The 91,738-nt window shown below is 44.8% G+C and carries 75 protein-coding genes, 1 other RNA gene and 1 pseudogene (1 of these 77 running past the window's edge); 35 read left to right on the top strand and 42 right to left on the bottom strand.

Annotated features, from left to right (window positions below; translation table 11 throughout):
- The first annotated feature begins 65 nt into the window (after positions 1 to 65).
- A protein-coding gene (locus W234_RS0113515) for an IS3 family transposase (RefSeq protein ID WP_156923945.1) occupies positions 66 to 1,231 on the top strand; the annotation gives its coding sequence in 2 pieces (ribosomal slippage) (positions 66 to 321 and positions 321 to 1,231; 1,167 coding nt in all).
- Between the two features lie 184 nt (positions 1,232 to 1,415).
- The gene (locus W234_RS0113510; protein WP_025647445.1) at positions 1,416 to 1,862 is read left to right on the top strand and encodes a PACE efflux transporter; all 447 of its coding nucleotides are present in this window, start codon (positions 1,416 to 1,418) and stop codon (positions 1,860 to 1,862) included.
- A 543-nt stretch (positions 1,863 to 2,405) separates the two neighbouring features.
- On the opposite strand, the gene W234_RS0113505 is transcribed toward W234_RS0113510, so the two are convergent.
- Positions 2,406 to 3,203, bottom strand: a complete 798-nt coding sequence (locus W234_RS0113505; protein WP_025647438.1) for an enoyl-CoA hydratase/isomerase family protein — start codon at positions 3,201 to 3,203, stop codon at positions 2,406 to 2,408.
- Between the two features lie 329 nt (positions 3,204 to 3,532).
- Between W234_RS0113505 and W234_RS0113500 the strand changes: the two genes are divergently transcribed.
- Entirely contained in the window at positions 3,533 to 4,354 is an 822-nt protein-coding gene (locus W234_RS0113500) for an alpha/beta fold hydrolase (protein WP_025647436.1), read from the top strand.
- Positions 4,355 to 4,461: 107 nt separating this feature from the next.
- Here W234_RS0113500 and W234_RS0113495 read toward each other — a convergent pair whose 3' ends face one another.
- From W234_RS0113495 to W234_RS0113480, 4 genes are all read right to left on the bottom strand, one after another.
- On the bottom strand, positions 4,462 to 5,526 hold the full coding sequence (locus tag W234_RS0113495) for an HpcH/HpaI aldolase/citrate lyase family protein (protein ID WP_025647435.1): 1,065 nt from the start codon (positions 5,524 to 5,526) through the stop codon (positions 4,462 to 4,464).
- An 86-nt stretch (positions 5,527 to 5,612) separates the two neighbouring features.
- Positions 5,613 to 6,776, bottom strand: coding sequence for a cysteine protease StiP domain-containing protein (locus tag W234_RS0113490; protein ID WP_025647428.1), 1,164 nt, complete (start codon positions 6,774 to 6,776; stop codon positions 5,613 to 5,615).
- 14 nt (positions 6,777 to 6,790) lie between these two features.
- Positions 6,791 to 7,621: an HAD hydrolase family protein gene (locus tag W234_RS0113485; protein ID WP_025647426.1), complete on the bottom strand. Its 831-nt coding sequence runs from the start codon at positions 7,619 to 7,621 to the stop codon at positions 6,791 to 6,793.
- Entirely contained in the window at positions 7,618 to 8,868 is a 1,251-nt protein-coding gene (locus tag W234_RS0113480) for a phosphoribosyltransferase domain-containing protein (RefSeq protein ID WP_025647424.1), read from the bottom strand. The genes W234_RS0113485 and W234_RS0113480 overlap by 4 nt, the downstream gene beginning before the upstream one ends.
- 439 nt (positions 8,869 to 9,307) lie before the next feature.
- On the opposite strand from W234_RS0113480, the gene W234_RS0113475 reads away from it, so the two are divergent.
- Positions 9,308 to 10,504: a sugar transporter gene (locus tag W234_RS0113475; RefSeq protein ID WP_025647422.1), complete on the top strand. Its 1,197-nt coding sequence runs from the start codon at positions 9,308 to 9,310 to the stop codon at positions 10,502 to 10,504.
- A 34-nt stretch (positions 10,505 to 10,538) separates the two neighbouring features.
- On the opposite strand, the gene W234_RS0113470 is transcribed toward W234_RS0113475, so the two are convergent.
- Entirely contained in the window at positions 10,539 to 11,666 is a 1,128-nt protein-coding gene (locus W234_RS0113470; RefSeq protein WP_025647420.1) for an ATP-grasp domain-containing protein, read from the bottom strand.
- Between the two features lie 239 nt (positions 11,667 to 11,905).
- Between W234_RS0113470 and W234_RS0113465 the strand changes: the two genes are divergently transcribed.
- On the top strand, positions 11,906 to 13,174 hold the full coding sequence (locus W234_RS0113465; protein WP_025647418.1) for a TerD family protein: 1,269 nt from the start codon (positions 11,906 to 11,908) through the stop codon (positions 13,172 to 13,174).
- Between the two features lie 95 nt (positions 13,175 to 13,269).
- Here W234_RS0113465 and W234_RS0113460 read toward each other — a convergent pair whose 3' ends face one another.
- The 3 genes from W234_RS0113460 to W234_RS0113450 form a co-directional block, all read right to left on the bottom strand.
- A complete protein-coding gene (locus W234_RS0113460) occupies positions 13,270 to 13,881 on the bottom strand; it encodes a TerD family protein (RefSeq protein ID WP_025647416.1) in 612 nt (203 codons plus the stop codon).
- A 115-nt stretch (positions 13,882 to 13,996) separates the two neighbouring features.
- The gene (locus W234_RS0113455; RefSeq protein WP_025647414.1) at positions 13,997 to 14,749 is read right to left on the bottom strand and encodes a TIGR00266 family protein; all 753 of its coding nucleotides are present in this window, start codon (positions 14,747 to 14,749) and stop codon (positions 13,997 to 13,999) included.
- Positions 14,750 to 14,925: 176 nt separating this feature from the next.
- Positions 14,926 to 15,501 carry a TerD family protein gene (locus tag W234_RS0113450; RefSeq protein ID WP_025647412.1) on the bottom strand — a complete coding sequence of 192 codons (576 nt, stop codon included), beginning with the start codon at positions 15,499 to 15,501 and terminating at the stop codon, positions 14,926 to 14,928.
- A gap of 328 nt (positions 15,502 to 15,829) precedes the next feature.
- Between W234_RS0113450 and W234_RS0113440 the strand changes: the two genes are divergently transcribed.
- Positions 15,830 to 16,495: a 7-cyano-7-deazaguanine/7-aminomethyl-7-deazaguanine transporter gene (locus tag W234_RS0113440; protein WP_025647410.1), complete on the top strand. Its 666-nt coding sequence runs from the start codon at positions 15,830 to 15,832 to the stop codon at positions 16,493 to 16,495.
- A 140-nt stretch (positions 16,496 to 16,635) separates the two neighbouring features.
- Here the strand turns inward: W234_RS0113440 and W234_RS0113435 are convergent, their stop codons facing one another.
- From W234_RS0113435 to queC, 8 genes are all read right to left on the bottom strand, one after another.
- Entirely contained in the window at positions 16,636 to 17,706 is a 1,071-nt protein-coding gene (locus W234_RS0113435) for a DUF475 domain-containing protein (protein ID WP_025647408.1), read from the bottom strand.
- 329 nt (positions 17,707 to 18,035) lie between these two features.
- Positions 18,036 to 18,611: a TerD family protein gene (locus tag W234_RS0113430; protein ID WP_025647405.1), complete on the bottom strand. Its 576-nt coding sequence runs from the start codon at positions 18,609 to 18,611 to the stop codon at positions 18,036 to 18,038.
- 182 nt (positions 18,612 to 18,793) lie between these two features.
- Positions 18,794 to 21,082 (bottom strand): bifunctional 23S rRNA (guanine(2069)-N(7))-methyltransferase RlmK/23S rRNA (guanine(2445)-N(2))-methyltransferase RlmL, encoded by a 2,289-nt coding sequence (gene rlmKL, locus W234_RS0113425; protein ID WP_025647403.1) that lies wholly within the window; start codon positions 21,080 to 21,082, stop codon positions 18,794 to 18,796.
- Between the two features lie 150 nt (positions 21,083 to 21,232).
- Positions 21,233 to 22,420 (bottom strand): mechanosensitive ion channel family protein, encoded by a 1,188-nt coding sequence (locus tag W234_RS0113420; RefSeq protein WP_025647401.1) that lies wholly within the window; start codon positions 22,418 to 22,420, stop codon positions 21,233 to 21,235.
- Between the two features lie 110 nt (positions 22,421 to 22,530).
- A complete protein-coding gene (locus W234_RS0113415) occupies positions 22,531 to 24,036 on the bottom strand; it encodes a dihydrolipoyl dehydrogenase (RefSeq protein ID WP_025647398.1) in 1,506 nt (501 codons plus the stop codon).
- A 284-nt stretch (positions 24,037 to 24,320) separates the two neighbouring features.
- Positions 24,321 to 24,821 (bottom strand): peroxiredoxin, encoded by a 501-nt coding sequence (locus tag W234_RS0113410; RefSeq protein WP_025647397.1) that lies wholly within the window; start codon positions 24,819 to 24,821, stop codon positions 24,321 to 24,323.
- Between the two features lie 229 nt (positions 24,822 to 25,050).
- Positions 25,051 to 25,380 (bottom strand): hypothetical protein, encoded by a 330-nt coding sequence (locus tag W234_RS0113405; RefSeq protein ID WP_025647395.1) that lies wholly within the window; start codon positions 25,378 to 25,380, stop codon positions 25,051 to 25,053.
- A 285-nt stretch (positions 25,381 to 25,665) separates the two neighbouring features.
- On the bottom strand, positions 25,666 to 26,445 hold the full coding sequence (gene queC, locus W234_RS0113400; protein WP_025647393.1) for a 7-cyano-7-deazaguanine synthase QueC: 780 nt from the start codon (positions 26,443 to 26,445) through the stop codon (positions 25,666 to 25,668).
- A 277-nt stretch (positions 26,446 to 26,722) separates the two neighbouring features.
- Here queC and ttcA point away from each other — a divergent pair, with 277 nt between their 5' ends.
- Entirely contained in the window at positions 26,723 to 27,850 is a 1,128-nt protein-coding gene (gene ttcA / locus W234_RS0113395) for a tRNA 2-thiocytidine(32) synthetase TtcA (protein WP_025647390.1), read from the top strand.
- Positions 27,851 to 27,983: 133 nt separating this feature from the next.
- On the opposite strand, the gene W234_RS0113390 is transcribed toward ttcA, so the two are convergent.
- The 6 genes from W234_RS0113390 to ccoN form a co-directional block, all read right to left on the bottom strand.
- A complete protein-coding gene (locus W234_RS0113390; RefSeq protein WP_025647388.1) occupies positions 27,984 to 28,571 on the bottom strand; it encodes a FixH family protein in 588 nt (195 codons plus the stop codon).
- 150 nt (positions 28,572 to 28,721) lie between these two features.
- Positions 28,722 to 30,134 (bottom strand): cytochrome c oxidase accessory protein CcoG, encoded by a 1,413-nt coding sequence (gene ccoG, locus W234_RS0113385; RefSeq protein WP_037059950.1) that lies wholly within the window; start codon positions 30,132 to 30,134, stop codon positions 28,722 to 28,724.
- A gap of 306 nt (positions 30,135 to 30,440) precedes the next feature.
- Positions 30,441 to 31,541 carry a cytochrome-c oxidase, cbb3-type subunit III gene (gene ccoP, locus W234_RS0113380; protein ID WP_025647385.1) on the bottom strand — a complete coding sequence of 367 codons (1,101 nt, stop codon included), beginning with the start codon at positions 31,539 to 31,541 and terminating at the stop codon, positions 30,441 to 30,443.
- The gene (locus W234_RS0113375; protein WP_025647383.1) at positions 31,541 to 31,720 is read right to left on the bottom strand and encodes a CcoQ/FixQ family Cbb3-type cytochrome c oxidase assembly chaperone; all 180 of its coding nucleotides are present in this window, start codon (positions 31,718 to 31,720) and stop codon (positions 31,541 to 31,543) included. Before W234_RS0113375 ends, ccoP begins: the two co-directional genes overlap by 1 nt.
- Complete coding sequence (gene ccoO, locus W234_RS0113370; RefSeq protein WP_025647381.1) at positions 31,720 to 32,358, bottom strand: cytochrome-c oxidase, cbb3-type subunit II; 639 nt, start codon at positions 32,356 to 32,358, stop codon at positions 31,720 to 31,722. The genes W234_RS0113375 and ccoO overlap by 1 nt, the downstream gene beginning before the upstream one ends.
- A 9-nt stretch (positions 32,359 to 32,367) precedes the next feature.
- Positions 32,368 to 33,849, bottom strand: a complete 1,482-nt coding sequence (gene ccoN / locus W234_RS0113365) for a cytochrome-c oxidase, cbb3-type subunit I (RefSeq protein ID WP_025647380.1) — start codon at positions 33,847 to 33,849, stop codon at positions 32,368 to 32,370.
- 1,128 nt (positions 33,850 to 34,977) lie between these two features.
- On the opposite strand from ccoN, the gene W234_RS0113360 reads away from it, so the two are divergent.
- On the top strand, positions 34,978 to 35,367 hold the full coding sequence (locus tag W234_RS0113360) for an alkyl sulfatase C-terminal domain-containing protein (RefSeq protein ID WP_025647379.1): 390 nt from the start codon (positions 34,978 to 34,980) through the stop codon (positions 35,365 to 35,367).
- Positions 35,368 to 35,550: 183 nt separating this feature from the next.
- Here the strand turns inward: W234_RS0113360 and W234_RS0113355 are convergent, their stop codons facing one another.
- A complete protein-coding gene (locus W234_RS0113355) occupies positions 35,551 to 36,519 on the bottom strand; it encodes a hypothetical protein (protein WP_025647378.1) in 969 nt (322 codons plus the stop codon).
- Between the two features lie 574 nt (positions 36,520 to 37,093).
- Between W234_RS0113355 and W234_RS0113345 the strand changes: the two genes are divergently transcribed.
- From W234_RS0113345 to W234_RS0113335, 3 genes are all read left to right on the top strand, one after another.
- Positions 37,094 to 38,332, top strand: coding sequence for a lipoprotein-releasing ABC transporter permease subunit (locus W234_RS0113345; RefSeq protein WP_025647377.1), 1,239 nt, complete (start codon positions 37,094 to 37,096; stop codon positions 38,330 to 38,332).
- Positions 38,333 to 38,483: 151 nt separating this feature from the next.
- Positions 38,484 to 39,164: a lipoprotein-releasing ABC transporter ATP-binding protein LolD gene (gene lolD, locus W234_RS0113340; RefSeq protein ID WP_025647375.1), complete on the top strand. Its 681-nt coding sequence runs from the start codon at positions 38,484 to 38,486 to the stop codon at positions 39,162 to 39,164.
- A 190-nt stretch (positions 39,165 to 39,354) separates the two neighbouring features.
- Positions 39,355 to 39,660, top strand: a complete 306-nt coding sequence (locus W234_RS0113335) for a hypothetical protein (RefSeq protein ID WP_025647373.1) — start codon at positions 39,355 to 39,357, stop codon at positions 39,658 to 39,660.
- A gap of 22 nt (positions 39,661 to 39,682) precedes the next feature.
- On the opposite strand, the gene W234_RS0113330 is transcribed toward W234_RS0113335, so the two are convergent.
- On the bottom strand, positions 39,683 to 40,258 hold the full coding sequence (locus W234_RS0113330; protein ID WP_025647371.1) for a DUF2062 domain-containing protein: 576 nt from the start codon (positions 40,256 to 40,258) through the stop codon (positions 39,683 to 39,685).
- Positions 40,259 to 40,585: 327 nt separating this feature from the next.
- Between W234_RS0113330 and W234_RS0113325 the strand changes: the two genes are divergently transcribed.
- From W234_RS0113325 to W234_RS0113310, 4 genes are all read left to right on the top strand, one after another.
- Entirely contained in the window at positions 40,586 to 43,696 is a 3,111-nt protein-coding gene (locus W234_RS0113325) for a ComEC/Rec2 family competence protein (RefSeq protein WP_227501915.1), read from the top strand.
- Positions 43,697 to 44,374: 678 nt separating this feature from the next.
- Positions 44,375 to 45,436 (top strand): signal peptide peptidase SppA, encoded by a 1,062-nt coding sequence (sppA, locus tag W234_RS0113320; RefSeq protein WP_025647368.1) that lies wholly within the window; start codon positions 44,375 to 44,377, stop codon positions 45,434 to 45,436.
- A gap of 152 nt (positions 45,437 to 45,588) precedes the next feature.
- Positions 45,589 to 46,482: an alpha/beta fold hydrolase gene (locus W234_RS0113315; RefSeq protein WP_025647366.1), complete on the top strand. Its 894-nt coding sequence runs from the start codon at positions 45,589 to 45,591 to the stop codon at positions 46,480 to 46,482.
- Between the two features lie 67 nt (positions 46,483 to 46,549).
- On the top strand, positions 46,550 to 47,371 hold the full coding sequence (locus tag W234_RS0113310; RefSeq protein ID WP_025647364.1) for a CPBP family intramembrane glutamic endopeptidase: 822 nt from the start codon (positions 46,550 to 46,552) through the stop codon (positions 47,369 to 47,371).
- A gap of 96 nt (positions 47,372 to 47,467) precedes the next feature.
- Here W234_RS0113310 and dusA read toward each other — a convergent pair whose 3' ends face one another.
- The 3 genes from dusA to W234_RS0113295 all read right to left on the bottom strand — a co-directional run bounded on the left by dusA (position 47,468) and on the right by W234_RS0113295 (position 51,817).
- Positions 47,468 to 48,439, bottom strand: coding sequence for a tRNA dihydrouridine(20/20a) synthase DusA (gene dusA / locus W234_RS0113305; RefSeq protein WP_025647362.1), 972 nt, complete (start codon positions 48,437 to 48,439; stop codon positions 47,468 to 47,470).
- 230 nt (positions 48,440 to 48,669) lie between these two features.
- On the bottom strand, positions 48,670 to 49,971 hold the full coding sequence (locus W234_RS0113300) for an MFS transporter (protein WP_025647360.1): 1,302 nt from the start codon (positions 49,969 to 49,971) through the stop codon (positions 48,670 to 48,672).
- Positions 49,972 to 50,116: 145 nt separating this feature from the next.
- Entirely contained in the window at positions 50,117 to 51,817 is a 1,701-nt protein-coding gene (locus tag W234_RS0113295) for a phospholipase D-like domain-containing protein (RefSeq protein WP_025647358.1), read from the bottom strand.
- 557 nt (positions 51,818 to 52,374) lie between these two features.
- Here W234_RS0113295 and W234_RS0113290 point away from each other — a divergent pair.
- The 4 genes from W234_RS0113290 (at position 52,375) to W234_RS0113275 (ending at position 56,181) form a co-directional block, all read left to right on the top strand.
- Entirely contained in the window at positions 52,375 to 53,568 is a 1,194-nt protein-coding gene (locus tag W234_RS0113290; RefSeq protein ID WP_227501919.1) for an O-succinylhomoserine sulfhydrylase, read from the top strand.
- Between the two features lie 74 nt (positions 53,569 to 53,642).
- The gene (locus W234_RS0113285; protein WP_025647354.1) at positions 53,643 to 53,972 is read left to right on the top strand and encodes a YbaB/EbfC family nucleoid-associated protein; all 330 of its coding nucleotides are present in this window, start codon (positions 53,643 to 53,645) and stop codon (positions 53,970 to 53,972) included.
- A 152-nt stretch (positions 53,973 to 54,124) separates the two neighbouring features.
- Positions 54,125 to 54,718, top strand: a complete 594-nt coding sequence (gene recR / locus W234_RS0113280) for a recombination mediator RecR (RefSeq protein ID WP_025647352.1) — start codon at positions 54,125 to 54,127, stop codon at positions 54,716 to 54,718.
- Positions 54,719 to 54,867: 149 nt separating this feature from the next.
- Positions 54,868 to 56,181 (top strand): ribonuclease D, encoded by a 1,314-nt coding sequence (locus tag W234_RS0113275; RefSeq protein WP_025647350.1) that lies wholly within the window; start codon positions 54,868 to 54,870, stop codon positions 56,179 to 56,181.
- On the opposite strand, the gene W234_RS0113270 is transcribed toward W234_RS0113275, so the two are convergent.
- The 3 genes from W234_RS0113270 to W234_RS0113260 all read right to left on the bottom strand — a co-directional run bounded on the left by W234_RS0113270 (position 56,171) and on the right by W234_RS0113260 (position 58,829).
- On the bottom strand, positions 56,171 to 56,860 hold the full coding sequence (locus tag W234_RS0113270) for an alpha/beta fold hydrolase (protein WP_025647348.1): 690 nt from the start codon (positions 56,858 to 56,860) through the stop codon (positions 56,171 to 56,173). The two genes, W234_RS0113275 and W234_RS0113270, sit on opposite strands and share 11 nt — an antisense overlap.
- 125 nt (positions 56,861 to 56,985) lie before the next feature.
- Positions 56,986 to 57,822, bottom strand: a complete 837-nt coding sequence (locus W234_RS0113265) for a UDP-2,3-diacylglucosamine diphosphatase (RefSeq protein ID WP_025647346.1) — start codon at positions 57,820 to 57,822, stop codon at positions 56,986 to 56,988.
- Between the two features lie 494 nt (positions 57,823 to 58,316).
- Entirely contained in the window at positions 58,317 to 58,829 is a 513-nt protein-coding gene (locus tag W234_RS0113260; protein ID WP_025647344.1) for a peptidylprolyl isomerase, read from the bottom strand.
- 336 nt (positions 58,830 to 59,165) lie between these two features.
- Here W234_RS0113260 and W234_RS0113255 point away from each other — a divergent pair, with 336 nt between their 5' ends.
- The 4 genes from W234_RS0113255 (at position 59,166) to W234_RS0113240 (ending at position 63,942) form a co-directional block, all read left to right on the top strand.
- Positions 59,166 to 60,917: a glutamine--tRNA ligase/YqeY domain fusion protein gene (locus W234_RS0113255; RefSeq protein WP_025647342.1), complete on the top strand. Its 1,752-nt coding sequence runs from the start codon at positions 59,166 to 59,168 to the stop codon at positions 60,915 to 60,917.
- Positions 60,918 to 61,205: 288 nt separating this feature from the next.
- Positions 61,206 to 61,844 carry a peroxiredoxin gene (locus tag W234_RS0113250; protein ID WP_025647340.1) on the top strand — a complete coding sequence of 213 codons (639 nt, stop codon included), beginning with the start codon at positions 61,206 to 61,208 and terminating at the stop codon, positions 61,842 to 61,844.
- A 327-nt stretch (positions 61,845 to 62,171) separates the two neighbouring features.
- Positions 62,172 to 62,825, top strand: coding sequence for a glutathione S-transferase family protein (locus W234_RS0113245; protein WP_025647338.1), 654 nt, complete (start codon positions 62,172 to 62,174; stop codon positions 62,823 to 62,825).
- Between the two features lie 175 nt (positions 62,826 to 63,000).
- Positions 63,001 to 63,942: an META domain-containing protein gene (locus W234_RS0113240; RefSeq protein ID WP_025647335.1), complete on the top strand. Its 942-nt coding sequence runs from the start codon at positions 63,001 to 63,003 to the stop codon at positions 63,940 to 63,942.
- 134 nt (positions 63,943 to 64,076) lie between these two features.
- On the opposite strand, the gene ruvC is transcribed toward W234_RS0113240, so the two are convergent.
- Positions 64,077 to 64,661, bottom strand: a complete 585-nt coding sequence (gene ruvC, locus W234_RS0113235) for a crossover junction endodeoxyribonuclease RuvC (protein ID WP_025647333.1) — start codon at positions 64,659 to 64,661, stop codon at positions 64,077 to 64,079.
- 188 nt (positions 64,662 to 64,849) lie between these two features.
- On the opposite strand from ruvC, the gene W234_RS0113230 reads away from it, so the two are divergent.
- Positions 64,850 to 65,479, top strand: a complete 630-nt coding sequence (locus W234_RS0113230; protein WP_025647331.1) for an FxsA family protein — start codon at positions 64,850 to 64,852, stop codon at positions 65,477 to 65,479.
- 208 nt (positions 65,480 to 65,687) lie between these two features.
- Here W234_RS0113230 and ssrS read toward each other — a convergent pair.
- A non-coding RNA gene (gene ssrS / locus W234_RS14390) (6S RNA) lies at positions 65,688 to 65,883 on the bottom strand.
- Positions 65,884 to 66,141: 258 nt separating this feature from the next.
- Between ssrS and gpmI the strand changes: the two genes are divergently transcribed.
- Positions 66,142 to 67,782, top strand: a complete 1,641-nt coding sequence (gene gpmI, locus W234_RS0113225; protein WP_025647329.1) for a 2,3-bisphosphoglycerate-independent phosphoglycerate mutase — start codon at positions 66,142 to 66,144, stop codon at positions 67,780 to 67,782.
- 280 nt (positions 67,783 to 68,062) lie between these two features.
- Entirely contained in the window at positions 68,063 to 69,601 is a 1,539-nt protein-coding gene (locus W234_RS0113220; protein ID WP_025647327.1) for a S41 family peptidase, read from the top strand.
- A 66-nt stretch (positions 69,602 to 69,667) separates the two neighbouring features.
- Here the strand turns inward: W234_RS0113220 and W234_RS0113215 are convergent, their stop codons facing one another.
- The 3 genes from W234_RS0113215 to W234_RS0113205 all read right to left on the bottom strand — a co-directional run bounded on the left by W234_RS0113215 (position 69,668) and on the right by W234_RS0113205 (position 73,761).
- Positions 69,668 to 71,200, bottom strand: a complete 1,533-nt coding sequence (locus W234_RS0113215; protein ID WP_025647325.1) for a sigma-54-dependent transcriptional regulator — start codon at positions 71,198 to 71,200, stop codon at positions 69,668 to 69,670.
- Positions 71,201 to 71,305: 105 nt separating this feature from the next.
- Entirely contained in the window at positions 71,306 to 73,021 is a 1,716-nt protein-coding gene (locus W234_RS0113210) for a sensor histidine kinase (protein WP_025647323.1), read from the bottom strand.
- 104 nt (positions 73,022 to 73,125) lie between these two features.
- On the bottom strand, positions 73,126 to 73,761 hold the full coding sequence (locus W234_RS0113205) for a response regulator (protein ID WP_025647321.1): 636 nt from the start codon (positions 73,759 to 73,761) through the stop codon (positions 73,126 to 73,128).
- Positions 73,762 to 74,485: 724 nt separating this feature from the next.
- Here W234_RS0113205 and W234_RS0113200 point away from each other — a divergent pair.
- The gene (locus tag W234_RS0113200; RefSeq protein WP_025647319.1) at positions 74,486 to 75,592 is read left to right on the top strand and encodes a serine hydrolase; all 1,107 of its coding nucleotides are present in this window, start codon (positions 74,486 to 74,488) and stop codon (positions 75,590 to 75,592) included.
- Positions 75,593 to 75,752: 160 nt separating this feature from the next.
- Positions 75,753 to 76,433 (top strand): thiamine phosphate synthase, encoded by a 681-nt coding sequence (locus tag W234_RS0113195; RefSeq protein ID WP_037059944.1) that lies wholly within the window; start codon positions 75,753 to 75,755, stop codon positions 76,431 to 76,433.
- Positions 76,434 to 76,840: 407 nt separating this feature from the next.
- Here the strand turns inward: W234_RS0113195 and W234_RS0113190 are convergent, their stop codons facing one another.
- Entirely contained in the window at positions 76,841 to 77,170 is a 330-nt protein-coding gene (locus W234_RS0113190; protein WP_025647315.1) for a TraR/DksA family transcriptional regulator, read from the bottom strand.
- A 656-nt stretch (positions 77,171 to 77,826) separates the two neighbouring features.
- On the opposite strand from W234_RS0113190, the gene W234_RS0113185 reads away from it, so the two are divergent.
- From W234_RS0113185 to ruvB, 5 genes are all read left to right on the top strand, one after another.
- The gene (locus tag W234_RS0113185) at positions 77,827 to 79,041 is read left to right on the top strand and encodes a phosphoglycerate kinase (RefSeq protein WP_025647313.1); all 1,215 of its coding nucleotides are present in this window, start codon (positions 77,827 to 77,829) and stop codon (positions 79,039 to 79,041) included.
- Between the two features lie 223 nt (positions 79,042 to 79,264).
- Complete coding sequence (locus W234_RS0113180) at positions 79,265 to 79,651, top strand: hypothetical protein (RefSeq protein WP_025647312.1); 387 nt, start codon at positions 79,265 to 79,267, stop codon at positions 79,649 to 79,651.
- Between the two features lie 281 nt (positions 79,652 to 79,932).
- Positions 79,933 to 80,970 carry a class II fructose-bisphosphate aldolase gene (fba, locus tag W234_RS0113175; protein ID WP_025647311.1) on the top strand — a complete coding sequence of 346 codons (1,038 nt, stop codon included), beginning with the start codon at positions 79,933 to 79,935 and terminating at the stop codon, positions 80,968 to 80,970.
- Between the two features lie 65 nt (positions 80,971 to 81,035).
- Complete coding sequence (ruvA, locus tag W234_RS0113170) at positions 81,036 to 81,656, top strand: Holliday junction branch migration protein RuvA (RefSeq protein ID WP_025647310.1); 621 nt, start codon at positions 81,036 to 81,038, stop codon at positions 81,654 to 81,656.
- Positions 81,657 to 81,817: 161 nt separating this feature from the next.
- Positions 81,818 to 82,801 carry a Holliday junction branch migration DNA helicase RuvB gene (gene ruvB / locus W234_RS0113165; RefSeq protein WP_025647309.1) on the top strand — a complete coding sequence of 328 codons (984 nt, stop codon included), beginning with the start codon at positions 81,818 to 81,820 and terminating at the stop codon, positions 82,799 to 82,801.
- 114 nt (positions 82,802 to 82,915) lie between these two features.
- On the opposite strand, the pseudogene W234_RS0113160 reads toward ruvB, so the two are convergent.
- The 5 genes and pseudogenes from W234_RS0113160 to W234_RS0113140 form a co-directional block, all read right to left on the bottom strand.
- Positions 82,916 to 83,197, bottom strand: a pseudogene (locus W234_RS0113160) (FAD-binding oxidoreductase); the annotation flags it as partial.
- Positions 83,198 to 83,306: 109 nt separating this feature from the next.
- Complete coding sequence (locus W234_RS0113155; RefSeq protein WP_025647307.1) at positions 83,307 to 84,968, bottom strand: ABC1 kinase family protein; 1,662 nt, start codon at positions 84,966 to 84,968, stop codon at positions 83,307 to 83,309.
- Between the two features lie 73 nt (positions 84,969 to 85,041).
- Complete coding sequence (locus W234_RS0113150) at positions 85,042 to 85,743, bottom strand: SCP2 domain-containing protein (protein ID WP_025647298.1); 702 nt, start codon at positions 85,741 to 85,743, stop codon at positions 85,042 to 85,044.
- A 48-nt stretch (positions 85,744 to 85,791) separates the two neighbouring features.
- The gene (gene ubiE / locus W234_RS0113145) at positions 85,792 to 86,907 is read right to left on the bottom strand and encodes a bifunctional demethylmenaquinone methyltransferase/2-methoxy-6-polyprenyl-1,4-benzoquinol methylase UbiE (protein WP_025647296.1); all 1,116 of its coding nucleotides are present in this window, start codon (positions 86,905 to 86,907) and stop codon (positions 85,792 to 85,794) included.
- 101 nt (positions 86,908 to 87,008) lie between these two features.
- Positions 87,009 to 87,722, bottom strand: a complete 714-nt coding sequence (locus W234_RS0113140) for an FFLEELY motif protein (protein WP_025647294.1) — start codon at positions 87,720 to 87,722, stop codon at positions 87,009 to 87,011.
- Between the two features lie 798 nt (positions 87,723 to 88,520).
- On the opposite strand from W234_RS0113140, the gene W234_RS0113135 reads away from it, so the two are divergent.
- Positions 88,521 to 90,164: an ATPase gene (locus tag W234_RS0113135; protein WP_025647292.1), complete on the top strand. Its 1,644-nt coding sequence runs from the start codon at positions 88,521 to 88,523 to the stop codon at positions 90,162 to 90,164.
- A gap of 562 nt (positions 90,165 to 90,726) precedes the next feature.
- On the top strand, positions 90,727 to 91,738 hold the 5' portion of the coding sequence (locus tag W234_RS0113130; protein WP_025647290.1) for an inorganic phosphate transporter. The gene runs 599 nt beyond the window's last position; the window shows 1,012 of its 1,611 coding nt (coding positions 1-1,012); it begins with the start codon at positions 90,727 to 90,729; the stop codon falls past the right edge of the window.

Here is a 91,738-nt window from a genome sequence, read left to right as displayed (position 1 = left end):
TGAGCTATGCTGAAGAAACCGTAGAGGTAAACTTGGTAAACTAAGCGTATTAATCGGAGTTTACCATGACCAAGAAAGTAAGAACCTACAGTGACGAATTTAAAGCTGAAGCCGTCAAGAAGATAGCGGATAACAACGGCAATATTTCAGCGACCGCAAAGCAACTTGGCATCGCCATGCAAACGCTATCCAACTGGCAGAACAAAGCTAATCAAGGCAAGCTTGTAGGAACAAAGCAGTATGACCCTGAACTTATGAGTGCGCTTGAAGAGGTAAAACGCCTAAAGCGACAGCTTAAAGTTGCCGAAGAGGAGCGCGAGATCTTAAAAAAGGCGACGGCGTACTTCGCGAGAAACAGTTAGTCAGGTACGCCTTTATCAAAGACAACCAGTTCCTCTTTCGCATCACCACTATGTGCCGTGTGTTAAGGGTTAAGCCATCAAGCTATTACGACTGGCTAAGTCGTGATCTCAGCGACCAACAGATACATCGCAACCAGTCTGAATTACTGGTTAAAGCGGCTCACAATGAAACGAAAGAACGTTATGGCGCAGATCGACTGCATGCTCATCTAAGCGAGCAAGGCCATAACATTAGCCTGTATATGGTAAGAAGCATCAAAGAGCAACACGGCATTAAATGTCGTAGTCATAAGCGCTTTAAAGTCACCACCGACTCCAATCACAACAAGCTGGTCTATCCAAACGTGCTCGATCAGAAGTTTGACACCAGTCGCCCTAACCAAGCATGGGTAAGCGATATTACCTATATCTGGACACATGAGGGCTGGTTGTATTTAGCGGGAGTCAAAGACTTATATACCAAAGAGCTGGTCGGCTATGCGATCAACAAACGCATGACCGCAGATTTGGTCTGTCGCGCATTGAACATGGCCATCAGGAATAAACGTCCAAACAAAGGGCTAATCGTTCATTCAGACAGAGGCAGTCAGTATTGCAGTCACGCCTACCACAAGACCATTAAGCAGCATCAATTTATAGGCTCAATGAGCGGCAAAGGCAACTGTTTCGATAACGCTCCGATAGAAAGCTTCTGGGGCACATTAAAGAATGAGCTGGTATATCATCAAGACTATAAAACAAGGTTCACAGCCATCAATGATATTATCAGTTATATCGAGCTGTACTACAATCAGACGAGGATTCAAAAGGGTTTGGGCTATCAATCGCCAAGACAGGTGTGGTTTGATTATTATCGTCAGGCTGCGTAATTAAAATCTCCCAAGTTTATGTGTACGGATTTGACGGCAGGGGTCAAACTGATTTCTCTCACTATCTTCTGTATAATATAAAGGCAGGCGGAAACCGTGGCTCTGCACTTTTTTACTTTTGCTATCTCGGGACGGACCGAGACTTTAATTATGCACTTATCATTTAGGTGCTTTGGAGTCTTGGTTGATTACTTTATCCCCTCTCAAACGTCGCCTTGTATATGTGACTGTCTTTGAAATCATCGCGATTATCTCATCCACTTATATATTGATGATGCTCAGTGGTAGTGATACCGCAGAGTCTTTGCCAGTGGCGGTGATGGTGTCATTGGCTGCCGTCATTTGGAATTTTATATTTAATACTGCCTTTGAGGAATGGGAGCAGCGCCGGCAAGTGACTAAGCGCACGTTACTGATACGCAGCATTCATGCACTAGGTTTTGAGGGCGGCTTGGTATTGGTTTGCTTGCCAATTTATATGACTTGGTACGATGTCGGTTTGCTCAAAGCCTTTACGATGGAGGCGGCGTTACTGCTGTTTTTCTTGGTATACACTTTCATTTTTACTGTAATCTTTGACAAGGTTTTTACTCTACCGCATCAATATAAAAGCGCTTCTACTTTTCAATAAATCATAATGTATAAAATCATTGTGAAGCATCTTCTATTTATGGGAATTTAGAAGAGTAAAAGGCTACCTAATGGTAGCCTTTTTGGTTATATAGTCGAACCACTATTAAAGTGTTACGGCGTTAGACTCGTTTAGCCTACTACTGTAGTACTTGCACTCGTCTGCCTTGTACCACTTTTAATATTGATTGACTAGGGCGTGTTGAACATTCACAAATGCGCACTGCTGATCGCTACTAGTTAATCAAAGCTGTGTTCTAGTCGTCGTTAAAATTGCAGGTAATGCTTATTGCATTGGCTAGCTGATTTTATTTAAACAGTCACAACGACTAGGGCGATTTTAGCATCAGCCCTAACTACAACAACAGGGACAGGACTATTTTTTGCCGCTTTATTGATAAAAATAGACGCTTAGAACGACTAAACTTACCATTTTTATCTGCAAATCGCCTAAAAAATAGTCTCTGTCAGTGCCATGGTCGAATGTTCAACACGCCCTATATTAAAACTACTAAGGTGTAAGAAACAAACTAAACTAGACGTTTTACTTACCCTGATAAACCGGCTTGCGTTTCTCCATAAATGCCGTAATCCCTTCTTTAAAGTCGTCGGTCTGAGCCATGATGTTTTGTTGCTCGACCTCCATACCCAGCGCTTCGTTAAGTCCTGAAAACGCATGAATGTTGATCATGTGCTTCATAGAGGCCAGCGCCTTACCGGGTAGTTGGCTTAAACGTGTGGCTAGGACGTTCACTTCATTGTCAAGTTCCTCGGCGCTGACCACTTTATTGACTAAGTCTAATCTTGCGACGTCATCGGCTTTAAGCTTATCACCAAGCATCACAAGCTCGGTCGTTTTCGCCGCACCAACCAATTGATTGAGTAAATAAATACCGCCTGCGTCAGGGATTAGGCCGATATTGACAAAGGCTTGCACAAATTTGGCATTATCAGCTGCGATACGAAAGTCACAGGTCAGCGCTAAGTTCATACCTGCGCCCGCCACCGCGCCTTCTAATTTGGCGATGATAGGTTTATGGATATTACGCAACTTTAGGCTGACCTCAGCAACTTCGCGCAGCATAAAATCAAGCTTAGCCACGAGCGCTTCTGACTCCATACCGTTCTCTAGCATCTCGCCGATATGACCACCACTAGAGAAGTTATTGCCGCCGCCTTGTAAGACGATCACGCGTACTTCATTATCTTGATCTGCCTTATCAAGCGCTTCCATAATCGCACCTTTCAACGGCGTACTAAAAGCGTTCAGGGTTTTGGGATCGTTCATAGTGATAGTGGCGATGTGGTCGCTTACTTGATAATCGACAAGCGCTTGTGACATAAGGGTCATCCTTGTAATCGTTAGGGGTTAAGTAAATCTAACTGACTGGCAATGAGCTAACCAATAGCTCAATGCCAGTTACTAATGCTACGGCTAATACTCAAGCTAATTACTATAGCAGGTTAGTGGGCGCTCTAAAATATGATTTAGTGCACCTCTGCGCCATCTTTAGTAGTCGATACAAGCTACTATTTACAAATATCACTACTAAACTTAGGCGTTGTAAATTATGCTAATTATACGAAGTTAGACATAATGATATGCTCATTTGAACATTCGTATAGAGTTACGCATAGATTCAACAGTCACCACATAAACAAGGAAGAGTTATGCCAACGATTACAGTAAATAATGCCGACATTTATTATGAAGACAGCGCGCCCAATGATCATCAAAAGCCCGTAATTGTCTTCGCTCATGGGCTGCTTTGGAGCGGTAGAATGTACGACAAACAAGTCGAGCATTTTAAAAAGGACTATCGCTGTATTACCTTTGATTTTCGCGGACAAGGGCAGTCGCAGATTACCAAAGACGGCTATGATATGGATAATTTAACCAAAGACACCATTGGCTTACTTGACGCGCTAGATATCGATAAGTGTCATTTTGTTGGCTTATCTATGGGCGGGTTTGTGGCGCAGCGTATCGCGATACACCATCCTGAGCGCTTATTGTCGCTATCTTTGCTTGAGACTTCAGCGGATGCTGAGGATCCCAAAAACGTCCCTCAATACCGTAAATTAATGAAAGCGATTCGCTGGCTTGGTATGAAGCGGGTCAGTCAAAAGGTGATGCCGATTATGTTTGGCAGCACCTTTTTACAAGCCAAAGAGCGTAAGGCCGATCGCAAAGCATGGTTATCTATGCTGCAGAGTAATCGTAAAGGCGGCACGGTTAAGGCAACAACAGGCGTAATCGATCGCAAAGGAGTCTATGAGCAGTTAGGCAGTATCCAAACGCCGACTTTGATCATCGTCGGTGACGAAGATGCGGCAACCCCTTATGATAAGTCGGAGCGCATGCACTTTGCTATCGATGGCTCTAAGCTTGCAGTGATTAAAGGTGCGGGTCATACCTCAACTGTTGAAGAGCCTGAGCAAGTCAATAGAGTATTAGGTGAGTTTTTGGATAAGATTGAAGGCTGGTATTAATCAGTAGGCAGCCGCTTCAAAGACAAAAGCCGTTATCGAAAAAGATAGCGGCTTTTAGGTTTTTTTATAGTCAATTGGAATTGTTTTAAGCTATCAGTTAGAGCCAATTACAGCCGTGAGCTATACTCTGTATTGTTATTATTGATGGTGCCAAATACTTTTGCACGATTAATAATCTCTGTCGCCCAAGCGCGGTGTGTGGCTGGCTCCAGCATAGTATTGTTATATTTAAATACGGCTTTGGCCTCGCTATGGAGTATCGCTTGCGCCTCATCTAAGGTGCTCGCCGGTACGCAATACGCTTGCTGTACTAAGGCAATTTGATTGGGATGAATGACGGTTTTACCCACCAAGCCTAAGCTGACATCGCGAGTCAACTCTTGCATAAATAGCGTAGGCTGGTCTAAGTACTCAAATACCGGCGCGGTCAAATAAAAGCCATGCGGTACAAAGCAGCCAAGCAGCTGATAAGCCAAAGTACCGATAGGAGTGTCATAGACGATACTGTTCTTAGGACGGCGCAGACGTAACGCGGCAAATAGGTCATTACCGCCGATACGCAAAGCAAAAACAGGCTGACTGAACGCTTCTTTAAAGCCAATGGCCAGCTCTTGATTATGATGCGGATTAAACAGCGCCGCTGTCTCCAAAGTCGGCATTAGCAGCTGGTCGGTGCTGAGGTTCTGACAAGCCATGCGCCAATTAGATAAGCTGCACATATCTACCTTTGGCATCACAAAACCATCGAGCAGTTCAATATGCTTATAATGTGCCAGCTTTTGTAGCATCATCGGATTACGCGGACGCACAAACACTAAAGGACGCGTCGGCTGCTCTTGCTTATTGTTCTGAGGCGTCGAAGGGTCATTGATACTATCAATATGCGCCGCCCAAGTGTTGAGCAGCTCTTGCAGTCTTTGTAGTGCTAGCTCCACATCATCATGGCTGACGGCGTCCTCAACACAAATAATAATACTATTAATCGTCGGTAATTTATCCCGCTTGATGACTTGCCAGATATCTTGCCGAGTCGCTGGCATATATAAGCTTGCGCCTAACTGATAAGGGTGATGAGTATGCGGCTTTAGCAAAGCGTGGCGCTCAGTGATGAGGTGCTCATAAGACTGCGTGTAATTATATAGGTTTGACTCATTATTAGAATTATCTGGCATAGTCGGTATCATAATTAGTTAAAGAGAGTATAAGGGGTAAGAGAAATCGCGGAAATACAAAGCGCTGAGGTGCTGACACGTTAAGCCTAGCTAATGCGCTTTTTGATAAGGGTAATCGCTTGATAAGGTAATATTTTAGCACCTAATATGCTGATTTCAATGTCTCTATCATGGCATAAGTGTCGTAATAATGTGGTGTCAGGATGATCGGCGCTCGCCAGTAAGATACGGTCAGGATCGCGGCGTAATATAGCGCGAGTCGCCTCGGCTATCGTCGGTTTGATGCGGTTGCGGTTACCGATATTGTATTCTTTGGCTATTTTATCGACAATGCTTTGGGTGCTATATCTAGGCTGCGCAAAGGTCGCTAAATGCTCAGGTGTTGTCGTTAAGAGGTGCCGCGCTGACTCAATATGCTCGATAAAGGCTAAGCTGTGATCGATAGCGACTAAGTTATCATAAAAAATAGCGCGATGTAGACCTGACTTTGGATCAGTATAAAGCGAGCGCGAGATCAATCCAGATACCGTACTGTTTAATAGTCCAGATGGTATCAGCCAGTCCTCCTCGCTCGCAGCTAACCAAGCGACGCCAGCGGGATCGGCAAGGGTAAGTAGCGGTATAACACTCTCACCTTGATGAAAAATGTTAGCAAAGTTGACGTGGTTATCATCATTAAATGGATTCAGGCTACGCGCTAGCTCTTGATAGATAGCGCCCTTGCCGGTCCAACCATCAACGAAAACGATAGGGCTATCAGGATGGCTGTCCAATATGAGCTGCAAGGCGACTGGATCAAGACCACGATCGCGAATGATACTCATGCCATAGTGTTTAGATGGCAAGGCATAAGCGCTATTTGTATTCGCTAAAGCGCGCTGTAATAGCACACCAATAGGCAGTCCGGCTCTGACTAAACTGACTAATATTAATGGGTTTTCGCTACTAACGGTTTGTTTAAAAGTCTGCTGTAAGGAGTAAGCTAAATTAGCAATATCGCTAGCCATGCGCGCTTTACCTTGCTCAAGCGCTTGCAGATATAGCTGCTCATGCTTAGCAGTTGGTGCTTGCTCTAAGGTGAGCATATCGGAGTAGTGCCGCTGCCCACTTTGGATCAGCGCTTCTTTTTTGCTGACCGGTACATCAGCGACCGCGTCTTTGTCAACGACATCTAGGAGCACCGTGACATCATCAGCTAAATAGCTGCCTGAGCCAAATCTCTGTAAGTCTTTTGTTCTAGCTTTCGTCATTGCAGGCTCTATAGTTATTTTAAATGTTGACGATTATATTGATCATGTAGCTGACCATGATTGGGCATCCCGTACCAGTCTAGTAGCTGCAAAAACGGCAAATCGGCTAAGCTATCGCCAAAGCCAAAGCTTGGCCTGCTGCTCTCTAAGTGCTGCTCTAGCAAGAACTCTACCGCATGACGCTTGTGCACAGCATGCGGCAAAATGGCTAAGTTATTTGCATTGACATGCACATAGAAGTCTTGATCAAAGTTTCGTATCAATTTAGGCAACTGCTCAGCGAGCTGTATCAGAGCTTGATGATTTTTTTGCGCGTGTTTGATAGCAAGATAGATGGTCAGTTCTTTGTTTTCAGTGCCGTTATTAAAATGATCCGTATGCGCGGTAAACTTTAAATGGCTGTTGTCGCTGCTGCTGTGCTGAGTAAATAACTGGCTTAGCTGCCCCAGCTTCTCCTGCAAGGGCGCAAGCTTGCTATACATGCGCTGCTGCCACTGCGTCTCAAGCTTGCCATCTTGAGTTAAAACAATCGCCCCGTGAGTCAATACCTGCCAACTATCAAAGGGCAGTCTCACCCGTTTGATCTCTTCGCGATCGCGGGCAGTGACCACTATCAACTCAGTACTCGTTAATAACCAATTAACAAAGCTTGCTTGTCGCTGACTCATAAAGCTCAGCGGCTCGCCCTGTTTATTGACACTCGCGCACACTAAGTTTTCAGATTTGGACGTTGGCAAATTCCAAGCATCTATTTTGCGCTGCGTCTGAAATAGCGTATCGTCTAAATCCATGAGCGCGTAGGGCTTTATTATATCAGGACTCGCTTGAAAGAAAGAGATAGTCATAGATCTGCCCCTACAACCAATACATTATCTAAACCTTGCCACATACTATCCACGCTATCGCTAGCGGTCTCTACACATAGCACAATCAAGTCCCAGTCTTTTGGCTCAACATTATAGACAAAGTTCGTCATACCAAGGCCATAGTTATCATGGAAGCTGAGCATCGTGTGAATAGCGCCGCCTAATGCAATGGGCGAGCGCGTTAATGCGCTGAATTTAACCGTTGAGTTTTGGCTGACCTCTTTGGTTTTAGCCTCCAGCCACTCGGCTAATAAAAACGGTAACCAGACAAACTCATTGCTGCCTAATACTAAAATCCGCTTGGGTAGCTTACCTTTATCAAAATTCGGCTTATCATCAAAGTATGCAAAAGCTTGCTGGAAACGCTCTAAGTAACCGTCAAAGCCATCCGTACTATCCAATGTTGGAAATCGTCCCCAATTGCCTGTATTACCCAACGGCTGCGAGCCTGCCTCGGTGGTATCGACCACGGGCATAGTGATAGGCTCAGGGTTCGGCGCGTCTGTCCACTGCCAAGCGCCTGATAATAAATGATGACGTTGAAAGTCGATATTAGGCATGCGAGTAGAGATGTGGTCACCGTCGTCAGTTGCCTCTTGATTGAGTGACCAATCCACCAAAGTCGTCAGATGCACTTGTTTTAACTGGCTTAGACCAGCGTGACGTAGTGCGGTCACTACATTGACACAGGTATTACCAGTTGAGGCTTCATCATCGACCATGATTAAGGTTCTGCTGGCGAGGAGCTGCGATTGTATGTTTTTATCGCGACTTTGATAAATCAAATGCTGGCTGGCATGACTATGATCTTCGCTAAAGGTAGTGAATAACGCTTCGTCATTGTCTTCGTTATGCTGAGCGTGACGGGTAGAGTTTAGTAGTAAAGCATCTGGGTAGCGCGTTTGTAGCGCTTGATGCACGCCTGCCGATAGTCCTACCGCCGTTTCTGCCATACCAACGACCAAAATAGGCTCAGGTAGATTATCCGGTACTAAGTTTGCCAAATCGGTAAAAGCGCCGCGCATGATGCTAGGCGCGACAGGAATATGGCGACCTAAGACCTTGGAGACAAATAAGAATGCCCGTTTGGGATTGATCCGCTGCGCAAAGCCAAGCAAGTCTTCGAGCTGATATGTATTATCATTTTTGTTATGAGTCTGATAAGTGAGATCTAGTGCGCCGCGAGGCAGAGTAATAATGGTCGTACTTTGTGGTTTAGCTGACATTCATATTCCTTAACCTAACTATTTAAAGCGGTTTTTATAGTCGAGATTTTGTCCCATTTATCTAAGGGTTTGATTTCTTATTTAACGGCTTGTTGAAGTGCTTTTTGACTTATCACTACTGCTTACAAATCGTCGTAACTTTGTTTACTAAATTAAGCTTGCTTAGTGACGAGATTACGATTAAATTCCCCTAAAAAAGTAGCTGTTTTTAGCGTTCACTTTTACTCTAAACTCTAAACCAAAAATATATTGGCTCAGCATTTTTTATCAACATATATCAATTACCAATAGAATGTCACAGTGTTGGTGTTTTTTACAATAGTAACGAAAGAGATGATAGTTCGGTGATGCTATAAGCCTAACGGTCTATCTTCCTTGCGCTATTCCTTTACTTATTGGGCCAATATTACCATTTTGGCTCCCCTATAGAGTAGATTCTATGGAACCCCCTCCAGAGCCCAATTCCGCTTCTCGCCAAAGCAAATATTTTCAAGTGATATTAATGGGGGTGAGCGCCTTTGTCGTCAATACGACTGAGTTCGTGCCTGTGGCACTATTGAGTGATATTGCTCAAGATTTTTCGATTACGACTGCAGAGACAGGCTGGATGCTGACGCTCTATGCTTGGGTGGTTGCCGCTATGTCACTGCCACTCATGCTGCTGACCAGTCGCCTCGAGCGTAAACGTTTGCTGCTTGCTCTATTTGCTGTATTTATCGCCAGTCACGCGCTATCAGTGTTTGCTTGGAGCTTTAACGTACTGCTCATCAGCCGCGTGGGTATCGCACTCTCGCATGCGATATTTTGGGCGATTACGGCTGCGATAGCCCTGCGAGTCGCACCGCAAGGCAAAAAAGCTTTAGCACTAAGTATATTAGCGACTGGCACATCTTTAGCGCTTGTATTAGGAGTGCCTATAGGACGCATACTAGGTCAATGGTTTGGCTGGCGTACCACTTTTGCCGGTATTGGTATCATCGCTTTTATCGTCTTTATTTTGCAAGCTAAGCTACTGCCAGATCTGCCTAGTATGTTCGATGGCTCCTTTAGTAAGCTGCCTGAGCTGCTTAGAAACCCGCTGCTCATTTGTCTTTATTTATTCTGTTTTGTGGTGTTCACTGCTGACTACGCCGCTTACTCATACATCGAACCTTTTATGAGTAAGATCGGCACTATTAGTGAGAACCAAGTCACCTTTATATTACTCTTGTTCGGCGGTGCTGGCCTTATCGGTAGTTATATCTTTAGCCACTGGAATGAGCGCTCAACCACAAGGCTTATGCTGATATCTACCGTATTGATACTGGCGGCGATGATGCTGATGTTGTGGGCGGTCAGCTCGATCTGGCTACTGAGTATCGTGACGGTGGTTTGGGGCACAGCGATGATTTTGTTGATGCTAACCATTCAGTCTAAAGTCATCGAGATTGATGTTAATGCGCAAGATATGGTCATGGCGATGTTCTCAGCGATTATCAATTTAGGCATCGGAATGGGCGCGCTACTTGGCGGTTACGCGGTGACTTATATCTCCTTATCGAGCGTGGGCTTTGTCGGTGCGGCGATAGCAGCCCTTGCTCTAATAGTGATGGTATATATGGTTAGGCGCTTTCCTGAGCTGAGTCATAATAGCTGAGATAGTTTATCTTTTTGCAAGCACGCTACTGTCCTTATACATCTGTTTCAACCTTGACGCTCGTCACGATAGAACGTATCTGACAAGGAGTGATTTGCTCAATACTATCACTAAGTTTTGGCTTGTCGGTTAAGCCGAGCCAATAGCCAAAGCCGATTTGGGTTAGATCGATACCACTATGGGCGGTGTAGCCAATACCGCCAGAGGGGCGAGAGTTAATCTCTAACACGCAGTGCTGCCCCTCGTCATTCTGTTTGGTTTGTACGCTGACGATACCATCACAGTTAAAGGCTTTTATGAGCGCAGTGACGACTTCCATCACAGCCTTGTCGTAGCCTATGTGCTGAATTTTGCCCTCTTTGTAGCGGGTGACTGCCGCCAGTACCTCGCCATATTCACAGACCACATCGATAGAATACTCGCGCCCTGATAGATAGGGCATAAGCAACATAGGAATAGGGCGCTTGTGTACCATTTGGCTATTGGCGTAAGCGTTGACAAATTGCTCAGTGCTAATCTTTTTGCTGTCGGTGAAGTATAAATGCTCAAAGCTATCGTACTGACAATCGCTATCGAAACCTGCGTCTAGTCGCCAAAATCCTTGCGCGAATATGCCCGTCACAGGCTTTACGCATAGTCTTTGTTGGCTATGTTTAGCGAGCAGGGCTTCGAGCTCAGCGGTCGTATCAAAGCGCCAAGCGGTTGCCACAGGAATGTTATGTGCAAGGCAGTGCTGCATAAAAGCAAACTTATCATCGATAGTCTCAAGCGCCGTAACGCTAGTGGCTCCGGTTAGTAGCCGGATACCAGCTTGGGTAAATAAGTCTCTATGCGCCTCATAATCGCGACTATTGCGGCCAGTCAGCAGTACTTTGACATGGTTTTTCTTAGCCTGTTCTAGTACGAACTGCCAACGCTCAGCAGGGGCTGGGTTGATGCTTATCTCTTTACTGGTTGCTGCTTTATAAGGCTCACGAAAGACAGTATCAGCAAACTCAAATATCTCAGGACGGTCCTGGCGATGTGAAGCGATTATGGTGAAAGGTGTTATAGATTGCGCCTTAAGCGCTTGCAGACTCTCAAGCATATCGCGCTGGCTCGATTGTCCTTCAGCAAGCCAAGCCGCTGTTATTGGTTCACTGCCATTCATTTTATTAGCCATAACACTGTCCATGATTGCCAAAACTTTAAGAATACTTGTGGTTATTATATACAAATACGCTGACTGATAACTGCTTGTAGTGTGCTCATTTTTAAAATAATTTTGCCCAAAGCTAAGCGATAAGTCGCTATAAAACTAGCCTCATATCCGTGCTAGTATATAATCATCTTCAAGTGAATCATCCACAAATGGCTTTCGCAGCTAGCTAAAAAGACGACAAATAGTAAAAGGACAATATAATGAGTCAAACCCAGCCGCAAGAATTAGTAGCGGGTGCTAATGCGCCGCTGCCTAATGACAATATTAGCATTCGTATTTTGAGTCATAACGCAATCGATTGCGCCGCTTATCGCCTAACTAGTAGCGGGAAAGTACGCGGTGACGGTGACATGATTTTTTATGGTCAGACGCGTAGCGATGATGGAAGCGTCAGCTTTCGCGGGCACGATAGCGATGGATTTTTTGATATTAACCTACCTGCACAAGCCAATGAGATTGAAAAAATTGCGCTGGCTTTTTCTAGCAATCAGACGCTCTCGCAATTAGGGGACGTCGATATTCAAGTGTTACAAGGCAGCCAAGTGCTAATAACTTGTCAGCTGAGTAGCGCAGGCCGTGATGAAAAAGCCATTATCTTAGCAGAGTGCTATCGTCGTCAAGGCAATTGGAAGTTTCGATTTATCGCGCAAGGGTTCAACGGCGGTCTGAAACCTTTATCTGAGCATTTCGGAGTAGAGATTGCTGATGAAGCACCTGAACAAAATCAGAGTCAATCACAAGCCATTAACACCCAAAAACCTAATCGCAGTACCCAAAGTAATGGTAATCAAAACACTGCTCAAAGCAATCCGCCGCCGATTCCAGCAAGCCCGTCAGTGAATCTAAGCAAGATTACTTTGACCAAAAATCAATCCAGTATTAACCTTACTAAGCGTGATGACTTCGGTAAGATAGCGGTCAATCTGAACTGGAATCAACGTCCGAATGCTGATAAAGCCGCGCCAAAAAAAGGCCTATTAGGAGATTTATTTAAGCAGCGCGGTTCAGGTGGTATCGATCTCGATATTGGCGCGATGGTGCATTTAAAAAACGGCGAGAAGACCCTAATACAAGCGCTAGGCAATCGCTTTGGTAACTTAAATGGCTCACCTTTTGTATTGCTGCGCGCTGACGATAGAACGGGGCAAGTCAGCGATGGCGAATGGCTTGATATCAACGGTCAGCAGTGGTCGCAAATCCAAGAGGTGTTTATCTTTGCTTTCATTTATGAGGGCGTGCCTAATTGGGCACAAACCGATGGTGTAGTGACGATACATGTGCCCGGGCAGCCGCCAATTGAAACGCGATTGACCGAAGGCGCGGGGAGTGCGCCGATGTGCGCAATTGCACGGCTCGTCAATCAGCAGGGCAGTATCAATGTCGAGCGCATTAACCAATACTTCAATGGACACAAAGAGATGGATAAAGCCTTTAATTGGGGTTTTAGCTGGAAGCGGGGTAGTAAATAGTAGTGGGGCAGAGTGAATGTTTGGAGCTTATAAAACAAACAGCCTAGCTATCTAGTATAGCTAGGCTGTTTTTTTGCAAAAATTCAAATTGACTTTTAGGCATGCGGAGCGATAGCAGGCATTAAGTCATGGAAGGTGCGGCCAGAAGCGGTCTCACCGATAGCATGCATTTTCCACTCATTATTATGGCGATAGACTTTTGCCATAATCATCGCGGTGTGTCCGCCTTGCGCTGAGAGGTTATAACGCGCTACCTCTGAGTTGTTACTAGCATTGACGATACGGCAAAAAGCATTTTCAACAGTCTCAAAAGTCTGACCGGTAAAGCTATTGACCGTAAATACTAAAGAGGTCACAGTAGCTGGAATTTTGGATAAATCAACATTGATGACTTCATCATCGCCGTCGCCCGCGCCAGTACGATTATCACCGGTGTGCAAGATACTACCATCTTTGGATTGGAGTTGACCGAACCAAATAGCATCGACAGCTTGCTTGTTGCTATCGAACATAATGCACGAAGCATCTAAATCGATAGTGTCTTCGCTGCCGCTACCGCCGCCAAATAATTTACCTAACAAGCCAGTTTTTTGCGCTTGCGGTGCTTGCGCGACATCCCAGCCGAGGCCCAGCTTGACTTGGGTCAGCGTGCCGCCTGCTTCTTTACTTAAGGATATTTTCTGTCCCTTTTGTAGACTTACTGCCATATTGTATTCCTTTTAGTCGTTATAAGTGTGTTTATAAAAGATAATAGCGACTCATAATATTATAAATAAAGCACTATAGTGAAATTGAGGGCTGCGTCTTGTCTTCAGCTTCGACTTATAGGATATTATCCAAAAAGCCGCCACCGCCGCCGCGACCACCTGCATTGCTACCTAACACGCTTTGAATCCAGCCTTGATAGCTGTCACGGTTACGTGAGCAAATAATGACTTTACCTGAGCCTGAGAAGTTCAGCACCATACCTTCGCCACTGGTGACAGAGTTGATGATATTACCCATAAAGCCTTTCTTCTTACTGGTCGAGACCGAGAGCTTATACTCTAAATTAGAATCCCAGCAGACCACGTGACCATTATCAATGATGACATCTTTACCCGGCTCCACTTCAATCTCAAATAGCGAACCAAAGCCTGAGACCACGACTTGGCCTTGACCTTGAGTTTGCATTACCATAAAACCGCCAGTGTCGCCAAATACCGCACCGCCAAGGTTACGCTGAATATTGGCTCTGATATCGACGTCTTTTTGCGCAGCCACAAAAGCGCCATCGCTTAAGGTATATTGCTGCGCGCCAACATCGAGTATCTGCATGTCGCCGTCGAGCGTAGGGGCGAGCAGACAATCGCCTTCACCGCCTGTGGCCTCAATCTGCTGCTGAAACAGCGATTCATCATTGGCAAAGCGGCGCATGAGCGACTGCATAATACCGCCTTGAAGCTTGCCTTTTAATTCAAGATTGGACTCCATCATGACCATAGCATTGGCTTCACAATAGATCGAATCGCCTTTTTGCAGGTTGCAGTGCAAAAAAGGCTCAATGGTACCTATTAAACTAAAAGTCGCGGCCATAACGAATAAATCCTTAAGCTAGTCGTTTAACTGATCATTTATTTTTGCTATCAATGATATGAAGAAGATGGACGGTTGATGAGTGAATAAAATTAAAGCCAACAAACACGGATAATCATCGCACTTGCTAGCTTTAATAGAGAATACTTGCTGCGTAAAGGCTTGAGAATCTAACCTTAGACGTTCACACCATAAGAAGACGCTAATGGACCTAAACCGCCGCTAAAGCCTTGACCGACAGCGCGGAATTTCCAGTCGCCACTGTGACGGTATAGCTCGCCAAAGATCATAGCCGTCTCAGTACTACCATCTTCTGATAGGTCGTAACGAGCGATTTCGCTATTACCATTGTCATTGACGATACGGATATAAGCTTCGCCTACTTGACCGAAGTTTTGATTACGGGCTTGGCCTTCATAGATAATGGCACAAACGGCGACTTTACTGACATCCGCTGGAATGTTGGCTAAGTTGATTTTGATTTGCTCATCATCACCGTCACCTTCGCCAGTGCGGTTATCGCCAGTGTGCTCAACGGCGCCATTGTCTGACTTTAGGTTATTAAAGAAAATAAAGTCTTTATCATTACGCACTTTACCGCCTTCATTGACCAAAAACGCGATAGCGTCTAAGTCAAACTCTTGACCGTCGGTGGCGCGAGGATCCCAGCCAAGACCAACAGTAATGTTAGTAAGGCCTGGTGCTTCTTTTGATAAGTTGACGTTACCGCCTTTTGTTAAGCTAATAGCCATAAAGTTGTCCTTTTCGTTATAAATAAATGATTTATTAATGAATTATAAGATGATGCATTATTTGCTAAGCCTAGATGCGATGCTGCTTAGCGTTACGTTTTACTATACTAAGCAGGTACTGACTACGCAAGTCGTATTTTGTGGTTATCTGTTTACAGAGCTGTCTTAAGATTATCTATGTTAAGCATGTTTAGCTTTTCATGAAGGGAGTTTATCTAAAGCCGCGACTTAACATTTTTTACCCTAACGGCTTTAGCTATTATCGCTTTTGCTTTATAATATGCGCGCTCAGGTTCCCTCAACCCTGAATTAAAAAAAGGACTCTTCTATGAGCATCAATTCTATTTCAGCCATTCCTACGCAGTCCATTGATTATAGCCGTGCTTTATTTTGGCTTGTGGGTCTCCACATCTTTATCATCGCTATCAGTAATTATCTGGTACAAATCCCGGTTGGCTTCTTTGGTTTTATCACCACTTGGGGCTCGGTGACTTTTCCGTTTATCTTCTTAGTTACTGATTTGACTGTACGTATCTTTGGTCAGCAGTTGGCCAGGCGCATTATCTTTTTTGCGATGCTGCCAGCCCTAGCAATCTCGTACTATTTCTCTGTGGTATTTGCCAACGGTCAGTTTGTCGGGCATGAGCACTTGCTTGATTTTAATCTGTTTGTATTTCGCATTGTGTTAGCCAGCTTCACCGCGTATGTGGTCGGGCAGCTACTAGATATTCAGGTCTTTAATAGACTACGCCAGCTTAAAACTTGGTGGATTGCGCCTTTGGCTTCCACACTAATTGGAAATCTAATCGATAGCTTTTGCTTTTTTGCTATTGCCTTTTACAAAAGCCCAGACCCCTTTATGGCGGCAAATTGGGTCGAGATCGGCACGGTAGATTATGTCTTTAAGATGGTGATGGGCGTGCTTATATTTTTACCACTATACGGTGTGATTTTAGCAAAGCTACAAAAGATGTTGTCCGGAAAAGAAAAGTAAGACTGAGCAAAGAAGAAAAGCCGGGCAAAAGGTATCAAAGAGCGGAACCATTAGATAATCCTCACGCATAAAAAGAGCTATAACGAATGATCGCTATAGCTCTTTTTTATTGTCTCAAGCGGCTAAGTTACAAGCTCTGCTTACCCCTTAGGGTTCGCTAGTGCCTCGGTTTTGCGGTACTTAAGCGAAGCTAACAGCGCCCAACCAATAAAGGCAATACCAATCAGACCCGTAATCAGCTCTGGCACATGGAATTTGACCGATAACAACATGATGACAGCAAGTGCACCAATCGCATAATGCGCGCCATGCTCAAGATAAATAAACTCATCGAGCGTGCCTTTATCGACTAAGAATATCGTCATCGAACGTACGAACATCGCACCGATAGCCAGACCCAGCATAATCACAATCACATCGTTAGTAATCGCAAATGCGCCAATTACACCGTCAAAGCTGAAGGAAGCATCAAGCACTTCTAAGTATAAGAAGCCGATGATCCCGCCTTTCATAATAGCGCTAGTCGCTTGCCCGGTGCTATTACCCTCGCTATCGAGCTCTTCTTCAAGATCGCCCTCTAGCATGCCTGAGATAACTTGCACGCCTAAGTATACTAAGATACCCCAAACGCCTGCGATTAGCACCGCTGCCGCTTGCGCCTCTGCTGCAAAGGACACCGCAATCATCAGCACAATCAGCGCGATAAAGACGCTCATCGCATCGACTTTGGCAAGTTTGGCTAAGCGGCTCTCAAGCCAATTAAACCAATGTACGTCTTTATCATCAAAGACAAAGTTTAAGAAGACTAATAATAAGAAGATACCACCAAACGCTGAAATCTCAGCATGGTGCGCCATCAATCTTGCAGAGTACTCTTCAGGGTTGTTCAAGGCTAAATCGACGACCTGCATCATACCTAAGTCGGCAGTGACAGCGACGATGACGATAGGGAAGACCAAGCGCATACCGAAGACGGCGATCAAAATACCGATGGTTAAGAAAATCATTTTCCAAAAGTCGTCCCAGCCTTTTAGGACGGAGGCGTTAACGACGGCGTTGTCAAAGGATAAGGAGATCTCCATAACCGCCAAAATAGCCGTAATCGATAGCGTGGCTATCATTCCGCCTAAACCACCGTTTGAATATCCCCACCAAGCCGCTACCGCCAAGGCAATAGCGGTGAAGATAAAATCTAAATAAAAATGTCTCATGACATATCCTGTCTTATTGCATTAAGCGAATGCTGGGTTAGTCTTGTTTAGTTGGAGTAATAGTCAGTATAAAAGCAGCTAATGATAGCTGCTTTTTTGAGAAAAACTGAGAGAAACATAAAGCATTTTGGACGGTTTGACTAGCAAAAGCTATGCTTTTTTGCCATCCACGCGCTTTCATTCTTAGATTTATTATGGTGGTGGTTCAGCAAAAATAAAGTCACCTCACACAAAATATCGGCAAAAATAGCGCACTGAACGGTACATATTTGGCATCTTAAAAGACACTTTTATGCTTGCGCAACAGCGATTTAAAATAAGCCTTAGAATTAAATATCAACGCCGTACTGATGGCACATTGCTTGCAGACCACCAGAGTAGCCTTGGCCTACCGCACGGAATTTCCACTCGTTATTGTGGCGATAGACTTCACCGAACACCATAGCCGTCTCAACTGAATAGTCCTCTGCTAAATCGAAACGAACCACTTCGGTGCCAGACTCTTCATTGACGACGCGGATAAACGCGTTAGCAACTTGACCGAAGTTTTGACCACGGGCAGCAGCATCGTGAATAGTGACAGTGACGACGATTTTATCAACGTCCGCTGGCACTTGCGTGAGATTGACTTTGATGACTTCATCATCGCCATCTCCTTCGCCAGTACGGTTATCGCCGGTGTGCTCAACCGCGCCGTTGTCAGACTTGAGCTGATTATAAAAGATAAAGTCATGATCGCCGCGTACCTTGCCGGCGTTATTTAGCAAAAACACGCTAGCGTCTAGATCAAACTCAGCACCTGAGGTGGCGCGCTCATCCCAGCCCAAACCGATTAACAGTTTATTGAGGTTCGGGTCAGTTTTGGTTAGCGATAAGTTACCGCCTTTATTAAGTGATAAAGCCATGGAGATATCCTTTTAGTCATTGTTATAGTAAATATAAATGGCAATAAATAGCCTAACCGCACGTAGTACGCTGAGGTATCGACTACTTATTAATGCTCTATCATAACAACAAAAAATGACCCAATCAAAGCTGATCAGGTCATCGTTATCACCGTTATTGTTGCTTTATTATTAACTTAAATTTAACGATGACGAATCTCAAAGCTCTGATGAATAGGTTTTTTGATATTATAATCAAAGCCTATCGTCTGATGGGTAATATCAGTCACCTCATAGCGCTCAGTGAGCTGCTCATCAAGCTCAAAACGAGTAAAGTTATTGGAGAAGTATAGAACCCCTCCAGTAGTTAGGCGGTTCATGGCGCGGTTGATAAGCGCCGCATGATCGCGCTGCACATCAAAGGTACCCTGGAACTTTTTGGAGTTCGAAAAAGTTGGCGGATCGATAAAGATAATATCGAACTGCTCGGTATTGTCTTTTATCCACTCAAAAATGTCAGCAGCGACAAACTGATACTTATGACGACTGATATCGAGACCGTTTAGCACAAAGTTCTGCTTACCCCAATCAAGATAGTTCTGTGATAAATCAACGCTAGTGACTTTTTTGGCACCAGCTAAGGCTGCATGCACACTCGCTGTACAAGTATAAGCAAATAGGTTCAGCACCGATTTATCTTTGCTGTTCGCCTTGATACGCGCGCGCATATTGCGGTGATCGATAAATAATCCGGTATCTAGATAGTCGGTAAAGTTGACATAAAAGTAAGCACCATCCTCTTTTGCGATATAAAACTTACCTTTTTTCTCACTATTGCCTTGCTTGCTATATTGCTCATTACCTGACTGACGGGCGCGAGTTTTGATAAATACTTGCTCGCGGTTAATGTCTAAAACTTCTCGAATACCCATTAGCGCCAGATTGAAGCGTTTTTTGGCGGTTTCAGGCGGAATGGTCTTTGGCGGTGCATACTCTTGTACGTGCACATAATCGCCATACAGATCTATAGCGACTTTGAAATCTGGCAAATCAGCGTCATAAGCTCGAATATTACTCACGTTTTGCTTAGCGGCTTGTTTTCTAAGCTTACCTAAGTTTTTTTGCAGACGATTAATAAAGTCTTGACCTTCCTCAACCTTAATTTCACGCTTTTCAAAATTGCTCACCAGATTGCCCGTTTGCCCAGCGATGAGCTGACCGTAGCGGAAATATACCGTTATCGCTCCGTTATGGCAGCGCAGGGTCTTCGGCTCTTTGATCGGCAAGATATCGACTTGCTCGATATGAGCAGCAAGGATACCGAGCATCGGATCGATACCACTACCGGCGAAGCTATCTTGCAAAATAAGCCCTAATGCCTGATAAAGCGGACGAATAAAGTCCTCGTCACCTAAGCGTTCACCATAAGGCGGGTTAGTGATAATTAGCGGATTGCTTAATCGGCCATCTTTGACTATCGGCCGCAAGGTGTGAGTTAATTTATCGAGTGCACGCGTCTCCAGATCGATCAGCGGTAGCAGGTCTTGTAATCCAGCCGCTATTAGGTTTTTCTCAGTTGCTAAGATAGCGCCGCTATCGGCATCAAAACCAAGTATCAACGGCAAGGTATCTGGCTGCTCAAGTGCGATAGCGAGCGCATTACGGTGACGATCTTGCGCCTCGTCAATCATCGTCTGCCATAGACTCTCATCGTGATGCTGCCACTGATAAAAACCAAACTGATTAGCGGCTTTATCGATACCAACGGCATAATCTAAATGCATCAAAAGCGCTTCAATAATAAAAGTACCAGAGCCACACATTGGATCAATCAAGGCATTGTATAGAGGGACGTTATTCTCTTTATTCTTTAGATGCCAGTCCGAGCTGTAGAGTAGGGCAGCTGCTAAGTTTTCTTTTAATGGCGCATCAGTCATTGCCACTCGGTAGCCGCGGCGATGCAAGCTGGTACCGGATAGATCTAAATACAGCTCAGCTTGCTTGTCATTGACGGTAGCAAAAATAGCGAAGTCTGGGTTTTTACTATCGACGTCAGGGCGGCTCTCATAAGCTTCGTTAAAGGTGTCGGCAATGGCGTCTTTGATACGTAGCATCGCAAATTGTTGACTGACCGCCACGCGCTTATCAACTGACAGACGTATAGCAAAGGTCTGCTCTAGGTCGAACTGCTGCGTCCAGTCTATGGACTTAGCTAGCCCATAGAGCTGTTCGGCGACATCATAGTCGCTGTTGATATTTTTACGCTTAATCAGCATCAGTACTCGAGATGCTACGCGCGACCAAAGACAAATCGTATACAGATCACGCAAGCTTGCGCTAACACTCAAGCGCCCAGTACTCTTGATATCGCTTACAATACCGAAGCTTGACAGCTCAGTTTGTAGCGGCAGCTCAAGCCCATCGGCACAGGTGATAATAAGATCGAGCATCAGCGAGGATGAAGGCTGTGCAGAAAAGGTTGGTTCGGTCATACGGATACCTGTAGCTAAAGGGCGAATCAAAGGAAAAAAAAGAGCGTAAAGCAAAAACGGTGATGTCATTTGACCGATAATTTTAACATATTTAGCACTGATATGGTCCAATGACCAAAGCGCTCAGTGCTCTATAATTATCAGTACGCCTTAATCGTTATTCTTAGTCAGAGTTATCTCATCGGAGACCAGTTGCGTGGTGGTTTCAAATGGCTTAGTCGCGATAGGATAATCGACATCCTTTGGCATCAAGAGGCGCATGTGCGGGTAGGGAGTTGAGATATTGGCAGCATCAAAAGCCACTTTGATTTTTTCTTGCAGGTCCTCTTTTATTTTGGGCATCCGGGCGACAGAGGCCGGCTTAACCCAAAAGCGAATAATAAAGAACACCCCATATTCGCCGATTTCTGCCACAGTAGCTGAAGCCTCAGGACGATTTAGTACCGCATCGGTATCCTTTAGCACTTGTAATATCTCTTCTCGCGCTTTTTCGATATCATCTTCAAAAGCGATACGCATCCGAATATCAAAGCGGATAAAGTTTTTTGAGGTGATATTGGTGACCTCAGAGGAGGCGACGTTTGAGTTGGGAATGATGACGGTGATGTTGTCGCGAGTCAGTACATGAGTGGTACGTAGGGCGATAACCACCACGCGGCCCTCGTTACCATTGATATTGACCCAATCGCCTACCTGAAAGGACTGCTCCAGCAAAATAGTAATACCGGCGATAAAATTAGCAAGCGTGGACTGCGCCGCAAAACCAACAGCAAGACCTGCAATACCTAAACCGGCAACCAAAGAGACAATGTCAAAACCGAACTGCGCCATGACGCTGGCAAGCCCGAGCACCAAAAGTAGTACTGATAGTACGTTTTTGAGTAACTGCTCGATGGAGGCGTTGAGACCATAATGCTGTAGCACTTTATGGATAATCTGTCCGGACGATGTCCATAAGATATAATAAATACCTGCCCAAATACAGGCTTTGGCAGTAGCTTTTACTGTCTCAGGCTCAAAGTTGACTTGACTCATAACGGCGATAAGGCTCGCCACTATCCAGATATAACGCAGCACTGAACGAGCGATTTTGACCCGGCGCTCATTCATGTGCAAGCGCTCACTGTTCCTTTTTATCAGATAAATCGCTAACCAATAAAAGAACCCTATTATAGCCAACAGTATCAGTATCTTAATAGCAGTACTAGCCAGCTCTATAGCATAAGCAGACCAATCTAGATTATCTTCTTCTAATGAGCCACCCAATGCCAAATAAAGACTGGCATGCAAATCACGAATGATTTCCTCAAAAAAATCAGTAATGCTAGCGATGGCCATCTTATTGTCCGTATGAGTGTGTTAATAAAGGCTAGTCTAGGGTCAAACACGCTGCTCTAAAAAACGGCTTAAACCAAGCCACTACCCTAAAAGTGTATCTTAACAGCGCCCTAAAAACCATCTTCTTGCGTGTCGAGTGATTGATAAGGGATAGCCATCTTGTGTTGAACATCTCGCAGCGCCGTACGTAATCCCTCAAGGATAGTAGGATGATAAAAAGGCGTATCAAGCAGCTGTTTTACACAGATCTCATTAGTTATGGCATTGGCTAAAATATGACCGATATATTCAGCGTCTGGGCCAACCATGCTTGCGCCTAATACTTTATCAGTCTCCTTACAACCATAAATGTGCAGCAGGCCGCAGTTGACGCCCATAATACGACTACGGCCTTGATTATCGAAGCTGACTTTACCAATCACGTATTCTAAATCTGGATCGTCTTCAATCTCTTGTTGGGTCATACCGACATTGACGATTTGCGGAGAAGTAAAGACGATGGAAAAAGGAATCGCTACCGGACGAATATAAGCATCGGTATTTTGATTACAAACGATACTACCAGCGCTATAGCCTTCATCACTAGCGACATGTAAGAGTGGAATGTTGGCATTGGCATCGCCAACGATATAGACGTCTAAATCCCCTATCTGACCGGTGTGCTTATCTAGATTTTTGGGTCGGTTTTTATCGTCAAGCTCAACGCCTAAGTTCTCCACACCTAGCTGCTTGATATTATTGCGTCGTCCAGTAGCCACTAACACCCGCTCACCTTGCCAGCGACCTTCATTGCCATCTTTATCCGTATATTCAATAAAAGCCGCTGTCTTACCATCGGTGTCGATCTTGTGACCTATCTCATTAATAGTGCTTTTGAGGTGCATGGTCAAATCTTCACTCAAGCAGTCAATAGCTTTGGCATTAATGTCAGCGTCATTTAGACCGGCGACGCGGTTTTCACGGTTGAACGCCGTCACAGCGACTCCTAAACGCGAAAAAGCTTGCGCCAGCTCCAAGCCTACAGCGCCCGTACCAATCACCGCAACAGACTCAGGTAAATCAGGCAGGTCAAATACGGTATCAGAGGTGAGTAACGTTTCGCCTAGTTTTTCTTCCCAGTCATCAGGAATAAAAGGCGAGCTACCGGTAGCAATGATGATCTTGTCCGCCTTAATACGCTCATCATTGACTTCAATCAGACCTTCTTTATTAATATAAGCGCGCCCGTTTATTTTTTTATTATCCGACCAGCTTTCGACTTGCTTTTCAATATAGCTCTTAAAATGGCTGCGTTCTGCTTGTACTCGAGCCATGACTTGTCTGCCATTGATAGTGACTTCGCTGTGAATACCAAACTCTTCTGAGTATTTAGCATCATGCGCGCGCTCAGCGGCGGCAATGAGCAGCTTGCTTGGCATACACCCTACCGTGACACAAGTCGTGGTCCAAAACCCCTCATTAATAATCACGATATCTTTCTTAATTTTACTCGCTTGGCGAAAGGCGTTTTGCCCTGCAGTACCTGCGCCAATAACAGCGACTGAAACGCTGCGCGTGACGCTATCGGAGCTTTGTTTAGACGGTTTATCAGTGAGGTTCTCAGACGATTGGTTCATAATTCTTCCTATTATCAATAACTATAATTTAACAAATTTTCTCACGGCTAGTATCAATACTGACTCTGTTCTTTCAGCTGCCTTTAGAAATGCCTATAGCTGTCACTTGATGACTGATACTCTATGTTCATCCGCTAGGGTAAGATAATCTGTACCAAAGCGCAGCAGGATAAGCGTAGCGAGCTGTTGCAAAAATGTTGAGTTACCAATATTTAGTTATTAACGATTAGTTACCGAAGGCAGGCTAGTGTACGCCTTCGACTAAAAGTTATTTTAAAGATTTATTATTGAGGGGCTAACAGAGACAAGACACGCTCGGCATAGCCTTTGGCACGCAGGTTGCGCTGAGCATGAGTGAGCGTGCCTTCGCTATTAAATATAAAAGCGGAGCGCACCAGACCGATGGTTTTTTTGCCATACATGTTTTTTTCTTTGATGACCTCAAAATATTGGCAGAGCTTCTCATCGCTATCACTAATTAGCGGGATTTGTAAGTCGTATTTTTCAATAAATTTTTTGTGCGATTCGGCGCTGTCACGAGAGACGCCAATGATATCGTAGCCCAAATCATCGAAATCGTGCAGATGGGCGGTGAAGTCAGTGGCTTGAGTGGTACAGCCAGGCGTATTGTCTTTAGGGTAGAAATAGAGGATTAGGCCTTTTTGTCTGTTCGCTACTAGCTGTTGTAAGCTGATATCCTCTTCAATGAAGTTTCCGTCTAGTAGGCGCACGAGCGTCACTGGAAAATCAGGTAAGGCGATGTTTTCGGTCGTTGGCTTAGCCATAATAAGTTCCTTTTCAGTTGAGATTGGCAAACATTAATGGTAATCATCAAGGCTCAGTTTTGCACTTTGTGCGTTCGTTGGCAACTCATCCACAAAAAAAGACTGACAACCGCCAGTCTTATCTTATGTTTTATATGAATTTAATAGGATAGAGTCAATATAATAAAAGCTTTGACAAAGCTGTCGTTGCTATCATTACTGTATACCGATACGGGTCAAAATGGCTGTATTAAGAGGGTTTTTGTGGCTGCTTTAAGTCTAAACCTTCAGTACATTGCTGTAAGTCTCGCTGCATTTTTTTCACGTAAGGTAAGCTAGAAGGGTCTTTTTTGTCTTGCGCGTAGCTCTCAATTTCCCACATTTGACCGATGGTCATGTTACTACGCACATTAATAGTGCAGTTACACAGCTTAGAGGCGGTATTTCTATCGGCAACTTTGTATTTAACCGCGCCACTAATACATTGATTGATATTATCTTTTTTAATGTCAGTAGCGTTTGCTTGCGGCATTGCGAACGCGGCAGCTAAGGCTAGGGGGAGTAATGGCAATAACTTCATAAATATCCTCTTGCAGGTAGTGTCAATTTTTGACTCTGGTATTCAATGTGATTTTATAATCAATAGACAGCTGGATCACTGATATGTGAGTGACTGAATCATTGGTGATATCTCATGTAACCTATATTATATGTAATCTATTCAATTGGCAAAAATGATTGTCCATACCATAGCAAGTATGGTGATAAAAATACAATGGCGACGTGCTGTGTTAATGCAAACGAATGTTTCGCTAATGTTGATTGACGCCACCGGTTCAGGCCACATTCATCAAGCCTATCTTGCTTAGCCTGCTTGATAGTGAGTAGGGTCAGTGACGCCAGCTTGAGCAAAGCCTTGGCGACGTAGCGCACAGCTGTCACAAACGCCGCAAGCAAGTCCGTTCACATCTGCACGGTAGCAAGAAATCGTTTGTCCATAATCAACGCCCAATGATAGACCAAGCTCAATAGTTTGAGCTTTGGACAGCTTTTGTAGTGGGGTTTGGATAGACAAGCGATGACCGGTAACGCCCGCTTTTGTCGCCAGATTGGCCATGTGCTCAAATGCTTCGATATACTCTGGACGGCAATCGGGATAGCCAGAGTAATCGACTGAGCTGACCCCAATGACGATATGATTGGCATCAGTCACTTCAGCGACGGCTAGAGCATAAGACAAAAAGATTGTATTACGTGCAGGCACATAAGTATTAGGGATAGCATCGTTATCGATTTCATCGTGCTTTTTATTAGGGAATTTGTCGGTATCGCCGTCTGGTACGATCATGCTGTGATCGGTGAGTGATGAGCCACCAAGCTGGGCGATATCAATGTCGATAATTCTGTGGTTGACGCCTGCTGTCTCAGCAATGCGCTTTGCTGCGACAAGCTCACTATTATGACGTTGCCCATAGTCAAAGCTGACCGCTGTCACCGAGGCATAGCGTGCCTTTGCCCAATACAAACACGTCACCGAATCGAGACCACCTGATAAAAGCACCACGGCATTTTGGTTTTTGTGAAGAGTATCGTTGCTGTTGGACGCTTGATTCATTGAGGGATTCTGCAAAGTAACGTTAGTCATAGTAGTATCTATTATTGGTTTACAAAAACGCCATTTTAGCAAAAATACGGTTATTACAGAACCATGAAGCGATCAATCACGTGTCACAAAGGCGACAAAGCCATATCCAATAATATCCTGATAAAATACAGTCTGTATTACTGTCATCTTTTCAATCTGTTAGCATTATTTGTTATAATCGCAGCTTTTAAAGCAGCGACCATCTCGCATCATTGACGGTGCTTTATAGCAAATCGCTTTATAGTAAAATCATCCTTATAAAGATATTGAGTAACTTATGACCACAGCAACCTTGTTTACGCCAGACAACCCTTCTCAGACCAACGATGTGTCTGATGATATGTCTAATGAAGCAGGCTTTAATCGTTATAGTATAGAGGCCGATGCTGAAGAGGATAGTAATGAGGATAGGGCTGCTGACTCACAAGCACCGACTGAATCAGCGCACTTTCGTAAGCTACAAAAAAAGCTACGCCGGCAAGTGTCTGCAGCGATTCAAGATTTTAATATGATTGAGGACGGCGATGTAGTCATGGTCTGTGTCTCAGGCGGCAAGGACAGCTATACTTTGCTCGATATTTTACTGCTGCTAAAACGTGTGGCGCCGATTCATTTTGATGTTGTGGCAGTCAATTTGGATCAAAAGCAGCCAGGCTACCCAGAGGAGGTGTTGCCTAATTATCTAAATGAGCAAGGAATAGCGCATTATATCTTAGAAAAAGACACGTATAGTATTGTCAAAAGCGTAGTACCAGAAGGCAAGACTTACTGTTCAGCGTGCTCACGCTTACGTCGCGGCTCGCTTTATGGCTTTGCCAAACAAATCGGCGCGACCAAAATCGCTCTAGGTCATCACCGCGATGATATGCTAGCGACTTTCTTTTTGAATCTCTTTCATGGCGGCGCACTAAAGTCTATGCCGCCCAAGCTTCTTAGTGATGACAAGCAAAATGTTTTGATCCGGCCACTGGCTTACGTGCAAGAAAAAGACATCATCGACTATGCGGCGCTAAAGGAGTTCCCGATTATTCCTTGCAATCTATGCGGCAGCCAAACCAACCTGCAACGCGCTATTATCAACGATATGCTACGCGAATGGGATGATGCTCATCCGCAGCGCTTGGCTTCTATTTTTAAAGCCATGCAAAACGTTGCGCCGTCACAATTAGCCGATCGCGAGCTATTCGATTTTGAAACGTTGGCCAGTGAGCGCGATGATAGCGAGCGCTTATTTGAAGGCGATAACATTCAAGTCGGGCAGCAAAGCAGTCTTGATGAGATAGGCTTGCCGACTGAGCCCAAAAAACAAGCTTTTAGCGCTAGCAGCCCAGATAAAGAGTATTCGATAGCGACAAATAAAAGCCAGCAAAGCACAAAGATTCCTACCATTAATCCAGTATTATAATTTGAATAAACGGTGGTTAACTTAATAGTATTTATAAACAAGTTAGCCCTTATAAACAAGCTAGCATTCATAAAAAAGCCAGCTAACCGTTCAAGTTAGCTGGCTTTTGCTTTAAGGATTTTAATAAGTTCTATTAGGAAGTTTTTTCAAACACCGGTAGCGGATCGAAGCTGACCTCCTCCGCACGCGGCAGTTTTGCCACATCTTGCATACGCCAATCATTATTGCCTTCGTTACTGACTTGTAGATAGTATTTGGCTTTTAAAGGGTCAATGTCCGCTTGCGCGGTATATTTATTAGCGCCTTGATGCTCTAATACCACATCACGATCTTTTTTGATGTCCGTGGCATGAGAGATGGACAAGTTCAGAGTATCAGGATAAGTGACTGGCTCACCGTTCAATAAGGTGCCTGATTGTAGACTCTGCTCGGGATAATTCAAATAAAAAACGATCTCGCCTGTGTCAGAGAACTGCATTTGACCATGCAAATCTAAATCGTAAGTGAGCTTATCACGTGAGACATCGTGATACAGCGTCTTGCCATCCATGTACCAGTCATCACGTACTACGCTATCACGGATTTGATAGGAGTAATACACAAAGAAAATACAAGCCACTACCACAAACGCCGGTAGACCAATAACAAAAATAACCACCATGTAATTCTTGTACCATGGCTGGCTATCTTGATGTTTAAAGTTCGATGAGGAAGTAGACATAAAATACCTATTAATAAAATAGCGTTTAATACATAGATAAATGTCCTATATAAGATAATAGCCACTTATCGAATATAAGACATGCAGTAAATTTAAGCAAAAGATCAGCGCTATGTGAATCATCTTACTGGAAGCGCTGACCCTTATTGGCTACAACTGACCTTGTGTGGTAAAGACATTGTCTTTACTGACTTTATATTGACCATCTTCGCTCTCAACATGCAGCGTCACAGGCGTTTGTCCTGGTTCGACAATTTCTGGGTCCCCATAAATGCTAACGGGCATATCAAAGCTTTCACCAGGCGCTAAAGGAACATCATTGAAGCGTAGCTGCAAACTCAAACCGTCTTCAGGCTCTAAAGTAATCTTGTAAGTATGCTCATCCTGCGTTTTATTGATGAGTTTGACCACGTAGCTGTTTTCAATCATACCTTGCTGATTTAAGGACGACAGCTGGTTGCGGTCGCGGCGTATATCGATCTCTAGTGGCACCCGATCGGTTAGCGCAAAGATTAGACCGCCGCACAGTATCGTCAGCAATGCCAGATAAGCAAATAGGCGCGGACGCAGTACACGGCTCGGCTCTTTCTCGGCCAATTGACGCTCGGTTGTATAACGAATCAGCCCGCGTGGATAGCCAACTTTGTCCATAATCTCATTACAAGCATCAATACAGGCGGCGCACTGAATACAAGCAACTTGCAGACCATCACGGATGTCGATACCGGTAGGGCAGACCTGCACACACATCTGACACTCGATACAATCGCCTAAATCATCAGGATTGGTGCCTTTTTTACGCGCGCCGCGTGGCTCACCACGCTCATAATCGTAAGAGACAATAAGCGTGTCTTTATCAAACATGACGCTTTGGAAGCGGCCATAAGGACAAATATGTACACACATCTGCTCACGCATATAACCGGCATTGGCATAAGTGGCAAAGGTAAAAATAAATACCGATACCCATATCCATGTTGGCCAATCAGGGAAGGGGATAAACCCTATTGTCTGCCAGCTTTGATAAATAAACTCAGTACCTGAGACATAACTGACAAAAGTAGTCGCGGTAATCAAAGAAAAGACAAACCAGATAAAGTAAATCAGCGAGCGCTTAATGATCTTTTTTGGGCCCATTGGCGACTTATCGAACTTGATACGCTTGTTACGATCACCGATCACCCATTTTTCGACATGCTGATATAGATGTGTCCAAATCGTTTGTGGGCAAGCATAACCGCACCACACTCGGCCGGCATAGACCGTCACCATAAATAGCGTAAAGGCAGCAATGATGGCAAATATAGCAATAAAATAAAAATCTTGCGTCAAAAATGTCATCCCAAAGATGTAGTAGTGCTGCGAGGGTACATCAAACCAAATAGCTTGCCTGCCGTCATAACGTAGCCATGGTAATAACAAAAACAACGCCAAAAAGAAATACATACTAATGACGCGGATATTTTGATAAAAACCAGTAACAAAGCGAGGATGCACTCGATGTTTAGTCGCATCGAGGTCTATTTGTTGTACAGGGATCTTATTGGGTTGTGGAGCTGACATAAACTTGCCTCTTTTTAAAAAAAGAATCAATTCGCAGTCTGATTAGACGCTATAGAAAATGTTGTCATAATCATGTTGTTATAACCTAAAATAAACACTAAGCTTTAGAAACGACTATTTTAACATTTCCCCTAATATAAATGGGGGTATAAGCGCAAATAGCAATATCGGTAGCACTATAACCTAAAGATATTCAAAGCGCTTGAGTCATAAAAACGAGTGGACTGCTAACTAAAAAAGGAGAACTGCATTAACAGTCCTCCTTTAGTAAAATGCTATTATTTCTAAACTTGCGTTATGATTGGCTTAATTATTGCTCGTGTTAGGAGTAGATCTATCCGAAAGCGAGTAAACATACGCGGCTAGAAGCATAATACGCTCGTTTCCTAACTTAGTTTCCCACTCAGGCATCACACCGGCACGGCCATAACGAAGCGTCTCACGTACGGTCTCACGATCACCGCCATATAACCAAATATCATCGGTTAAGTTTGGCGCGCCAGTAGAGATCATACCTTTACCCTCTGGACCGTGACAAAGCACACAGTTGGTCGGCTCTTTAAATATACTTTCGCCCTGAGCGACTAAAGTTTGATCCAGCTCACCGTTGCTGGCACCGCCTTTGCGAGGGGAGAGTGATAGTACATACTCAGCTACCGAACGAATACCCTCTTCACCAAGTTGATCACGCCATGCTGTCATACCACCCACGCGGCCTTTATGTAGGGTCGTCAAGATGTTTTCAGGCGCGCCGCCATACAACCAATCATTATCAGTTAGGTTAGGGTAACCTGTCGCGCCTTTGGCATTAGAACCATGACAGACCGCGCAGTTTTGTAAGAATAAGCGACTACCGACTTTTAACGCATTCGGATCTTGCGATAGCTTCTCAACCGCAGGCGCAAGCGCAGCGATTCTATCATCAATCTGAGTTTGCAGATCTGCAGGTGGCTCTTCACTACGACGCAGTGTCGTCTGTAAGCTGTTAAGCTCGTCCAAGACGGCTGTCGCATCACTCGCACCAGCTTTTGCTAAGATGCTTTGCTCAAAGTTATCAGTGAAGATCTTATCGTTAGCTTCAAGCTCACTATACAGCTCGTTTTCTGAGGTCCATGGCACCGTTTCGCCATCAACTTCAACGGTAGCTATACCGTTCCAGTTTGTTGGTTGGATAGCTGGAAAGAATATCCAGTAAGCCACGCCCCAAATAATTGAACCAAAAAATATCACTAACCACCATTTTGGTAGCGGTTTATCATATTCTCGAATACCATCGTAACTGTGTCCAGTAGTACCGTCTTCTTCGACATCAGGCTTATATTTGAGCACAAATAATAAGACGCCAAGAATACCGGCCCAACAAGCGATACTGAGTATGGTAATCCAAGAACTCCAAAAGAATGTCATCATTTATCCTTATTGCGCTGCTCGTCAGACGAATCATCACGGATATCGTCATCGAGCGCAAGTTGTGCATCTTCTTCGAAGCGTTTTTTGTTTTTTGGCGAATAAGCCCACCAAGCAACACCTATAAAGGCGATGAAGGCAGCAACAGTTGCAAATGTTTGTAATTCACCAATACCCATTAGCGCTGTCCTTCCATCGCTGTACCTAGTTGCTGTAAATAAGCGACTAGAGCATCAAGTTCTGTAGCACCAAGTACGAGATCAGGAGCGCCTTCGATATCTTCTTCAGTGTAAGGAACCCCAAAGCGATCACGGAATAAGCGCATTTTGGCTTGTACCTTGACTCCGTCCACTTCGTTAGTGGCAAGCCACGGGAAACCTGGCATAACAGACTCAGGTACTAGCGACCGAGGATCAATCAAATGCTGCTTTTGCCAGTCTTCTGAATAGCGACCACCAACCCGTGCTAGATCAGGACCAGTACGTTTCGAACCCCAAAGAAAAGGGTGATCCCACGTCGATTCTGCCGCACGAGAGTAGGGGCCATAACGCTCAACTTCAGCCCGTAGAGGGCGAACCATTTGCGTGTGGCAAACGTGACAGCCTTCACGGATGTAAATGTCGCGGCCTTCAAACTCAAGCGCTGTCCAAGGCTCCATTGCAGGAAGCGGCGTATTGACCCCGCCATCCTCTGGATTCTTGTTATCGTATATTAGCGGCACAATTTCGACTAGCGTTGCAAAGCTAATAGCGATAACGATAAAGATGACCAACAAGCCTGTATTTTTTTCAATAATTTCATGCGGTGTACCAGCCATGATCGCTCCTTATACTTTAGCTGTCGAAGTTTGGTCAACACTAGGTTCATGATCCGTTGGGTCAGCGATATCGACAGGCTTTCCTTCAGGCATCTTAATAGTACGATAGACGTTATAGGCCATCACAAACATACCCGATACATATAATAGACCACCAAATGCACGGCCGATATAAGGGAAGTGTGAGAACTCAACCGTATCGACAAAGCTGTATACCAAAGTACCATCAGGGTTAGTCGCAAGCCACATCATGCCTTGGCCAATACCTGAGATCCACATAGATACGATGTAGAAAATTGTTCCAGCAGTTGCCAGCCAAAAGTGCGTGGTGATCAGACTGACAGAATACATTTTGGGTTTATTATAGATACGCGGTAGCATGACATATATCGAACCAATAGTAATCAAACCAACCCAGCCCAGTGCCCCTGAGTGAACGTGACCTACCGTCCAGTCCGTGTTATGTGAGAGCGCGTTGACTGTCTTAATAGACATCATTGGCCCCTCAAACGTCGACATCGCGTAGAACGATAAAGCGACAATCATAAAGCGAATAATCGGGTCAGTACGTAGCTTATCCCAACTGCCAGACAAGGTAAGAACACCGTTAATCATACCGCCCCAAGAAGGTGCGAATAGGATGATAGAGAACACCATAGCTAGCGACTGTGTCCAATCGGGTAGCGCTGAGTAATGCAAATGGTGACCACCGGCCCACATATATGAAGCAATCAACGCCCAAAAATGCACGATAGACAGACGATAAGAGTAGATCGGACGACCAATCTGTACCGGAACGAAGTAATACATCATCCCAAGGAATGCTGCCGTCAGATAAAAACCAACCGCGTTATGTCCATACCACCACTGCACCATCGCATCGGTCGCACCGCCAAACAGCGAGTATGATTTAAACGCACTAACAGGAATGGCCATGCTATTGACGATATGCAACAAGGCAATCGTAATGATAAAGGCAGCAAAGAACCAGTTAGCGACATAGATATGTGAGGTTTTGCGTTTGATAAGCGTGCCAAAGAATACGATAGCATAGGATACCCATACTAAAGCAATCAAGATATCGATCGGCCACTCAAGCTCAGCGTACTCTTTACTTGACGTCAAACCTAGAGGAAGGGTAATAACGGCAGCAACGATAACCGCTTGCCAACCCCAAAAGGTAAACCAAGCTAAATACGGGGCGAACAATCGAGTCTTACAGGTACGCTGTACGATGTAATAAGAGGTTGCGAACAGGGCACAGCCACCGAACGCAAAGATAACCGCGTTAGTATGCAGTGGTCTTAGACGACTAAATGTCAGCCATGGAATGTCAAAGTTAAGTGCTGGCCACGCCAATTGTGAGGCAATGAAAACACCGAGACTCATGCCGACGATGCCCCAGATGACAGCCATAATCGTAAAGAATCTTACGATAGTGATCTCATACTCGCGGTCTATAGGGGCGACTGCTGTGTTTTGTAAACTCATTGGATGATTCCTTTACAGCCTAAATTATCAACAGAATTAACTAAAGCTTTGCGGTATCCAAAAGATAGCAAGGTTAAGAGGCGATGCTATCTTTTGGATAGGGATTGCGGCGCATGCTACTGTCAGGCGTATCTATCACTGTAACGAGGTATTAACTAGTGAGCCAAACTCTTGCTATCTCAGCGTTGACTGAGCGGAAAAATAGCCATAAAGGCCAATAATACTATTGAGCAAAGTAAGGATGATTAATATATCGTTAAAGTTAATAAATCTTGTCATACTCAGACCGTAATTATTCAATTAAATGACTAATTTGGGTTACTAAGTCTGATTATTCAGTTTAGTCGCTAATATTAACTACTAAAATCAGTGGTTAGTTCAATGATTAACTTAGTAGTTATCGTAGTGAGTATCTAAGTATTAAGCTACAGTAACTGGGCTCGTAAATATCGACTAGATAACGATTGACCGAGTATAGACTGAAATATAAGTGGATCTTCATCCCTCTTATAAGCTAATGAAAAGTAGATATATGCTAGCGACTGCTGACAAAAAACACGCTCAGGTAACGTTTAGTTAAAACTCCCGACTCTGTTTAAGGGTATTGTAACGCAATCTTAATCAAATATCATCAAGCTGTTGCCCCAAAATACAAACTCTTTGGTAAATAATTTATCGGACAACTTATCTTAATGGGCTCTTGAAGCACAAAATAGCGGCGCGACCTCAGTACTGTTTAAGTCTATTAAGCGCATACTGGCGCTGTTATATTTGCATGGGTAAAATAGCGTTAAGTGTTGAAGGTATCTGGTTTTTGACTGATGCCACAAGTAAGACCTGCTAAATAAAAGCTAAGCTATCAATTTTGTAACTATTTGGTCATTAACCATGAGATTGGGTTTTACTTCTAGTCAAACTCACCCTTATAATAAAGGCGTATAAATAGTTTTATGACAATAACTACCACTCAATATACTTGTGTAGACGCTGTTTATATCAATGTCTATGTTTATAGATTCGATGCGTAGCTTGGGGTCAAATCAGTAAGATGACCTCTATGTCTATTAGCACCGATGATAAGATAAATATAATAAGTATCAATAATAAGTATTCACTAAGGATAAGAATATGGCGGTTTTTTTAACGGATAACTGGTTTGAAGAAGTAGAAAAAATGGGCAATGAAGCCGGTGAGCTCAACCTTCCTCCTGCCCTAGAGAACATGGTAATTAACCTAAAAGTCACAGACGGCGATGAGGTGATAGAAAGTCATTTCGCTAATGGCTTATTGCATAAAGGTTTGAATGCTGAGGCAACGACAACTTTGCTGCTAGACCGTAATACTTTGCAGTCAATCATCACGGACTTCGATATGAATGAGATTATGGGTGCCTTTATGAGTGGTAAAATTCGCGTCGAAGGCGATATGTCGCAATTGATGGCGCTACAAACCGCTCGTCCAAGCGATGAGCAAAAAGCACTGTTTAAAGATATCAAGTCAATGACGACGTTGGCTTAGTTTTTAGCGTGGTTTTTAGCGTGTGCTACGCGCTAAAGGGTGTTAAGCGTTATGAGTAATACGTTGCAACTATAGCTCTTTAAAGTCGAAGCCCCTGACAATATTAATCTTTGAAAGTATAAGTTAAAAAAACCCCAAACGTCATGTTTGGGGTTTTTTTATGAAGCATTATTAACGGCGTTTTTAGCTGGCTGATTTTGCTTGTTCGTGCTGATTTTCTTTATAGATCGCTGCTTGTAGCCAGATATTTGCTTGCACATAGTCGTGTACTGCAATTGCTTTTGTCTCATCGGTCTCACAAGCACCAATACGAACCACAAAAGGATCGGCGTCTTGTTCACGCAGGATCACAACATCAAACAAGATAATAGGCTTACCATGAAAGACAGTTTGCTGCTTGCCTAGCACTTGCCCTTGACACCAAGCTTCATCTTCTTGACCTAAAGTGTCGCCGAATAAATAGGCGCACATATGACCTAGATTAATCTCTACGGGTGCCATCTGCTCTTTTGTCTCAGGCTGCCACTCTGCGATTTGCTGCTGCAGATCGTCAGGTACTTTGCCGTCGTTAGCGGCGACGATATCGTTAAAAGCGCGATGGTAGCGAATGGCTTCCTCGTCTTCGACTTTAATCACCTCGTTTTGTTCGCTAATTGAGATCTCATGCGCCCAAGCACTAAAGTTTATAAAGTATGAGGTGCCTTGCTGGTATTGGTGACGGTTGGCAGTATAGAGTTGATCAAACGCATAAATGATACTGCCATCACCGCTACGTAAACGCAGTACGGCATCGTGCGAGTTGTCATTGGCAATAATACGCTCGATTTTGCAGTTCAATCCATAGGGGCTATCGACGCACGGGTAGGCGTTAATGAAGCGTTCTGGTCGACCCTCTTTCATAGCTAAAACTTGATTGATATGGCAGGGCTGATCTTCAGACAATAAGAGACAGCTGTCTGAGGCGCTCACATTGCTATTAAGGCCTTTTGGGATAGCTGCATGCTCAATCATTTGCTGTAACCATTCGGGCACATCCTGACTCATATCATCAGTCAATATACGCCAATGATCAGCATGACCAGCAGTCTGTTCGTCGAATAAGGTGATTTTGGTAGGGGCTTGTACGTTTTGATACTGATAATTAATGGTCATGAAAATACTCAAACTTAAAACAGTGATAAGGTTGGATGGTGAGCGCTAAGTATTATGTCATGCATCCAAGCGCATAGAGCACGATATGTTGATATCAATAATATTTATATTATAGTTAAGCGATGCTGGCTGCAATGTCGTCACGCTATCCGTTATATCACAATGATGGGTTAATGACATTTGTCTTTAGCATACAATATATAGGTATGATGGCAAACAATAGCAAGCCCCTGCCAAAAAATAATCATAAACCAAGCGGTTTTGCCAAAAAACCCCATTAGTTTATGCTAATCATTGGCACATATTCATAAAATTGTGTCAAACTATCCCCTTTTTTTGGCAGTCTTATTACTCTATCAGGGTGTTGATGGAGTAAATACCCAGCAGATCTGTCTAGAACCCTATTTATATGCCTGTTTATTTGGTTACAAAGCTTTATTCGTCCTATTCGCCTTATTTGTGTAAGACTGCGGTCACGATAGAGATTTGTGTAAGACTGCGGTCACGATAGAGATTTGTGTAAGGCTGCGGTCACGATAGAGAAGCGCATATAAATAAGATAAAGAGTTTGACTATGTTTCGTCCTTTAGCATTATTTATTGGCTTGCGTTATACCCGAGCTGAGCGCAGTAACCGCTTTATCTCCTTTATATCTTTGATCTCCATGATAGGTTTGACCTTGGGAGTAGCTGTCCTGATCACGGTACTATCAGTGATGAATGGCTTCGATCGAGAGCTAAAAACCCGCATACTCGGTATGGTGCCGCAAGCTACCGTTACCTCATCTGAGGTGATTAGTGATTGGCAGCCATTAGCTGATCGTATCAAGGCTGAAGATCCAGAAGTGGCAGCAGTGGCCCCCTTTATCCAGCTACAAGGTATGCTAACAGCGAACGGTCAAGTCGCGGGTATTATGGTCACGGGTATCGAGCCTGAGTATGAGAAAAACGTCTCCATTATTAATAATCATATGATGGAGGGGGATATTGATACCCTACAAAGCGGTGATTTCAATATCGTTTTGGGTGAGGAGATGGTGCAATCGCTCGGTCTGAGTATCGGTGATAAAGTCACTTTGGTGCTACCAGAGGCTTCGCCATCACCAGCCGGCGTTATACCTAGGTTTAAACGCTTTACTTTGACGGGTATCTTTAATATTAGCCCAGACGTCAATACTTTAGCTGCCTTTATACCGATGAATGATGCAGCAAAGCTATTACGACTACCGGATGGCGCGCAAGGTATTCGCTTGAAGCTTGATGATATCTTCCAAGCGCCCACAGCCGCGCAAAAGGCGGCTAGCATAGCGCCGCCTCAGCTGTATCCTAGTGACTGGACCCAAACCCATGGCAACTTGTTTGGCGCGATCCAAATGGAAAAAGCGATGGTCGGCTTATTGCTGTTTTTGATTATTTTAGTAGCGGCTTTTAACATCGTTTCAAGCTTAGTGATGCTAGTAACAGACAAAAAAGCCGATATCGCTATCTTAAAAACCTTTGGCGCGTCGCCGCGGCTGATTACGCAAGTATTTATGGTGCAAGGCGTAGTAATTGGCGTTATTGGTACAGTCGCTGGGACCATACTAGGGGTGATATTTGCACTGACGGTTAGCGATATCTTGGGCTTTATCAATCAAGCTTTTGGTCTGCATTTATTCGATGCTTATTTTGTCAATTATCTGCCTTCACAGCTACGTATAGTCGATGTGGTATTGATTACTGGTGCTTCGTTTATCCTGAGCTTCTTAGCGACTATTTATCCGGCGCGCCGAGCAGCTAAGATTCAGCCAGCCCAAACATTGCGCTATGAGTAATCGCGGCAGTATGCAACTGTAACAGGATTGTCGATTGTCTAGATTATAGTTTGATTTAAATACAAATAATGATACAAACCGGACGCTATATTAGCCTAGACATCAGTGTCGATATAGAAGCGGTAAGCTATTAAAGAATAAAGGAAGCGCTATGTCAGTTATTTTGAAGGCAAGCAATATTAACAAAATCTATGATGATGGAGCGGTACACACCCAAGTACTCACGGGTCTGGATCTCAATATCAGCGCCGGCGAGCGTGTGGCTATCGTCGGTACTAGTGGTTCGGGTAAAAGCACTTTGTTGCACTTATTAGGCGGCTTGGATACGCCCACTAGCGGTGAGGTGTGGCTACATGGTCAGCGTCTTAACGATATGAATGAGACAGAGCGCGGTGCGATGCGTAATCAGTATCTGGGCTTTATTTATCAGTTCCATCATCTGTTAGCTGAGTTTACCGCTATCGAAAATGTCGCTATGCCGCTACTGATGCGCCCAAAAATATCGACTACTGAGGCGCGTCAGCAAGCGATTGAAATCTTAGAAAACGTAGGCTTAGGTCATCGTTTAGAGCATCGGCCTGGCGAGCTATCTGGCGGCGAGCGTCAGCGGGTAGCGATTGCTCGTGCACTGGTAACTAAGCCATCGCTGATTTTGGCCGATGAGCCGACGGGTAACTTAGATTATGATAATGCGCAAAGCGTGTTTGGGTTGTTATCAGAGCTGCAAAGCACAATGAAAACCGCGCTGCTTATGGTGACTCATGATCGCAGCTTAGCCGCGCTTGCCGATCGTCAGCTGTTATTGCGTAATGGTCATTGGGAAGACTATTAAGGTGCTCGTTTATTAAGTTATTAATTTACTAAGTCATTAAGTTGCTAAGTTGCTCGTTTACTAAGTTATTAGGTCATATCGAAGCAACTTAGCCGCCAGAAAAGCTACGATAGCAATAAATAGTCGCTGTTGTTTTTAACATCAATCGATAGTATCGTTTTGCTATTATTTACTTTTGAGGAGTGACATTATGGATAAGGGAGATGACCCAATTGCTGCTTTTGGTAGTGCAGAAGAGGGAGATGAGCCTTTACTGCCTTATATCGATGTTCAAGCATTTGAGCAAGTCGATAGAGAGGCACAAAAAGAGCAATTGGCTGCCATTTTTGATGCGATTACTTTAGCGGGGGTGGATTATTATTTAGAAGTACAGCAAACGCCGACAGCTAAGCAATATACCTTAACCAAAAATGACAAGGCCGTCACCACGCAGGTAATGGATAATAATTTTAAAGATAATATCCTCGAGGCATTGGACGAGCATCAAAACAATTAGCATGATTTAAAGCATTAGTACATCAAGGTTTAGGCGTCTTGTCGGTTCGCAGGCGTTGACGCTTCTGCCAACTGCTGACAGTCTTATAACGCCAAATGCCTTTGAAGGCTAAGCCGCAGATAATACTACTAACAATAGCTAAGATAGTCAGACCAAGACAAAACGCAGTAATCGATACTGCACCTTTATAAGTGATAAAAGGATTGGCACCGTCCGACAATACCCATAGACTAAAATCAGCAATCATCCTACCAATCAGCCGTAAGCTAATCATCGGCACATCAATAATCTTTGCGCCAATATAATAGCCTGTGTAAAAGATGGGCAGCGTCGTCAGCGGGTTAGTAATCCAAGTCAGACCCAGCGCCATAGGCACATTTGCGCGAAAAATAAGCGCACCGATTAAGGCCAGTAGCATCTGGCCCGGTAGCGGAAAAAAAGCGCTAAGCACGCCGATATACACCGCTTTATTTAAGCTGTGGCGATTGAACTGCCATAATCTAGGGTCGCCTAAATGCGGCGCAAAGAACTTTAAGCTGCGGCTTTGTAAGATTTGTTCAGGAGTAGGAAGTAGGTTCTTCAGACGTTTTTTTGACACATGCCTGCCTTTAGTCGTTAATTACAGCCCGCTGCTAAAAAATAAGCCAATCGGTAGGCAATTACGTTTTAAGTCAAAAGTATATCATTATTAATAGTGCTATGATGAGGGGATAGCGACTGAAAGCTTATGAATAAGCTGTTGATAAGTGTTTTTACAGCGATACTTTATTACAAATTTTTTATTATAGCGATTTGGTTATAAAATAGTATAAGGTAATCGTAATAAAGGCACAAATGCTATGGTCAGCGCCAAGCTTAGATAGCGAACCGCTATTGCATTGGCTCTATGCTTAATCCTAGCATAAATTCACATTAGCGAGCGAGGATGTCAATGTATTGGGGAGTTGGCGCGCTAATAATAAGTGTGATGGCAGCTGTATTGACCAAAGCTGCGACTATACCCTTGCCGCAGAGCTTCGCTTTCTTAGATACTAGTCACTATCTGCTTTTACCTAGTCTACTTATCATCATTACGATTCTACTCATCTTATTAAATCAGCGTCTAAGCTTACCTTCATCAGATACTTCTGTTAACAGTTCCCCAAAACTATCTTCAAAATCAGCCTCATCAACTGCTCGTATATTTAGCTTGCTTCAACCGCTGCGCTATCTAATTGTAGCAATCTTGGCACTAGCCTTAATCGTTGGTAGCTTGCTACAAGCGCTTACTGCTCACCAGCAGTTAGAGCGTACCAAGATAACAGCGTCCGAGCGCGTGCAAGCCTGGGTGACCATTGAAGGCATCAGTGATAGCGTGTACGACGCGACGATGAATAGCGGCTATCGGCAGGTCGCGACTTTAAGCGAGATAGTGCCGTTAACCGACGATCTTAGTGCTGAACAGTTGGCTAAAAAAAGCGTTGAGAGTAAGGCGGATGATATCCTGCAGTCAGGTGGCGCATCATCGAATCAGCGGGTACTGCTAAGTTTATATCCCAATAAAGCCAATGATACTGCTAGTGTCGCTAGGTTAAATCGCTTACAGCCGGGCGAGCGCATATTGATGAGCTTAACGCTCGCGCCATTAGTCAGCTCCGAGCAAGCGCTCAATAACCCAACTGGCTTTGATAGCTATCGCTGGCTACGTGCCCGTCACATCGATGGGACTGCGACGATTATCGCGCTCAGCTCAGCTGCTACTAGCTATTCGAATCAGTCGACGAGTGCCGCTAGTACTGTTAGTGATTCGGCCTCTAGTTGGTCGCGGCTGCGTAACACTATTGATAACTGGCGTTTGCAGCTACGTCAGCACTTTTATCAAGACTGGTCTACTAAAAGTGCTGTGAAACAACAAGCAGATGCAGTGACGTTGAGTTTGCTGACCGGCGATCGCAGCTTAATCAATCGCGAAACCAAAGATCTGTATCAGCTTGCTGGCATCTCGCATCTATTAGCGATCTCAGGGACCCATGTGCTGTTTTTGGCGATTATATTAGCTGCTATGGTAGTGATGCTGGTCGAGCGCTTTTATCCGGCACTTTATCGCCTGCTGCCGCGCTGGCAAGTACGCTGGTGGGTGATGATAGCTTCCGCTTTTATTTATGCCTTATTTACCGGCTTTGATGTGCCAGCGGCGCGCACCGCTTGGATGTTATTAGCGATAGGCTTAGTACGTCTGACATTAGTGCCGGTCAGTACTCTGCAGGTATTGTTAGCTCTAGCTATCCTAATGGCTTGGCTAGATCCGTATGTGTTATGGCAAGCCGGCTATTGGCTGTCGTTTATTGCTGTTGCGCTACTGCTGAGCTATGAGGATAAGCTGACAAATCAGACTTCGGCCGCGACTAGCTCCTCGTCCTCCGTTATGGCAGCTCAGTCAGTTAAGATCGGCTATAGCTCCAATAGATTAACTGATATGCACAGTAAAGGTTGGCTATTATTTAAGCGTCTCTTTAGATTACAGTTTTGGTTATTTATAGCGCTACTCCCCATTACTTTATTACTGTTTGGCAAGGCATCGTTATGGGGTCTTGTCATTAACCTATTTGCCATTGGCTTATTCGGATGGATTATTGTACCGCTGAATCTTTTAGCAGGTTTGTGCTATTTAATCTTACCAAGCAGTGCTGATGGCATTTGGGCAGTAGTCAGTGCCATTGTCTATCACTTACATCAATTAATCGAGTGGCTGACGACGCTGCCTGTGCTAGGTAGCGCTTGGTTATACACCCCCGTTAACTTCGCTATGTTACTAATGGCAGCACTCATGCTTTTGCCTTGGCTATTACCGCGAGGGCTTATAAGTCGCTGGGTGTCCTTAGTACCGCTGACGCTTTTATCGATGACAATCTATAGTAATCAGCAGTCTTTCTTGCAGACGCCAACGCTTTATATACTACCGACAGGCGATCGTTACATAACAGCGGCGGTATTGCTTTATCCCGCTGATAAAAACCAAGCCGAGCAAAACGATGCTAATAAAAAATCATTAGATCAAGATAAGATAAGTTGGCTGTTTTTGGCCGATCATAGAGCGCAAGGCAAGCGCACTAGGCCAAGTACGCTGAGCGCTGAAAGATTAGCGGAGCAGCTAGAGCAGCAACTACGTACGCTAGCGATTAAAAGTCTAGACGGTATTGTTGTCCAAAGCAGCATGGTCCAAAGCAGCGCGGCCCCTATGACGACTCAAATGTCTTCTACATCGGCAGCAAGTAGTCGTCAGTTAGCTTCGCAAGAATCATCTTTGTTACCTTTGAGCGTAACACTATTAAGCCAGCAGCTACCGACAGCGCAGTATTGGCAGGCAGGTCGCCATGAGCGACTGCAAGCGCGACAAAGCGTAGCAACAACAACTGACGATAACCGGGTTATCAGCGCGCAAGACTGTCAGCAAGGTAAGCAGTGGCAAGCGCCAAACGGTCAATTAAGACTACTAGCGCTCACTGGTTGGAATGAGATTGATGACGCTAGCATTTGGGATTGTAGTCTAGCTATCGTCAGTCAATCGCCGATTACCGTTGTGCATTATAATGCTAGCAACCCTCAGCAGCCTATTAAAGCGAGCGTGCAGATGCTTGCCAATGATAAAGCCTTATCTGATTTGTCTGGTTTGTCTGATTTGTCTGGGACTGCTGGGAATAATAGGATTTCCAATAATGCTATTTCAAGAAATACTGTTTCGAACAATACTGAATTTAATGATGCTGTTTTAAATAGTACGGTTTTAAATAGTACTGAAACTGAAGACACCGCTTTATCACGACTCATTCTCGATGTCGCCACCCATAAGCGCAGTTGGCAACTGTGGTCACTATTATGCGCCGCTGAGCCTTTAGCCTTTAATATGAGCCAAGCAGATTTTAGTGCAACAACTTGGCTTAGTCATAGTCGCTCTGCGGTAACGGCACCGATATTAATAGCGCAGCAGACTAAGCAAGTACTGACTTATGATGAGCAGCCCTTGGAGGTGGCGCTAGTAATTGAGGCTAGTAACTGAGGCTAGTAACTGAGGCTCATGAATGACTATAGTCAAGAGCTAGTGAATAGTTAGGACGTGTTGAACATTCACAAATGCGCACTGCTGATAGCTAAAATAGTTCTAGTCGTCGTTAAAATTGCAGGTAATGCTGATTGCATTGGCTAGCTGATTTTATTTAAACAGTCGCAACGACTAGGGCGATTTTAGCATCAGCCTGCAGGGACAGGACTCTTTTTTGCCGCTTTATTGATAAAAATAGACGCTTAGAACGACTAAACTTACCATTTTTATCTGCAAATCGCCTAAAAAATAGTCTCTGTCAGTGCCATGGTCGAATGTTCAACACGCCCTAGTCAATAGGCAGTGAATAGCGAAACCATTAGGCAGACTATAACAGTATCGCTGCAAAATGCTGCAATAAGGTCACATTCTACTATTGAACCTCAGTGACAATGTCACCATACTTAGCAAACCCTTAATTAGTTATAATTCGACGCGCTTTTATAGACGATATAGTTAAATCACTTTAAAATTGATGCAGTGCATCTAGGATAATTTTGCGCAGCCTCTGGCTGCAACGACACAGCACGCAAGGAAAATTAATACCAGTTGCACGTTGATATTGAGCGTATCGACTTTATTTTGAACTGACTATAGTTGTATTTTGCTCTTGATCAATCTCACCTAGGAAGTTATATGCCCAACTGGCCACCAGACCCTAATAAACGTCCTGAAAATTCGGCAAATCAGCCGGCACCGCTGCAGCAAGTACCGGCCAATCAGCCCAGCGGACAAGAATGGCGTCTTATCGAAAAAACCTTATTAGCTAGTGTTGAAGAGCAGCGCCGCTCAAGGCGTTGGAGTATCTTCTTTAAGCTGCTTACCTTTGGTTATATTTTATTATTATTCTTCACTTTTAGCCGCGGTTGTAGCACCAAAGCGCCTACTGGGCTAGAAGGCATGGATACCAGCTCACCGCATTTGGCGGTAGTAGAGCTGCAAGGCGTTATTAGTAATGCCGATATTGCCAATGCTTATGATGTGAACGAAGCTTTGACCCGCGCATTTGAAAACCCCAACTCGAAGGCCGTGGCTTTAGATATTAACTCTCCTGGCGGCTCGCCGGTACAATCAGATGAGATCTGGCAGACGATGATAGATTTGCGCGCTGAGTATCCTGATAAGAAGCTCTATGCCGTCATCGGTGATATTGGTGCTTCTGGCGCTTATTATATTGCTTCTGCAGCTGATGAGATCTATGTGAATCCTTCAAGTCTAGTCGGCTCTATCGGCGTCATTATGCCAAGCTACAATATCGAAGGACTAATGGACAAAGTAGGGGTGGAAGATCGCACTATTACTGCTGGCGAATACAAAGATATCTTAAGCTTATCGCGGCCGCTGACAGATTATGAAGAGCAGCACGTCGAATCGGTGTTAGCCAATACTCATAAGCACTTTATCAATGCAGTAAAAGAAGGTCGCGGCGATCGCCTCAAAGACCCTGAAGCCAATAAACTATTTTCAGGGCTGTTTTGGACCGGCGAGCAGTCTATTGCTTTGGGGCTAGCAGACAAAAAGGGTAGTATCACAAGCTTAGAGAAGCAGCTTGAGCTTGATAACGTAGTCAATTACAGTCCTGTAGACCCGTTTCAGTTATTTATGGATCGCTTTGCAGTGAAATTAGGCGCAGGGCTCGGCTCAAGTATTAACCTTGATGTATTAGGGCAGCAAGAAGGCAATGCTGAGATGCGCTAAGGGTTTGTATATTAACTTAGTTTTGACTCTATCAGTATCCGGGCTGAGCTAGTAAATAGCTCAGCCTTTTGCTATAACTAAGTTTGGTTTTAGTCTTTGTAATCCACCATCCTATAAATATATTTTAATAATCAAAATAATAGAGAGCTTACATGAATGAGAATGACCACAAGGCGCAGAGATTTGCCTCCTTGCCCGTATCAAAGCTAACCCAAAAGCCAGTGCTGCATTTCGCGCATGCTAATGGCATGCCAAGCGCCGTTTATGCGCCTTTTTTTGACGGACTTGCTGAGTTTTTCACGATTGAATATATCCCTATGCTAGGAGAGACAAGCGGCTATCCGGTAGACAATAATTGGCGCAGTCTGACCCAACAGGTCATCGATAGTGTGGCAGAGTCGTGCAAGCGTCATGGCGTCACACAAGTCGTGGCAGTTGGCCACTCTTTGGGCGCGCTGTGTACGTTGCAAGCGCTGTACCGGGCGCCTAAACACTTTAATCAAGCCGTGCTGATGGATCCGCCACTGATATATGGGCGGAGTAGTTTTTTGATGCATGTGGCAAAGACGCTAGATAAAGTGCCGATGATGAACCACCGCTTGATGGACAAAATGTCACCTTCCGGTATCTCAAAACATCGCCGCGATGTTTGGGACAGCCGTGATGACGCTTATGAGCAAATGCGTCATAAAACCTTCTTTAAGAATTTTGATGAGCGTAGCTTTCAGGGGTATATCGAGCACGGCTTACACGAGCGCGCTGATGGCAAAGTAACGTTAGCGATCTCCAAAAAGAATGAGGTGGCAGTGTTTCGAACCAATCCATCCATGTATTGGCTGACTCCTAATGAAGGACCTAAGCCGCCTGCTCAGCTCATCATTGGTGAGGAGAGTATATTTTTGAAACGTAAATTCCCCCAACAAGTCAAAGCGCGTTTAGGGATAGACTTTCAGACGCATGCTGGCGGTCATATGTTCCCGCTTGAGCACCCAGAGTCCGTATCAGCATTGGTGCTTGATATCATTGAGCAGCAGCTGTCTCAATAGCAGTATATCTTAATACTTAAGCTGTTTTATAAAATGGCGTCGCTTATTATTTTTTGAGTTCTTATCTATGTCGAAATCTGCAAACTCACTAGACGCTATACCGCAAACAGCAAAAACGCCGCTATTTTCTTTATGGGAAGCGTTAGCACTGCTGGTGGCAATGGTGTTTGCTTTTTTTGGTAGTCAGCTATTAGGTATCTATATCGCCGGCAAGCTATTACTACCTTCTACTAAATCCCAAACAGCAGCTGACCTGTTTTATTTTGCTAGCGGCAATGGCACCATCGTTAGTAGCTCGATTGTCTTTAGCGGTGTATTTTTGAGCATTTTAATAGCGCTTATTATTCGCTTAAAAGGCGCGCAAGTTAGTGATTATCTAGCGCTCAAGTCGTTCTCACTAAAAGTCGCTATCGGCAGTTTTGGTCTACTATTACTGTTTATGATTGGTAGTCAAGCGCTGACATACTGGTTGGATAAATCCCCTTCGTTGTTCGTTGATCCTTTGTATGATTCGGTCAGCTCGGTATGGCTGTTAATCATTGCGATGGTGGTGATCGCGCCTATCTATGAAGAGCTCGTGTTTCGAGGTGTTATTTGGTCTGCGCTCAAGGAGCAGTTTGCCATAAAGTTCGATAAAACAGAGCTATCAAAAGCTGAAGGTCTAGCACAGTCAGAAGCGCACGGCGCACTGATGGCAAGTTTGATTACCAGCTTAGTGTTCGCGGTGATGCACTTGCAGTATGGGCTATATGAGATCAGCACTATCGTCGTGCTCGCCTTAATATTTTGTTATGCGCGCTACAAATCAGGTTCTCTTTTTTTGCCGATAGCGCTGCATATCTTTAATAACGGCTTGGCGATGTGGCAGTATCTAGCGCTAGCTGCTTAACTTGATGCGCTTTTATGACTGATTTAGGTTCTAGCTTAACGAATGCTAAGGTTAGTTTTTATCAGCTGATAAGGTCTTATGCGCACTTAGCGTTACTTAAATTCCAGGATTTAGCGCGAGCACTTCCGTGGCAGCTCGTTCAATATCCTCAATCGTCAAGCTAGGTTTACCACTCAAAGCCTGTCGCCATCTGCGCGCGCCACTTAAGCCTTGAAAAAGACCCAAATAATGCCGCGCCATCGTCGGTAGTGCTTCGCCAAGCTCGATCTGCTGACGCAAGTAAGGGTACATCTCAGCCAAGATATCAGAGCGTTTTGGTGCAGGCTCGCCCCATAAGCTATTCGCTTCTGCGAGCAAATAAGGGTTTTGATAAAAAGCGCGGCCGATCATCACCCCATCGATGTACTTTAAGTGCTCTGCGATATCATCGACGCTTTCGATACCGCCATTAATCTCAATATCAAGCTCAGTAAACTCTTGCTTAAGCCGGTAGACATCCTCATAGCGCAGTGGCGGTATCTCGCGGTTTTGTTTGGGGCTCAGACCTTGTAGCCAAGCGGTACGCGCATGAACGATAAAGCGAGTACAGCCTGCCGCTGCTACAGTTTCAACGAACTCTTTCATAAACTCATAACTATCAAAGTCGTCGATACCGATGCGATGCTTGACTGTCACTGGGATATCGACCGCTGCTTGCATATGCTTGACTAAATCTGCGACCGTAGCGGGCTCTGCCATCAGGCAAGCGCCTATCTTGTTATGCTGCACGCGATCAGAGGGGCAGCCCACATTGATATTGACTTCATCATAACCATGCTGCTGAGCAAATTCGGCGCATTGGGTCATATCCGCATTATCAGCGCCGCCAAGTTGCAGAACAATAGGATGTTCGCGCTCATCAAAACGCAAGTGCCGCGCGCGGTTCCCGTATATGAGCGCTCCTGTGCTGATCATCTCGGTATACAGATAAACGTGCGGATTAAACAGGCGCGCAAAATAACGATAATCGGTCGTTGTCCAGTCAATCATTGGTGCAACGGATAAGCGTTTATTGGTCATATCTATCATAACTATAGAACTCTTTTTTAAAGCATTTTTAAAGCATTGCAGCGATGTGTATGATTTTAACTAGGTATATAGTAGGTTGTCGGGAATATTATCCGGCGCAGCACTCATTTTGATACGGTTATTTTAATCAAACATTGAGGCCTGCGTAATAGTACTATATTTATTTCAAATCGAATCGATGGTAGCGTTGACATCATCTTTATCATTCACAGCCAAAGTATATAGCGCTATTAAATCACTCGGTTCAGTTGTTTCGATTCTGGTAGATGATAAAAATATAAACCAACCATAATACTCATCGCACCGATAAAAGCGATATACAGAGCAGGCGAGATGCTGATATAAAAGGTGGCATAACCGAGTGCAAAAGGCAGCAGGCCGCCCACGATCGCATACATCACATTATAAGACAAAGCGAGACCTGTCAGGCGTACATTAGTCGGAAATAACTGTACGAAAATAGCCGGTATCATGCCTACAATGCCAGCAAAAAACCCAAGTAGAGCGTACATAATCAAGATGTAATCGCCGCCAGTTTGCAGGTGATAATAAAAGGCAAATATCTGGCCGATTAATAAAATTGATCCGAAAACCAAAATTTTACCAAAGTTTTCGTGGTTGGACACAATGCCATAAAAGACACAGCCAAAAATCATAAAGACAATGCCCAAACTATGCGAAAAAACAAACAGATCATTATCTAAACTAAAGCTTAACTCGATCAGGCTTGGCAGTAGTAAAGCCACTACCGTCGTGATGCTAGCAATCATAAGGCTGAGTAAGAGGCCCAAAAAGATAGAATGCTTGCAGTACTTAAATAATAAAGTGAGCGGCTGCCTAACGCCTCGTAAAGGTTTTCGGGTTTGCATCTCAATAAAAAACGGTGATTCGTTAATGAAGCGCCATGCCAGTAGAGGTAAGAAGCTTAGCAGAGCAGCGACAGCAAAGGGTACACGCCAGCCATAATCCAACATCTGAACAGGCGTCATCGAGCCGTTTAGCCAGACAAAAAAAGCGTTAGAAAATAACACGCCCACAAAAAAGCTTGCTGTCACATAGCTACAGGCCACTGACAGATACTGGCGCGGGACTTGCTCAGCAATATAAATCCAAGCCAAAGGCACATAAACGCCAAACGCCATTCCCTGTATTAGGCGCAAAATAATAAATAAGCTCGGGGCTATTACGCCCCACTGAGCATAAGTCGGTAGTATTGCTATACCTACCATACAAAGCGCGGTTGCAAGCATACTTATAAGCAATAAGGGCTTACGTCCCTTCATATCGCCATAGCGACCAAACAAAATGCCGCCAAGCGGACGAGCCAAATAACCGACAGCAAATAATCCAAGCCCTTGTAGGCGAGTCATGCCAGAATCGATATTGGCTGGGAAAAAAGCAGAAGAGATATAATCTGCCATATACAAGTAGATCAAAAAGTCAAAAAAAGTGATAGCACTCGTCAAGCAGACAAAAATCACCATGTTTTTATCTTTACCAGACATGAGCGCATATTGAGGGCGAGAAGGCATGGTCGATTATTTTCCCATATACAAGCAAAGCATTACAACGGCCATCACAATGGCCGTTGACGATAAATAAAAAGTTAAAATTGAGCGAAAATAAAACAGAGGGTAGATAAAAGGGTGTTGTACATTATTTTAGATTAAAGCTTATTTATAGCAGCCAATCGATAGGTAACCACGACATAATAGTTAGCCAAATATGATCGGATAAGTCCACTCGCGGCTCAGCTTCATAGACCTTTTTCTCACCATTTTCCATAGTGTGCCACTGCAAGTGATTATCATCGGTTAATTTGACTTCATAAGCTTGGCTTAATAAGTCGTCACTGAGCGCTTCATGCAGCTGCCGCGCCAGCTCATCGTCATTGATGATAACGCCCATCTCTGTGTTAATATTCGCTGAGCGTGGATCGACGTTATAGGAACCAATGAAGACTTGATGATCATCAATAGCAAAGGTCTTAGCATGCAAGCTAGTTGAGGACTGACTGCGCGCTTTCCACAGCTTGTTTTCGCGATCCTCTTCACTAGCAGTAGATTTTAGCTCATATATCTTGATACCGGATTTGAGTAGCTTAGGTCGCCACTGGCTATAGCCAGAATGTACAGCGGTTACATCGGTGGCATCAAAAGAGTTGGTCAGTATCTTAATATCAATGCCAGAGTCGGCCAGCTCTACTAACGTATCGACACCATCTTTGGTGGGAACAAAGTAAGAAGAGATGATGGTCAGCTCTTTATCAGGGCGCCCAAGCAAGGTACGTAGCTGCTGCACTAGATTGGTATCGGCGGGGACAGACGTGGTCAGCTTACCGACATCGTCACTCAAAAACTGCATATCCGTCCAGCGAAAAGGAATGCGCTTATTTAATAAATCAGTATCGATAGAAGAGTCCGCAATTGCTGACTTATATACCGATAAGCTGCTTTGGTTATCACTTTTCTCATTGGTACCGAGCTGATCGAGTCCCTCGATAAAGTCCGTCGGCCCATCTTCATCTAAAGTTACTAACGTCTCGATATCGTAAGAGATAGGCGCGGACCAGTAACTGCCAAAGCTATTATCAATATCTGCGACTACTTTACCAATAAGCAGCACATCTAAATCAGCAAATTGACTGTTTTGATCATTACTTAAATATTCGTTACCAATATTGCGGCCACCGATGATAGTGATTTGCTTATCAAAAGTCATGCTTTTATTATGCATGCGCCGGTTGATACGAGGCAGACCAGTGACGAAGTTGAGCGCTTGAAACTTACGGTGCATCAAAGGGTTAACAATTCTGACCGCTGTATTAGGGTGGCTTGAAAAACGTAATAACTGCTGATCAAGCGCGGCGCTGCTATTAAAGTCGTCTATCAATAAGCGCACGATAACGCCGCGCTCAGCCGCTTCCCATAAGTCTTTTAGCAGCAGTTGACCGGCCTGATCATCATGCCAGATATAATATTGCGCGTCGATGTTGCGCGTCGCCATATCGGTCAATATGCTACGAGAGGCAAACGCATTGGCGCCTGTGACAATTGGATGATACCCTGATAAATCAGGATGGATTTTATTTTGCTCACTAATGGTCGCGACTAAGTCAGTATCATTATTGGCATTGGCGGTATCATCAGTTTCGGTATTGACGTTGCTATCTTCCATACCTGAGTCCAAACGTGAATCTGGAGTGATTGGCTCATCTTGAGCCTTTGTCTTATTAGTATACATAGCATTAACCCGCTCAGAGAGCTCTTTGCTCTGTGCTAAGTGCGGCTGCTGCGGTAAGCTTTGACAGCCAACCAAACTCAATGACAACCCAAGAGTAAGGCTCATCGTCAATTTACTAGAATAAACATCCAACATCGACATCATAAGATGGCCTCAATACACTCAAAAGATTGGCTGAGCGGTCTACACCGCGGCTTTAACTAATAGTAATACGTAGTAACAGTAACAGTAACAGTAACAACAGCAACATCAGTATTAATATCAACATCAACACTGTATTAGTATGACGCTACAGATAATCATATTTTGCTTAGCAAATATATTGTTGGAACAATCCGCACAAATATTTTTGCCAAGCTTAGCAGGTACAAAGGTATCTGCCTATAAAAAATACGTTAAATTTTTTAATCCGTAGCAGCGGCTGGTGAATAACCAAAAGTTAGAGCCTAGTGACGAAAAAAAGCGTAGTAGGTGTCTGAAAAGCGCAGTCATGATATGATATTGTGCAGTTTAAAACGTTTACCAATAGTAGTATCGATTCTCCTTGCAGCCTCAACCCTCACTACGGAATACTTATGAGCCAATCGCCAGCACAACAAAATAGCAACGACAGTGGTTTAGATAGTAACAACGACAGTGGTTTAGATAGTAACTGGCGCTCAGATGCCTTAGATTTAAGCCTCGATTATGGTATGCAAACCGTCGCCGTACGTGCCGGACAGCATCGCACCGATGAAGGTGAGCATTCTGAGGCTATCTTTACCACCAGCTCCTATGTCTATGAGTCGGCGAGTGATGCCGCCGCACATTTTAATGGTACTAAGACGGGTAATGTCTATTCGCGCCATACCAATCCAAGCGTGCGTACCTTTGAGCGCCGCCTAGCTGCGCTTGAGAATGGCGAGCGCGCAGTCGCCACCGCCTCTGGCATGGGCGCTATTTTGACTATGTGTTTGGCTTACCTAAAAGCAGGCGATCACTTGCTGGCAGCCAATCAGCTGTTTGGCTCGTCTATTGGACTGTTCAATAATTATATGGCTAAATTCGGCGTCGAGGTCAGTTACGTTGACTGCTTTGACAACGATGCTTGGGCCGCGGCCGTGCAGCCAAATACAAAGCTCATCTACTGCGAAAGCCCGAGCAACCCGCTAGCGCAAATTTGCGATATTGGCTTTTTAAGCGAGCTGTGTAAAGCGAACGACATATTGCTCGTCGTCGATAACTGTTTTGCCTCTCCTGCTATTCAGCGCCCGCTAGACTTAGGCGCGGATGTGGTGATTCACTCAGCGACTAAATATCTAGATGGACAGGGCCGCGTATTAGGCGGCGCTTTAGTCGGCAGCGACAAGCTGATGCAGGAGGCGTTCACAGTAGTGCGCTCAGGTGGTATCAGTATGAGTCCTTTTAACGCTTGGGTATTTACCAAAGGTCTTGAGACGCTCAAACTGCGTATGCAAGCTCACTGTCATAATGCCAATCAGGTCGCTGAGTTTTTGCTGAATCATCCAAACGTTAGCACTGTGCATTTCTCTGGGCTAAAAGACCACCCAGCGCACAAGCTTGCAACACGCCAGCATCATATGGCAGACGCTTATGGCGCGATTATGGGTTTTGAAGTCAAAGCGACCGATTCTGCTAATGGTACGCAAGATGGCAAAGCCGCTGCTTGGCAAGTGATAGATGCGACACAAATGATATCTATCACCAACAATCTAGGTGATGCTAAGACGACAATCACCCACCCTGCGACGACGACGCACTTTCGCTTAACTGCTGAGGCTCGCGCTGAGGCAGGTGTTAATGATAGCCTAATTCGACTGTCTGTAGGGCTGGAGGATGCTGAAGATATTATCAAAGATTTGGCTCGCGGCTTAGACAGTTTATAAAGATAACGCTATAATTAGCTTAACGTTTTATTTTTATCTAAATTCACCCGGATTACAAAGACAAAGAGAGTATTATGAATATTCAAGCCTTGATGCAACAAGCACAATCCATGCAAAAGAAAGTCGAAGCCAATGTTGAGACCGCCAAAAAAGAGCTGGCCAATAAAGAAGTGCAGGCAGAAGCGGGCAGTGGCCTTGTCAAAGTGACGATGACCGGTCGCCATGTGGTTAAGCGTTTATCTATCGACCCTAGTCTTTTAGAAGATGAGCCTGATATGATCGAAGATCTAATCGCCGCCGCTATCAATGATGCTGTTCGTCAGGCTGATGATCTGTACGAAGAGACAATGGCTGGCGCGACCTCAGGTATGGGTCTACCACCAGGTATGCAAGGTATGTTCTAAGCGATAACTCATTGCTAAATAACATAAAAAGCGTATAAATACTGACTGTAGTAGTCAATAGATGGGGTTGTTATCGTAACGATACGACCCCATTTTTATAACTAGAGATTAAGTTATAGCGTCCGTTTTTATAATTGCAAAAGGATAATAATTTGCTTACTGCCAAATTCGATCAGCTAGTCAAGCAGCTGCGTGTATTGCCTGGTGTCGGTCAAAAAAGTGCTCAGCGTATGGCACTGCATCTGCTGAGCAAAAAGCGCCCGCAAGGCATGGCGCTAGCACAAGCTCTAGATGAAGCGATGCGTGAGATTGTGGAGTGTCAGCGCTGTCATAGCTTCAGTGATGAGAGTATCTGCCCGCTGTGCCAAGACCCAAGACGTGATAATACCCAGCTGTGTGTGGTCGAGACTGCCGCCGATGTGATGGCTATAGAGCAAACGGCGGGCTATCGCGGATTGTACTTTGTATTGGGTGGTCACTTGTCGCCTATCGATGGCATTAGCGCCGATGATCTCAATATCGATCAGCTGGTCTGGCGGGTCAAAGACGAGCCGGTAGATGAGCTGATACTGGCGACTGGCACGACGGTAGAGGGGCAGACGACGGCGCACTTTATTAGTGAAGCGGCCAGTCGCCATGTTAAAAAGGTCACTCGCTTAGCACAAGGGGTGCCGATGGGCGGTGAGCTTGAGTATCTCGATAGTATGACTTTAGGCCAAGCGCTACAAAACCGCTCTTTTTTATAAAGGCAGCGTTTTTTTATTCGTTGACGACTCAGTAGACTAGGCGTTATGCCTAGTTTTTTATTTTTGAAATAAATGACACTCGCCCAATTAATACGCCGATATTGTTATAATCGGCTCATTAACTTTTCAATTTAAGCAGGTATCTGCCCGTGTCTAACTCCTCTTTGACAACGCTAACCACTTCGCAAGATGATATAGCTACTGATAATAACACTATAGAGCCGCTTGATAATCCAGCCATTTCTGCATCAAACGCCTTGCCTACAAAGCCTGATATTGATGCTTTACTTGATAGCGCTGATGAGCTACCGGTAACTTGGATCAAAGAGCAGTCCCAATTGACACCCGTCATTGAGGCTTTGAAAAGCTGTGGTCGGGTGGCACTGGATACGGAGTTTATCAAGCGCGATACTTATTATCCGCGCTTGGCTTTGGTGCAGATAAACGTAGGCGAGCATATCTATTTATTAGATGCCCCGCAGTTACAGTTACAGGACGTCTGGCAAGCGCTAAGCGCAGTTGATGTCGCCATTTGGCACGCTTGTGGCGAGGATTTAGGCATTTTTTACTTACTATCTGATTGCCCGCCGTTGACCAACATCTTTGATACGCAAATTGCGCTATCGTATTTAACCGGTCAGTTGCAGATGGGCTACCAGCAAGCGCTCGATGATCAGCTAGATATGCATATTGATAAGGAGCAAAGTCAGTCCGACTGGCTGCGTCGGCCGCTATCTGATGAGCAAGAACAGTACGCGATAGATGATGTGCGTTTTTTGCCAGCGCTATATTTGAGCTTAGAGTACGAGCTAAAAAAGCAAGGCCTGTACGAGTATGTCTGGGCGGATTGTCAGCTCTATGCTCAAGAGCTGTATGACTCGCAGCAGGTTGCTGATGAGGATATGTACTTAACCATGGCGGACTATCGCTACGATACGCAGCAAATGGCAATACTGCAAGCGGTGGCCAGTTGGCGTGAACAGCTAGCGCGTGCGACCAATCAGCCGCGCACCTTTGTGATAAAAAAACAAGCGGTACGCGAGATTATCACTGAAAAGCCCAAATCTATGCGCGAGCTTGCGCACAAGACCACTATGCACCGTAGTATGCTCAGACTCTATGGTGAAGAGCTGCTCAAGGAGATTAAGCAGGCTCAGCAGTTAGCGCCTGCCGAGCGTCCGCCGAGACTGCCTGCGCCTTATCGCTCCAAGAACAAAGCGTTGTCAAAAGCCGTTCAACATGCAACCCAGATACAAGCAGAGAAAATCGGTATACCAGCGAATGTATTAATGCGCAAAAAGTGGCTGCATCAGCTATATGAAGTCATTGCTTATGAGAAAGACTTAGCTGATCTGCCAGAGGGCTTACAAGGTTGGCGTCATGAGTGGGTGATGCAGACTTTGATACCTGTGATTGAGGAGCATAAAGCTGAGCTTAAACAAGGTATGGGCGTTAAAGGTTAATCGCTATATGCTTAAACCGCCCATGATCCAAAAACCAAATCACTTGCCGCGCGACTTCTGTACTCATTAGCATGCCAGTATGAGTGACGGGCAAGATGATATGGTCAGTAGCGCCGGCGAGCTGAGTCTCAGTGACATATACGGTGCCGTCATGAGCTAAGCTTTTGTCTTCTATGTCGCTATCAGCCTTACGCCGTTTACGATTGTGGTAGCTCAAAATCGGCTGACCTAATCCCTGTGCTTTATTACCAGCGATTACACCAAGCTCAATATCGTCAGGCAAAGACGCAACTGTGCCGTCTAAAGCTTGCTTGTATGATTTACCGACAATAAAAGGCGCTAATCGCCAACTATAATCACCACTGACGCTGCCCAAATGGGGCGTACCTAAAGTCACACAGCGTCCAATCTGCCACTGCGGATAATGAGCGACAAAATCGCGGATTATCAGCCCGCCTAAGCTATGACCAACCAGATCAATTGGCTGATCAGGGCGATGATGACTCTCAAGCCAAGTGTTTAAGCGGGCACTGTTGGTTTTGATATCGTCGCGCATGCTGCGATAGCCAAATTGATGAGTATCAAACCCTCGTGCCTGCAAGCGTTTGGCCAGTGGCCGCATAATAAAGGCCGCTTGATGCAGACCGTGAATAAGAATGACGAGATTAGGTTGAGGCATAGTATTTACTAGGGCTATGTTTACTGTGACGATATTTGTGATGAGTATCCATTATTATAGATGTCAGTTATTAGAGTTAGGTTTTGCTGCACAAAGCGCTCTTTATACGCTTATACCAGCTGGGTTTATACTGAGTAGACAAACTTAACTAAGCTAAATTCAGCCTCTGCTGAGTGCGTCTCTGACACAACCGCTCCAATCACTGCGCTCACCTTTGGCAGGCGCGTTTCGGTATCGATATGCCGCCAATCACCGAGCACGTAACGCGTTTTACCATTGATCGTTGTATGAACGTTGGGTCTATGGGTATGACCATGTAGCAGCGCATCGTTATCAGCGACCGCTTGCGCGACCGTCTGCTCATTGACATCCATGATATAGGCGTCTTTGGTGCGGTTATTGAGCTTACTCTTCGCGCGCATATTATCAGCGATGGCTAGGCGCCTCGATAGGGATTTATTGAGTAGATACCATTTGCTCAGCCGGTGACGTATCACCTTTCGAAACCATTGATACTTTTTATCATCGCTGCACAGCGCGTCGCCATGCTCTAAGCGATAGCTTTGTTTACCAACGTCTAGGCTATAGGGCTCATCAATCAGCTCACCGCCAAATAAATTGAGAAAACCGCGATCTAATAAAAAATCACGATTTCCGTGCATGACTAATATCTCACAGCCCTTTATACGTAGCTGCTTAAGTTTATTAATTAATGGCGTGAGCCAGTGCGCTTGCCTGTCGTCATCTGCCAATGATAGATAAACATCATCGCCAAGCCAAACCTCAAACCAGTCGCCTAAAATAAACAAGCGTTTGAGATTCGGCAGAGCGAGGCAGTCATCAAGCAGCGCCAAAAAAGCCTGCACAAGGGCAGGCTCGTCTAGCGATAAATGCAGATCACTAATTAATACTTGCCGTACATCATGCGGGCGAGTGGTTATTAGATGATTAAAGGTTTGCATTTATAATTATCCTAATGAGTGTTTCTAATTATCTTTATGCTAAATATAGGGCGTGTTGAACCTTCGACCATGGCACTGACAGCGACTATTTTTTAGGCGTTTCGATGTTAAAAATAATAAGTTTAGTCATTCTAAGCGCTTATTTTTAACGATGAAGCGGCAAAAAAGAGTCCTGTCTCTGTTGTTGTCGTGAGGGCTGATGCTAAAATTGCCCCATACTGCATTACAAATCTCGCTAAGGCATCTGCATTATCGTCGCTTTGTGCCTTGTCTGGAACAATTTTAGCGATCAGCAGTGCCTATTTGCGAATGTTCAACACGCCCTAGTTTATTTTAAATAAAACAGATACATTATATTTTAGCGCGGAACTGGTATAAATTTTCCTAGCGTGCTGTGCCTACGCTGTTTCGATGTTGCGCAAAATTAATTCCAGTTCCGCTGGATCGTTTTTATACTGATATTACTACAGCTATCTTTCTCAGCTAGCGTTTGCTTATTGAGAAACGACTTTAGCAGAGTTGATAGTGATAGGCTCGTTTGGCACATCAGCATGCATACCAAAACGGCCTGTTGCAACGCTGCGCATTTTTTCAATCACATCCATACCGTCGGTGACTTTACCAAATACCGTGTAACCCCAACCTTGCATGTTTTTGCCCGAGTGGTTCAAGAAGTCGTTGTCTTTGACATTGATAAAGAATTGGCTAGTGGCTGAATGCGGGTCTTGAGTGCGCGCCATAGCGATAGTGCCTTTATCGTTCTTAAGGCCATTATCCGCTTCGTTTTCGATTGGTGCGTTGGTTTTTTTCTCATTCATTTGGGCGTCCATGCCGCCGCCTTGAATCATAAAGCCATCAATAACGCGGTGAAAGATAGTGCCTTCATAATGACCTGAGTTGACGTAGTTTAAGAAGTTTTCTACGGTTTTTGGTGCTTTCTCTTCATTGAGTTCAATAGTGATATCACCCATTGACGTCTCTAACTGTACTACTGGCATATCGCTCATGGTTGTCTCCTGATTGTTGGTGTTGGAAAGTGAATTGGGCTGAGTGTCTGAAACCATTGTGTTGTTAGTATTGGTGCTGGCACAACCTAATATAAACAAAGGGGCAAATAAGCTGGCAAACCCGAATGTTTTGATAGCATGCATAGATATTCCTTTTCGCTCATAAGAGGCAGTGTTAATTTAGAGGTCAGTCTAACGGCTTTTTTGCCTGATGTCATGTATCTAGCTGTTAATGAGTTTGCAAAAGCTGATAGAATAACGCAACTCTACCTTTATTCTTAATTTTATAATTATTTTAATTCAAGCCGCTAATAAGTGGCTTAGGAGCAATGATTAATGAGCGCCAAACCTAGTAATAACGCGAGCAATGATATAAAAAAAGATGAGCCGAAAAACGACTTTATTCGTAATATTATTCGTGAAGATATAAAAGAGCAAAAATACGAGCAAATCGTGACCCGTTTCCCGCCTGAGCCTAACGGCTATTTGCATTTAGGACACGTCAAGTCTATTTGTCTTAACTTTGGGGTGGCTGAAGAGTTCGATGGCCTTTGTCATTTGCGTTATGACGATACCAATCCGACCGCTGAAAAGCAGGACTATATCGACAATATAGAAAAGGACGTCCAGTGGTTAGGCTTTGAGTGGGCAGGCGAGGCGCTACATGCATCGAGCTATTTTGATCAGCTGCATGCGTGGGCGGTACAATTGATCGAGCAAGGCGATGCATATGTCGATTTGCAAACCCCTGAGCAAATCCGCGATAACCGTGGCTCTTTTACCGAGCCTGGCAAGCCCTCGCCGCAGCGCGATGCTAGCGTGCAAGATAATTTGCAGCGCTTCGCCGATATGAAAGATGGCAAATTTGCCGATGGCGAAGCCGTGCTGCGTGCCAAGATCGATATGTCTGATGCCAATATGAATATGCGCGATCCTATTATCTATCGGGTCATGCATCAAGAGCATCATCAAACGGGCGATAAATGGTGCATCTATCCGATGTATGATTTTGCCCATCCTTTGTCGGACGCTATAGAAGGTATTACTCACTCACTCTGTACACTAGAATTTGAGGATCATCGTCCCTTTTATAACTGGATTGTCGAGAAGATTGGCTTTGACATACCGCCGCATCAGTATGAGTTTAGCCGCTTAAATGTCGATCATACTTTGACCAGTAAGCGTAAGCTTAAGCAGCTCGTCGATGAAGGCATCGTTGAAGGTTGGGATGATCCGCGTATGCCAACAATAGCGGGTATGCGTCGCCGTGGCTATACGCCAGAGGGGCTACGTGATTTCTGTGCTCGCGTTGGTATCGCCAAAGCCGATGGCGTCACTGACATGCGCCTGCTCGAGTTCAGTATTCGCCAATCTTTGGAGACGACCACCGCACGCGGTATGGCAGTACTCAAACCGTTAAAAGTCACGATTACCAACTTCACCGAGGCGGTGAGCCAGTGGCAAGATTTAAAAGCTGATAGCGTCGCCGCGCGCTTTGATGAAGACAGTCAAACCTTATGGCTGACTCAGCCCAAGCATCCTAATGTCGAGATGGGCGCGCGCGAGATTCCTTTTACCCAAACCCTTTATATCGATCAAGGCGATTATGAGATCGTGCCGCCGGCGGGTTATAAGCGCCTATCCCCAGAAAAACCTGAAATTCGTTTGCGTAATACGTATGTGCTTGCGGTCACTGAGCACATTACCGATGATAATGGCGACGTGGTTGAGCTCAAAGCAACTATTGACCCGGCGACACTAGGCAATAATCCTAAAGGCCGAAAAGTCAAAGGCGTCATTCATTGGGTCTCAGCCGATCAAGGTGTGCCAGCAACGGTACGACTCTATGAGCCTTTATTTAGCGCAGAAGATCCCAGTAGCGTAAGTGATGTGCATGAGGCGCTGAACCCGAATTCTTTGACGGTGTTAAATGCGGTCGTGGAGCCATCGCTTGCGCACGCGGATGCTGGCACGCGCTTCCAGTTTGAGCGCGAAGGTTACTTCATCTCAGATAGCGAAGAGCACAGCGCTGATAAGCCAGTATTCAATCAAATCGTCAGCTTACGTGATAGTTATAAGCCAGCTTAGGTATTGATCTTAACTATCAACATGAACTATCAATATTAGTTTGCAAATGAGCCCATTTCTAGTAATCTAGGAGTGGGCTTTTTGCTTATCACTAAACAGAATAAGCGCATTACAATATCTCACAAGACATTCATAACTGTTTTGGTAAGCTAGAGAAGCTTGTTTACTAGATATAGCTATATAGTTGTACAACGTTATATAGCTATGATAACAATACAGCGTGGCAGCCCTGTAGGCGCTGACGCTGAAACATTAATAATTTCAAACACTAATAACAAGGATACTATTATGGCAGTTTTACGTTTAGGTGACGACGCTCCAAATTTTGATGCAGTCACAACCGAAGGCAATATTAATTTTTATGATTGGGCAGGTGATAGCTGGGTGGTGCTTTTCTCGCATCCTTCAGATTACACGCCAGTTTGTACGACAGAGCTGGGCCGTACCGCAGCGCTAGGCGGCGAGTTTCAAAAACGTAATGTCAAGCCAATCGCCTTGTCAGTAGACGGTTTAGATGATCATAAGGGCTGGGCGAAGGATATTGAAGAAACTCAAGGCACTGCCGTGAATTTCCCTATCATTGCCGATTCCGATCGTAAAGTGGCTGATCTTTATGACATGATTCACCCCAACGCTGATGATACTGCCACAGTCCGTAGCGTATTTATTATCGATCCAAATAAAAAGGTGCGCTTAACGCTGACTTATCCAGCCAGCTGTGGCCGTAACTTTGATGAGATCGTGCGCGTCATTGATGCTATGCAATTATCGGATGAGTACAATGTAGCCACGCCTGTTGATTGGAAAGAAGGCGATGACGTTATCATTCCACCGAGTGTTAAAAACGAAGATATCGCTGCTAACTATCCAAAAGGCCATACTGAAGTGAAGCCTTATTTGCGTACCACTCCAGCGCCAAACAAATAAGCGGCTTTGAATTAAGTTACTTTAAGACGTTACTGTAATACGTGGCTTTAATATGTGGTTTTAATAAAAAGTAACTTAATAGCCAGTATTCAATAAAAGCTCTATGACATAAAGTTGTAGAGCTTTTTTACTATTCGTAGCAAAAGTTTTAATCAGGTTTGCTATGATAAGCAAAGTAGGCTGATCATTAGGCAGCGCTACATAATTATAAAGCTAAAATAAATATTATTTAGTACGGTTAATTAACAGTGCGAATTAGTAATGCTAATTAACCATACTAAAGCTCTTACAGTCAACCAAAACTCATTCACTTACAGGGAAGTTACTATGAAAAAGCTATATATTACGCGCACGGCACCCAATCCACGTAAAGCGATTATTCTATTGGCCTCAAAAGGCATCGATGTTGACGATATGAATGATCTGAGTGTGGTGGATATTGACTTTGCTCGCAATGAGCAGTTCTCAGAGTCTTTTACTGATATCAATCCAATGCAAACTGTGCCAGTGCTGACTTTAGGCGATGGCACTGTGCTCAATGACTCGCAGGCAGTCTGCGAATATCTTGACCGCGTTTATGGCGAGCGCTCGGTGATGGGTAATGATGTGGTACAGCGCGCGCAAGTCTGTGCTATGCGCCGTATTGCTGAGTTTGAAGTACTGTACAATTATATGCTAGCGTTTCAGCATAGCCACCCTTCTAAAGCTCAGCGGGTCGAGCAAGTACCAGAGTTTGTAGCGCCGTCAATTGCTCGCGCTGTTAAAGCTTTACCTTACTTTGACAATGCCCTTGAAGGCCGCGACTATTTAGTCACCGATCATCTCACTTTTGCTGATATCGTACTGTATTTAGGTCTTGATTTCGGTAAGGCTCTGAAAGTCAATCCTTTAGAGCAAGGCGACAATCTTGCACGCTTTTATAACAGCATGCATGAGCGTTTTAGCATTAAGGTTATGGCAAAGCCTAAGTCTGACTCTTAAATAAGATATATAAGCCCTAAGATATATAAACAATAAACGGCTCAGTCTATACTGGTATAGTCGTTTATTGCGATAAGTATGATGAATAATTATAAATAGTATCCACGTAACGTAAACCCTAAAAAGTAACGTAAACCTGTAAAAATTTAGACTTGTTTTAAAAGAGAGATTGCCTATGCTAACGACGACGAACCCACCAGCTGTGAGAACCACGTTAAAAACGGCTTTTTTGCCCAGTTTGCTAGCAGCAGCAATGACTTTGAGTGCTTGTAGTAACAACACTCCAGCAGCAGATAATGAGGATGCTAATGCGGCGGCTAATGAAGAGCGTGAAGTGGCAGCAGAGGTTGATGCTAATGATAGCGTTAGCACTGCTGAGTCAATAAGTGCTGAGGATCAGCTATTGACCAAGCTTAGTGATTACCGCTGGGTATTAGCGACAGCGACGGATAATAACGATCAGCCGATTACCTCGCTTACGCCTATCAAAGAACAAGTGACTTTGCTGGTTAATTTGCAAAACAATGATATCTTGAACTATAGCGTTGGCTGCAACACGATGGGCGCATCTTTTGCGCTCACAGGTGATACATTGACGATTAGTGAAAGTATGAGCACCAAAATGTCTTGTGGCGAGCTTGATAAAGCGGAAACCAAGCTTAATCAGCTTATGCAAGGGGAGAGTCAGATCAGCATATCAGCTACGGCCAGTAACGCTGAAACCCCAATGTTAACGCAAGTTACTAGCGATGATAGTACTTTAGTTTGGAGAGGTAGACTGACATTACAAGCCAAGTACAATAGTAATGGCGAGACTATATTTTGGGAAGTGGCAGCGGAATCAGCGCCGTGTCAGGATAATGAGACGCAGATGTGCTTGCAAGTACGGCCAATCACTTATGATGATCAAGGCTTAAAGACCAGCGAAGGGCAATATATGGACTTTGCAGGCAGCATTGATGGTTATCAGCATGATGGTCAGCATAATGAGATATTGCGTCTGCAGCGCTTCAAGACAGATACTGATACCGTATTAGTCGATAATGCCGATTCACAATACGCTTATGTACTAGATAGAGTGATCGAAAGTACGTTAGTGGACAATAGCTCTGAATAAGTAGTGGTCTATCTAAACTAGAACCTAACAAACCTGTACCGCCATATCGTAAAAACGCGCTGATATTAGCGCGTTTTTTTATTACAAAATTTTTTATAGCTTTTGATCTATTTATTAGAACATAACTGATACTGTCAATTTAGGTTGCCTAAATCCTCTTCGCTTAAACGCCAGCGACCCTTTTTCTTAGAGGAGCTGCGGCCTCGTAGTGCGCTATTGAGAATGAGCTTATTCATTGAGTGGCTAGAGTGCGCGTGACAAATGGCGCAGGCGAGACCATCAGCGGCGTCTTGCTGCGGCACCACCTCTAAGGTCAAAATACGGCATACCATATCTTGCACTTGCTCTTTGGCAGCTGCGCCATAGCCGCAGACTGCTTGTTTGATTTGCCGAGCGGTATATTCGGATACTTCTAGATCTAGCGCCACCATAGCGGCGATAGCGGCGCCGCGTGCTTGCCCTAATTTAAGCGCTGAATCTGGGTTGTCGGCCATAAATACTTGCTCGATAGCGGTATAAATAGGCTCATCAGCGTATTTGAGGTGATGCTGAGTGATGCGAGTTAAACCATTGAAGATACGTTTTAAGCGTTCAGGCATCTCTTTGGTATCGGTGCGAATGGTGCCGGCATCTATATAACTCAGCTTGTCGCCTGTTTGCCGTATGATGCCATACCCTGTCATACGTGAGCCCGGATCGATTCCGATGATAATTGCCATAACTCTCCACTATCTTGATTGTTTTGCTAGTGATTACTGTCTTCGCATCTAGGTCAATATAAAGTCATTTATCAGATGACTATTTACTTAAAAATGCGCTACAAGTTTGATAGTATAGCAAGCCATCCCCATATACATCATATGTTAGCCATTTTAATTTTTTAAGTTTATTTTAAGGACGACACGTCATGGGTCAGATAGTTGGGATTGCCATTGTTTGGTTTATTATTGAGATGCTGGTTTGGTATTTGATTGCCCAGTTCACCAGTGGCTGGCTTGTATTTATGTGGTTTATTATTGCCGCAGTGATCGGTATCTCGCTTATACGTAAAGGCATGGTAGCTCTGAACCCGATGGCGCAGCAGATGAAAGCTGGCGGTATGATGAACCCAGCTATGCGCCCGCAAGAATCTACTATGCTAAAAAGTGTCGCGATGGCGGTTGCTGGCATCTTACTATTAATACCTGGGGTCATTAGCGACGTATTAGCGCTATTGGTGGTCCTGCCGCCAGTGCAAAAGCTACTCAAAGATAAAGCCAATAATTATGTTATGAATAATCAGCAGAAGATGATGGAGATGATGGCTAAGCAAATGGGCGGCGCTGGTGGTATGGGCGGCATGGGTGGTCAAAACCCGTTTGGCGGTATGGGCGGGCAGAACCCGTTTGGCGGCATGAACAATCAACAAAATCCATTCGGTCAACAGCAACAAAACCCGTTCAGCGATGTGTTTAAGCAGCATACGACAGTAGATGGCACGGCCAAAAATGTACCTAAAGATGTCAAAAAAATCACTAAATCGGCTAATGACGAATAGCCAGTAATGCTCAATCTCTTATAGTGCTAGGTTTTTGTATCGCTTTGGGTGGTCTTTAAGATTGTAGGGTCTTTAAAAATTTTAATTTCCTATTTTGAACGTCCATAAAAAAAGCCCCTATCTGCATAAGATAGGGGCTTTTTGGTGGTTGGTGCTCTCTTTATTGAATATTACTGTATTCGCTATAAATAAGAACACCTAACCGAATGTAACAACCAAAGTGTCGCCGTAAGATGGTAACCCATGAACCGTGAAGTTCAGGGCGGATGTGTCATTGCCTCGGCAGGTTTCCTGATACACTGCAAGCAGTGCAGGCATACACAATGAAGCAATAGGTAGCACATCCTGGTAAAGCATTATCGGCTCAGGGAATAAACATCTACTAGCCAACACTTCAGAATAGTTTTATCTTAACCAATGAAATTAGGTATTGCAAGTCTGATTTACAGATTGATACCCTTTGTTATTTGCACGAATAGTTGCCATATATCAGTAGAGAGGAAGATAAAAAGCCGATTTTTCAGCAATTTCAAGATGTGTGCTAATATAGACCACTTTATATTGTCTGAATCAATAAAGCCCAGTTGCGTACATGTATTCGATTGACAATATCTCACTATTTAAGCAGTACAGGTTTTCATTCATTTGAGGAGCGGTAATCTATGGCTAGTAAGCAACAACCATCAGAGTCTATCAACGACAAGACCCAGTACAGCGATCAGCAAAATAAAAAAACGCCACACGTATTAATGATATTAGATGGCTTTGGGCATCGTGAAGAAAATGACGATAATGCTATTGCTGCCGCCAATATGCCAAACTTAGATCAGATTTATCAGCAGTATCCGCACGGATTAATTTCAGGCTCAGGAGAAGACGTTGGACTGCCGCCGGGTCAGTTTGGTAACTCTGAAGTCGGTCATATGAATCTGGGCGCTGGACGTATTCTTTACCAGGACTCAACGCTCATCTCAAGCGAGCTTGAGAGTCGTGAGTTTTACAAGAATGAAGCGCTAGTAGGTGCGGTAAAAGCGGCTAATGAGCTTGGCGGTAATGTGCATATTATGGGCCTGCTCTCTGATGGCGGTGTGCATGCGCATCAAGATCATATTGAGGGTATGTGTCACTCCGCGCTCGTTCACGGTGCCAAAAACGTTTTTGTACATTGCTTCTTAGATGGTCGTGACACGCCGCCTAAATCTGCGGATAAATATATCAATCGTTTGCGAGAGTATTTAAATAAACTAAACTTGCACTACGAAGGCAACGTACAGATAGCCAGTATCATCGGTCGTTACTATGCTATGGATCGTGATAACCGCTGGGATCGCGTACAAAAAGCTTACGAGCTGATTACCGAAGGGAAAGCGGAGCGCATGTCAACGCGGGCGGATGGCGCCATTCAAGCAGCCTATAAAGCGCGCGAGACTGACGAGTTTGTCAGTCCAACTACCGTTATCGAGCATGGCGAAACCCCATGCACTGTCGAGAATGACGATGCGGTAATTTTTATGAATTTCCGTGCTGATCGTGCGCGTGAATTGGCACAAGCTTTTGTACTGCCTGATCATGAATTCTCAGGTTTTGCGCGTCATAAGCAGCCAAAGCTCGCCGCTTTTGTTATGTTGACTAAGTACTCAGACGTGCTCGCGGACAACCCCAAAACGAGCATCGCTTATCATCCGACATCACTCAGCAACACTTTAGGCGAGTACTTACAAAACCAAGGTAAGACGCAGCTACGCATCGCCGAGACAGAGAAGTATGCGCATGTGACCTTTTTCTTCAGTGGCGGCCGTGAAGAGGAGTTTACTGGAGAAGATCGCATTTTAGTGCCTTCACCAGATGTGGCAACTTACGACCTACAGCCAGAGATGAGTGCGCCGGAGGTGACCGATGAGCTCGTTGAAGCTATTGAGTCTGGTCAGTATGATGTGCTGATCGTCAACTATGCTAATGGCGATATGGTAGGGCATACCGGTATCTTTGATGCAGCAGTCAAGGCGGTAGAGGCATTAGATGTCTGTATCGGCCGCGTTAAGACAGCGGTGCGCGCCGCTGGTGGAGATATGCTTATTACTGCTGATCATGGTAACTGCGAGCAGATGCAAGACTATGAGAGCGGGCAGGTGCATACTCAGCATACCACTGAGCATGTGCCACTGATTTATATTGGTGACAGGGATGTCAAAGTACGTAGCGGTGGCCGATTAAGTGATGTCGCGCCAACGATACTTTCGTTGATGGAGCTAGAAGTCCCAAGCGAGATGACTGGTGAAAACTTACTGATCGCTAACGCTTAAGTCGATAAGCTTAAATCGATAAGTAGTTCTAAAGCGTACTTATAATCGGCGATTTAAACGGTCTTATCAGCATTTGCCAAAGATAGAAAAAGGGAAGAGTAGAGATTATTCTTCCCTTTTTTATGCTTTGCTGTGCAAGCTTTGTCCTCTATAGTTTTTGCTTTTATGACTTTTAAAGTTTATTGGTTATCAAGCCGACTTTAAGTGGTTTTTATCATAGCCTTAAGCTATCTTATGGTGTTATATAATAAAATTATTTATTTTTCAGGTGAGTTTTCCTATGCCTTTATCTGCTCTCAAAAATCTTCTTTTGGTAATACCGGTGAGTCAGCAGCAAGTGCTCCGAGCTATGCTGAGCCCTTGTCTATTAGCGGTGTTCGGCTTGAATGGGCCTGCGCACGCTGCGCTCAATGATGATCAGATAAAAGTGATAGACAAAGCTGGTGAGCAACAAAAGCAGGACACCGATACTACTGCTAATCTGCAGCTGATCAGCTTACAAGATAACAGGCCAATGATTGACAGCAGCACTGATAATCGGAGTGATGGTTTTTTAGAAGACGATACCAGCGCTTCTGATCAAAGCCAAGATTGGCCAGAGGATGACAGTGATGACAATGATGATATCGATGCCTTTGGCGATAGTACAAGCAGCCCATTAGCAGACGATATTGAAGATGACTATGAAGAGGTACCGCGTGAAGTGGCGAACGTATCGCTCAAAGCCATCTCTCCTGAGACCCTTAAAACCTTTGTCGCTGTCGTTGATTTGGTGCGCCGCGAGTATATAGATCCGGTCAATGATGAAGTGTTATTCAATAATGCTATGAGCGGTATGCTGACCAAGCTTGATAGTCATGCAGAGTTTTTGGATGCTGAGGCGTATGAAAACTTACGCGCTTTTACCCAAGGCGATGTGGGTGATGTCGGTATCGAAGCGCACTATCAAGCGGATGCTGATCATTGGGTCGTGACTGAAGTGATAAAAGATTCACCTGCAGACCAAAAAGGCGTGACTGTCGGAGATTATTTACACCAAGTGGGCGAGTTTAAGCTTGATGATGAACGTGCGCCTAATGATATCAAGCAATTATTAACCGGTATTGCCGGCTCACAAATCGATGTCATCGTATCAAAAGCCGGACGACGTAAACGCGCAGTGACGCTCCAGCGTAATCATACGCGTACACAGAAGATAGATACGCGTTTGCTAGATGGCGTGGCTATTGTAAAACTACCATCGTTTCAAGAAACAACGCGCGAAAAAATAGTGCAAAGTCTGATTGATTTAGACGCGCCTATCACTGGAGTGCTGTTAGACGTACGAGATAATCCAGGCGGGGTGCTGACCTCGGCAATCGATGTCGCCAGCCTTTTTATGAAAGATACGGATGTGGTACAAGTTAAAGGCCGTCAAGGCGATCCACGTATCTTAGCGACTAAAGGCAGCGCGTTACTTGCGCCGTTGCCGGTAGTCATTTTACAAAACCGGTATTCTGCCTCAGCAGCAGAGGTGTTAGCCAGTAGCTTAAAGGCGCAGAACCGCGCCACTATCGCCGGGGAGACAAGCTACGGTAAAGGCTCGGTACAGTCGGTAATCGCATTAAATGATGAGCAAGCCGTCAAGCTAACGGTAGCCCACTATCTAACTACAGAGGGTGCAAAAATCGATAAAGTTGGGGTGCAGCCTGATGTGACTTTGAATGGTAGTGAAGGCTCATGGGAGCAGCAAGCACTTGACGTACTACGCCCAAAAATACAAAACTCAGGAATTCATATGGTTAGAAAAGGCCATGTTGCCCAGCCAGCGGTGAAGTAGCTAGAGCGCTGATTATATAGCTGTATGTAGCTCTTAATGGCTAGACTATGCTGATAACTAGCGTAGTTATGAGTCTGTTTGCTCTTCAGCAATTCCAAGTTTTTTCATGCGATAGCGTAACGACCGAAAGGTGGTACCTAAGAGCTCAGCAGCTTGTGTTTTATTCCAACCAGTCTGCTGCAGCGCAGTGACAATCAGCTGTTTTTCTTGCTGCTGTAGATAAGCCTCTAAGCCTTTTTCGGGTAATTCAGCAGAGGTACTTTCTTGCATCGCTGCTGATACACTCGCTTTCGTGTCTTTTTGAGGATTATCCGTTGGTAAACTATCCTCTGCCGCAACTACGCTGTTGGATAAAGGCGTAGTTTGGCTAGTCGGATCAGTCGTAGATTGTGACTGATCACAATAGGATGGCTCAGACAATGACGCCTCAACCTCCGGTAATCCTAAGTGCTCGGCTGCGATGATATCACTCTCCGCTAACGTTATCGCTCGCTCTAACAAATTACGTAGCTCACGGACGTTACCGGCGAAATGATGCAACTTTAAACGCCCAATAGCATCATCACTGAGCTGTGGTGATCCTTCTAGTTGCCACTCCTCACGAATCAAAGCTAAGAAATGCTGAGCCAAAGCCGGAATATCATGCGCACGCTCGTTAAGCGCAGGTAGCTTTAGCTCAATGACATTGATACGGTAGTATAAGTCTTGTCTAAAGTGGTTAGCCGCTACCAGCTGCGCCAGATCTTTATGAGTGGCAGATAATAGGCGAATATCGACGGCGACCTCTTTGGTATCGCCAATCGCGCGCACGGTTTTTTCTTGAATGGCGCGCAGGAGCTTGACTTGCATAGCTAAAGATAAGTCTGCAATTTCGTCCAAAAACAACGTCCCGCCATTGGCTTGTTGAAACAGTCCTTGCTTGTCAGCCACTGCACCCGTAAAGCTGCCTTTTTTATGACCGAAAAACTCTGACTCCATTAGCTCAGAGGGGATAGCGCCGCAGTTGACAGGAACAAAATGCGCCTCACGTCGAGGACTTAAGTCATGAATGAGCCGAGCGGCGACTTCTTTACCTGTCCCTGAAGCCCCTGATAAAAATACCGGTGCTTGCGAGCGGGCAAGCTTTAAGATAGTCGATTTTAGCGTATGCATGACTTTGGTGTCGCCAATTAAGCGCTGGTCTAGCAATTGCTGTTCAGGCGTCTTCGCGTCTGCTGGTTGAACGCTATCATCTTGACGAATGACTTTTAGAGCGTTTTCGACCAACTGCCGCAAACGCGGTAGCTCCAAAGGCTTATTGACAAAATCAAATGCGCCTAATTTTAGCGCTTCGATAGCTAAGTCCATACTGCCATGTGCGGTTATGACAGCCACTGGCACAGTAGAGCTGCTGCTGATAAGTTTGACCAGATCAAGACCTGATCCATCCGGTAATTGCAGATCTGTGAGACAAAAATCGTATTCATTGTCTTGCCAGTAAGCTTTTGCCTGCGCTAAATCATAAGCGACATCGCTTTTGATGCCCATTTTAGTCAGGGTGATTTGCATTAAGCGGCACAAATCTACTTCGTCATCGACGACCAGTGCAGTTGCTGTCATAAATAACCTTTCAGTGTTCAACGAATAAAATGGGTATAAAGCAGTTAGTATAGATTAATGGGTTAAAAGGCAGCTAAAGTCGGCCACCAGTGAACTCTTATCTGTTTAGAGGTCCACACTCTCGGCTATAGCCTGCTCGGTCAAAATAGCTGGAATGATCAAGCGAAAGCAGGTTTTTTCGTGCTCTGGGACATAGACTAAACGCGCCTGATTAGCCTCACTAAACGCTTGTGATAAATATAAGCCTAAGCCTGTACCGGCTTTATCAGTGGTAAAAAACGGCTCAAATAAGTGCTCAATGTCAGCGCTTTTTACCCCTTTGCCATTATCTAAAATATCGATTATAACATCGTTACGCCGACTATAAATCTCTACTTCTACGTAAGCATGAGGATGAGATAAGCTACTATAGCGCAAACCATTGTTGATTAAATTAATCAATATCTGCTCTAATTGATGAGTATCAAAGACAATAAGAGGCTGCACTTTACCGGATAAAAACACATCATGACCACTAAAATGGTTAGCGATAAACTCTACCATCCAGCTCTCAAGCGTAATGCTGTGTTTATTGGGCGGCTGTCGTTTGGAGAGCTTTAGCACATCTTCAATAATTCTGTTAACGCGCTTGGTTTGCGAGAATATCATCTTGTATAGCTCAAAATTGCTATCATCGACGCTGTTAGCCGCTATCCTAACTGACGCGTCATCAGTACTGACAGGATCGGCATCAATCTCTTCCATAAGCAGCTGGCTAGCTTGTGATATGGCGGATAAGGGGTTACGAATCTCATGCGCAATACTAGCGGTTAGCTGTCCAAGCGAGGCAAGCTTGAGCTGCTGCGCGCTGGCTTGTTCACGGCGTAAGTCTTCTAAGATGATCAGGCGGCTATAGTCTTTTAGCGGGATAACTTGCACTCGTAAACGCGCTATGATTGAAGCTTCTATAGTCGTTGGCAGCTCGTAAGTAAACAGCCTTGATTGTCCTGCAGGTACCGCCAAACAAGTCTGCAATAACTGCGTGTGTAGATGCGCTAATTGCTTATGGAAGCCTGCAAGCTCGTTGTTTGTCTCATCGATGTCTAATAGCTGATATGTCGCGCGATTGGCCAGTACAACCTGCTGCTGATCTAGGACTATGACGCCATTGATCATTTGGCTGATAACTTCTTGGTTGATATCGTTGAGCCGGGCCACTTCTTTCGCTTGCTGCGCGGAGACTTTTTCGACGTGTAGCAAGCGCTGCGATATCGTCCAAGTTAAAAAACCAACAACCAAAAAGCTTGCCGACATAAGCAGCGCGTCGCCTAGATTTGCTAAGCTGATGCTACTAGAGAGCGCATAAAAAAACTGTTGATAAATAACAAATATAACAGCGAGCAAAGTGATGACTAGCGCCTGTGAGCCGGGAAGCAGCATAAAGCTTGCGGCAACGACCACCATATACAGCATCGTCAGTTGTAAATCTGGCGCGCCACTGCTATAAAGCAACAAGCTGAGCATAATGATATCGACCGCTAAACCAAAGCTTAGTTGGCGCTGTGGGCGCTTTTGTACGACATAAAATAAACCCAGTAGAATGATACTAAGTAGCGTGTAAAATATCAGCGCGGTCTGCTGTAATAAACTAGGCAAAAGCAGATTATCAGCATTAGCATTAGCATTAGCATTCGCATAAGCTAATATCAAAAAAAACACATTAATAACCACACGGTAACTGCTATACACCAGCCCCAATCGACGCAGCTGTGAGGAGGGTAGCGTATCGTTTTGCTGACGATAGTTGTTGATAACAGTCATCGTTTTGGCTAATAGGGTCATAAAGTATAAGCATCGAAGCAGTACAATAAAAATAGCATCATAGTAGATCACCTCAGCGGGAGTACAGAGTGAAACAAAGTTAAAGTGTAACCTTGCTTTAGTCATTAAGGCTGTATTAAACCATGACGAATGGCTAAGTGGGTCAACTTTACATCGCTATCGACGCCTACTTTTTCGTAGATACGGTAGCGGTAAGTATTGATGGTTTTGACACTCACAAAGAGCTGATCAGCGATTTCTTGTGGGCTTTGACAGTTGACTACCATCATCGCTACTTGCTTTTCTCTATCACTTAATAAGTCAAAAGGCGATCCGGCTTTATCAGAGAGTAATACTTCCGCTAACTGCTCGGCCACATCGTGACTGAAGTAACGCCCACCTTGATGTACCTTTTTGATTGCTCTTATCATCTCATCAAGAGGCGTTCCTTTAGTGATATAACCGTTGACGCCTGCTTTTAGCAGCATAGAAGGGTAGGGCTGAGTGACGACGCTGCTTACTGCTAAAATCTTGCTGCCTATGCCGAGCTGTACCAAACGTTTAGTCGCTTCTAGACCGCCGATATTCGGCATATTGACATCCAACAAGATGACATCAGGGGTCAGATCACGCGCCAGTTTGATAGCCATGTCGCCGCCATCAGCTTCCCCTACGACTTCGATATCAGCACTATCGGCCAACATCCGACTGATACCCATACGTACCAGATCGTGATCGTCTACTACTAATACTCTAATCATAGTTATACTCTTAATTATACGGTCCACAGCGTGTTTGATTGCTACTTTTACTAGGGCGTGTTGAACATTCGACCATGGCACTGACAGAGACTATTTTTTAGGCGATTTGCAGATAAAAATGGTAAGTTTAGTCGTTCTAAGCGTCTATTTTTATCAATAAAGCGGCAAAAAATAGTTCTGTCCCTGTTGTTGTAGTGCGGGCTGATGCTAAAATCGCCCTAGTCGTTGCGAAAATCTAGCCAATGCAATAAGCATTACCTGCAATTTTCCCTTAGACTAGAACTATTTTAGCGATCAGCAGTGCACATTTGTGAATGTTCAACACGCCCTATAAGCTATTATTTATGATTGAAAATAAAACTATTACTAATCAAAACCTTAGAGATAAAAACTCCAAAAATAACAAGCGAATAGAATTATATTACTGGAATGTTAATAAATATTGCTAGAAACTAAAGCAAATGTAGCAAAGTTTACTTAAGACTCAAAAAGGTTTACGTATGCAGCATAGTCGATTACTCTAAAATACAAACCATGATACACTAAAAGTACACAATACTATCTTAGTAATCATTTGCCAGTCGTTATTGGGCTATATCAACAGAGAGCTGATAGTAAGCTAATTGTTATTAAGCGACGCATAGCCATCATCGTTTCACGCTATTTATCTATCGGTCGTCTATTATAATCGGTGACTGACGCCATACCAACCGCAGGGGGAAGAATGAGACATTTATCATTAACCAAACAGCAGCTCGTTGCTGCTCTAATTTCAATGAGTTTGGGCGGTGTTGCGCAAGCAGCGCTTACAATTAATGGTAACCCTGAAGCTAGTGCGCGCGTTAGTTGGGGCGGTGCTGATAGTCTATCAGAAGCTCGTAATATCATGTACAGCAAATCGTCTACTGTCAGCCGTGCTAATAATGGTTCAAGCATTAAAAAAGTAGATAACGGTTACGGCACTACCAATATTACTAACGCTAGTAGCTATGGTAGCAGCAATAATAGATTCAACGCTAATAATAGATATAACACGACTTACAATGGCAGCTTTGGCAGCAGTGATATGATTCCGATCAGCACTGACTCTCGTAGTGTGACGGTAATTGATGCGGAGACTGGCGAATCTATTTATGAAAAAGATGCGGATAGAGCGCGTCCTATGGCTAGTATCACTAAAGTGATGACAGCGATGGTGGTACTAGATAGTGGTCTAGATATGCGTGAGGAACTTATCTTGGAACCTGAGGATTTTATTGGGCCTAAACGTGCCAGCTCACGCCTAAAATCAGGCGATCGATTGAATCGTGCTGAGATGCTATTGATGTCGTTAATGAAGTCTGAAAACCCTGCAGCAAAAAGCTTAGCGCGTAACTATCCTGGCGGCTATGATGCCTTTATGCGCGCGATGAATCGTAAAGCGCAAGAGCTCGGTATGACCTCTGCATTCTTTGGCGATCCGACAGGACTTGATAAGCGTAACGTTGCTTCCGCAAACGACTTAGTAAAAATGGTACGCGCTGCTGGTAACTATGATGTGATCCGCCGCTTCTCTACCACAAAGAGCTACGACTTTTATGTTGCCAACTATGCCCGTGGTAACCGTACTTACTCAGCTAACAATACTAGCAGTTTGGTTCGCTCAGGTAACTATCCTATCGGTATCTCGAAGACCGGGTTTATCAATGAAGCAGGTCGCTGCGTAGTTATGGAAACCCGCGTCAATAATCGTCCGGCTATCATTGTGATCTTAGGTGCTAATAGCTCAGCGACACGCTGGGGCGATGCTAAAAACATCTTAAATAGCTTAGCGAGCCGCCGTACGGTATAAGACTATTCTACGTTTGTAATTATGATTAGGCTGTTATTTAAGATAACAGCCTTTTTTATGACACTTATCTTTAGAGCTGAGATGTGACTTAAGCTTTAGCTTTTATGTCTTACATTTTGAACCCATAAATCATCTGAACTTAAATCGAGCCGCCCGCGATATGACTGAGCTATTGAAATCCTCAAGTTTGCTAGTGCCTAAGCTGTATCTATTGACCAATGATGACAAGTTACCAGTGCTGCTGGCGAAGCTTGAGATGGCTTTAGCGACAGGAGTCGTGCACTTACTTCAGATCCGCCGTAAGCAAGTTTTAGCTACAGATAATGGTGCCGCTAAGCTCTATCAAGAGGCGCTGCAAATCGTAGCGCTTGCCAAAAGATACAAGGTTGCGGTCGTTATTAATGACGATATGGCGCTCGCCGAGCAGCTAGGCGTGGGCGTGCATCTAGGTCAGAGCGACGGCAGTATCGAGGCGGCTAGGCAGCGCTTGGGATGTCAGCAAGTAATTGGACGGACTTGCCACGATGATGTCGATTTGGTCGTTAAGGCGAAAAGTGCAGGCGCAAGCTATGCTGCAATGGGCGCTATCTTTAGCTCAACCACTAAGCCTAATGCCCAGCCTATAGAGCGCTCGAAGCTTATAGCAGGATGCAAGCAAGATATAGATATCTGCGTGATAGGCGGTCTAACCGCTGAGAATATTACCGGGCTGCAAGGTTTGCCTATTCGTTATGTCGCAGTCGTCGGCGATATTATGGATTTGAGCGTTGATAAAATCGCGCATCGTTGCCAGCAGTGGCAGCAAGCGTTAAATACTTGGAGTACGGCCAGCTCAAAATAAAGAGCTAGGGCGTGTTGAACATTCGCAAATAGGCACTGCTGATCGCTAAAATTGTTCCAGACAAGGCACAAAGCGACGATAATGCAGATGCCTTAGCGAGATTTGTAACGCAGTATGGGGCAATTTTAGCATCAGCCCCAACGATAAAAGCAGGGGACAGGACTCTTTTTTGCCGCTTCATCGTTAAAAATAAGCGCTTAGAATGACTAAACTTATTATTTTTAACATCGAATCGCCTAAAAAATAGTCGCTGTCAGTGCCATGGTCGAATGTTCAACACGCCCTAATAAAGTCTTAGCATCAATGACTTAAACGTTTGCGACAAAATATTGCTATAAAAAAGGCATACTTATCACAGTATGCCTCAATGTTTATTAATAACAACCCGATTTTAAATTTTAGATAGCTTATTCTGCGTGGTCCATACATAAAGTGGCGTAAGGCACGGCTTTTAGACGCTCTTCTTGGATAGGCTCACCGCAGACTTCACACTCAGTATAAGTCCCGTTTTCGATACGGCTTAGCGCCTCATTAACATAAATAAGGTTCTGCCTAGCTTCTTCAGCCAGCAGCTGGCGCGTATCGTTTTGACGAATAGAGATCGCTTGATCTTCCCAGTCTTTATTGAGCTCGTCTTGCGGGTTTTGAATATGGTCTTCGATAGTATCGATGCGGGTTTGGTATTCTTCTTGTAGCTCTAATAGTGTCTTTTTGGCCGCATCTAAATCAATACTCATTGTACTCTCCTATTGGTTTTTGTTGTTTTGTACCGTAACAGCTTAAGGCGAATAAGCAAATAGTGCCACCACGAAATGTTACTGATATTTATTGAATAGGTTTATAAGGGCGTGTTGAACATTCAAATATTAGGACTGCTGATAGATAAAATCGCACCAAACTAGGCGTAAACCGACGATAATGTCGAGGCCTTAGCTAGGTTTACAACACCGTTTGGGGTGATTTTAGCATCAGCCCTTCGGGGCGGGGCTCTTTTTTGCCAATACATGGCGAAATTGTCTATCCTAGAATGACTAGGCTTCGAAAATTTCACTGCGTATTGCCTGAAAAATAGCCGCCGCCAGTGCCACATTTGAATGTTCAACACGCCCTAAAAGCGTTTATCGAAGGTTTGTTATCATGTGGCCTGTTTTGTTAAGTATAAATATAAGCGAGATAAAGTTGACGGTATATGAAATAGACCGCTAAAATGCGGCCAGCAAATAACGCTATACATAAGAGCCAGCATATGAGGGCTAGCGATTAAAAGCTAGCTGGTAACAAGTTAGCAGATGCGGCTTGTAAAATGAAATAGTGTCAAAGCAGTTGGACGTGCTCAACATGAGCTAATGAATAAATTAAGCATTCAATAAGAGACGATAAGGTAGAGAAGGTCATGAACTTTTTGCGTATGAGTGAGCTGGAATTGGCGGATAAGATGGTTTTAATTCGTGAAGATCTCAATGTCCCCATCAAAGACGGCAAAGTGATGAGCGATGCCCGTTTACAAGCAAGCTTGCCAACGATCAAAATGGCTTTAGACAAAGGCGCAGCTGTTATTATTTGCTCTCATTTAGGTCGTCCGACTGAAGGTAGTCCGGAAGATAAATACTCGCTTGCGCCAGTTGCCGACTATTTGACCCAAAAGCTGGGCACGCAGATTGATAAACCGGTCACTTTAAACCGTGATTATTTAGAGCAGAGTGTCGACATTCAGCCAGGAGAGGTGGTACTGCTTGAGAACGTTCGCTTCAATAAAGGCGAGAAGAGTAACGATGCTAGCTTATCGCAGCATTATGCTGACTTATGCGATGTCTTTGTGATGGATGCTTTTGGCACCGCTCATCGGGCGCAGGCATCTACAGAAGGGGTGACCCAAGCGATGCATCAGGCGGATAAAGTCGCTTGTGCAGGGCCACTACTAGCGGCTGAGCTCGATGCACTCAGCCGCGCGCTTGAGACGCCGGCTCAGCCTATGCTAGCGATTGTTGGCGGCTCAAAAGTTTCTACGAAGCTTGAGGTGCTGCATAGCCTAGCTGCCGTCTGCCGCCAAATTATCGTTGGCGGTGGTATTGCTAACACTTTTTTAGCAGCAAAAGGGCACAATGTTGGCGCTTCTTTATTTGAGGCAGACTTAGTCGATACCGCGCGTGATATTATGGCCAAAACTGACATTTTATTACCAGAGTATGTGGTTACCGCCAGCAAGAATGACATCGATTTTGCAGATTTTACCGGCTCACTGCAGCAAGCCAAGGCTGAGGTAAAAGCGGTTACCGATATAGCCGCTGACGATATGATCTTAGATGTCGCTGAGCCAAGCGCCAAAAAACTAGCCGACGCTATCAATAATGCGAAGACTATTCTTTGGAATGGCCCGGTTGGGGTCTTTGAAGTGGATGCTTTTGGTACAGGCACCCAAATTATCGCTAGAGCTGTGCAAGACAGCGACGGGTTTTCGATAGCTGGTGGCGGCGATACGCTAGCAGCTATTGATAAATATCAAGTCGCTGATGGCGTGAGCTATATGTCGACAGGCGGCGGCGCGTTCTTAGAATTTGTTGAAGGGAAGGTTTTACCTGCCGTAGCCGCCTTACAATTGAGCGCTTAAAATCGCTGATAGTAACACTAGAAGTACAAACTTCATAAATTAACTCAGGTAGGCTGTCAAATTATTCGCAAACGTTATCGTCATTTAATAGCGTTGAAGAATAATAGTATGGAGCAGTTATTATATTGTTAATATACTGAAAATTTTATTGCATGTCCTATTTGCTAACTATAAACTAGCGAAACCATGTAATTTGACATGCATTATTTACGAGAGGTTTATTATGTTAAAACGTCATTTGTTACTTGCCAGTATCCTTGCTGGTACTTTTGCAGTCACTGCATGTAGCCAACAAACTGAAGAGAACACCGAAGCTGCTGTTGAGTCTGCTGGTGATGACATCGCAGCTAACACAGAAGCTGCCGCTACTGAAGCTGAATTGGCTGCTCAAGACGCTGAAGTTGCTGCGCAAAACGCTGGTGATGAAATCGCTCAAGGCGCTGAAACAGCCGGAGCCGCTGCTACTGAAGCGCTAGCTAATACTGGCGATGCTATCGCTGATGGCACAAATGCTGCTGTCGAAGGTACAGCTGAAGCCGTAGCTGACGGTGCTGACGCTACAGAAGACGCTGCTAATGAAGTGGCCGTAGAAGCGGACCAACAGTACTAATACTCATTTAAGCCGCTGACACTATTTTGCACTAGCTTTAAGAGCACTGAGTTAAAGATAAATCTCTACTTTATTGAAGAAGCCTTGGTTATTACCAAGGCTTTTTTTTGCGTTTAGTCGTGCCAACTAACCTTGTCTATTATTAGGTTTTATGATTAAGGTGGCAAAAAGATAAATACAGACACAAGCACTACGAGAGAGGGGTATATTTTGCTATAATCGCCCCGCAACAATTATCAGTGTTACTTTCATGTCTTTAAAATTTAAATAGAGAGCGTTTTATGGCCTTAATATCCCTACGTCAGCTACTAGATCATGCCGCTGAGCATAGCTACGGCGTACCTGCTTTTAATGTCAACAACCTAGAGCAGATGCGAGCAATCATGATGGCAGCCGACGCTTGTGATTCACCAGTGATAGTGCAAGCAAGTGCAGGAGCACGTACTTATGCTGGATCCGCTTTTTTGCGTCATCTCATTCTAGCGGCTATTGAAGAATGGCCGCATATTCCGGTCGTTATGCACCAAGATCATGGTATGTCGCCGGCGATCTGTCAGCGTTCTATTCAGCAAGGGTTCTCCTCAGTGATGATGGATGGCTCTTTAGGTGAAGATGGCAAAACACCGATGGACTATGACTACAATGCTAGCGTCACTCGTGAAGTCGTCAAGTTCTCTCATGCCTGCGGCGTCTCAGTAGAAGGGGAGATCGGCTGTTTGGGTAGCCTTGAGACGGGCATGGCAGGCGAGGAAGATGGTTCTGGCGCGGAAGGCGTGTTAGGTCATGAGCAGTTATTAACCAGCAGCGACGAAGCCGAGCAGTTCGTCAAAGACACCCAAGTCGATGCACTAGCGATCGCAATCGGTACTAGCCATGGTGCCTATAAATTCACCCGTCCGCCGACTGGCGACATCTTATCTATCGAGCGGGTCAAAGAGATTCATGCGCGTATCCCCAATACGCATCTAGTGATGCACGGCTCGTCATCGGTACCGCAAGAATGGCTCAAAGTTATCAATGAGTATGGCGGCGATATCGGCGAGACTTACGGCGTACCCGTCGAGCAAATCGTTGAAGCGATTAAGCATGGTGTACGTAAGGTGAATATCGATACTGACTTGCGTCTGGCATCCACAGGGGCGATTCGTCAGCATTTGGCCCAAAACCCGAGCAACTTTGATCCGCGTAAATACTTCAAAGCGTCTATGCAAGCGATGTCCGACATCTGTACTAATCGCTTTGAAGCCTTTGGCTCAGCAGGTCAAGCGCATAAAATTCGTCCGATTAGCCTTGAGGGTATGGTTGAGTTTTATAAGTAAGTTTACTTGGTCAAAATAGCTTATTTAATGATATCTTATAACTCTATTAACGATAGGTGGCGCATATGATAGGACTGATTACTGGGCAAGTGCAGCATTTGATGGCATCAACCGCTTGTATTATGACCGCCTCTGGGGTGGGTTATGATATCGAGCTGCCGCTGTCGTCGTTCTGTCAGTTGCAGCTTGAACAGCAAGCGAGTATCTGGACGCACTTACATGTGCGTGAAGATGCGCAGCTACTGTTTGGCTTTATCGATCGTAAAGAGCGCGACGTGTTTCGGCAACTGATCAAAATCAACGGCGTCGGTGCTAAGATGGCTTTAGCGATGCTTTCAGCGATGTCAGCTGCGGAGCTCAAAATGCACGTTGAAGCGGATTCGGAAGTTGCGCTCACTCGCATACCAGGTATCGGCAAAAAAACCGCGCAGCGCTTGCTGATTGAGCTCAAAGATAAGCTGAAAAACATTGAGGTTGATGATAGTTCTTTAGTGCTTGATGTAGAGCCTGTTGTTGTCACCTCTGAAGGTAGTATTTTAGCGGAGGTGGAAGGGGCGCTAGTGAGCTTGGGCTATAAAGAAAAAGAAGCTCAGCAAGCCATCAAGGCAGCCAAAGCTGACGGCGCTACCTTTGATGACACCCAAAGTCTACTGAAAGCGACCTTGCAGCAGTTGTCGAGATTTTAGTTAACTTCGCTGATCACAACTTTTAATTCTTCATAAATAAGCGACACTAGATGTCGCTTATTTACCTTATATTGTCTCTGAATTAGGGTTTATGCATGACATAGACCAATACTTTGGTTATGCTATTTGCTAACTCAATATTTTTATAAAATGATACAACTATGACCCAAGAGCGATTAATTAATCCCTTAGAAGGCGCAGGTGATACGCCTGATGCCAATATTCGTCCGTCATTACTCGCTGAATATATCGGACAGCCGGTGGTGCGTGAGCAGATGGAGGTGTTCATTGGTGCGGCGCGGGCTCGTGATGAGGCGCTAGATCATACGCTGATATTTGGTCCACCCGGTCTAGGTAAAACCACGCTTGCCAATATCATTGCGCGTGAGATGGGCGGCAATCTGCGCTCAACCTCAGGGCCAGTGCTTGAGCGGGCAGGTGATTTGGCGGCGATGCTGACCAACTTAGAGGCAGGCGATGTGTTATTTATTGATGAGATTCATCGTTTAAGCCCAGTTATCGAAGAGATCCTTTATCCAGCGATGGAGGACTTTCAGCTCGATATTATGATTGGCGAGGGGCCCGCTGCCCGCTCCATTAAGCTTGATCTGCCGCCTTTTACTTTGGTTGCGGCGACGACGCGAGCGGGCCTACTGACCTCACCGCTACGTGATCGCTTCGGTATCGTGCAGCGCTTGGAGTTTTATAATATCGCTGATCTGACCACTATTGTTAGCCGCGCAGCGCGCTTGATGGGAGTTCCTATGAGCGAAGATGGGGCAGTGGAGATTGCACGCCGTGCTCGTGGTACGCCAAGGATTGCCAATCGCTTGCTGCGCCGAGTACGCGATTATGCTGAGGTTAGAGGCGATGGTAGTATCAATGGAGTAATAGCGGCAAGTGCGCTTGATATGCTAGCCGTTGATAGACGCGGGCTTGACCACTTAGATAGACGCTATATCGAGATTTTGTTAGAGCGTTTTGATGGTGGACCTGCAGGCGTGGAAGCCGTCGCGGCCGCCATGGCTGAGGATAGAGGTACGCTTGAGGATGTCATTGAGCCCTACCTTATTCAGCAAGGTTATGTACTGCGTACTGCGCGCGGCCGCATATTGACGCAGATGGCGATCGATCAGATGGAGTAGGTTTGTAAGTTTTATCGCTGTTTAAAACATGACGGCCATTTAGAATAAAAAAAGCGCTCACTTTTTTAGAGAGCGTTTTTTATTTTAAAAGAACTTACAAAAGCAGTTATCAGCTTATGAATCAGCTGTAGCTAGCGACTGTGGCCAAATCTTCCCCGGATTAAGAATGTTGTTTGGGTCAAGTGCAGACTTTATTGCTTGCATAACGGCGACGCTATTACCGTGTTCTTGTGCCATATGTTTTTGTTTGCCTTGACCGATACCGTGCTCGCCGGTACAAGTGCCTTCCATCTCGATGGTACGTACCGCTAGACGGCTAATAATAGCATCGGCCGTGGCGATCTCCTCAGGGTTCTCGGTATCGACTAATAGTAACACATGAAAATTACCATCGCCGAAAACAAATAGGCTTTAACGTCTTATAGCAGTAAAGATCATAGCAGTAACTATGACAGTGTCACTAACCTTGCTAGCGCTACTTTGACTCAGGATTTGAAGATTGTTATTAAGCTAAAATACGCCAAAGCACGGCTAAAACTGCCAAGATATAAAATAGCGGCGACAACCAGCCGATGACTTGGGTGGCAATGGCAATGCTAATCGCGAATCCTGCTAGCGCTAACCAGTCGCGGCGGCGGTCATTGAGCATATCCGCGCGTATTTGCTGCATCTCGCGCAGTTGGCTGTCTTGTCTTGAGCCTTGCGAGGCTAGGCTCTGTAAGCCCTGATCCAGCAGCTTTGGAATATCGGTACTCGATAACAAAATCTCAGGCAGCTGCTGACGTAGCTGCTGCAGATTACGCATAGGATCGAGCTGCTCTTTGATCCATCCGCTTAGAATTGGCTTAGCTAATGACCAGATATCAAGATCAGGATACAGATCGCGGCCTAGACCCTCGACATGCACTAAGGTTTTAAGCAGGAGCATCAGCTGCGGCGGGATACTCATGTGATGGCGGCGGGCAATGTCTAATATCTGCATGAGTACGCCAGCAAAATCTATCTCGTTGATCGATTTTTGCACCATAGGGCCGACCGTACGGCGCATGTCACGTACTAAGGCATGTTTATCGGTATTGGGCGGTATCCAGCCGGCGCGGCTCACAATATCAACTAAGGCGGTGAAGTTATTATTCATCACTGCAAGCAGCATTCGCGCCACTATTAGCTGATCTTCCTTTGATAAAGTACCCATAATGGCACAATCAAGACCGATGTAGCGCGGCGCATGACCTAAGTCGACAGGGGTTATCTCACTATTAAGAGTTTTAACAGGCGGGGTTTCGACAAAGACATTACCCGGATGCATATCGGCATGAAAGAAATTATCACGAAAGACTTGGGTAAAAAATATCGTTAAGCCTTTTTCTGCTAATGCCGCACGGTCATAACCAAGCTTATCAAAGACTTCTACTTGCGAGATCGGCACGCCTTGAATACGCTCCATGACCATGACGTTCTTTGAAGCGTCATAAACCTCAGGCACATACATTAGCGCGGAGCCTAAGAAGTTATTACGCATCTTAGTGGTATTATCAGCCTCTAGCGTCAAGTCGAGCTCATTGAGCATCACTTGCCGATAGTCCTCGACGATATCGATCAGATGCACCGCACGCGCCGCTTCTATGCGCGCAGAGGCCCAACTCGCAAGCTCGCGCAGCAGCTCAAAGTCAGCGACGATAGTCTTTTGAATATCGGGACGCACCACTTTCACGACGACTTCGCGGCCATCAGGCAAGGCAGCGGTATGTACCTGTGCAATGGAGGCGGCGGCTAAGGGTTTAGTATCGAAGCGGGTGAATAGGCTATCAATATTCTGACCTAAGCCATACTTGCTATCTTCGATTTGGGCGATAGCTGTAGCAACATCGAAAGGCTTTACTTTATCTTGTAATTGAATGAGCTGTTCGATGATCTCAGGCGGCACTAAATCACGGCGAGTCGAGAGCAGCTGACCTAATTTTAAGAACAGCGTACCCATATCCTCAAGTGCGTACTTGACGGCATTAGGCTGATGCTTTTTGCCCCAAGCGGCAGGGTGCAGCCGCAGTAAACGCGCTACGGGCTGCAGCTGCGGCGCTTCTTCTACAGGAAAATGGGTGTCGAGTCGATAACTGGCGGCAATACGCCAAAGCTCGAGTAGACGCGTGCGATGAGATAGTAGCATGAATAATAATTACTCTAGATAAGGGACAAGGTTAAAACAGTGGTAGCTGTGTTTGAGAAGATTTCGCAGTAAATTATTGATCTTGTCTTAAACGCGCTTGCTCCATTCTCAGCGCTGTCAGCTTAGCCTGCTCGCGCTCGACATCAGCACGCAGCTTGAGTAGCTGCTGCTTTAGATCGTTCACCTCAGCTTTATCAATTGGATCCGGCTCACTAGTACCTGCGATATCATTGGCCCAGTCAGTGACATCATCAAAGACGCGCTTACCACTGTGGCGTAGTCCCCATTTGAGCTGCGTGATTAATAGCTGTAGCTGACTTGCCATAGGTTTGCCAATCAATGGCTCTAGCTGACCGGCAATGTCAGGATCAAACCCAGCGACTAACTGCTTGAGCTGCATGAGCACTTTGTAGTCTCCCTCTATCGGCAAGTTACCTTTTGGCTCGCGCAGCAAGTTAAGCAGCTGCGCAGGATTATCTACGGTAATAATACAGTCAGGCTGACTGTGGCCTAGCCGCGCCATCTCCATATCTGCCTGCTCGCGCTCATCTAACGGATCGCCGCCGCGCGGCTCAAACACACTAGGAGTCGTTACTGGTTCAAAACGTAGGCGCTTATGATTGAATATAACGTCTAAATGCAGCTCTGGCATCGCCATGTTGAGGCGAAGCACTTTACCAGCAAGCGGCTCAAGACCGGCTTGGGTAATCTCATCACTCATCAAAGCGACATTAATTAGCTTCTCAGCGCCTGCCAAAAGTAAGACCGTTAGCATAATATTCTCACAGTAATCAGATTAGGGTTCAGCTTTAGACTTAAGCAGCTACGCTTTAAAACCGCGATGCACAGCAACGATACCAGCCGTTAAGTTATGATAATCGCAATTGACAAAACCCGCTTGCTGCATCATCTGCTTAAGCGTTTGCTGATTGGGATGCATACGGATTGACTCAGCCAAATACTGATAGCTCTCCGCATCATTAGCGACGATTTTACCCATCATCGGTAGCGCGGTGAACGAGTATAAATCGTAAGCTTTTGATAACGGCTCAAATATGGGTTTAGAGAATTCTAAAATCAGTAGACGTCCGCCGGGCTTGAGCACACGGTACATGGATCGTAGTGCAGCATCTTTGTCCGTGACATTACGTAGACCAAAGCTGATGGTTAATAAATCAAAGCTATCATCATCAAAAGGCGCTAGCGTCTCAGCATTGGCAAGGACAAAATCGACGTTATTGCAGCCGGCATTGATTAAGCGCTCACGGCCAACCTCGAGCATCGCGGCGTTGATATCTGACAGCACGACATGACCGTGACGACCGACTTCACGGCTGAACACCTTTGCTAAGTCGCCTGTACCACCTGCGATATCGAGCACCTTTTGGCCGGCGCGAACCCCTGATAAGCTAATCGCAAAGCGCTTCCACAAACGGTGAATACCAAAAGACATTAAGTCATTCATGATGTCGTATTTTTTGGCGACTGAGGTGAAGACGTCTGCCACGCGCGCTTGTTTTTCAGCCTTATTGACTGTCTTGTAGCCAAAATGCGTTTGCTCTAGACCATCGGTGTCTGGCGTATGCGGGTTATTGATATCGTCGCGCTGATTAAAGGCAGCTTTTTTGCTTGCACCGCTATTTAATGCAGACTGCACCTGAGACTGGGTTTGACTATCAGTAGCCGTATTCGGCATATCATAGTTAGACAGCGAGGTCTGTTGACCTTGCGGGGTTCCTACCGGTAAGTCTTGAACTTGGGTGAAATCATCGGCTTGCTGAGCGCCATCTTTACTGGTGTTTTGCTGTGCTTTAACTTGCTCGGTGATCTGCTGATTAGTGGCAATACTATCTTTCACTAATTGGTCTCGTTGTTTATCGCTCGGCAAACTCTGATTTTGAGCTAAACCATGGCCGGAAGAGGTTGTTTGATCGGTCATAAATATTTCCTATTACTGATATACACAGCGATGAATAAAGCGCTAAAGGACTGTCATTTAAATCAATTCATTTGAATAAATTTGTTTAAATCAATAATTATTTAGGCGGCCTCAAACACTTGTGCGGCGTTGTCGCTATCGCTGTTATGGACTTTGTCAATAATCTTGAGCTCGCGAGCACAAAAGGGATCGATAAAGCCTTTGACACTATCAAGAGGACGCATCGCAGCGAAGCCTGAATTGATAAAGTCGTATAAAGAGTTGAAGTTATAACGATAAGCGGTACGTTTTGTCATACCAAACGCTTTTCTTATCATAAATGAGTTGATGTACTTATCAGCGCGGTAACAAACTTCTTTGACGTTCTCGAGCTGAGCTTTACGAGCATCGCCTTCGTCAACAGCGCGGTAGGCTTTGAGCATAGTGTCTTCATTGACAGGTAGGCTATGCTCCATTAACCACTCAGCCAAATGCAAATCTAATTCAATCGCTAAAGTGGAAGCTGATATTGCCATGCTCCCGGTTTCTAGAGCAGTAGCAGGCGCAAAACGCTCGACTTTCTGAGCCTTTGGAACGATGCGCTGTAGCTGTTTGGCAAGCGCTTTGAATTCAGCACCGTCATAGAGCTGAGTCAAAAAATAATCCGCCATCAGCTTATTTTTGGGCTTATTAAATAGCTCACTATGAGTACGCTTGATACGTGCTCTTTGCCAAGCTTGTACTTCGGTCAGCTTTTGATTGAGTGCCTCATCATCGTGGTGAGGTAATTGCCAATAATGAGCTAAGTGTTGTTGTAAATCGGATAGAGCAGACATGAAGAAATCCTATAATAAATGTGTTAAAACCCGTGTCTAAGAGTATATGCGGTTTGTGACTTATACTAATAGCAAAAAAGCGTGGTGAGCGTAACCTTGTTTTGTAAACCAAAGCTTTTTATGAACCCCAAGACTTCGTAAATGAGTCTAGCGACTACTTTGGTATTTTGTTATGAGGCTATGATACATCAAAGACTAGCGCTTTTCCGTTGTTATGCGCTTTTTTTTCTTTCTTTACTAGGGCGTGTTGAACATTCACAAATGCGCACTGCTGATAGCTAAAATAGTTCTAGTCTAAGTGAAAATTGCAGGTAATGCAGATGCCTTAGCTAAATTTTTACAACGACTAGGGCGATTTTAGCATCAGCCCTCACTCTAACAACAGGGACAGGACTATTTTTTGCCGCTTTATTGGTAAAAATAGACGCTTAGAACGACTAAACTTAAAATTTCTATCTGCAAATCGCCTAAAAAATAGTCTCTGTCAGTGCCATGGTTGAATGTTCAACACGCCCTAATTATAAGTTTACGTTTACAAAAGCTTGAATAAAGCTTGCTGCGCTCAAAGAGAGACGATACCGCTACCAGACTTGCTATAAAGCTTGCTGTGCCGACATTACACAGTGGCGGATTATCAGTGGTTATAGATATGGGCTATGCCGTATCGTACTCAAGTTACCTTTAAATAAAAAACAATACAAATGGCAAACTGTTACACAGTGATATTATCTCGGTGGCAAGTGAATGCTATTATTCGTCTACTCCCTCCTAAAAATAATGACTAAGTGAGTCGCTATTATGTCTAACGATAAAGAGCATAAAACCGGTGCCAATAAAAAAAATGATGATACCCAGCAAGCCGTCAGCGCGCGCTTAGATCCAAAAGTGGTTAGTAGCCGGCTAACGCCCAATCCATTGAGTGAGTTTTCGATGGATAAAGACGAGCTAAGGCTTGCATTGGTCACTGCGCAATTCGCGCTTAGGGCGACCAGGCAACAAACACCGCCGCCGACCAATAACCCTACCGGCTTGCTGGTGCTCGTCAACGGTATGGAGCAAGCAGGTAAAGGCAGCTCAGTCAAGCAGCTGCGGCAGTGGGTCGATCCAAGGCTACTAAAAGTAGAGGCTACTATTGGCTACCCGCCCTTAGCTTATCAGCCTATCTGGCAGGCCCATACTAAAGCGATGCCGCGTCACGGCGATGTGATGGTTTATTTTGGGAATTGGTACGCCGATTTGATACATAACGTCATGCGCATGATTCAAGAGGCATCAGCAGACCGCGCAAGCGGGCAACAAGAATTGCCAACAGCAGATTGGCACCTTTATTTAACAGAGCAATTGGCTGAGCTTCAGACCTTTGAGCAAGATTTGCGCACCAATCATACCAAAGTATTAAAGTGCTGGTTTCATATTGATGCTGAGACGCTAAAGGAGCGTCTTAATGATGATAACGCAGATCCTCAGTATCTATATCAGATAGACTGGTGCGATGAGCAGGTGCTCGAGCAGTTTAACTTAATAGCCGCAACGATATTGCGTGAGCAAGGCGACTGGGTCATCATTGATGGTAATGACAAGTCGCAAGCACAGATAAGTTTTTGTCATGAAGTGCTTCATGCTATACAAGCGGCATTAGCGAGTAGTGAGGTGCCTGTCGAAGAAAACTCAGATAACGTCTCAGCGTCTAATATTGCCGCTTCTACTTTTGTAGCGGCAGAGGTACCAAAAGCGCTCACTGATATCAAAGACCATGACCTAGATAAGTCAGATTACAAAGAGGAGCTTGCGGAGAAGCAAGCTGAGTTTGCAAAGCTCATACGAGCTCGCGGAGGTCGTCATGTGGTATTTGCTTTTGAAGGTATGGACGCGGCGGGTAAGGGCGGCTCAATAAAAAGGATGGTAGCACCACTCGATCCGCGTGAGTATCAGATTTATAATATCGGCGCACCGATGCTCTACGAGCTGCAGCATCCTTATCTCTGGCGATTCTGGACGCGGTTGCCTAATGAGCAGACCGATCGCATAAGCCGTATTGCTATCTTTGATCGCACTTGGTACGGAAGAGTGTTGGTCGAACGTGTTGAAGCACTTGCTGAGCCTGCCGATTGGCAACGCGCTTATGGGGAAATCAATCGCTTCGAGGCGGATCTGCAAGCAGCAGGCACGCTTGTGATTAAGTACTGGTTAGCTATCGATAAAGACGAGCAGCTCAAGCGCTTTGAGGCAAGACGAGAGACTCCGCATAAAAAATTTAAACTCACTGATGATGATTGGCGCAATCGTGAGAAGTGGTCAGATTATGTACAAGCGGCAGCTGATATGCTCGCGCATACGGATACTGAGCACGCGCCTTGGTGTATTGTTGCGACCAATGATAAGCGCCGCGCGCGTCTTGATGTACTCGATCATGCTATTGCACAACTAAAAGCCTATAAATAAGTGGCAAAATAAAAGACAAAATCAGCGGTAAAACAAAAAGATAGGCACTGATGAACCTGTCGTTACAATTTTGGCAATTTCAATGTGCATAAATGCTAAATTTTTAATATAATGGGCGCACAAATAAGGGCTGATGATTCTTTAATTTCTAGGATCAGTCCTAAATACAGTATCTCAGTGTTTTAGTGCGTCGATGTTTACAGCTTTTATATTTATTATTTGGTATTTCATTGTCGCATTTTAATGATTTGTTCTAATTCTAATGGTTCCATTCTAATAAACTTGTCAGCGGATATTTATGATGTAGATAACCGCTAGTGACCTAAGCCGCGAGCTGCCTTAATCAATTGATTCGGACTGTTACTTGCGGCTTAATTGTATGTCTATAGCCTGTGGCAGGCAAGTTTAGAAGGATTGCTATACATTCAATAGAGTAGCTCTATCCAGATTCAAGCACGATGAAGTTAAGCCGCAACCACGTAACTGAGCATGATATCAGCGTGTATTGTGACATCATTATTACTAGCAAGTCTCTTTAATCTTACTCAAGGCGTCTCATTTTATGGGTATTAGCAGCAACTCTGCAGCATCAACTAAGCCGGTTGGTTCTATGAGAATCAATTTATTTTTTGCTATTGTACTGATTGTGATGACCAGCTACTTCTTATGGTGGGGTCTCGACTACACGATGCGTCAGCAAACGACGTTGTTTATCGTTGCTACTGCCTTTGGTGTCTTTATGGCATTCAATATCGGTGGTAACGACGTCGCCAACTCTTTTGGCACCTCAGTAGGCGCAGGTACCTTGACCATTCCGCAAGCTTTGGGGGTGGCCGCGATATTTGAGGTGTCAGGGGCGGTGCTAGCAGGGGGCAGCGTCACCAATACTATTCGTAAAGGCATTGTTGATTTAGATGGCTTGTCGGTGAGTCCTAATCAGTTCATCTATGTCATGCTTTCCGCCTTAATTGCTGCCGCGTTTTGGTTATTATTCGCTACCAAAAAAGGTCTACCGGTTTCCACCACGCACTCTATCATCGGCGGGGTGGTTGGTAGCTCTATCGTGTTGGGCTTTGATTTGGGTGGCAGCGCGACGGCACTCTCGACAGTCGATTGGGGCACGGTTGGCACCATTGCCATTTCATGGGTGTTATCGCCTCTATTGGGCGGTATCTTGGCCTATATATTGTACGGTCAAATTAAGAAAAACATCATCGAGTATAATGATAGAACCGAGGCTCATATTGGTGAATTAAAAGCCAGTAAAAAAGTCTTAAAACAAAACCATAAAGAGTATCTGGAGCGTCTGACCGAGTCGGAGCAGCTGGCTTATACCTCAGCGATGCTGCGCGACCAAGAAATCTACAAAGATGATGATTGTGTCGTCGAAGATTTAGAAACGGACTATTACAAAAAGCTGTATGAGATCGAAAATGAGCGTAGCAGTCTAGATACGCTAAAAGCACTCAAGCAATGGGTGCCGATGATTGCCGCGCTTGGCGGCGCGATTATGACGTCTTTGGTGGTGTTTAAAGGTCTTAAAAACGTCAATAATAGCCTGACGACGCTACAAG

It is taken from the genome of Psychrobacter sp. TB15 (assembly GCF_000511655.1).
GTDB lineage: Bacteria > Pseudomonadota > Gammaproteobacteria > Pseudomonadales > Moraxellaceae > Psychrobacter > Psychrobacter submarinus.
The sequence above is the reverse complement of the archived record's forward strand: the minus strand, read 5'-3'. Positions and strand labels throughout refer to the sequence as shown.

Excerpts from the sequence above, each read along its gene's own strand:
- sppA (WP_025647368.1), top strand. The coding sequence starts at position 44,375 with ATGCCCAACTGGCCACCAGACCCTAATAAACGTCCTGAAAATTCGGCA.
- W234_RS0113230 (WP_025647331.1), top strand. The coding sequence starts at position 64,850 with ATGGGTCAGATAGTTGGGATTGCCATTGTTTGGTTTATTATTGAGATG.
- W234_RS0113195 (WP_037059944.1), top strand. The coding sequence starts at position 75,753 with ATGACTGAGCTATTGAAATCCTCAAGTTTGCTAGTGCCTAAGCTGTAT.
- fba (WP_025647311.1), top strand. The coding sequence starts at position 79,933 with ATGGCCTTAATATCCCTACGTCAGCTACTAGATCATGCCGCTGAGCAT.
- W234_RS0113205 (WP_025647321.1), bottom strand. The coding sequence starts at position 73,761 with ATGATTAGAGTATTAGTAGTAGACGATCACGATCTGGTACGTATGGGT.
- W234_RS0113430 (WP_025647405.1), bottom strand. The coding sequence starts at position 18,611 with ATGGCTTTATCACTTAATAAAGGCGGTAACTTATCGCTAACCAAAACT.
- W234_RS0113315 (WP_025647366.1), top strand. The coding sequence starts at position 45,589 with ATGAATGAGAATGACCACAAGGCGCAGAGATTTGCCTCCTTGCCCGTA.
- ruvC (WP_025647333.1), bottom strand. The coding sequence starts at position 64,661 with ATGGCAATTATCATCGGAATCGATCCGGGCTCACGTATGACAGGGTAT.
- rlmKL (WP_025647403.1), bottom strand. The coding sequence starts at position 21,082 with ATGACCGAACCAACCTTTTCTGCACAGCCTTCATCCTCGCTGATGCTC.
- queC (WP_025647393.1), bottom strand. The coding sequence starts at position 26,445 with ATGACTAACGTTACTTTGCAGAATCCCTCAATGAATCAAGCGTCCAAC.
- W234_RS0113450 (WP_025647412.1), bottom strand. The coding sequence starts at position 15,501 with ATGGCTATTAGCTTAACAAAAGGCGGTAACGTCAACTTATCAAAAGAA.
- W234_RS0113245 (WP_025647338.1), top strand. The coding sequence starts at position 62,172 with ATGAAAAAGCTATATATTACGCGCACGGCACCCAATCCACGTAAAGCG.
- W234_RS0113295 (WP_025647358.1), bottom strand. The coding sequence starts at position 51,817 with ATGTTGGATGTTTATTCTAGTAAATTGACGATGAGCCTTACTCTTGGG.
- W234_RS0113490 (WP_025647428.1), bottom strand. The coding sequence starts at position 6,776 with ATGACGAAAGCTAGAACAAAAGACTTACAGAGATTTGGCTCAGGCAGC.
- dusA (WP_025647362.1), bottom strand. The coding sequence starts at position 48,439 with ATGATAGATATGACCAATAAACGCTTATCCGTTGCACCAATGATTGAC.
- W234_RS0113345 (WP_025647377.1), top strand. The coding sequence starts at position 37,094 with ATGTTTCGTCCTTTAGCATTATTTATTGGCTTGCGTTATACCCGAGCT.
- W234_RS0113440 (WP_025647410.1), top strand. The coding sequence starts at position 15,830 with ATGAGCATCAATTCTATTTCAGCCATTCCTACGCAGTCCATTGATTAT.
- ccoG (WP_037059950.1), bottom strand. The coding sequence starts at position 30,134 with ATGTCAGCTCCACAACCCAATAAGATCCCTGTACAACAAATAGACCTC.
- W234_RS0113495 (WP_025647435.1), bottom strand. The coding sequence starts at position 5,526 with ATGCCAGATAATTCTAATAATGAGTCAAACCTATATAATTACACGCAG.
- W234_RS0113190 (WP_025647315.1), bottom strand. The coding sequence starts at position 77,170 with ATGAGTATTGATTTAGATGCGGCCAAAAAGACACTATTAGAGCTACAA.
- W234_RS0113310 (WP_025647364.1), top strand. The coding sequence starts at position 46,550 with ATGTCGAAATCTGCAAACTCACTAGACGCTATACCGCAAACAGCAAAA.
- lolD (WP_025647375.1), top strand. The coding sequence starts at position 38,484 with ATGTCAGTTATTTTGAAGGCAAGCAATATTAACAAAATCTATGATGAT.
- W234_RS0113250 (WP_025647340.1), top strand. The coding sequence starts at position 61,206 with ATGGCAGTTTTACGTTTAGGTGACGACGCTCCAAATTTTGATGCAGTC.
- W234_RS0113435 (WP_025647408.1), bottom strand. The coding sequence starts at position 17,706 with ATGAGACATTTTTATTTAGATTTTATCTTCACCGCTATTGCCTTGGCG.
- W234_RS0113220 (WP_025647327.1), top strand. The coding sequence starts at position 68,063 with ATGCCTTTATCTGCTCTCAAAAATCTTCTTTTGGTAATACCGGTGAGT.
- W234_RS0113215 (WP_025647325.1), bottom strand. The coding sequence starts at position 71,200 with ATGACAGCAACTGCACTGGTCGTCGATGACGAAGTAGATTTGTGCCGC.
- W234_RS0113265 (WP_025647346.1), bottom strand. The coding sequence starts at position 57,822 with ATGCAAACCTTTAATCATCTAATAACCACTCGCCCGCATGATGTACGG.
- W234_RS0113270 (WP_025647348.1), bottom strand. The coding sequence starts at position 56,860 with ATGCCTCAACCTAATCTCGTCATTCTTATTCACGGTCTGCATCAAGCG.
- ccoP (WP_025647385.1), bottom strand. The coding sequence starts at position 31,541 with ATGACATTCTTTTGGAGTTCTTGGATTACCATACTCAGTATCGCTTGT.
- W234_RS0113325 (WP_227501915.1), top strand. The coding sequence starts at position 40,586 with ATGTCAATGTATTGGGGAGTTGGCGCGCTAATAATAAGTGTGATGGCA.
- W234_RS0113200 (WP_025647319.1), top strand. The coding sequence starts at position 74,486 with ATGAGACATTTATCATTAACCAAACAGCAGCTCGTTGCTGCTCTAATT.
- W234_RS0113390 (WP_025647388.1), bottom strand. The coding sequence starts at position 28,571 with ATGTCTACTTCCTCATCGAACTTTAAACATCAAGATAGCCAGCCATGG.
- W234_RS0113240 (WP_025647335.1), top strand. The coding sequence starts at position 63,001 with ATGCTAACGACGACGAACCCACCAGCTGTGAGAACCACGTTAAAAACG.
- W234_RS0113415 (WP_025647398.1), bottom strand. The coding sequence starts at position 24,036 with ATGAACCAATCGTCTGAGAACCTCACTGATAAACCGTCTAAACAAAGC.
- W234_RS0113460 (WP_025647416.1), bottom strand. The coding sequence starts at position 13,881 with ATGGCAGTAAGTCTACAAAAGGGACAGAAAATATCCTTAAGTAAAGAA.
- W234_RS0113500 (WP_025647436.1), top strand. The coding sequence starts at position 3,533 with ATGCCAACGATTACAGTAAATAATGCCGACATTTATTATGAAGACAGC.
- W234_RS0113335 (WP_025647373.1), top strand. The coding sequence starts at position 39,355 with ATGGATAAGGGAGATGACCCAATTGCTGCTTTTGGTAGTGCAGAAGAG.
- W234_RS0113375 (WP_025647383.1), bottom strand. The coding sequence starts at position 31,720 with ATGGGTATTGGTGAATTACAAACATTTGCAACTGTTGCTGCCTTCATC.
- W234_RS0113455 (WP_025647414.1), bottom strand. The coding sequence starts at position 14,749 with ATGGCCGCGACTTTTAGTTTAATAGGTACCATTGAGCCTTTTTTGCAC.
- W234_RS0113150 (WP_025647298.1), bottom strand. The coding sequence starts at position 85,743 with ATGCTAACGGTCTTACTTTTGGCAGGCGCTGAGAAGCTAATTAATGTC.
- W234_RS0113420 (WP_025647401.1), bottom strand. The coding sequence starts at position 22,420 with ATGGCCATCGCTAGCATTACTGATTTTTTTGAGGAAATCATTCGTGAT.
- W234_RS0113185 (WP_025647313.1), top strand. The coding sequence starts at position 77,827 with ATGAACTTTTTGCGTATGAGTGAGCTGGAATTGGCGGATAAGATGGTT.
- W234_RS0113155 (WP_025647307.1), bottom strand. The coding sequence starts at position 84,968 with ATGCTACTATCTCATCGCACGCGTCTACTCGAGCTTTGGCGTATTGCC.
- ccoN (WP_025647380.1), bottom strand. The coding sequence starts at position 33,849 with ATGAGTTTACAAAACACAGCAGTCGCCCCTATAGACCGCGAGTATGAG.
- gpmI (WP_025647329.1), top strand. The coding sequence starts at position 66,142 with ATGGCTAGTAAGCAACAACCATCAGAGTCTATCAACGACAAGACCCAG.
- W234_RS0113465 (WP_025647418.1), top strand. The coding sequence starts at position 11,906 with ATGAGTCAAACCCAGCCGCAAGAATTAGTAGCGGGTGCTAATGCGCCG.
- W234_RS0113290 (WP_227501919.1), top strand. The coding sequence starts at position 52,375 with ATGCAAACCGTCGCCGTACGTGCCGGACAGCATCGCACCGATGAAGGT.
- ubiE (WP_025647296.1), bottom strand. The coding sequence starts at position 86,907 with ATGACCGATCAAACAACCTCTTCCGGCCATGGTTTAGCTCAAAATCAG.
- W234_RS0113300 (WP_025647360.1), bottom strand. The coding sequence starts at position 49,971 with ATGCCTTCTCGCCCTCAATATGCGCTCATGTCTGGTAAAGATAAAAAC.
- W234_RS0113255 (WP_025647342.1), top strand. The coding sequence starts at position 59,166 with ATGAGCGCCAAACCTAGTAATAACGCGAGCAATGATATAAAAAAAGAT.
- W234_RS0113410 (WP_025647397.1), bottom strand. The coding sequence starts at position 24,821 with ATGGCTAAGCCAACGACCGAAAACATCGCCTTACCTGATTTTCCAGTG.
- W234_RS0113405 (WP_025647395.1), bottom strand. The coding sequence starts at position 25,380 with ATGAAGTTATTGCCATTACTCCCCCTAGCCTTAGCTGCCGCGTTCGCA.
- W234_RS0113505 (WP_025647438.1), bottom strand. The coding sequence starts at position 3,203 with ATGTCACAAGCGCTTGTCGATTATCAAGTAAGCGACCACATCGCCACT.
- W234_RS0113470 (WP_025647420.1), bottom strand. The coding sequence starts at position 11,666 with ATGGCTAATAAAATGAATGGCAGTGAACCAATAACAGCGGCTTGGCTT.
- W234_RS0113355 (WP_025647378.1), bottom strand. The coding sequence starts at position 36,519 with ATGACCATTAATTATCAGTATCAAAACGTACAAGCCCCTACCAAAATC.
- ruvB (WP_025647309.1), top strand. The coding sequence starts at position 81,818 with ATGACCCAAGAGCGATTAATTAATCCCTTAGAAGGCGCAGGTGATACG.
- W234_RS0113210 (WP_025647323.1), bottom strand. The coding sequence starts at position 73,021 with ATGACCCTATTAGCCAAAACGATGACTGTTATCAACAACTATCGTCAG.
- W234_RS0113485 (WP_025647426.1), bottom strand. The coding sequence starts at position 7,621 with ATGACTATCTCTTTCTTTCAAGCGAGTCCTGATATAATAAAGCCCTAC.
- W234_RS0113135 (WP_025647292.1), top strand. The coding sequence starts at position 88,521 with ATGTCTAACGATAAAGAGCATAAAACCGGTGCCAATAAAAAAAATGAT.
- ccoO (WP_025647381.1), bottom strand. The coding sequence starts at position 32,358 with ATGGCTGGTACACCGCATGAAATTATTGAAAAAAATACAGGCTTGTTG.
- W234_RS0113140 (WP_025647294.1), bottom strand. The coding sequence starts at position 87,722 with ATGTCTGCTCTATCCGATTTACAACAACACTTAGCTCATTATTGGCAA.
- W234_RS0113480 (WP_025647424.1), bottom strand. The coding sequence starts at position 8,868 with ATGTCAGCTAAACCACAAAGTACGACCATTATTACTCTGCCTCGCGGC.
- W234_RS0113260 (WP_025647344.1), bottom strand. The coding sequence starts at position 58,829 with ATGAGCGATATGCCAGTAGTACAGTTAGAGACGTCAATGGGTGATATC.
- ruvA (WP_025647310.1), top strand. The coding sequence starts at position 81,036 with ATGATAGGACTGATTACTGGGCAAGTGCAGCATTTGATGGCATCAACC.
- W234_RS0113180 (WP_025647312.1), top strand. The coding sequence starts at position 79,265 with ATGTTAAAACGTCATTTGTTACTTGCCAGTATCCTTGCTGGTACTTTT.
- W234_RS0113285 (WP_025647354.1), top strand. The coding sequence starts at position 53,643 with ATGAATATTCAAGCCTTGATGCAACAAGCACAATCCATGCAAAAGAAA.
- ttcA (WP_025647390.1), top strand. The coding sequence starts at position 26,723 with ATGACCACAGCAACCTTGTTTACGCCAGACAACCCTTCTCAGACCAAC.
- W234_RS0113360 (WP_025647379.1), top strand. The coding sequence starts at position 34,978 with ATGGCGGTTTTTTTAACGGATAACTGGTTTGAAGAAGTAGAAAAAATG.
- W234_RS0113475 (WP_025647422.1), top strand. The coding sequence starts at position 9,308 with ATGGAACCCCCTCCAGAGCCCAATTCCGCTTCTCGCCAAAGCAAATAT.